Annotated in this window: 104 protein-coding genes, 2 tRNA genes and 2 pseudogenes (2 of these 108 cut by a window edge); 31 read left to right on the forward strand and 77 right to left on the reverse strand. The window is 60.1% G+C overall.

Features of this window, described 5'->3' with window-relative positions; genetic code table 11:
* The 9 genes from IPI01_20995 to IPI01_21035 all read right to left on the reverse strand — a co-directional run.
* Window positions 1–177, reverse strand: partial view of a T9SS type A sorting domain-containing protein gene (locus tag IPI01_20995; GenBank protein ID MBK7260232.1) — the start only. Its footprint begins 309 nt before the window's first position; 177 of the gene's 486 nt are visible here — the first part of the coding sequence; its start codon is at window positions 175–177; its stop codon lies off the left edge, out of view.
* Window positions 174–383 (reverse strand): hypothetical protein, encoded by a 210-nt coding sequence (locus tag IPI01_21000; GenBank protein MBK7260233.1) that lies wholly within the window; start codon window positions 381–383, stop codon window positions 174–176. The genes IPI01_20995 and IPI01_21000 overlap by 4 nt, the downstream gene beginning before the upstream one ends.
* A 47-nt stretch (window positions 384–430) precedes the next feature.
* Window positions 431–2,662 (reverse strand): putative Ig domain-containing protein, encoded by a 2,232-nt coding sequence (locus IPI01_21005; GenBank protein MBK7260234.1) that lies wholly within the window; start codon window positions 2,660–2,662, stop codon window positions 431–433.
* Window positions 2,663–4,016: 1,354 nt separating this feature from the next.
* A complete protein-coding gene (locus IPI01_21010; GenBank protein ID MBK7260235.1) occupies window positions 4,017–4,664 on the reverse strand; it encodes a hypothetical protein in 648 nt (215 codons plus the stop codon).
* Between the two features lie 1,177 nt (window positions 4,665–5,841).
* A complete protein-coding gene (locus tag IPI01_21015; GenBank protein MBK7260236.1) occupies window positions 5,842–6,414 on the reverse strand; it encodes a DUF362 domain-containing protein in 573 nt (190 codons plus the stop codon).
* Window positions 6,381–6,836, reverse strand: a complete 456-nt coding sequence (locus tag IPI01_21020; GenBank protein MBK7260237.1) for a DUF362 domain-containing protein — start codon at window positions 6,834–6,836, stop codon at window positions 6,381–6,383. Before IPI01_21020 ends, IPI01_21015 begins: the two co-directional genes overlap by 34 nt.
* 209 nt (window positions 6,837–7,045) lie before the next feature.
* Window positions 7,046–7,363: a glycosyltransferase family 4 protein gene (locus IPI01_21025; GenBank protein MBK7260238.1), complete on the reverse strand. Its 318-nt coding sequence runs from the start codon at window positions 7,361–7,363 to the stop codon at window positions 7,046–7,048.
* A 5-nt stretch (window positions 7,364–7,368) separates the two neighbouring features.
* Complete coding sequence (locus tag IPI01_21030; protein ID MBK7260239.1) at window positions 7,369–7,875, reverse strand: glycosyltransferase; 507 nt, start codon at window positions 7,873–7,875, stop codon at window positions 7,369–7,371.
* Window positions 7,876–8,021: 146 nt separating this feature from the next.
* A complete protein-coding gene (locus IPI01_21035; protein MBK7260240.1) occupies window positions 8,022–8,426 on the reverse strand; it encodes a hypothetical protein in 405 nt (134 codons plus the stop codon).
* Here IPI01_21035 and IPI01_21040 point away from each other — a divergent pair.
* Window positions 8,407–8,859, forward strand: coding sequence for a hypothetical protein (locus IPI01_21040; GenBank protein ID MBK7260241.1), 453 nt, complete (start codon window positions 8,407–8,409; stop codon window positions 8,857–8,859). The genes IPI01_21035 and IPI01_21040 overlap by 20 nt on opposite strands.
* 38 nt (window positions 8,860–8,897) lie before the next feature.
* Here the strand turns inward: IPI01_21040 and IPI01_21045 are convergent, their stop codons facing one another.
* From IPI01_21045 to IPI01_21140, 20 genes and pseudogenes are all read right to left on the reverse strand, one after another.
* Window positions 8,898–9,596, reverse strand: a complete 699-nt coding sequence (locus tag IPI01_21045; GenBank protein ID MBK7260242.1) for a 7-cyano-7-deazaguanine synthase — start codon at window positions 9,594–9,596, stop codon at window positions 8,898–8,900.
* Window positions 9,556–9,885, reverse strand: a complete 330-nt coding sequence (locus IPI01_21050; protein ID MBK7260243.1) for a hypothetical protein — start codon at window positions 9,883–9,885, stop codon at window positions 9,556–9,558. Before IPI01_21050 ends, IPI01_21045 begins: the two co-directional genes overlap by 41 nt.
* A gap of 106 nt (window positions 9,886–9,991) precedes the next feature.
* Complete coding sequence (locus IPI01_21055; protein ID MBK7260244.1) at window positions 9,992–10,759, reverse strand: methyltransferase domain-containing protein; 768 nt, start codon at window positions 10,757–10,759, stop codon at window positions 9,992–9,994.
* Between the two features lie 5 nt (window positions 10,760–10,764).
* On the reverse strand, window positions 10,765–10,977 hold the full coding sequence (locus IPI01_21060) for a hypothetical protein (GenBank protein ID MBK7260245.1): 213 nt from the start codon (window positions 10,975–10,977) through the stop codon (window positions 10,765–10,767).
* A 39-nt stretch (window positions 10,978–11,016) separates the two neighbouring features.
* Entirely contained in the window at window positions 11,017–11,778 is a 762-nt protein-coding gene (locus IPI01_21065) for a glycosyltransferase family 4 protein (protein MBK7260246.1), read from the reverse strand.
* Window positions 11,775–12,329 (reverse strand): hypothetical protein, encoded by a 555-nt coding sequence (locus IPI01_21070; GenBank protein ID MBK7260247.1) that lies wholly within the window; start codon window positions 12,327–12,329, stop codon window positions 11,775–11,777. The genes IPI01_21065 and IPI01_21070 overlap by 4 nt, the downstream gene beginning before the upstream one ends.
* Window positions 12,311–12,607 (reverse strand): glycosyltransferase, encoded by a 297-nt coding sequence (locus IPI01_21075; protein MBK7260248.1) that lies wholly within the window; start codon window positions 12,605–12,607, stop codon window positions 12,311–12,313. The genes IPI01_21070 and IPI01_21075 overlap by 19 nt, the downstream gene beginning before the upstream one ends.
* A gap of 210 nt (window positions 12,608–12,817) precedes the next feature.
* Window positions 12,818–13,651 (reverse strand): hypothetical protein, encoded by an 834-nt coding sequence (locus tag IPI01_21080; protein MBK7260249.1) that lies wholly within the window; start codon window positions 13,649–13,651, stop codon window positions 12,818–12,820.
* 8 nt (window positions 13,652–13,659) lie between these two features.
* Complete coding sequence (locus IPI01_21085; protein MBK7260250.1) at window positions 13,660–15,012, reverse strand: oligosaccharide flippase family protein; 1,353 nt, start codon at window positions 15,010–15,012, stop codon at window positions 13,660–13,662.
* Between the two features lie 7 nt (window positions 15,013–15,019).
* On the reverse strand, window positions 15,020–15,424 hold the full coding sequence (locus IPI01_21090) for a hypothetical protein (protein MBK7260251.1): 405 nt from the start codon (window positions 15,422–15,424) through the stop codon (window positions 15,020–15,022).
* Window positions 15,351–15,611 (reverse strand): class I SAM-dependent methyltransferase, encoded by a 261-nt coding sequence (locus IPI01_21095; GenBank protein MBK7260252.1) that lies wholly within the window; start codon window positions 15,609–15,611, stop codon window positions 15,351–15,353. Before IPI01_21095 ends, IPI01_21090 begins: the two co-directional genes overlap by 74 nt.
* A 251-nt stretch (window positions 15,612–15,862) precedes the next feature.
* Complete coding sequence (locus IPI01_21100) at window positions 15,863–16,429, reverse strand: acyltransferase (GenBank protein MBK7260253.1); 567 nt, start codon at window positions 16,427–16,429, stop codon at window positions 15,863–15,865.
* Window positions 16,430–16,585: 156 nt separating this feature from the next.
* On the reverse strand, window positions 16,586–17,386 hold the full coding sequence (locus tag IPI01_21105; GenBank protein MBK7260254.1) for a WecB/TagA/CpsF family glycosyltransferase: 801 nt from the start codon (window positions 17,384–17,386) through the stop codon (window positions 16,586–16,588).
* A 6-nt stretch (window positions 17,387–17,392) separates the two neighbouring features.
* Window positions 17,393–18,373 (reverse strand): NAD-dependent epimerase/dehydratase family protein, encoded by a 981-nt coding sequence (locus IPI01_21110; GenBank protein MBK7260255.1) that lies wholly within the window; start codon window positions 18,371–18,373, stop codon window positions 17,393–17,395.
* A 93-nt stretch (window positions 18,374–18,466) separates the two neighbouring features.
* Window positions 18,467–19,396, reverse strand: coding sequence for a GDP-L-fucose synthase (locus IPI01_21115; GenBank protein ID MBK7260256.1), 930 nt, complete (start codon window positions 19,394–19,396; stop codon window positions 18,467–18,469).
* A 24-nt stretch (window positions 19,397–19,420) separates the two neighbouring features.
* Window positions 19,421–20,470, reverse strand: coding sequence for a GDP-mannose 4,6-dehydratase (gene gmd / locus IPI01_21120; GenBank protein MBK7260257.1), 1,050 nt, complete (start codon window positions 20,468–20,470; stop codon window positions 19,421–19,423).
* A gap of 120 nt (window positions 20,471–20,590) precedes the next feature.
* Complete coding sequence (locus IPI01_21125) at window positions 20,591–21,562, reverse strand: GDP-mannose 4,6-dehydratase (protein ID MBK7260258.1); 972 nt, start codon at window positions 21,560–21,562, stop codon at window positions 20,591–20,593.
* 167 nt (window positions 21,563–21,729) lie between these two features.
* Window positions 21,730–21,819 (reverse strand) — tRNA-Ser (locus IPI01_21130).
* 70 nt (window positions 21,820–21,889) lie between these two features.
* Entirely contained in the window at window positions 21,890–22,855 is a 966-nt protein-coding gene (locus IPI01_21135; GenBank protein ID MBK7260259.1) for a D-cysteine desulfhydrase family protein, read from the reverse strand.
* 15 nt (window positions 22,856–22,870) lie between these two features.
* A pseudogene (locus IPI01_21140) lies at window positions 22,871–23,244 on the reverse strand (DUF4870 domain-containing protein).
* Between the two features lie 1,089 nt (window positions 23,245–24,333).
* On the opposite strand from IPI01_21140, the gene IPI01_21145 reads away from it, so the two are divergent.
* A complete protein-coding gene (locus IPI01_21145) occupies window positions 24,334–25,335 on the forward strand; it encodes a T9SS type A sorting domain-containing protein (protein MBK7260260.1) in 1,002 nt (333 codons plus the stop codon).
* A 20-nt stretch (window positions 25,336–25,355) separates the two neighbouring features.
* Entirely contained in the window at window positions 25,356–25,796 is a 441-nt protein-coding gene (locus tag IPI01_21150) for a helix-turn-helix domain-containing protein (protein MBK7260261.1), read from the forward strand.
* A gap of 99 nt (window positions 25,797–25,895) precedes the next feature.
* On the opposite strand, the gene IPI01_21155 is transcribed toward IPI01_21150, so the two are convergent.
* The 3 genes from IPI01_21155 to IPI01_21165 are packed head-to-tail and all read right to left on the reverse strand — an operon-like array spanning window position 25,896 to window position 33,047.
* The gene (locus IPI01_21155; protein MBK7260262.1) at window positions 25,896–31,295 is read right to left on the reverse strand and encodes a hypothetical protein; all 5,400 of its coding nucleotides are present in this window, start codon (window positions 31,293–31,295) and stop codon (window positions 25,896–25,898) included.
* Window positions 31,292–32,038, reverse strand: coding sequence for a WecB/TagA/CpsF family glycosyltransferase (locus IPI01_21160; protein MBK7260263.1), 747 nt, complete (start codon window positions 32,036–32,038; stop codon window positions 31,292–31,294). Before IPI01_21160 ends, IPI01_21155 begins: the two co-directional genes overlap by 4 nt.
* Window positions 32,031–33,047 carry a glycosyltransferase family 9 protein gene (locus IPI01_21165; GenBank protein ID MBK7260264.1) on the reverse strand — a complete coding sequence of 339 codons (1,017 nt, stop codon included), beginning with the start codon at window positions 33,045–33,047 and terminating at the stop codon, window positions 32,031–32,033. The genes IPI01_21160 and IPI01_21165 overlap by 8 nt, the downstream gene beginning before the upstream one ends.
* Window positions 33,048–33,307: 260 nt before the next feature.
* Between IPI01_21165 and IPI01_21170 the strand changes: the two genes are divergently transcribed.
* Entirely contained in the window at window positions 33,308–33,523 is a 216-nt protein-coding gene (locus IPI01_21170; protein MBK7260265.1) for a hypothetical protein, read from the forward strand.
* 391 nt (window positions 33,524–33,914) lie between these two features.
* On the forward strand, window positions 33,915–34,232 hold the full coding sequence (locus tag IPI01_21175) for a hypothetical protein (GenBank protein ID MBK7260266.1): 318 nt from the start codon (window positions 33,915–33,917) through the stop codon (window positions 34,230–34,232).
* A gap of 1,388 nt (window positions 34,233–35,620) precedes the next feature.
* Here the strand turns inward: IPI01_21175 and IPI01_21180 are convergent.
* The 4 genes from IPI01_21180 to IPI01_21195 all read right to left on the reverse strand — a co-directional run bounded on the left by IPI01_21180 (window position 35,621) and on the right by IPI01_21195 (window position 38,163).
* The gene (locus IPI01_21180; GenBank protein MBK7260267.1) at window positions 35,621–35,794 is read right to left on the reverse strand and encodes a hypothetical protein; all 174 of its coding nucleotides are present in this window, start codon (window positions 35,792–35,794) and stop codon (window positions 35,621–35,623) included.
* A complete protein-coding gene (locus IPI01_21185; protein ID MBK7260268.1) occupies window positions 35,791–36,663 on the reverse strand; it encodes a hypothetical protein in 873 nt (290 codons plus the stop codon). Before IPI01_21185 ends, IPI01_21180 begins: the two co-directional genes overlap by 4 nt.
* Before the next feature lie 264 nt (window positions 36,664–36,927).
* Window positions 36,928–37,119: a hypothetical protein gene (locus IPI01_21190; GenBank protein MBK7260269.1), complete on the reverse strand. Its 192-nt coding sequence runs from the start codon at window positions 37,117–37,119 to the stop codon at window positions 36,928–36,930.
* Between the two features lie 750 nt (window positions 37,120–37,869).
* Window positions 37,870–38,163: a hypothetical protein gene (locus IPI01_21195; GenBank protein MBK7260270.1), complete on the reverse strand. Its 294-nt coding sequence runs from the start codon at window positions 38,161–38,163 to the stop codon at window positions 37,870–37,872.
* 305 nt (window positions 38,164–38,468) lie between these two features.
* On the opposite strand from IPI01_21195, the gene IPI01_21200 reads away from it, so the two are divergent.
* Complete coding sequence (locus IPI01_21200) at window positions 38,469–38,879, forward strand: hypothetical protein (protein ID MBK7260271.1); 411 nt, start codon at window positions 38,469–38,471, stop codon at window positions 38,877–38,879.
* A 326-nt stretch (window positions 38,880–39,205) separates the two neighbouring features.
* On the opposite strand, the gene IPI01_21205 is transcribed toward IPI01_21200, so the two are convergent.
* A complete protein-coding gene (locus IPI01_21205) occupies window positions 39,206–39,496 on the reverse strand; it encodes a T9SS type A sorting domain-containing protein (GenBank protein MBK7260272.1) in 291 nt (96 codons plus the stop codon).
* Window positions 39,497–41,215: 1,719 nt separating this feature from the next.
* Between IPI01_21205 and IPI01_21210 the strand changes: the two genes are divergently transcribed.
* Window positions 41,216–42,124: a sigma-54-dependent Fis family transcriptional regulator gene (locus IPI01_21210; protein MBK7260273.1), complete on the forward strand. Its 909-nt coding sequence runs from the start codon at window positions 41,216–41,218 to the stop codon at window positions 42,122–42,124.
* Window positions 42,125–42,181: 57 nt separating this feature from the next.
* On the opposite strand, the gene IPI01_21215 is transcribed toward IPI01_21210, so the two are convergent.
* From IPI01_21215 to IPI01_21280, 14 genes are all read right to left on the reverse strand, one after another.
* Complete coding sequence (locus tag IPI01_21215; protein MBK7260274.1) at window positions 42,182–43,564, reverse strand: T9SS type A sorting domain-containing protein; 1,383 nt, start codon at window positions 43,562–43,564, stop codon at window positions 42,182–42,184.
* Between the two features lie 202 nt (window positions 43,565–43,766).
* Window positions 43,767–44,903: a glycoside hydrolase family 18 protein gene (locus IPI01_21220; GenBank protein MBK7260275.1), complete on the reverse strand. Its 1,137-nt coding sequence runs from the start codon at window positions 44,901–44,903 to the stop codon at window positions 43,767–43,769.
* Window positions 44,900–45,883, reverse strand: coding sequence for an SGNH/GDSL hydrolase family protein (locus tag IPI01_21225; protein MBK7260276.1), 984 nt, complete (start codon window positions 45,881–45,883; stop codon window positions 44,900–44,902). Before IPI01_21225 ends, IPI01_21220 begins: the two co-directional genes overlap by 4 nt.
* On the reverse strand, window positions 45,883–47,064 hold the full coding sequence (locus IPI01_21230; protein ID MBK7260277.1) for an SGNH/GDSL hydrolase family protein: 1,182 nt from the start codon (window positions 47,062–47,064) through the stop codon (window positions 45,883–45,885). Before IPI01_21230 ends, IPI01_21225 begins: the two co-directional genes overlap by 1 nt.
* Window positions 47,061–48,242 carry a hypothetical protein gene (locus IPI01_21235; protein ID MBK7260278.1) on the reverse strand — a complete coding sequence of 394 codons (1,182 nt, stop codon included), beginning with the start codon at window positions 48,240–48,242 and terminating at the stop codon, window positions 47,061–47,063. The genes IPI01_21230 and IPI01_21235 overlap by 4 nt, the downstream gene beginning before the upstream one ends.
* Window positions 48,243–48,290: 48 nt before the next feature.
* Complete coding sequence (gene carB, locus IPI01_21240) at window positions 48,291–51,482, reverse strand: carbamoyl-phosphate synthase (glutamine-hydrolyzing) large subunit (GenBank protein MBK7260279.1); 3,192 nt, start codon at window positions 51,480–51,482, stop codon at window positions 48,291–48,293.
* Window positions 51,463–52,548 carry a glutamine-hydrolyzing carbamoyl-phosphate synthase small subunit gene (carA, locus tag IPI01_21245; protein ID MBK7260280.1) on the reverse strand — a complete coding sequence of 362 codons (1,086 nt, stop codon included), beginning with the start codon at window positions 52,546–52,548 and terminating at the stop codon, window positions 51,463–51,465. Before carA ends, carB begins: the two co-directional genes overlap by 20 nt.
* An 88-nt stretch (window positions 52,549–52,636) precedes the next feature.
* The gene (locus IPI01_21250; GenBank protein MBK7260281.1) at window positions 52,637–52,795 is read right to left on the reverse strand and encodes a hypothetical protein; all 159 of its coding nucleotides are present in this window, start codon (window positions 52,793–52,795) and stop codon (window positions 52,637–52,639) included.
* Between the two features lie 57 nt (window positions 52,796–52,852).
* The gene (locus IPI01_21255) at window positions 52,853–53,266 is read right to left on the reverse strand and encodes a hypothetical protein (protein ID MBK7260282.1); all 414 of its coding nucleotides are present in this window, start codon (window positions 53,264–53,266) and stop codon (window positions 52,853–52,855) included.
* Window positions 53,253–55,073: a carbamoyltransferase gene (locus IPI01_21260; GenBank protein MBK7260283.1), complete on the reverse strand. Its 1,821-nt coding sequence runs from the start codon at window positions 55,071–55,073 to the stop codon at window positions 53,253–53,255. Before IPI01_21260 ends, IPI01_21255 begins: the two co-directional genes overlap by 14 nt.
* Before the next feature lie 27 nt (window positions 55,074–55,100).
* Entirely contained in the window at window positions 55,101–57,056 is a 1,956-nt protein-coding gene (locus IPI01_21265) for a hypothetical protein (protein MBK7260284.1), read from the reverse strand.
* Window positions 57,057–57,062: 6 nt separating this feature from the next.
* Window positions 57,063–57,935 (reverse strand): sigma-54-dependent Fis family transcriptional regulator, encoded by an 873-nt coding sequence (locus tag IPI01_21270; protein ID MBK7260285.1) that lies wholly within the window; start codon window positions 57,933–57,935, stop codon window positions 57,063–57,065.
* On the reverse strand, window positions 57,932–58,849 hold the full coding sequence (locus IPI01_21275) for a hypothetical protein (protein ID MBK7260286.1): 918 nt from the start codon (window positions 58,847–58,849) through the stop codon (window positions 57,932–57,934). The genes IPI01_21270 and IPI01_21275 overlap by 4 nt, the downstream gene beginning before the upstream one ends.
* A 5-nt stretch (window positions 58,850–58,854) precedes the next feature.
* Window positions 58,855–59,565: a polysaccharide biosynthesis/export family protein gene (locus IPI01_21280; GenBank protein ID MBK7260287.1), complete on the reverse strand. Its 711-nt coding sequence runs from the start codon at window positions 59,563–59,565 to the stop codon at window positions 58,855–58,857.
* Window positions 59,566–59,895: 330 nt separating this feature from the next.
* Here IPI01_21280 and IPI01_21285 point away from each other — a divergent pair, with 330 nt between their 5' ends.
* The 15 genes from IPI01_21285 to IPI01_21355 all read left to right on the forward strand — a co-directional run bounded on the left by IPI01_21285 (window position 59,896) and on the right by IPI01_21355 (window position 76,070).
* Window positions 59,896–61,239 carry a hypothetical protein gene (locus IPI01_21285; protein MBK7260288.1) on the forward strand — a complete coding sequence of 448 codons (1,344 nt, stop codon included), beginning with the start codon at window positions 59,896–59,898 and terminating at the stop codon, window positions 61,237–61,239.
* Window positions 61,236–61,931 (forward strand): hypothetical protein, encoded by a 696-nt coding sequence (locus IPI01_21290; GenBank protein MBK7260289.1) that lies wholly within the window; start codon window positions 61,236–61,238, stop codon window positions 61,929–61,931. Before IPI01_21285 ends, IPI01_21290 begins: the two co-directional genes overlap by 4 nt.
* A 146-nt stretch (window positions 61,932–62,077) precedes the next feature.
* The gene (locus IPI01_21295; GenBank protein MBK7260290.1) at window positions 62,078–62,260 is read left to right on the forward strand and encodes a hypothetical protein; all 183 of its coding nucleotides are present in this window, start codon (window positions 62,078–62,080) and stop codon (window positions 62,258–62,260) included.
* Between the two features lie 26 nt (window positions 62,261–62,286).
* Entirely contained in the window at window positions 62,287–63,855 is a 1,569-nt protein-coding gene (locus tag IPI01_21300; GenBank protein ID MBK7260291.1) for a hypothetical protein, read from the forward strand.
* A complete protein-coding gene (locus tag IPI01_21305) occupies window positions 63,852–64,691 on the forward strand; it encodes a WecB/TagA/CpsF family glycosyltransferase (GenBank protein MBK7260292.1) in 840 nt (279 codons plus the stop codon). The genes IPI01_21300 and IPI01_21305 overlap by 4 nt, the downstream gene beginning before the upstream one ends.
* A gap of 42 nt (window positions 64,692–64,733) precedes the next feature.
* Entirely contained in the window at window positions 64,734–65,564 is an 831-nt protein-coding gene (locus IPI01_21310; protein MBK7260293.1) for a polysaccharide deacetylase family protein, read from the forward strand.
* Window positions 65,561–67,054, forward strand: a complete 1,494-nt coding sequence (locus IPI01_21315) for a flippase (GenBank protein MBK7260294.1) — start codon at window positions 65,561–65,563, stop codon at window positions 67,052–67,054. The genes IPI01_21310 and IPI01_21315 overlap by 4 nt, the downstream gene beginning before the upstream one ends.
* A complete protein-coding gene (locus IPI01_21320; protein MBK7260295.1) occupies window positions 67,051–68,274 on the forward strand; it encodes a glycosyltransferase in 1,224 nt (407 codons plus the stop codon). Before IPI01_21315 ends, IPI01_21320 begins: the two co-directional genes overlap by 4 nt.
* Window positions 68,271–69,479, forward strand: a complete 1,209-nt coding sequence (locus IPI01_21325; GenBank protein MBK7260296.1) for a glycosyltransferase family 2 protein — start codon at window positions 68,271–68,273, stop codon at window positions 69,477–69,479. Before IPI01_21320 ends, IPI01_21325 begins: the two co-directional genes overlap by 4 nt.
* Complete coding sequence (locus IPI01_21330) at window positions 69,476–70,270, forward strand: polysaccharide deacetylase family protein (protein ID MBK7260297.1); 795 nt, start codon at window positions 69,476–69,478, stop codon at window positions 70,268–70,270. Before IPI01_21325 ends, IPI01_21330 begins: the two co-directional genes overlap by 4 nt.
* 6 nt (window positions 70,271–70,276) lie before the next feature.
* Window positions 70,277–71,611 carry a GNAT family N-acetyltransferase gene (locus IPI01_21335; GenBank protein ID MBK7260298.1) on the forward strand — a complete coding sequence of 445 codons (1,335 nt, stop codon included), beginning with the start codon at window positions 70,277–70,279 and terminating at the stop codon, window positions 71,609–71,611.
* Window positions 71,608–72,855, forward strand: a complete 1,248-nt coding sequence (locus IPI01_21340) for a glycosyltransferase (protein ID MBK7260299.1) — start codon at window positions 71,608–71,610, stop codon at window positions 72,853–72,855. The genes IPI01_21335 and IPI01_21340 overlap by 4 nt, the downstream gene beginning before the upstream one ends.
* The gene (locus IPI01_21345) at window positions 72,852–73,985 is read left to right on the forward strand and encodes a glycosyltransferase family 4 protein (GenBank protein MBK7260300.1); all 1,134 of its coding nucleotides are present in this window, start codon (window positions 72,852–72,854) and stop codon (window positions 73,983–73,985) included. Before IPI01_21340 ends, IPI01_21345 begins: the two co-directional genes overlap by 4 nt.
* A complete protein-coding gene (locus tag IPI01_21350; GenBank protein MBK7260301.1) occupies window positions 73,982–75,190 on the forward strand; it encodes an ATP-grasp domain-containing protein in 1,209 nt (402 codons plus the stop codon). The genes IPI01_21345 and IPI01_21350 overlap by 4 nt, the downstream gene beginning before the upstream one ends.
* Window positions 75,183–76,070 (forward strand): class I SAM-dependent methyltransferase, encoded by an 888-nt coding sequence (locus tag IPI01_21355; protein ID MBK7260302.1) that lies wholly within the window; start codon window positions 75,183–75,185, stop codon window positions 76,068–76,070. The genes IPI01_21350 and IPI01_21355 overlap by 8 nt, the downstream gene beginning before the upstream one ends.
* A 247-nt stretch (window positions 76,071–76,317) precedes the next feature.
* Here IPI01_21355 and IPI01_21360 read toward each other — a convergent pair whose 3' ends face one another.
* A complete protein-coding gene (locus IPI01_21360) occupies window positions 76,318–80,592 on the reverse strand; it encodes a VCBS repeat-containing protein (GenBank protein MBK7260303.1) in 4,275 nt (1,424 codons plus the stop codon).
* Window positions 80,593–80,998: 406 nt separating this feature from the next.
* On the opposite strand from IPI01_21360, the gene IPI01_21365 reads away from it, so the two are divergent.
* From IPI01_21365 to IPI01_21380, 4 genes are all read left to right on the forward strand, one after another.
* Window positions 80,999–82,288, forward strand: a complete 1,290-nt coding sequence (locus tag IPI01_21365) for a nodulation protein NfeD (protein ID MBK7260304.1) — start codon at window positions 80,999–81,001, stop codon at window positions 82,286–82,288.
* 14 nt (window positions 82,289–82,302) lie between these two features.
* Entirely contained in the window at window positions 82,303–83,079 is a 777-nt protein-coding gene (locus tag IPI01_21370) for a slipin family protein (GenBank protein MBK7260305.1), read from the forward strand.
* A 514-nt stretch (window positions 83,080–83,593) separates the two neighbouring features.
* Window positions 83,594–85,951 (forward strand): DNA polymerase, encoded by a 2,358-nt coding sequence (locus IPI01_21375; GenBank protein ID MBK7260306.1) that lies wholly within the window; start codon window positions 83,594–83,596, stop codon window positions 85,949–85,951.
* A gap of 67 nt (window positions 85,952–86,018) precedes the next feature.
* Window positions 86,019–86,225 carry a cold-shock protein gene (locus tag IPI01_21380; GenBank protein MBK7260307.1) on the forward strand — a complete coding sequence of 69 codons (207 nt, stop codon included), beginning with the start codon at window positions 86,019–86,021 and terminating at the stop codon, window positions 86,223–86,225.
* Window positions 86,226–86,361: 136 nt separating this feature from the next.
* Here the strand turns inward: IPI01_21380 and IPI01_21385 are convergent, their stop codons facing one another.
* The 19 genes from IPI01_21385 to IPI01_21475 form a co-directional block, all read right to left on the reverse strand.
* A complete protein-coding gene (locus tag IPI01_21385; protein ID MBK7260308.1) occupies window positions 86,362–86,757 on the reverse strand; it encodes a cobalamin B12-binding domain-containing protein in 396 nt (131 codons plus the stop codon).
* 49 nt (window positions 86,758–86,806) lie between these two features.
* A complete protein-coding gene (maf, locus tag IPI01_21390) occupies window positions 86,807–87,385 on the reverse strand; it encodes a septum formation protein Maf (protein MBK7260309.1) in 579 nt (192 codons plus the stop codon).
* Between the two features lie 3 nt (window positions 87,386–87,388).
* The gene (locus tag IPI01_21395) at window positions 87,389–87,799 is read right to left on the reverse strand and encodes a hypothetical protein (protein ID MBK7260310.1); all 411 of its coding nucleotides are present in this window, start codon (window positions 87,797–87,799) and stop codon (window positions 87,389–87,391) included.
* A 79-nt stretch (window positions 87,800–87,878) separates the two neighbouring features.
* Window positions 87,879–87,961: transfer RNA gene (locus tag IPI01_21400), tRNA-Leu, on the reverse strand.
* Between the two features lie 120 nt (window positions 87,962–88,081).
* The gene (locus IPI01_21405; GenBank protein ID MBK7260311.1) at window positions 88,082–89,992 is read right to left on the reverse strand and encodes a CHASE domain-containing protein; all 1,911 of its coding nucleotides are present in this window, start codon (window positions 89,990–89,992) and stop codon (window positions 88,082–88,084) included.
* Between the two features lie 161 nt (window positions 89,993–90,153).
* Window positions 90,154–90,477 carry a hypothetical protein gene (locus IPI01_21410; GenBank protein MBK7260312.1) on the reverse strand — a complete coding sequence of 108 codons (324 nt, stop codon included), beginning with the start codon at window positions 90,475–90,477 and terminating at the stop codon, window positions 90,154–90,156.
* Complete coding sequence (locus IPI01_21415) at window positions 90,455–91,777, reverse strand: hypothetical protein (protein MBK7260313.1); 1,323 nt, start codon at window positions 91,775–91,777, stop codon at window positions 90,455–90,457. Before IPI01_21415 ends, IPI01_21410 begins: the two co-directional genes overlap by 23 nt.
* Window positions 91,774–92,148 carry a hypothetical protein gene (locus tag IPI01_21420; GenBank protein MBK7260314.1) on the reverse strand — a complete coding sequence of 125 codons (375 nt, stop codon included), beginning with the start codon at window positions 92,146–92,148 and terminating at the stop codon, window positions 91,774–91,776. Before IPI01_21420 ends, IPI01_21415 begins: the two co-directional genes overlap by 4 nt.
* Window positions 92,145–92,690 (reverse strand): sigma-70 family RNA polymerase sigma factor, encoded by a 546-nt coding sequence (locus IPI01_21425; protein ID MBK7260315.1) that lies wholly within the window; start codon window positions 92,688–92,690, stop codon window positions 92,145–92,147. The genes IPI01_21420 and IPI01_21425 overlap by 4 nt, the downstream gene beginning before the upstream one ends.
* Before the next feature lie 89 nt (window positions 92,691–92,779).
* Complete coding sequence (locus IPI01_21430; protein MBK7260316.1) at window positions 92,780–93,517, reverse strand: phytanoyl-CoA dioxygenase family protein; 738 nt, start codon at window positions 93,515–93,517, stop codon at window positions 92,780–92,782.
* Window positions 93,518–93,599: 82 nt separating this feature from the next.
* Window positions 93,600–94,658, reverse strand: coding sequence for a hypothetical protein (locus IPI01_21435; GenBank protein MBK7260317.1), 1,059 nt, complete (start codon window positions 94,656–94,658; stop codon window positions 93,600–93,602).
* Window positions 94,659–95,363: a zf-HC2 domain-containing protein gene (locus IPI01_21440; GenBank protein MBK7260318.1), complete on the reverse strand. Its 705-nt coding sequence runs from the start codon at window positions 95,361–95,363 to the stop codon at window positions 94,659–94,661.
* A gap of 3 nt (window positions 95,364–95,366) precedes the next feature.
* On the reverse strand, window positions 95,367–95,945 hold the full coding sequence (locus tag IPI01_21445) for a sigma-70 family RNA polymerase sigma factor (GenBank protein ID MBK7260319.1): 579 nt from the start codon (window positions 95,943–95,945) through the stop codon (window positions 95,367–95,369).
* A 118-nt stretch (window positions 95,946–96,063) separates the two neighbouring features.
* Window positions 96,064–98,526 carry a glycoside hydrolase family 9 protein gene (locus IPI01_21450; GenBank protein MBK7260320.1) on the reverse strand — a complete coding sequence of 821 codons (2,463 nt, stop codon included), beginning with the start codon at window positions 98,524–98,526 and terminating at the stop codon, window positions 96,064–96,066.
* Window positions 98,523–99,530 (reverse strand): NAD(P)-binding domain-containing protein, encoded by a 1,008-nt coding sequence (locus tag IPI01_21455; protein ID MBK7260321.1) that lies wholly within the window; start codon window positions 99,528–99,530, stop codon window positions 98,523–98,525. Before IPI01_21455 ends, IPI01_21450 begins: the two co-directional genes overlap by 4 nt.
* Before the next feature lie 136 nt (window positions 99,531–99,666).
* The gene (locus IPI01_21460) at window positions 99,667–101,139 is read right to left on the reverse strand and encodes a beta-glucosidase (GenBank protein ID MBK7260322.1); all 1,473 of its coding nucleotides are present in this window, start codon (window positions 101,137–101,139) and stop codon (window positions 99,667–99,669) included.
* A gap of 796 nt (window positions 101,140–101,935) precedes the next feature.
* A complete protein-coding gene (locus tag IPI01_21465; GenBank protein MBK7260323.1) occupies window positions 101,936–102,637 on the reverse strand; it encodes a hypothetical protein in 702 nt (233 codons plus the stop codon).
* A 14-nt stretch (window positions 102,638–102,651) separates the two neighbouring features.
* Complete coding sequence (locus IPI01_21470; protein MBK7260324.1) at window positions 102,652–103,119, reverse strand: hypothetical protein; 468 nt, start codon at window positions 103,117–103,119, stop codon at window positions 102,652–102,654.
* 123 nt (window positions 103,120–103,242) lie between these two features.
* On the reverse strand, window positions 103,243–103,827 hold the full coding sequence (locus tag IPI01_21475) for a hypothetical protein (GenBank protein ID MBK7260325.1): 585 nt from the start codon (window positions 103,825–103,827) through the stop codon (window positions 103,243–103,245).
* On the opposite strand from IPI01_21475, the gene IPI01_21480 reads away from it, so the two are divergent.
* The gene (locus tag IPI01_21480) at window positions 103,811–104,068 is read left to right on the forward strand and encodes a hypothetical protein (protein MBK7260326.1); all 258 of its coding nucleotides are present in this window, start codon (window positions 103,811–103,813) and stop codon (window positions 104,066–104,068) included. The two genes, IPI01_21475 and IPI01_21480, sit on opposite strands and share 17 nt — an antisense overlap.
* A gap of 184 nt (window positions 104,069–104,252) precedes the next feature.
* Here IPI01_21480 and IPI01_21485 read toward each other — a convergent pair whose 3' ends face one another.
* From IPI01_21485 to IPI01_21495, 3 genes are read right to left on the reverse strand one after another with little or no spacing between them, the layout of a single operon-like run.
* Entirely contained in the window at window positions 104,253–106,253 is a 2,001-nt protein-coding gene (locus tag IPI01_21485; protein ID MBK7260327.1) for a (2Fe-2S)-binding protein, read from the reverse strand.
* Window positions 106,254–106,260: 7 nt separating this feature from the next.
* Complete coding sequence (locus tag IPI01_21490) at window positions 106,261–108,150, reverse strand: 4Fe-4S binding protein (protein MBK7260328.1); 1,890 nt, start codon at window positions 108,148–108,150, stop codon at window positions 106,261–106,263.
* A gap of 11 nt (window positions 108,151–108,161) precedes the next feature.
* Window positions 108,162–108,671, reverse strand: coding sequence for an NAD(P)H-dependent oxidoreductase subunit E (locus IPI01_21495; GenBank protein MBK7260329.1), 510 nt, complete (start codon window positions 108,669–108,671; stop codon window positions 108,162–108,164).
* A gap of 128 nt (window positions 108,672–108,799) precedes the next feature.
* Between IPI01_21495 and IPI01_21500 the strand changes: the two genes are divergently transcribed.
* The 3 genes from IPI01_21500 (at window position 108,800) to IPI01_21510 (ending at window position 112,971) form a co-directional block, all read left to right on the forward strand.
* Window positions 108,800–109,303 carry a PAS domain-containing protein gene (locus IPI01_21500; protein MBK7260330.1) on the forward strand — a complete coding sequence of 168 codons (504 nt, stop codon included), beginning with the start codon at window positions 108,800–108,802 and terminating at the stop codon, window positions 109,301–109,303.
* A 1-nt stretch (window position 109,304) separates the two neighbouring features.
* Window positions 109,305–110,465: a serine/threonine-protein phosphatase gene (locus IPI01_21505; GenBank protein MBK7260331.1), complete on the forward strand. Its 1,161-nt coding sequence runs from the start codon at window positions 109,305–109,307 to the stop codon at window positions 110,463–110,465.
* Between the two features lie 223 nt (window positions 110,466–110,688).
* On the forward strand, window positions 110,689–112,971 hold the full coding sequence (locus tag IPI01_21510) for a serine hydrolase (protein MBK7260332.1): 2,283 nt from the start codon (window positions 110,689–110,691) through the stop codon (window positions 112,969–112,971).
* Between the two features lie 46 nt (window positions 112,972–113,017).
* On the opposite strand, the gene IPI01_21515 is transcribed toward IPI01_21510, so the two are convergent.
* From IPI01_21515 to IPI01_21525, 3 genes and pseudogenes are all read right to left on the reverse strand, one after another.
* Entirely contained in the window at window positions 113,018–113,476 is a 459-nt protein-coding gene (locus IPI01_21515; GenBank protein ID MBK7260333.1) for a DUF1569 domain-containing protein, read from the reverse strand.
* Window positions 113,477–113,489: 13 nt separating this feature from the next.
* Window positions 113,490–113,888: a DUF3224 domain-containing protein gene (locus tag IPI01_21520; GenBank protein MBK7260334.1), complete on the reverse strand. Its 399-nt coding sequence runs from the start codon at window positions 113,886–113,888 to the stop codon at window positions 113,490–113,492.
* An 88-nt stretch (window positions 113,889–113,976) separates the two neighbouring features.
* Window positions 113,977–114,422, reverse strand: a pseudogene (locus IPI01_21525) (SRPBCC family protein).
* A gap of 254 nt (window positions 114,423–114,676) precedes the next feature.
* On the opposite strand from IPI01_21525, the gene IPI01_21530 reads away from it, so the two are divergent.
* Window positions 114,677–115,343: the 5' portion of a hypothetical protein gene (locus IPI01_21530; protein MBK7260335.1), read on the forward strand. The gene runs 485 nt beyond the window's last position; 667 of the gene's 1,152 nt are visible here — the first part of the coding sequence; the start codon lies at window positions 114,677–114,679; its stop codon lies off the right edge, out of view.

Consider the following 115,343-nt stretch of genomic DNA (forward strand, 5'->3'; position numbering starts at 1 on the left):
ACGGGCGACGATCCGGAACCGGAGCGAATCCGATGCCCCCCTGCTGTCCGTCACGATCACCAGCACCGAATCTTCTGCCGCCCTGGGCGGAATGCCGGTCAATGTGCCGGTCGAATCGATGCTCAGCCACGCGGGCCCCTCAACGGAGAACGAGAGAGGGGCGGCATCGTTGATCAATTGTGCGCGAACATGGGCAGGCCGAACGGCTGTCCGGGAACGACGACCGTGTCCGCGATCGCCAGGATCACCGGGGGCTGGTCCGGTGCCGCAACCGTCAGGAAGAGCGTGTCAGTTCCGAACGCACCCTGCGGGTCGAACACACGCACGACCAGAGGAAGGTTCGTGCACTCGTACGGCCCGGTGAACGAGATGCTCACATTCATCAGGCTGTCAACCGCGAGGTGCAGAGACGAAGAGGGACCCGTCTTGCTCAGCTGGCCGAGCGCACATCGGGGTCACCGGAAATGGCGGGACCGATCGGGCCGATCCCGGCGCGGAAGCCGGCCGTCGAGTCATCCACATCCGACACATACCCGGAGAGGCAGAACGTGATGATGGAATCGCGATGCACGGCCAGGTCGGGAACACGGGCAAGGACCGGAGGATCGTTCACCGGCAGCACACGAAGAGCCACACGCACGGAGTCCGACGCCCCTGCCCTGTCCATGGCCGTGATCGTGATGCTATCGGTTCCGTGCCAGTTGGAAGCAAAGCGTACAAGCATTCCGTCCTGTGTGCGGGTCGGCGTGACCATCGTCGAACCGGAGCAATGCCACAGGAGAAGAGAATCTGCATCGTCCGGATCAGTGACGAGCGAAGCGAGGAGCGCGTTCGGCACGAGGACGCTATCATCCTCGGCCGCCGTGATCTCTTCGAACCGCGAAAGGACCGGAGGATCATTGACCGGGACAACAGTGACCATAAGTGTATCGGTCGCTGTCAGCCCATCCGGGTCGCAGACGGTGATCACGATCGGGAGCAGGGACCCGGTGAAGTTCTTGCGTGCCTGCACATACACGCGAGCTGATGCCGTATCAAGATAGATCACCAGGCTATCATCATCCGCATGCACCACCGGTGCTCCATCGGGCGGCTCGGAGCAGAAGTGGTAGTCCGCTCCTTCCACAGCCGAAGTGATCCCCCACTGAAGCGCGTCCCTGCGGTTGTCCGGATCGTGGACGAACGGGGCCAGATCGAGGGCGGCCGAGGAATCCTCCGCAAGAACGACATTCAGTTTTCCCACGATCGTTGGCGGATCATTGACCTCCAGGACGGACAGCGGGACCGTCAACGTTGTCGTAGCCAGGCCATCCGTCACGAGCACCGTGAACGTCGTATCGTGGTCGGATTCTGCCGGAGTGCCTGTCACGATGCCCGTGGAGCCATTGATAGAAAGCCATTGGGGATGCACGCCAAAGGAGTACGTTAGCGAGTCGCCGAAGAACTTGGTATCACCATCGCTCGCAGCGCAATTCATGGTGAAGGGTACATCTTCGACCGCGCCGGAGTTCTTTTCCGGAATGCTGGCGAACACCGGAGCATGGTTCGTGTGTGCCACCGAGATGGTCGTTGTCAGGGAGGAAGATCCTCCTCTGCTATCGGCAACGACCACTGCGAGGGTAGAATCGGACAGTTGGCCGGCGCGGGGTATACCTGTCAGTGTACCATTCTGCGGATCCAGAGTGAGCCATGCCGGTTTCAGGATCGCGGTGAACCGGAGCGTATCGCCGAAGCGGGCGGCATCTGCATCCGTAGCGACGATCTGCGACACGTAGAGCGAATCCTCGACGGCGAGCCGCGTGCCGGGTGCGGACACGTGTGGAGCGTGATTCGTATGGCGCACCGCGTACGGCAGAACGAGCGTCGCGGAGGCACCGCTGTCATCGAGTGCGATCACGGTCAACGACCCGTCACCGACGTCCCCTCCTCCCGGAACGCCGCTGGCAATCCCGGTCAGGGTATCGAGGGTCAGCCATCCGGGCCCGAAGATCATCCGAAAGTGGATCCGGTCACCGAGGATGCTGTCACGATCTGTCGCAAAGAGGTGGTGCCGCATCAAGGAATCTTCGGCACCTGTGATCGGCAGTATCCCGGCGAATGACGGCGCATGATTCATGTGACGGATCGGAATCTCCAGAGCAAGCGTGTCGGAAGCACCGCTGTCGTCAATCGCCGTCACAACGAATATGGAATCATTCAGATCGCTGATGCCGGGGATGCCGGTGAGGTCGCCAGTGAGAGAATCGACGTGTAGCCAGTGTGAAGTCGGGGCCATGCTGTAGCGCACGTGATCGGAGAAGTTCAGTGAGTCGCGATCATGCGCCCAAACACGGAACGCGAACGGCACGTCTTCTACGGCGACGGGGATCGTTGGGTGTTGGAACGACGGACGGTGATTCACGTGATGAACGATCAACGGCAACCCGACCGTGTCAGCCGCCCCCGAATCATCGAGGGCCACAAGGGTAAGAACGGTACTACCGACGTCGGTTCCCTCTGGCCGTCCAGTCAATCTCCCACTGATGCTGTCACACAAAAGCCAGGCGGGGCCGGAGGTCGCCCGCAACCGGACCACCTGCCCGATAGTCGTGTCCACATCATTCCATGCAATGTCGAAGGAGAACAGCTCACCTTCGATGGCACGGACCGGGGAACTCGTCATGATCATCGGGCGGTGATTGCGATGGATGAGCTCAAGTGCAACGCGAGCGTGTCCGCGGCGCCCAAGAGGTCCACAGCGATGACGTGTGCGACAGAATCCCAAAGATCCTGAATGCCTGGCTTCCCGATCAGGATCCCGTCGGACGCACTGATCGACAACCAACTTGAAGGACGAGCGAGCTGGTACCGAACGGTATCGTGGTAGTCACGCACATCCGGATCCAGGGCTTCGCACACGACCCGTAAGGGATCATCTTCAAACACGCGCATACGGGGCATCACACTGAACGCCGGGCGGCGGTTCAGGTGTTCCACGTCGATCGTGACCAACCCATGAGACGAGTCACCGGCATCGTCCACCGCAACGACCGAAAAGGTGTGGGATCCCAGGTCGGTGATCCGGGAAGGCCCGAGAGTTCATTGGATGCGGCATCGAAGCGGACCCATGAAGGAGCCTGATCGATCGCGATGCGGAACTGCTGGCCGACCGCAGTATCGGGATCCTCGGCCAGCAGGATCGTGGTGTTGACCGCCTCATCAGTACCACGTACGCCTGATGATCCGTGGGACCTCGGGGCGAGTATTTATCCATGCGCAACGTGACGAACGAGTCAGGACATTGTGCGATAGACTCGACGTCCCCTGGATGCCGACGAGCGAATCGGCCAGCGTTTGGAACCGTCCGCGTAGCACGCCATCTTCGACAACGAAGTGCTCATTCGACGAGTGAAGGGCGACGATCGAATCCGAAGTGATCAACTCTTCTCCATTCGGGCCAGCATATCGGTATTGCGGTTGGACGCGGAGGATCGGGGCGATGATCGAATCCCCCACATGGGCAGGCGAAACGATACTGAGAGCGAGCTGCGCGCTCCGTGTGCCGGCAGCAATGCTCCACTCCGGGACTGTCAAGGAATCGCTCAGCCGCTCCACACGGTAGAATGCGAAGGACGCATGGCCAGTGCCGCGGGCCGGTAGCAGGATAGGGTTAGATGCGAACTCGCCGACCAGCACCGCCTCACGACGATAGAACCCGAACGATCACTTGCCCACAGGCGCACCTTCTCTGATCCCGGACCCCTGACCGCTCCAACTAATGCTGATCGAGTCAGGCGCATATGCTACAGCCAATCCCTCGGGGGCGGTGCTGGACCTATTCTCAAAGGTGGCGGTCGGACTCCAATCCGCATATGCGCCATCAGTGAAGCGTGCTGCTACACGCCAGAAGTAGCGCACGGCGTTGCGGAGAGGATTCGCACCAGGTGAAAGCCAACGCGGATCCGGCCCCGTCCCAGTCTGGGTTGTATGAATATCATAAGCAGACGAGAACGGAAATGCGAAGAGGGAGTCTTCGCTCACTTGAACATGGTATTCACTGATCGAGCCTCACTCGCGCCGTTCGGGGGCTCCCACGCGAATGCCAGCCGGCGTGGGCTTGATGCCACGTCCATGACCGGGGGATGCAACACCGTGACCCTGGGATGTTCCATCCCGCTGGTCATCTCTTCCACGACATAACGAACGCTGACCCTTCCTTCGCCCAGGACTTGATCCTCCTTCCGCAATGTGATGGTGTTATCTCCGCAGCGCAGACGTGGAATGCCCAACGGGTCGAATTGAAAGATGGCTTGGCTCGAGAATGAAGTCAGGATCACACCAGAGCTGTCTCCCCCACTCGCAAGACTGAGCCGAACGACGAACGAAGGAAGCATGAATGACCCTTGAGGATCGATGGCATCAAATAGGTTAATGCTATCCGCGAAGGCGCCGATCTCGCCCGGCGCGGCGCGATAGACCCTGACCTCTGATCCATCCGGTTTCAACAGCTCGAGCGTAACCGATGCCAGCGGTGACTGCATAAGGTACTTTATGACGACCATGCCGCCGGTAATGATGTAAGGTGAGGTCATCGGCACGAGAAGGATACCATCCCGCGAGCTTTCGTCCGGGCCTACTCCTGTCCCCTGAAGAGATTCAACCACCCTCAGGTTCGTGCCTTGCACCCCGCTGTCCCTCAGCGCAGCGACAAGATCCGTCGGAGCATACTCAACAAATCCCAGGCGGCTCTTTGGGGATGCCTCGCGGGACATGGATTGAGGATAGTAGAAGTGGTGATAGCTATAGTATTTCCCCGACCTCTCCGGAAACGGTACTCGATGCGTTCATCTGGCCGTAACGTCAATTTGTCGGTATCCGCGTCACCCGAGAGGACGGGAAGGGTCTGCATCTGATCACTATAGATAAGCGCCACTCTTTCGTCGGCTTCGCCTTCCCGGGCGCTGTAGCCGTAGTGATGCTCGCGCGCGACGAGTTCCTGATCTCCGGCTAATTCACCAAAGGTGGCCCCCCCCCCTGTGCTCGGTTCCGGTACATCGCCTTGAGATCGACATCGATCGGGATTCGGCGCTGATCGGGAAGGACGGTTTGTGCCACTGTATGAAGACCGCTCCCGATGCCAATTGATGAGGATTCTTTGAATCCCAAGGCCTGCAAAACCGCGGCGGCGACCTGGGACACATCGTGGCAGAGCCCCCGCCAAATGCGTTCACTATCCGTACTGGTGGAAGAGCCCAAGCAACAGTAATGGAACCTATCGGCCAGTGCTGCAACCGCCCGGAGAGGAACCACCAAACCGCCCTGACCGTGTCTTCCGCGGTCTTGAGGTGACGAAGCGGAATCATGCTGATCAGGTCGTTGATCGTCCAGACGAATCTCACGCCATCGATTTCAATTTGCAGGTCACGGAGTGTAGTCCGACCGGTATTCGCGATTTCCAGAGAGACATTATTCTCCACTCCTCGTTCCTCGACTTGGAAAAGACCGGAGAATGTACTCTCGTCCTTGTACTTACGCGTCTGGTATGAATCGATGTCACCCGGAAGATGAACAACCGCGGTTGTCTCTTGCAGGGCGAGGTTCACACGGACCTCACGCAGAGGCACCTGCCCTTCAGCAGTGGACAATGCCAACCAAGCAAGACCTACAAGCATTCCGAGTACCGATACCGATCGCATGCGTTCCTCACGACTGATTCATGTAACCCATGACCAGTCGTTCAATTCAAATGCCACACAAATGGGCTCAAAACGGACGGGAATGCGAGGTTATGCGGGCTACCGCGGAGGAACGCTAGGAGGTTTGTAGAATGTACAGAAAGAGGAGGGGTGTCGGCTGGGATTCCTATCCTTCCTTCCGATCCTTTCCATAATCATAGAAAGGAGTCCGGACGAGATAAAGCAATCGATGCAACAGTCCCGCCAATGGTGATCGGTAGGCAAGGTATGCCAGAGGCCGCGAATGAAATGCCCACAACCCGGGATAGTCCGTCAACTTCCGCTTGAGGAAGAACGGTGTTCCTGTTGTGAAGGGCGCCGGATCACGGTTGAGACTTGCGTCCGACATGCCTGTGATGCCTTCCCTTTCAAAGATCGTGCGCAAATAGGAGATCGACATCGGGTCGATGCCCATTAGCTGGCAGCACAGAAAGTCAGCCCGGAAGAGATCATCGGAGAGCATGAGCCAATTCAGTTCCAAGGCATCTCCCTCCATCGGTCCGCTCCTGGTCAGCCCGAATTTCCCATCGACGATGGAGATGATAGGTGGGAGATTCTTATTGACAGCATAAATGACCTCGGCGAAGTCCGGATGCAGCTTGAGCCGCTCTGCGGGATCCTGGATGATGCCCCACTGGTTCTTCACAGAAATGCTCACGCCAGTGTTCATGTGGATCTTCGGAACCGGGACGGTGAACATGAGGTCAGTCGAATCGAGCAGGGGACGGGCATGGGAACTACAAGTTGTCGTCTGCCTTTCACCACGGGGATCGGTCGGCCCTCGACAGCAGAGAGATTGACGAGCCTGACATTGAATCTTTGCGCTATGGTGCGGATTCCCGTTGCGGAGAATACATCATCCATCGAGAAGCGGTTGTATCCGCCGGAATCAGATTCCACTATGCTGATCGAACAGCCGTGATCAGTTAATAGGCTGACGAGCGACTCGAGCAGACCCGGATTCGTCATGACTCCGGGCCGAAATGAGGGGAATGTAAGGTTGGGCTTGATCGCAACCCTGATCCCCGGCTTGAGCCGGGAGCGAAGCCCAAGCCAGTCGAACCCCTTCTCAAGCACTGGGCGATATTCCGCCCCCAGGTTATCTAAATAGATCCGTGCCATGAAACACCACCCTTCACTGTAGAGCGATACGTTTCGACCATGCGTGTGTAAAATCCTTCAAATTCAAACAAGGATTCGTATCGTTTCCTGCCTGACTCACCCATCCTTTTCCTGAGCGCGGGATCGGCGATGAGTTGATGGAGCGCGATCGAGAGCGCCTGTGGCTCGCCGGGGCCACCAGCAGCCCCGTTTCCCCATCCGCGATCTGCTCACGTCCCACCGATCCGTGTTCCGATGACGGGCTTCCCAGCCGCCATAGATTCGATCACCACCCCTCCGAACGGTTCTGGCTGTTCGGAAGGGAGCACGGAGATGTCCAGCGCAGCATACGCCGCACGTATATCCGCGACATCACCGGTGAACACGATCTGCTTGTCGATGCCCAATTCTCGTCCGAGCGCACTCAATGCCTTCCCATGCGACTCATTCCCCGGGAACGGACTTCCGATCAGCACGAATCGTACGTCGGGATGCTCTGCCGCGATCAGGGCAGCAGCCCTCAGGAACGTATCCTGGCCCTTGCGCACCAACTTCAATCTACCGACAACGCCCACGAGAAGAAAGCCTTCAAGCCGAATGTCCGGCGAAACTCCTGGATGCGATCGTCGCTCACGGTACCAAACTCTGAGGCAGGAATACCGTTGTGAATCACCGTGGTCTTTCGCTCCCGGATGAACGGCACAAACTGCTGGCGGACAGCATCCGATACGCAGATCACCCTCGTCGAACAGGCGAACATGTACCATTGGAACACTGACCAGAGACGTCCGAATTCTCCGAATGATTCGCGTACGTGCCAGATATGTGGGACCCCTGCCACGAGCGCCGCGATCCCCGGTGTCAGAATGATCGCAGTATTCGAATGCACGACATTTGGACGAACCTCACGGATCACCTCAGTACGCGACGCACCGATCGAATGGCGAGGAAGGGCAAGGCCGCGAATTCCCGGAAGCGACGGAGATTCGCCCGGGTGACGACCGTGAGGGTCGGTTCGATGCGCACGGTGACACCCGACCTCGCGAGAGCGTCGCGCAATGGGCCATCAAAGGGGAGCAGGACGAGGACACCCACGCCATCTTTCACGAGGCGTGAACTGAGGCGGAGCAGTGATCGGCTTGCGCCGTACAGATCGGCACCACTATGGACGAACAGTATGGTCATAACGGTCGGCTATTCTCCCGGCTACTGTGCGCTCTTGAAGCCGAACCGCTCCTTGTGGAGGTGATGCCAAAGAGCAAATGTCAGCAGGAGCCAGATCTTGCGAGCGAAGGGTTTCGACCCACCGTTCTTGCGAAATGCCCCCAGTCGCTGGACGTATCTCCCGTCGATCATATCCACTCCTCCGGACCCGCAGAGTTCGGCGAGAAGATCATCGGTGAATCCGGCCAACTCGCGAGCCAACCATTGCTGTACGGGCACTTCGAAGCCGTGCTTCGGGCGGCTTGCAAGAGATTCGAGGGAGGTCCCTCTGAGCTTCGACTGCAACAGCCGCCTGAGAAGAGATTTCGTCATCCCACCCGAGAGCTTCTGATTCGGCGGGAGTGCCAGGTGCCAGCTCGACGACAGTGTGGTCCAGGAACGGCGCACGTGCCTCGACACCGTGCGCCATAGTCATCCGGTCGACCTTCACCAACAAATCATCCGGCAACCAAAGAGGAAGATCGACGGCAACGGCAGTGCTCAAAAGATCCAGCGTGGGAGAGATGGTACTTCTGATGCGCTGAAGATCCTCTCCGAGTCTGGCATATCCTTCCTGCGCACCGTCAGCGAACAGGAGACCGAGCGCACCATCGCCGAACACCGTGACCCACCGGAGAACCCCGAAGCTTTCAGGAGCAACGACGACCTTCGTCAATCGATTGACCATCCTCGGAACACGGGGCGAACTTTCGAGCGAGCCGCACACCGCCCGGATCCAGGGGATGCCGTGCAGGCGCGGCCGCCATGGCAAATCAAGCCAGTGTTGTTCCCGCTGATAGTGCGGATAGCCCCAGAAGAGTTCGTCGGCACCCTCGCCTGAAAGCACGACCTTCACATGCTGCGAGAGAACTTCCGAAATCATGTAGGTCGGTATACACGCGGGATCGCCCAAGGGCTCCCGGCATGATATGCGACGCGAGTGAGCAGATCGGCAGAAATGTCCGATCCCGACATCGTTACCAGGTCCAGGCCCAGTGTGCGGGCGACGTCTGCCGCATAACGTGACTCATCAAGGTTATCGTCGGAGAATGCAACGGTGAATGCTTTAACGGTGCGCCCTGCTTGCTGCGCGGCATAGTATGCGATGAGGGTGGAATCGACTCCCCCACTCAGGAGGATGCCCACATCGACATCAGCGATCAACCGGTAGCGAATACTCTCCTGTAGCGCCTGGTCCACTGCGTCGATATCCGCTATCGACGAGGTCCCCGAGACGGCATAGTCTTGCCACTGCCAGTATCGTTTTTGCGTGGTCTGCCAAGTCGACAGATCGACGGTCAGGTACGATCCCCCGGGGAGTCGCTGTACCTCCTTGTAGATCGTGCCCGGCCCTGGAACGAACTGAAGTGCAAAATATGACTGCATCCCCCGGCCATCAATGGTCAGTGGGGCTCCCGAAAACGCACGAAAGGTCTTGATCTCGGAAGAGACTACGAGGCGCTGATCGTCGAGAGATATGTACAGGGGTTTCTTTCCCATGCGATCCCGGGCGACAAGTGCCCGCCGCCTCTTCTCATCAAAGAGCACAAAGGCGAACATTCCTCGGAAATGCTGCACGCATCCATCCCCCGTAGTGCGCGTACGCCGCAAGAATGACCTCCGTATCCGATTGCGAATGGAAGATGAATCCATGACCTTCGAGCACTCGCCGAAGTTCACGGTAGTTGTAGATCTCGCCATTGAACGTGATGTGCAGTCCCGCTTCCTCGTTGTGGAAGGGCTGCGCCCCAGCGGGTGAGAGGTCAATGATGCTGAGCCGGCGATGGCCAAGAGCGACGCCGGCACGATCCCAGATACCCTGCCCGTCCGGTCCCCGATAGGCCATCCCATCAAGGCCCACCTTCATTTCCTGCAGAATGCGAGGGGGGATAATCCCGGATCGCTCAAGAACCGCAACGATGCCACACATTAGCGGAGCGCACTCCCTTCATTGGCTGACCGTTTCCTCACGACTACCCCGAGCTTGTCGCGGCATGCCGCACACGTTGAAGATCTGATCGATGAAACGGCAGATCGAGAGTGGCAGCAATGAGGCGGGGATGTTGAATGCGGCGACGATCATGGGACCGAGCAATTTCCAGCGGGTGTTGTAGCGTTCGAAATAGAAGCGTTCGACAAGATAATATAGTGTCTCGTTCTCCATCGATGCGATCACGTCGAATCCTGTCGCCACCAGCGGCACACAGAGACGTCAGATCGTATTGCCGGGCGTGATTGGGATCTTCATATTTCTCGTTGATCGAACCACGATGACTGGCAATGCCTTGATCATCGAGCACCCGATTGATCTCCGTGAGCGTCGCAATGTCATTGGGAACGTGCTCCAAGACGTGCGAGGCCGCGAAGATATCGACACTCCGATCTGCCAACGGGAGCGCGGCACCAGAGACCTGATCGAATCGCGCCGACCGATATCCCCGCTGATGAGCGATACGCTCAGCACGGCTCACCGCAGAGTGGGAGATCTCCAGCCCGTGGATGACACAATCGCTCGGAAATGAAAAGAGGAACGCTCCGCTTCCGAATCCCAGCTCGCATACCCGCTGGCCATGGCGGGACTTTCCCCCACGGCGTACCAATGATTGACATGTTCGCTTCTTGATCTGCGTGTCATAGCGAAAGCGAAACCACCATTCCGGCTTGTCATAATACTCATCATAACAGGACACGTTAGCGTTCCCGGTGTGACCGGCCGGTGGTAGATCGTCATTGAGGACCACGGGGGTCATCCTCCTTTTCTTGACCGCTGCTGGAGTTCGGTAAAATAGACCCAGTATTCGCTGGCGATCGCATGGGGCGTAAACCGCTCTGCTGTCACCCTAGCCTGTCTAGAGATCTGAAGGGCGAGTTCGGGGTCCTCTAGGAGTCTCCGTATGGCGGTGGCAAGAGCCTGGGTATCGCCTGGGGGAACCAGGAGAGCATCATGGCCATCAGTCAGAAATTCTGCAACGCCCCCGTCGAAACCACAGTGGGGACGCTAAGCATAGAGAGCCTCCACAACTGGGATGCCGAACGACTCATACACACTGGGTTGAACATACACCCGACAGCGTGAAAAGATGGCAGCCACTTCTCGCCCAGCCAGGGGACCGGCATGAACGACCTCATGCTGTGAGCTCTCCACCCACCCTCCACTCATTGCGCCTTGACCAGCGATCACGACAGACAATCGTCCATGGATCGATGCCAACGCATCGTTGAGTACCGCACCTCCTTTGGTACGCGAATACCCGCATAACGAGAACAGGTCAACGTCTCGACCCTCCACCCCTACCAACCCTATCGAGGGCAACGGACGGACCGCATTAGGGATGACGACGCCTCCCGAGAGACCTTCCCTCGCTTCCACCCGCTCACGGATCAAAGAAGATACATAGACACGATTCCGGAAGAGGTACCGGATCTGCAGCCGGTGCATGAAGGCGTTGTAAGCATGATCCACCGATTCCAGAGGGCTGTACCCGTGGACGGTCAACACGGTGTGCACCGATCGCGGTCGGAGCAACCCGATGAGCACCCGGAAATTCGCTGCCAGGTGCACATTGATCACGTCCAGACGTCGCCAGACCTGCGCGAGCAGGGAAATATACATCCAGATGCGTGAACCCGGGCGATCCGGGAACACCCGGACATCCCCTTGGGATCCGCGGAGCCCCTCGACCAGTGATTCGAATGCCGTTACCGGGCCTTCACTGATGCCCGAGCTGTTCGCCCGTTTCCCCACGATAAGCAACTTCACCGCGCTTCGCCCTTTCTCCAGGTGCCTGCTACGTTCACCCGACGGAGGAGCGCATGTCGAACCGCTCTAAGAAACCGCCTGTGGAGCCGGGACCCCAACCGGCCATGATAGCGGCGGTTAACCGCAAGGATATCACGCCAATGAAGGTACGCACGTGTTGACTTCGCATCGTGATGCACCCTGTATGCCCCCAGGAATTCGTTCAGATAATGCACCGTACCGTTCTGACCGAGCCGCAGGCAGAACTCGTAGTCCATCGCAAAATGAAGATCCTGATCGAGAAATCCAACACGGCGCATCGCCGTGGTGCGCCAGAATGCTGTCTGCTGCGGGATCCAACCTGCATGGTCGTTCAAGAGATGGTCGTAGTGGCCTTGGCGGACATGATTCAGGGCTTTCATGTGTTCCGCGACCTGTGCGACAGGCCCAACCTCTTCATAGTTCCCGAGAGGTTCGCCCTCCTCGCCCACAAGAACCGCATTTCCAAAAACCAGGTCGACTTCCGGATGTTCGGCGAAGTAGCGGCCGACGATCAGGAGGGATCCGGGCAACAGCAAGTCATTCGAATTGATCCACGCACAGATGTCGCCTGTAGCAGCCTGTAACCCCTTGTTGATGGCATGAGATTGTCCATCATCACGTTCCGACCGCCAATGAACCTGTGAAGAATAGCGATCCAGTATCTCCTGGTCGTATCCGCTGATCCTCCATCGAAGAGCAGATACTCCAAGGACGGGTACTGCTGGTCGAGAACACTTCGCAGTGTCGCTTCAAGGTATCGAGCGGAATTGAAGGAGGGTGTAACAATTGTGATCTTAGGCAATGGCATGAGGAGACATCCTCTGTGACGCCGCTATCGATTGGGCCGCCTCGGAGATTCCTATGAGCACGGCCATGGAAAAGACCCCGTAGGGAAATTGGAAGAGGGACGCATTGAGCGCCCCCGCGAGCAACATGATCCACGTAACGAAGATCGGGACGTGCACCCAGGAGAGCTCACTTTCACGTTCCCGTCTGATGTTTGACGCTAGTTGTGCCGTCACGACGACAAGAAAGAATAGGTAGCCGATAAATCCCAGCGCCCCGCCACAGTAGTATATCCCCACATAACTGATATGCGGTGTCGACGCTGTGAAACCATCGTCCATCGTGTAACTCCGCCCCATGGCCCCGAACAGATTGTCCCACGTTCCCTGAAGGTTTCCCAGACTCGCATCGGCGCCAGAATTCGCCAGACAAGTGTCCCGAGCCCCTCCTGATCGGTCGGATCGATTTCAGTCACATCCGCAGACAGGACACTCGACATCCGATCCGATACCGCGGTCATCACCTTTTCGCCGAGGGGCAGCGCGGAAAGTAACAACAACACCACCACCGCGATGGCCAGAGGCTTGATCATCGCTCTTCTGTTGAACCGCGTCCTGTCAAGGACAAAGATGCCAACCGACATGATAACCAGCATGATGAATGTCCGGACGAAGGTGAAGAAGAGTCCGAAACAGAGCACCAGACCGATCAGCGGTCCAGCCGTACGCCAGCGGGCGTCATAGAACCCCACACCAAGGGCGACGATGGCTCCCGCTACGGCACCCCACATCCCCACGTGGAAGATCCGCTGAAATCCGCCGAACCATTCTTCGCGTGCCACCGCCATATCGTCTGTTGGCGGCACGAGGCCAGGATCCCAGCTGAACAGAATAATGGTCACGCTCACAATGACGAGAACCGTCGCGAGTCCTGCCAACAACTTGCGGAGCGCCGCCTCATCGCGGATTTCCTCGACGATCAGGGGAATCACCGCCCACGCGGCGGTCGCCCGCACGATGCGCAGGATGTCCCGGAGATTCTCTCCCCACACCAGTCCTTTCAGCATGGAAACGCCTAAGCGGCCATCATGACCACCACGATCACACCGGTGCCACCGAGCATCGTCACAGCACGGATAGTCCCAGAATGGGTCACGATACGGATATGCAGGATCTTCGATTGATGACGGAATGCCACGGCGGATGACACGAGCATGGCAGCACCCGATCCCAGCACAAGGGCATAGAATCCGAGAATCTGAAACGTCAGGATGATCCCCAACAGGTTGGCGAGGACATTTAGCGTGTGGAGAAGGGCGACTCGTCCAGCTTCCCCGTTCACGACAAGGAAGTGGTAATAGGGTGTCATGAGGGTACTTCCATACAAATAGCTTATCGTGAGCACCCCCATCGTTGTGCCGATCTCAGCGACATCCGCACCGATCCACAGTTGTGCAACCGCCCAGGCGGTCCCTGCGACAATGAGGGAAACCGGAAGAATGACGAGCAACAACTTCTCCTCCAAGTCCGCGACGATTTCCCGGCGTTTCGCGCCATCATGTTCCGCGGCAAGGAGCGGGAAAACAGGATAGAGTGCACGCGCAAATGCACCCCAGATGAAGCTCCGTGCCTTCAGACCCAGGTCAAAGAGCCCGACCTCCCTTATCCCCAGAAGATGCGAAGCCACGATCTTGGTCAAAGGCTCGAACAACATTGCGATCACCGAACCCGCGTTCACTTGAATTCCAAATCCCAGTTGCTTTCTGATGCTCTGCATGATCGCACCGCGATCCCAGAGTGGAGAAAGACGGCCCCATTGCCGCAGGGTCACGAATGTCACGACCGCGCACCACAATAGTGCGGTGCTCAATGCGGCATAGCCGACCGCGACGAACGGCATCCCCAGCGCAAATACCATAAGCAAGCTGCCCCAATACAGAAATGTATACACTCCTTGAAGAATGCTTGAAATGGAGACCAGTTGCAGGGCATCCAACAACGCGAGCGTCACCTGACCCGCGAGTACCGGAACATTGGAAATAAGGAATAGCACGTACACGTCGCTCGACGCCGGAACAAACCTCTCCGGGACATGTAATACCGCCTCCAGGATAGGGTCCTTCCAAATGATGCCGAGCGCCACCATCACCGAGGCAAAGGCCACTGCAGCAACGAGTCCAACAAGGAAATCTGTGTCTGATTCCCTCGACTTCCCCTGCTTCGCGAGAAATCGGACCGTTGCGGTGTTCAAACCCAGGCCGGAGAGCAGATTGAGACTTCCAACGACCGTTAACAACGAATACACGCCGTAGAGCTCTGCCCCAAGATAGGTCGTGAATACGCGCACAGAGATCACCATCACCAGTGCGCTGATGAGGTACTGAATCACGCTCCAAAGCGAATTGCGAAGATGTCGGGGCGCGGTCATCGTGGTCTCAGCTGCGACGTGGGACGAGGACGGCGATCAAGTGGTCATACGCGACATTGATCTGCAGGCGGCGATGGTGCGAGAATTGCGCCGATGTCGACCGAAGAACCGCGGCCTTCGCAAGGTTTTTTGTCATATCCCACAGGGCAGAACCACCAAAGGCGTGCACTTGGCGCCGGAGTGCCGCGACCGTGAAGCCGGTGCGGTCAGAGAGTTCGCGGATCGCTCGTTCACAGTAGAACGTCACGTGTTGCTCCAAAAGGAAGTAGGCCCACCGATCCGGGTACAGGCGGGCATTGAGTGCGGCGCTATCCCCGGTCTTTACGATTAGAACCGCATCATCCGTCATGGACCCGCGGATGCTCGAGAACAATGCGGCGCAATCCCCGAGGTGCTCGATAACGTCGTTCAACAGCAGGATCTTCTCGGCGCCGGGAGCCCCTAGATGGCTGGAACGGAGAGTTGACCACCGTTGTAAGGTCGTACAAAGAGCGCGCCCGGGCTACAGCGGCCGGAGATGGTTCGAAGCCGCTCACCAGAGCGCCCCTCTTTCTGAATTCATTCAACACTGCGCCAGTTCCACAACCGATCTCGAGCACACCCACCCCCGCTCGAACGGCATGACCAGCTCGACACAACCTATGAGGTCATCAACCTCCTTGGAGCGGTCGTAGTCAAAGACCGCAAACTCCCGCATCATCGAGTTCGTCATACCGGATGGATGGCCCGCCGACCTTGCTTTCGAGTCCGCATGATCTGCACCGGCGAATCTCCCACGCAGGGGTCCGCACCACACGGTCGAAGGTCGATCGTCCGCACAACCAACAAGTGTCGCTCCTCGGCTCTCCTTTCAATCCAGCCTCCGTATCATCCGAGCCGGATTCCCTCCCCAGACCTCTCCCGGAGGGACGGACCTCGTCACGACGCTCCCCGCAGCAATGATGCTGGCGGTTCCAACGCTCACCCCCTTCAGGAGCAACGCGTGCGCTCCAATGAATGCGTCATCACCAACATGCACCGGCGCAGATCGTATGGCATCCCGGTCGTGCCGTCGCCTGCTCAAAGGTTCAAGCGGATGGAAATCGGTATCCCAGATTGAGGCATTGCCCCCACAATTGACGTATGCGCCGATCGTCACGCTCTTCGAACAATAGATGGACACCCCGGACAATCCCGTCCTTGCACCGATCTCAAGACGCGCACCGGAGCCCACAAAGACCGAGCAGCGTTTCGTCAGACCGATCATGTTCCGGCGTGGTGTGCTTACGAAGGTCACATCATCACCGACGATCACCGTTGCGTTCGGGGCAATGTCAAAGATGGGGAATCCAATGAACCGAGTGCGGGCACCAAACCGCACGGATCGGTATCGCCACCGCAGGATGCTCCGATAGACGATGTCCCTGAGACGGCCCATGACCGACGGCCCCGCCGTGAAGGGGACTCACCCGCCAGTGGCACCGTGGCACTCACTTCTGGGTCACGTTGGTTCATTGTATCCACATGAATGGCGTGAGCAGTTCTCGAGCACTTACGAAGGGATTATAAAGGCGATTACGATGTCCTGTGATCGTCATGGCGACTCCCAGCCCCACGAGGAGACTGCCTGTTGTGCCACCAGAACGATGAATTTGGGGATGCTCCGGGCATACCGGCCGAACAGTCGCCGAGGTTCTTGGATCAATCGGAACAACCATTCGAGTCCGGCCCGCTGCATCGCAACCGGCGCGCGCTTCAAGTGACCGGTATTGTAGTCAAATGCCGCCCCAACACCGAGTGTCACACCAGCCGTGAGACGCGGCGCGAACGCACTCATCCATCTCTCCTGCTTCGGCGTGCTCAGACCGACCCAGACAATCGATGCCCCGGACCCGTTGATCACCCTCACGACTTCGTTAGCCTCCTCCCCCGTCAAGGCGCGGAATGGGGGACAGTAGGTGCCCGCAATGCGCAAGCCGGGGTACATCGTGGCGAGACGTGCGGCAAGGGCGTCCGCAACACCATCATTTCCGCCGTAGAGGAAATGGGAGATCTCCTTCCCCACCGATGCAGCACAGACGCGAAGCATGAGTTCGGGCCCGAACACACGGTCCATCTCTTCAAACCCGGCGAACCAACCGAGCCATGATAACGGCATGCCATCGGGAACATTCAGATCGGCGGTGCTCAGGATCTCCCGCATCGTGTGATCGGACTGGCTTTCGATCACCCCGTGCATCCCGGTCACGCAAACGTATCGGCAGCAGGGACCCGGATTCTCGGACCACGCGATGATCGTCCGGACCGCGGCATCCATGTTCGTGGGGTCCACGCGGACGCCGAGCACGTTCACTGATCCGTCCCAGCGGAACCGGCTTCGTATGTGCGTGAACACGATCGCCTATCCCTTCGCCGCCCTGGCCAACTGCTCCTCGATCCAATGGTACGTGACACGTAAGCCATCCATCAATTTCTGCGACGGCTCCCAACCAAGGCTCTGGCGAATGAGATGGTTATCCGAGTTACGCCCCCGCACACCCAGAGGACCTTTGATGTGGTTCAATCGGACCCGTTTCCCCGCGATATCCATCGCCATCTCGGCAAGCTGATTGATCGTCACCATCTCTTCAGAACCAATATTCACCGGGCCGGTGAAGTCGCTTTGCATCAGCCTACGCACCCCTTCGAGGCACTCCTCAACATAGAGGAATGAACGCGTTTGAAGCCCGTCGCCCCAAATTTCTATTTCCCCTCCCTCCAGAGCAGAGGCAACTTTGCGGCATATTGCCGCAGGTGCTTTTTCACGCCCTCCAGTCCACGTCCCTTCCGGGCCAAAGATATTGTGGAACCGCGCGATACGCACTTGTACCTTGTAGTTGCGAGAATAGGCTAGAAAAAGTCTCTCACTGAATAACTTCTCCCAACCATACTCGCTATCAGGAGCCGCAGGATACGCAGACTCCTCGGAGCATTTCGGATTATCTGGATCCATCTGGTTGTATTCAGGATACATGCACGCCGACGAAGAATAGAAGACTTTGCCAATACCAGCAGCTCTCGCACGATCGGCCATGTTCAAATTGATCGTGGCTGAATTGTGCATGACGTCTGCGTCATGGTTCCCCGTAAAGATGTAACCCGCCCCGCCCATATCTGCAGCTAATTGATAGAGTTCATCAAACTTGCGATCGGTGACGTCTCTGCACACGACCTGGTCCCGCAAATCGCCTAGAACAAATTCGTCGGCCACCGTGTCGCTAAACTCCGGCTTCTTGAGGTCAACGCCACGAACCCAGTAGCCTTCGTGTTTGAGCCTCTTAACAAGATGACTCCCGATGAACCCCCCTGCACCACACACAAGAGCAGTCTTCTCGCTTGCCATGCGTTTCTCATCCTTCCGCAATACTCTTGAACTCAATTCGTGCCCCCCTCGAGGGAGAAGGAATCACGACTTCCTGCTGTCTCTTACTTAGCTTCATTCGCTCTCATACCACTCGATCGTCCTCTGCAACCCTTCCTCAAACCCTACCTTCACCTCGAACCCAAACCTCTCCTTCGCCCGCCGCACATCCAGCATCCGCCGCGGCTGGCCGTTCGGCTTCGTGGTGTCCCACACCACCTTCCCCTCATACCCCGTCAACCGCACAATGAGGTCCACCAGGTCGCGAATGGTGATCTCAAATCCCGCACCAATGTTCACCGGGTCCGGATCGTTGTACTTCTCGGTCGCCAACACGATGCCCTCGGCAGCATCATCAACATAGATGAACTCCCTCGTCGCCGACCCATCCCCCCACACCACGATCTCCGGGGCACCTGACCGCTTCCCATCAACACACTTCTTGACAAGAGCCGGGATCACGTGCGACGACGCCGGGTCGAAATTGTCCCCGGGCCCGTACAAATTCACCGGCAACAGGAACACCCCGTTCATCCCGTACTGCTCACGATAGGCCTGCAACTGCACCAGCAACGCCTTCTTCGCTACGCCGTACGGCGCATTCGTCTCCTCCGGATACCCGCTCCAGAGATCGTCCTCACGAAACGGCACCTGCGCAAATTTGGGATACGCACAGATGGTCCCGATCACCACCATCTTCTTCAACGCCACCTGCCGGCCAAGCTCGATCAACTGAATGCCCATGATGGCATTCTCATAGAAGAACTTGCCGGGGTTCTCTCTGTTCGCTCCGATCCCCCCTACCACCGCCGCCAGATGGATCACAACGTCAGGACGCATCTCTCCATACATCCTCCGGATGTCGGCCTCCTTGCGAAGATCGAATTCCTCGATCCGGGGCACGAAGATGTGCTCATAGCCGTGCTCACGCAACGTGCGCTGGACCACCTTCCCCAGAAACCCCGCACCGCCCGTGACCACGATCCTGCTGTCAGAACTCAACATTCCCGACCCTTCGAGCGATGGTCTTCAAGGTCCTCCATTCCCCTTCCTCGCAACCCGCTCGATGTCCGCCTTCACCATGATGCGCACCAGCTCCGCGAATGTCGTCTGCGGCACCCACCCGAGTTTCGCCTTCGCCTTCGCCGGATTCCCCAGCAGAAGCTCTACCTCGGTCGGACGATAATAGCGCGGATCGACCGACACCACCACATCTCCCGTGGCTTTCACCCGCCCTTCTTCCTTCTCCCCGGACCCACTCCACTCGAGCGGCAGCCCGGCGTGCGTAAAAGCCAGGTCGGTGAATTCCTTGACGGTGTGCTTTTCATTGGTCGCCAGGACGAAGTCTTCCGCAATATCGTGCTGCAGGATCCGCCACATCCCTTCAACATAGTCGGGGGCGTAACCCCAATCGCGTTCGGAGTTCAGATTCCCCAACAACAATTGCTTCTGCAGCCCGGCTTTGATCCTCGCAGCCGCAAGCGTGATCTTCCTCGTCACGAACGTCTCCCCGCGACGGGGCGACTCATGATTGAACAATATGCCGTTGCTGGCGAACAGGCCGTAGGCTTCACGGTAGTTCACGACGATCCAGTATCCGTAGAGCTTCGCCACGCCGTACGGGCTCCGCGGATAGAACGGCGTGGTCTCGGTCTGCGGTATCTCCTGAACCTTTCCATACAACTCGCTGGTCGAGGCCTGATAGAACCGGGTCTTCAACCCTGTTTCCCGGATGGCATCAAGGAACCGCACAGTGCCCATGGCATCCACTTCGGCCGTATATTCCGGCAACTCGAACGAGACCTTCACGTGGCTCTGTGCCGCCAGGTTGTAGATCTCCTGGGGCTGAACCTTCTCCAGCAACCTGTTCAGATTGCTGGTGTCGGTAACGTCACCATAGTGCAGGAAGAACCGCTTGCCCGACACTTCCGGATCATTGTAGATGTGGTCGATCCGGGCCGTGTTGAATGAACTGCTCCTTCGAATGATGCCATGAACCTCATAGCCCTTCTGAAGCAGCAATTCGGCAAGGTATGATCCGTCCTGACCGGTGATTCCTGTGACAAGTGCACGTTTCATATCGCACGGAAGGATGTGGTTGGACACAGATGCGCCGGTGCGAGCCGGCGGTTAAGGCACAGGTTGAAGTCTGGCCGTATAAGTTTCAATATAGAAGGGATTTGGCGAGAATCAAGCGGATCATTTCTTCAGTTGCTCCAGGTCCGCTTGTACCATCTCGCTGACGATCTCCTCAAATCCACGTTTGGAAGCCCAGCCAAGAATGCCACGCGCTTTCGTGCTGTCCCCTTTCAACACGTCCACCTCGGCAGGCCGGAAGAACTGCTTGTCCACGACAACGTGGTCCTCATAATTGAGCCCCACGTGCTTGAACGCCGCCGCACAGAATTCCCGAACGGTATGCGTCACCCCCGTGGCGATCACAAAGTCGTCCGGAACCGGTTGCTGCAGCATCATCCACATCGCCGGCACGTACTCCTCAGAGTGGCCCCAGTCCCTGCGCGCCTCGAGATTGCCGAGCCGGAGCTCCTTTGCCAATCCCATCTTGATCTTTGCCGCATGGAACGTGATCTTGCGCGTGACGAACTCATACCCGCGCCTGGGCGACTCATGGTTGAACAGGATCCCGCTCGCGGCGAACATCCCGTACCCCTCCCGGTAATTCCTCGTCAGATCGAACCCCGCCACCTTGGAGATGCCATAGGATGAGCGCGGATGGAACGGAGTATTCTCGGATTGCGGGACCTCCTTGACCTTCCCGAACATCTCACTGGAACTGGCAAAATAGAATTTGCACTCCGGACGCACATCCCGTAACGCCGTGAGGATGAAATGCGTACCGTTGATGTTCGTGTTCAGGGTCGAGAACTCATCTTCGAAGGAGTAGCTCACAAAACTCTGCGCGGCCAGGTGATAACATTCATCGGGCTTCACCGTGACCATGGTCTTGTAGATGCTCGGAAAACTTTCCAGCGATCCGGAATGGAGCTGGATATCGTTCAGGAGATGCTTGATCCGCCACATCCGATGCGATGGGTCCTCGAGCGCGACCCGGCGGACGATCCCATGGACCTCATATCCTTTGGAAAGAAGGAGTTCCGTGAGGTATGAACCGTCCTGGCCTGTGATCCCGGTGATGAGCGCTCGTTTCATTGTGGTCGGTGTCCCCGTGCGAATGTCGTACAGTGCCGTAGCAGTTTTATAGAAGAAACGATTTTTCCACTGAAGAATCAAAACAGAAAAGGCCTCTTCACCGGGTGATGAAGAGGCCTCTATTCAACTGCCGATCGTCAATTGCCCACGAGGGACTGCCGATCAAATGGCGGAGAGGCAGGGATTCGAACCCTGGATACCGCAAGCGGTATACCGGTTTTCGAGACCGGCGCCTTCAACCACTCGGCCACCTCTCCAGTGAATCTATGAATATACCGCTTTCCTACCATTTCCGCAATCTCGTCCGGGCGTCCAGTCCACTTTTTCTCAGCCGAGCACTTCTTTCCCATACGCGAAGAGCGCCGCAGCCCCTCCCGTGTGCCAGAAGAGTACCCCGCCCGACCTCTCCTTACTCCCTTCCATCACGGCCCCAAAAGCCCTGCCGGTGTACACCGGATCGAGCAGTATTCCTTCTTCGCTGGCCATGAGCCGGAGCGACCCTCGTTCCACTTCGCCAACGATCCCATACCCTTCGCCCAGGAATCTGTAGTCCACATGAAAGTCGTCTGCGGTCAAACGCACCGGGATTTTCATCACCTCCGCCGTGGCATTGGCAAGTGCCGCCAGTTCCTCTTCATAACGATCAGGCCCGCGCTCCCCCTTATCGATGCTCACCCCCACGACCCGGCCCTGATACCCGTAGAGCTTCGCACCAAGCGCCAGACCCGCCTGTGTCCCTCCCGAACTGGAAGCGACCACCATGGTCCCGGGCGCAATGCCCATCTCCTTCATCTGCACGACCGCTTCCTTCATCGCAAGGACGTACCCCTGCGCACCCACGCCATTCGAACCGCCATACGGAATGACATAGGGGTGCTTGCCGGCCTTCCTGAGATCAGTTGCGATCTGCTCCATGGTCTCGAGGCGCTTCCCCCGGTCGGTCCAATGGACCTTTGCACCGAGCAGGCCGTCCAGCAACAGATTACCATTCGGGTCCGCAGGCGCGGTGCCACCGAGGATGAGTTCGCATGCCAGCCCCGCCCTCACCGCCGCCGCCGCGGTCTGCCGGCAATGATTCGACTGCGGGGCACCGGCTGTGAGGATGACATCGGCATGCTGCGCCAATGCGTCGGCGATCAGGAATTCAAGCTTCCGGGTCTTGTTCCCGCCAAGCGCGAGTCCCGTCTGGTCGTCGCGCTTGATCCACAGCGGGGATATGCCAAGAGCCTTTTCCAGCCGCGAAAGCCGCTCGAGCGGCGTCGGGAGCTGGGCAAGAGGAAAACGGTCGGTCATAGCGGAGCAGGACCTCTATTTAATGAAGCGGATATTCAATGGATACCGGTATGCCACCCCCTCATTCGCTTTCACCATGGCGATGATCGTGACGATGATATCGAAGATCGCAAGCCCGATGAGCAGAACGATGCCGATCAGAACGATGATCAGGATCGCGGATACGATGAGAAAGATGGTCATGCTGATCTGGAAATTCAGGGCTTCTTTCCCCTGATCATTCACCAATGCATATTCGTCCTTTTTGATCAGCCAGACCACGAGCGGCCCGAGAACGTTGCCAAGGGGATCACAAATCCGGCAAGCGCGCTGAGATGGCAGAACATCGCCCACATGTTCTCGTCGCGGTTCGTTGACGGCGGGGTGATGGGAGGCGGAGGAGGCGTCATTGTCACATTGTCCATGGATACTCCTGAAAGTGATGGGTGAATATAGGGGGAAAACTCACGCCGTGCAACACACCTGGTCCACACACGAACCCGGGAACCGTTTCCCGAGCGATGGAGGACAGGTGCTCTCTCTCTTGGTACGCACGATCGTCACCGATGTGACAACCCCCACGCAAAGCCCCGCTTTCGGCAGAATCTACAACGCAATGTAGAAACCGCTTACCATCTCCCTCGCGCGACTCCTGAGAAACCCCCAAAATAACCCGGATTGAGGGCTTTTCGCCTGTCACCGATGTGGCACATGCCGTGAATGTATCGGCTCTGTGAAAGTCAAGGAACTGGCAATGAAGAAGCTTCAACTATCGATGTTCGCAGCGGCCGGCCTGATACTCGGGGGGACAGGCAGCCTTGCACATGCCGCGCAGGGCTATAGCGACGTCGCAGTGATCGTGAACGTGAACAGCAGTGCATCGCAGACCATCGGATCGTACTTCGCGCAGCAACGCTCCATCCCGTCGGCGAATATCATTTATGTCGATGCGCCTGCGGCCGAAGAGATCACCAATGATGAGTTCCAATCCATCCGCTCCCAGGTGGAATCCCATTTGCAGGCGAACGATCTGGTCACCACGATCAACTATCTCGTGACCACCAAAGGCGTCCCGCTGAAGATCAACCGTGGCGACACTTTCAGTATGAGTTCGCCATCAGCCTCGCTCGAGAGCGAGCTGATGCTCATTCTCGGTACGTATGTGAATTCCATCGGCGGCGCAGGGAGAGTATACTCCCCCTACTACACGAAGAATGCGGCGTTCTCGCGCACGGCCTACGGGTTCTATCTCGTGACCCGGCTCGATGGCTACACGACGGAAGACGTGCTGTCCCTCATCGATCGTAGCGGCCCGGGCACGAAGGTGAGTTCCTCATCCCGCTTCGTCCTCGACCAGGATCCGGTATGGAACACCACCGCGCCGTTCCTCAACGACTACATGGCCCAGGCACGCACCGCACTGCAGAATCGCGGCCGCGTGGTTCGAGTTGAACTCGGATTCGGTCTATGTCACCTCGAGGGCCAATGTGATCGGTTACGTGAGCTGGGGCAGCAACGATCACTATCAGTCGGAATTCACGGAGAATGCCATCCCGTTCAACTCGTGGGTCCCCGGTGCGATCGCCGAGACCTACGTGTCCACCTCCGGACGCTCCTTTGAAGAACCGCCGTCCTATGGACAGTCGCTCGTGGCCGACCTCATCCGTGAAGGCGCCAGCGGCGTGAAGGGGTATGTCTATGAACCCTACAGCAGTTCGATGGCGAATTCCTCATACCTGTTCGACCGGTACGCAGCGGGATTCAACCTTGCCGAGAGCTATTACATGGCGTCGCGGTACTTCTCGTGGATGGACGTGGTCGTCGGCGACCCGAAGACCACGATCACGTTCGTGGACGGTATCCTCCCCGTGCAACTTTCATCGCTTGCCGGCAGGTACGACGATGCGTCATCATCGCTCCGGCTATCGTGGACCACAGTAAGCGAACTGAACAACTACGGTTTCTTTGTGCAGCACCTGAACGCGGCGAGCGGCATGTTCGAGGATATCGACTCGTCTTTCGTGCCCGGCAACGGCACTTCTCTTGAACAGCACACGTACGCATTCGCATGGAGCCTCACTCCGGCCGGATCCGTCGAAGGTCAGGCCTCGGTGTCGCACCAGGTACGGCTGAAGCAGGTCGACCTCGATGGCACCACGTATTTCTCCGATGCGATCATCGTCGAACAGACGGTGTCAACGACCGGCGTGGAAGAGCATGCGCTCCCGCAGGCATTCGGCCTGGCACAGAATTATCCCAACCCCTTCAACCCCTCCACGACGATCCGGTACACGCTTCCGGATGCCGGTGCAGTGCGGTTGGCGGTGTACAACGCGCTCGGACAGGAAGTGGAGATCCTTGTGGATGGCCGGCAGGATGCCGGGGTGCACGAAGTGCAGTTCGTTCCCGGCCGTTCCGGTGCGGTGGCAAGCGGTGTGTATTACTACCGGCTCAGTGCCGGCGACAGATGTGAGACACGATCGATGCTCTACGTAAAATAAACAGCTACGCAGGAAGAACAATGGACGAACAGAGCGAAGTGACGTTGGGCGCGGAACATATGGGCGATACCGCTGCCGGAGATGCCGGTCTTGGTGGTTCCCTGCATCCCCGTCTTGCCTGGATGATGTGCTACCAGGAGACCAGGAACGTCCAGGCCGTGTGCCGCAAGTTCGGGATCAGCCGGAAGACGTTCTACAAGTGGTACAAGCGCTTCCAGCAGGAGAACGGCAGCACGACCGCACTCACCGACCGTTCGCGGAGGCCGCACAGTTTTCCGCGCGCGACCCCGGAAAGCTCGATCGCGATCCTCAAGGAAGCCCGTGAGCAGACCGGCTACGGCCAGCGCCGGCTCCGTGCCTACCTCGAGAAGCGCTATCACATCTCGCTTTCCGAGCGTACGATCTGGAAGATCCTGAAGAAGGAAGAGGCGGCAGCGGAGATGGGCAAGGACGCGGCGTAACACGTCTGCGGAGGCGCGTCCGGATATGTCAGGGGCGGTGCATGCACCGCCCCTACACTGGTTCGTACATCACTCCGGTGCTCCCCCACGCCGCCGCGGCTACCTGGTCTTCACCAATTTCTCGATCGCACGTGCCTCCCCGCCGGACCCCTTCGCCGTGATCTGGTACAGGTACACGCCGTTGGCAAGTTCATCACCGTCGGCGTCACGCCCATCCCACGCGATCCGGTTGAAGCCGATCTGCAACTGCCCCTGGGGAATGCGGAGCTCGTGGATGCGGCGCCCTGATATCGTATAGATGCGGATCTCCAGTTCTTCCGGCGGGCGCGCTCCGGTGAGCACGAACGTGAACTCCGTCGACGTGGAGAACGGATTGGGGAAGTTGTACACCTGCAGAAGCCGCGTTTCGCTCACCACGTTCACCGTCAGCCGCTGCTCGATCGAGTCCGTTCCTCCGGTACCGTTGTAACGGTAGAGCCGTGCGATCAGTTCGTGCAGGCCATCCGGCAGCTCCGGATGGTACGGGATACCATCCCCGGCTGCGGCCTGCGAGATCTCCTCCACGGCAACCCCGCCCGCACCCGGAACCACCAGGGTGTTGTCGATGAACAGATTCACCCGCTCCTGACCCTGGCGGATCCCGCTCACTGCGGCAAGTTGCACAAGGACGTCGGGTGTGCGCGAGACGTAGTCACCGTCCATCAACGGCACGCCGTCCGCAAAGAACCGCATCGTCCCTGCCAGAGGTTCGTTCACCGATGTGAAATTGACGAGTATGCGGGCCACATTGTTCTCTGTAAGGAGGTCCCTTGACCCCGGCGCCGGCAGGACGACCACTTCGAGGGTGTTGTAGGACGTGAGACCGTCGGGCGGGATGGACAGCGTGAGGTTCTGCTCACCATCCACAGGGATGCTCCCTACCACGCCGTAGGCCAGCGGCTGACGTGTGCCGTTGGGGCGGATCAGGTCTACCCGGATCCGGGCACTGTCCACCGCCTGATACCCGATGTTGTGCACCCCGATCGGAAGGTCGACCACCGCAGCCTTGGCAAGAACCCGCGTCTGCCCGCCTAGCGACTTCGGACTGATCGCAAGGTCCGGCGGAGGCGAGATCGCAACCGACCATGACCGGATCACCGGCGTCGTCAGCGCATCTCCCGTGGATAGTGCACCGCCCAGGGCAACGGAGACATACCCGGAATCCCGGATGGTGGCAGCGAGCGTACTGAGATCCTTCTCGCTCTCCTGGGACCCGATCCGGACAAGCGTGTCCACACGACCCGACGGCATGAATCCGAGCACAGCCCTCTGCGCGGTATGCACGCCGGGCGTCGCGGTGGTGCTCCAACGCATGACGCCGAACGAGGCCGGGAACGGATTTCGCACGGTGGTCGCAAAGCCCGAGCCCACGGCGTAGTTGTTAGGGATCACCAGACTGTCTTCGGCGACACCCGCAGGGCTCCATTGCTCCTTGACATCGTACGGTGGACCGCCAACGTTGCGTGCAATGAGCATCCAGGAGTGACCGGGTCGGACAGAGTCGATCAGCGCGCTTCCGAAGGACTTCAAGCTTGACTTGAGTGTGGCGCCAACATTCGAATAGCCGTCGTAGATCACCGTAACGAGGATATAGTCTCCGACAGGCGTTGCATTCAGGAATGCCGCCATCGAGTCGCCAAGGGCCGCATTGCCCGAAACGTTGAACGGCTTGAAGATGTAACTGCCGGTGAAGGCATTCAGGCGCACGGCCATGAAGCTGTTGCCTTGTTCCCACCAGTACCCCTGGATGGATTGCGCACCGATCCGGAGAGTACTGTAGTAATCGCGGTCCGCATTCGCACGGTAGCCCAGTGATCGCGCTGCCACAAAAAGCGGGGGGGATGCCGCCAGGGTGATCCCGGAATCCGTCGCACTCGCACCCTGGAAAGCGCCGGTGGCAAACTGAGGGCGCGATGACTCCCGGAACAGCACCGGGAGTCCGCCCACGGCGGCATTATCGACGGCAAACGACCCGACTTCTGCCCTGCCCAGAACACCATAGCTCACGCTCCGCGCGCGCCAGAACCACGTCTGTGCCCCCGAGAGCGGAGGCGTCACCCAGCGGGCTCCCACTTCCCCGGGTGCCACGGGACCGGAGCTCACCAGGAAGGACGACGTGAATGCAGCCGACGTATCGAGATCGAACCGGTACTCGCTGATGCTCGTGTCCCCCCCGACCGGGGCAGACACCACCAGGGTGACCGAGCCCGCAGGGACCACTTCGTGGACCAGCGGGCGCACGAGCTTGATGGCATGCGCATACACGTACGAGGAGATCTGCGCGGTGTTATTGCCCTCACTCGACTCCTGGATCCTGCCCTGCGGATCCAGCGTCAGGGTGAGCTGATGCGTCCCGATGTAGGAGGTACCGCGCCATGGGATCAGGACGGTATCACGGTGGAGCGTCGGCCTGATCGCTGCACTCCGCATGAGAGAATCCACGCCATGCGATGAGACATCCACGAGGTCATACCGTACGCTGTCCGCCGGCACAAGCCCGTAGTTGTGCGCGATCATCCGGATGTGCGTCGTCGAATCCAGCGGGGTCGGCATGGCGTTGTCGGGGATCAGGTCTGCCGGCGTGATGGCGAGATCCGGTACCCGGGGTATCGCAAGCGACGAGAGCGGATCGCCGAGCAGCGGATTGAGATTCATCGAAGCGACCGTGATGTAGTCCGAACCTCTCGACTGCCAGAGCTTGACGCGGCATGCCGTTGTTGCGGCGCCAAGAGCGCGCGCCGTGTCATCCCGCACATGTTCAAGGAAGTACCGTACGAGTGATGCTCCAATATTCGCGTAACCGAGCGACGATGAGGCCCACATCGCGACCGCACCCCGGTTATCAGCCAACACGAAATCCTCGGACAGGACATTATTGGACGGTTCGGCGAATGCCGCCACATTACAGCTCACGGACGTGATGAACGGAAGCATCCCGTTCGTGTTTTCCAGGTCGGTGATAGGACCGATATCCACACCCCAGATCCGCCCGCCGGAATGTCCGAGGAAGTTCAGAAAGACCAATCCTTCCTTCACATAGGAACGGAGAAGAGGCCGGTTTTCGCCGTCGATCGTGTTCGCGGTCGCTTTGTACACCCGGTAAGGAGTGCCACCGATCGGCGCAGGGAGGACCACATCATTGATCAGCGCATCGCTCTGCCCGTTGAACAGCAGTTTCTCCGAATCCGTCGTACCGCCTGAAATAAAAAGGAAATTCTTGTTCCAGTCGCCGAGCGTGTAGGTATCATACCCGATCACTTTGTCCACGACCCGGCCGGCCTGCTCCGGGGTCTGCACGGTCAACCGTCCGATGTTCAGCGATGGCACCCAGGGATGTGCAGCATCGAAGCAGACGTACCAGTTGTCCCCCGCCGGAACCCCGTACGCCGGTACGAAGTTGGTCATGATCGTCGTGGCCATGTACCGATGGAAATCCCACGATGCATCACCGAACATGAGGATATCGGCCGGCGCGGGTGAAGGCCAGGCATCGAATGCCTGCTTCACGAACAGTTTCACTGCTTCACTGCTGAGGTGGCCGTAGTTGAATTCGTCATAGATGTCCTGGACGTCGACCACGGCAACGCGCACGCCATTGTATGCTGCCCGGTGAGCGGCAAGACGGTCGGCCGCCGCACGGAAGAGGCCATGCGTTATGATGATGTAGTCCGCGCCGGTGGGATGGCTCCGCAGCCCTGTCATGGTCTTCAGCCCCATCCCCGGAGGCACCCCGGTGGTGGTATCAGCGACCACGAGATAGGTACGGGCAACGGACACCGTGTCGGCGAACACTGCAGACCAGGTCCCTCCCCCGGATACCACAGCAACACCGGTCAACAGCCGCCCCCCCGTTGGGTCCAACACTTTCACGGCAGGCTGCGGTAATCCACGCACACGAATGCGCCGGTCAGGAACACCCGCGAGCGGCGCAATGGTGCTCGAGAGCATCCCGCCTGTCACCACGTGTTCCCGCGGATACTCGATGTCGAACCAATCAAGATAGAATTGGTTCGGGGAACTGGGCGTAGCAATGGAGGTGATCTTCAGCCTGTTCGCACCCTCCTTCAGCCAGCGCACCGGGAAGGACCCCGTGAGCTTCCCTTCCTTGCGTCCGTTGAAACTCACCTCGCCGATGAGCGAATCATTCATCCAGAGACGTGCGATATGATCGGGTGTATTGTAGTTCCGTGTTGTGCTGAAGAAGCGTGCGACGATCGCCACCGTGGTATCGGCGCCGCGCCACACGTGATCCAACGTGATATCATGGTTCTTTGTCGTGCCCGGATAGAAGTACTCCCAGGCCCATCCCTCACCCGCCGCCTGACCATTGAGGGTCACCTCCGCGTCGCCGGTCCCTTCGTAGTAGTCGGTGTTCTCTTCGAAGTGCACCGATGTGCGCGATGCATAGGTCGTGTCCGTTGTCGCCAGGGCAGGAGGGACAGCCGGGGTGTACCGCAGCCCGGCGCCGGACTGCTGCCAGGACAGCCAGTAGGCACTCGTATCCGTATAGTGATCGATGTTGGTCGAATCGCCGCGTTTTCTGAGACCGTAGAACGAGATCGCCTTTTCGGAATCGATGTACACCGGGACCTGTGCCCCACGGTACCACAACTTGACCATGGAGGTGTCAATGGAGGGTGCAGCGACCCCGAGCGCGGCGAGATCGGCCGGCGCGATGCGGTACCACCCGTCGCGCGCAACAGGTATACGCACATACGGCAAACCCGGGGTGAACCATGAGCCCGTGGAATCCGCGGCGATCGACGCCGGTTCCACGTAGCGCCACGCCGTGGCTTCAGCGGCATTCTCGATGATGCCACGGTATTCTGCCTCGAAGCGTGGATCGGGGGGCGCAGGTGCAAACCGTGCGAGTGGCTGACCGGCAAGTGCGACTCTGCGGATCACCAGTGTCGCTGTCGAGATCCGGCGAAGAGTCTTTGTGACAGGATTGTATTGGAGAGGCGACAGGCGTATGCTCACAAGGCGGGCGTGGCGGAGAGTGTACGGGCCCTCCACCTCCTGCGTCACAGAAGGAACGAAGACATTGCGTGCGTACGACGCGGGATCCTTCGTGTACACGGCCAGCGCATCACCTTCATCGGTGCGGACGTATGAAGGGGCTGGGGCAACAAGCACACCGGGCTCGTCGGTGTAGGAGGCATTGACGAGTTCCACTGTCACCGAGGTCCGGGCCGGAACGCCGAGTGTGAGAACCTCCACGGGGAGCATCGGCATGCCGGCAGCGCCATCGGAGGCAGGCCCTTCATATGATCGGTGAGGGACACCATCGATCATGATCGTGCGCGGTGGGAATGCCGAGGGAGTGTACCGGTAGGTCCACCCTGAAGCAGCACTTTCAACGAGCTTGAATGGTGAATTGCCTGCGGCTGCCCCTCCCTGCGCCAGAAGCAGGACCAGAAAGAGGATCGATCCCGCCCTGACCTTGTGTGTTCCCCTCACGAACCCTCCCGCAGCCGCTGGCTGATGATCCTCGAAATGAAGATCGGGTTGCCGACAAGATACCGTTTCCAGAGCCGGCCGGGTTCCTGGAACAACCGGTAGACCCATTCCATCCCGTTCTTCCGCATCCACAATGGCGCAATGCTCTTCATACCGCTTGCGTAATCGATCATCGAACCGCATGGGAAAATGGCGCCGGTCTTGAGCGACGCCCGGTATCGCCGGATCCATTCTTCCTGGAGGGGCATCCCGAAACCAATGAACAGCAGGTCCGGCGCCGCGGCGTTCACTGCGGCAACGACCTCTTCCGATGGTCTGCCGGTCTTCTCGAAATAGCCATGGTGGGTACCTGCGATCCGGAGCCGCGGGAAGCGTTCGTGGATGCGCGCCACCGCTTCCTTGAGAATGTGATCATGCGAACCAAGGAGATAGATGCTGTAGCCTTTGCGTTCGGCTTCGGCACAGATATCCCAGAAGAAATAGGTGAGGGCGATGCGCGCCGGAATGTTCCGCCCCAGGATCCCCGCCCCGAACCGGACTCCCTCCCCATCGCAGTATGCGCATTCCGCATCGTTCAACAGTTCGCGAAACCACGGGAGGTCGCCCGCAAGGTTGATGGCGTTCACATTCACGTAGGCGAACAGCGAACCACGCCGCCCCTCGAGGGCATCCCGGACCGCAGACAACAACTGCGGCTCGTCGATGGGTGCAACGCCGACCCCAAGCACATCAACGTTAGCCATCGGCGACCATCGACGTTGTTCTCAGAAGGTAGGGGGCAACCGCTTCGAAGACACTCGATGTGGTATGCCGCGTCATGCAGGAGGCATCGGGAACGACGCAGACGCGCTGGTCGCACGGACTGCATTCCATTTTTGTGAAGAGTCCCTTCCCCACCCCGACCGGCGGGCCGGTCTGGTCCGGTGAAGCGGGGCCGTACAGCCCGAGGAACGGCGTGCCAAGCGCGGCCGCAAGATGCAGTGGCCCCGAATCCGTGCCGATGAACACCGATGCCTGGGCCATCAGCAGCGCAGACCGCGTCCAATCTGTGGTCCCGAGAACCCATACTTCCGGCCGGCGGGCAAAGCCATCGGGATATGCACGCGCGAGATCCGACGGCGTGCCCAGCACCACGACCTGTGCCTCAGGACATGCATCACGGAGGACCTCGATGAACGCATCCACCTGAGCGTCAGGCCACGCGCGGTATTCCCACGCCGCGAATGGATGGATCACAACGATCGGACGGCTCGTGTCGAGTCCCGCGCGTGATGCGAACGAAGGCCATTGGGCGAGAAGCGAGGCATCGATCCGGAATGTCTTGAAGGGCTCCATCACGCAGCCAACCTGATCGGCGACCGCCATTGCCCTCTCATAGAGGTTCGTATCGAACGGGATCAGCTCCGTATCCAATCCGGGACAGGTGGAATCCAGCGCCAGTACCTCGCGATGCGGCGTGAGGGATGCATTCCCGTCGAGATACCCGGCATGAATATCGGCTGGTGCATAGAGCGCAAGAAAGGAGTTCTTCGTCGACGGGCTCATGCTGCAGGCGTAGTCGAACCGGCGATCATGAAGCTCCAGCAACGTGGTGATGCATGCGAACGGATCGCCCGGCCACGGGAACGGCAGGATAGTGCACGTTATGCCAAGGGCAGCAAGGACGGAAGCGTGGGCGGGATGGATCAGAATGGTGATTTCTGCATTCGGAAACGTGGCAGCAAACCGGCGGTAGGTACTGAGCGCGGCCATGAGATCACCGAAACGGGTCGTTTCAATGAGGAGTATCCGCCGGACATCCTCCGGAGGGGGTTTCCGGGATGCCGGGTCCTCAAGTGCAGTCAATAACGACCTGATAATGCCCCGCGCGATCATGCAAGCCCACCTGTTTTCAGAAATTACCAAAACCTCATGTGAATTGCAACGCGGCCTGCCAGGTGGGTTCAGCGCCGGGGGGTGGTCACGGACCAGCCCGCTCACGGGCCAGCGGCGACGTAAAGATTCATTCAACCTTGAATGTGGCGTTGGATCTGAAACTACGTGAGGATTTGTTCAATTTCCGGATCAACCTTTTCCAGTGTCCATCATGCCAGACGGAGGGAATACTTTTCGCTCCATTGCTGTCACGACATGGACCGCCAATTCGCCATCCAATTCTATCCCGAATCATATTTGGACGAAAAAGAATTCTACAAGAGGTTCGACGGAGACCCGCTCACAAGAAATGACGACCTGGCACTGGTATCAACGGACAAGATGCCACGGCATCTTTCCTCGCCACATATCGTTTTCGATCTCGACGAGCTCAGAAGGTACATCGTTTCAGGGAAAAGCTTTTCGAGAGAAGGAGAAATGTCTCAATTTCATAAGCGGATACGAACGTGTAACCGATGAATGAGAAGAAAACACGTTGCTAGCATTGCCGAGTGCCCATTCTTGAGGCAACTGCAAATCGAACCAATGGCTACTGCATGCCTCATGCCGATCTGGGTCTCCCATTCAAGACCAAGATCGGAGGCATCATCACAAAGCTCTCGAAGTCGACCTAAGACGGTTGTAGTCCCCGGAATCACTGACTTTATCCTGAGATTGGGAAGGTCCGGAGATTGGGATCGCTTGATGCGAGCCATGGTCAGCGGTGATAAGTTGATCCATTTCAGCACCAAGCCCGCATCGGCATCGGAGAAGAGCTACATAACTTCGGGGTATGCGATTGAACGGGACGGACAGTGGATCGACGGAATTGTTGTGGAATTTGGGGTTAACGAGGATTTCTACGAGGATGTCGAAATGCAGATCTCACCTGATGTCTTCGCAGCGGAGCATCCCGATTTGTGGGAGAAATTCCGGTCGAGCTTCAATGAGGGAGACACAATCGTCCATTTCAAGACGAGTCCGTGGTCATGGCGCATCCTCGTTGGGGAGAGAATGGTATGAAGTCAGGCGGGACGGAAAGTGCGTGCGGTCGGCTGTGGTGTTGATGAATTAGCTGAGCGCGAATCACCTGACTCTCGTAGTGCGTGTGGGTCAAACCAACTCAGGCTGAATCGCCTGAGGACCAAGTTTTCGTCGGACAGTTCAGGAACGGAATAGTGCCGACATTTCCCCTCCAGTGTCCGGCTTGATTCTCATCTCGAGACATCCTACGTTTCGCCTGACCGTTCGCACTGCGCTCCCCCCAGTGTGTGCATATGGACGGTCGAGCCCGGCATCCCCCCGATGTCGGGTTTTTTATTTGGTGCAACAAAAAGCCCCAGATCACTCTGGGGCCTCATTGTGAACCACTTATTTAATCTTCCTACTCCGATGTCTTGGTAGACCATCTCCGTCGATGTACCAAACCAAGATCCGAGTCTTGGTACATTTCATCAAAGCGTATCAGGTCACCCTCGGGGTTTGCCGATACACTCCACTGTTCCAGGTTGAAATAGGTGTCGCATGTTGCCATGCGGCATATTGTCTTCTATCGCTGTCATCGCACTGCTTCTTAATTGTTTTCCCGCCCCCCTTGAATTTGAGGATCCGCTTAGCTATCATGAGGGCGTTGCACGATAGGCGGTCTTTATAGGGGTCAGCAATCTTAGTCTGGAGGACGGATGCTGGCTCTCTATTTCATTTTCATGGTATCAACGTCGTCAGGAAAGTCAAGAAGCCTGGCAGGAACTTATCCACAATCTATCACGATGCCAGGTTCATTGCAAATAATCACTCAGCAGACCCGCGTAACCTCTTAGTTTTCAATTCGGATAGTTTTTCTCTCTGCAAATCCCGGTCCTCGTGTGTATCATGCTGTAGGAGGATCCTGCCCTGGACCAAGACATTCCGAAGCTTGACCCTTGCCGAAGCAGAACGACAGCTCAAGATGAATCTATCACTGATCGAGATGCTCAAGGCAATACCGACCTGGAGGCCAGCTCGATTCAGAGAGATATGGGTCGAGCCGATACAGAAATTGATCAGAGAGCTGAAAGCGGTATAGAGGGCAGGGCTATTCCCGGAGAATTTGTGTGTGAATTCTCTTTTTTCCAAATCAGCCCGCAATCCTCTGGCCGTTTTGATGTCTGCCAATGCCTGGTCGCTGCCCCAAATTGGCTGTCGGCAAAATAGGAAATCGCTAATGTTTATGTGGTCATTTCTCAGAATTGGCTGTTTGCCCGTAGAAAATGAGTTTGAAAGCATTTCAGGTTACCCTTTACCCTTCTCCTTTTTTTTCTCAAACTACTACTTTCTACAGCCAAACAGCCATTTCTTAGAAATACCCTTGATTTTATTGGGTCAAATCGATATTCATGAACAGCCAATTCATGGGCAATCGACAGCCAATTTCATAATCCGGCAGTCAATTCTTTCTGATACCAATCCTTCATTTTCCCGGTCATTTCATAGCAATATTCTCGCTTGTCCCCGATCATCTTCCGGAACGAGTCCGTCACCTTCAGGTATCCCTTCTCTTTCATGGATCTGATGACACCGTTCTTCGTGTAGCCCTTCGATATCACAAAGTCATCCAAGAACCGGGACGGAAATACCCTTCATTGAAAAACGCCAGCATCACTGGGTCGGTCTGCGTGACCATCTTCTGCATGATCTTCTGAACTTCCGCCTCCAACCCTGTCATGTTCATATTGAAGAGTGCCCGTTCCTCTGGCGTGATCGGCACGGGTATGCTGTACCGGCAGCCGTTCAGGGACCTCGTTTCCTCATACACCTTCTTCAGCTCAGTGCGCAGATAGTGCCCGATCCGGGCTTCGATCTTCTCACCGAACGATGGATCGATGGCACCTCTGAGTTTCGGCATCGTGTACACAAAGAACTGGTTGTTTCGCTCCGACGTAGGCTCCTCATCCTTCTGGACAAACACAGGCGTCTGATCGTTCGATAGGATGATGATGTTCATGTTGTTCCGCACCGAGTATTCCGGCAGGAACTTCTGATTGACCACCGCCATCTTCTGGCCCGACCTCTGCTTGAGCATACGGTACTGCTTTTCGTTCGCACCCACCGACTCGTCGGCGATCAAGAGTTTCTTCTGTACTTCGGGAGTGAAGTTTTTATCCTCACCGTGCCAGTACTGCGAGATCGATGGATAGATGGACATCACCGCATCGGCAAAGGTATTTTTGCCGGTCCCACGATCGCCCTTCAAGATCAACGTCGGTAGTTTCTGGTAATTCGTGTAGGCATACACCGCCAGCCACTGTTTGATGAAGTCCGTGTGCTCCCCGAACATCTGTGCCAACCAGGTATCGATGAACGCATTGTCCGCTATCTGGACCGACCGTGGCGCATAGTGAATCGTGAAGATACCTTCGCCTGTAGCGTATCGATGGAATGACCTATCGGCGGCAATATCTCCGATGTGGTCCACTCTCTTCAAGTGCGATATGTGCTTGTGCTTTACGAGGTAATCGTAATGCTCGCCCTTCAATTTCTCATCACTGGCGCCGGTAAGCACCCAGAACTTCTTCTGCCCCGATCTTGCTCATGTGGAAATTCTTCGCCCGTCAGTCCTACTTCAAAGATATCGGTGGAGTACGAATAAAACCGCTCACACAGTTGCTCGATCGGCAAGATCTCTTTGACCTTCCAATAAGGTTTCGCGCATGCCGAACAATAGATGAAATGGTTCTCGCTATTGGCAGACCACTCCGATAAATGCCGACGTGCTCGCATCCTTATGGAATGGACAGAGAATGACGGCCTTTTCAGTGAGGGTGGAGGCAAGCAGCCGCTTGCCCTGCCCGTCCGTGACGATCAGCTTGTCGGTCCAGGCATTATCGATCCGTACCACCATCGATCGGTTCGATCTCGGCATCGACATCATAGTTCTTCCCGTTCCACCGGGACCGATATTCGGCCGCGGTTGGCGATGCGAAAAGCTGTCGTGCTCCATCGAGTACTTGGGTGTCCGAGCCTGGAAAGTGCTCCTTGAAGATCCGTCGGGTGATCCGTTCATAGTCCACTAAGGAATGTACCCGGTTGAACGGGATCAGGATGCGGAAGCGATGAGCGTCAGGACGGTGACTGCGTGTGGTGATGAGGGAGCATAGTTGATCTTCAGTGCGTCGAGCTTTTCGACTGCCCGATCTATCGTATCGCCGTGGTCGGCGTCTACGCAGAACCCCGTTGCCAGAGGAAGTTCTCGCTAAGCCGATAGCCCTTTTCCCAGATGATGGGACTATAGTTATGTTCTGTGAACACCCGCTGGAGATCAGCGGTCTTCTGGATGGATGCGGAATACGAGGTTTGTGTACCGCTATAATCTGCTGGAGCAAGTGATAGCTCGATAGTCGAGCCTAATTCATTTTGACTTTCGTAGTTGCGGGACATGATTGTTCATTCTTTCTTTATCTTTATATGCGTATACAACACTTTTCAAGTTCTTGATGAAATTGCCATACGCAACGGGGTTGATGCTGGCCGTAAGGCCATAGTAGGAAGCGACGAGCGTCTGTAAGCGTTGTGTCCTGAAAGAATTCCAATTGGGATCCTTCCATTTTGTAATTAGTGGGTTCCACCCCAGCCGCAATAATGAATGCGGCCAGATAGAAATCCTTGGTACTGTATATCGGACTCATAGTTCAACTTCTCCAGAGTCCACCTTTGCCCGGCTCTCCTCGCTGAGGTGTGTCCACACATCTGACTCCTGATAGTCGTACACCTTCATATCAAGTGAGCCATCTTTGCATCTCACGTCCAGTCCAGCACGTTCATACGCTTCCATGAGGTGTCGCATGTTGGAGTAGGATTCAAAGTTGTTGATCAGTGTTCGAGTGATTTCGGGTTCGCCGTGCTCTATTGCGGATTCAACACGTTCCACTATGAGCAGAAACGCTGTGTTCAGCGCATGGTGCCAGTTGACTTTCACTATTTGTGCTTGGGCATCAGTGGGAGATTGGTTCATGGGGATAATAGGTGAGCTCGTTCATATTCATTGTCTTTCTTGTTCGCAGGCTTGGGGTCGGCGCTGTATGCCTGCTGCCGTTGGGGATACCGTATGCAAACGAGGTTTGCATCTTTTGGGGGATATAGGCGGGGAAGCCACTGCAGATTGACAGCTAACTTACCACACGCAACCAGCGGGTGCTGATTCTTTCGTCACATTATCCTACACAATTCTCATATGAATGTCAATACCCTTGTGATTGTACTTATATATACTTACAATACTTCATGAAAACGACAATAACAGTACCCTATACCCTGGAAGGCGTCCAGTCAGCAATTCGACAGTTGCTTGACCGTGAGGGCATCTCGGAATACGGAGCTTGCCAAACGAGCTGGGCTTTTCGCCCACTCTCGATATATCTGATTCTCCGCAAGGATCCCGATCAACCCGCTCGTCCAGTGCGTCGAACCACCCTGCAAGGGATTGGTAATGGCGTCGGTTATGAAGTCACCATCGATTCGGTGAACCAGCGTATTTCATTCCGGGACAGAGGCGAGACTATGGCGACGAAGACAGCCGTGCAGGACATCCTGGACGACATTCGAGATGTGCTCGTGAAGACTGATATCAAGCGACTCTCCAAAGGGGAACGGGATCGACTGAAGGGAGTGGTCAGTGAGCTGGTGCGGAAGTAGCAATGCGAAGCCAGGCGGGAAGGCAATTCGCGCGCTTGACTTTCGGTATACGGAGAGGTATCATTCAAATGCAACATGGCACTGAATCGTGTCCAATTCATGACCAGTTATGCGGGGATATGTAAGGTTATGCAAGGAGATGACAGGAAGCCGAAGTTCTTAAAATCGCTGGAATCGGACCGAAACTGGCGATATCCAGTCGTATCACCAAGAAAACAGATCGGCTAATTAGAATCCCACCCTCTCCGCACGCCCGCTTTGCTTAGGGCACGAATTAAGAACTAAGAATTCTGAGTTCTTAGTTCTTAATTGTCCCACCCACCCGCCTACCGAAGCACAACTATCCTGATCGTTCTGCTGCCTGACGGTGTGTGAAACCGGCAGTAGTATGTGCCGCTCGAGGCAGCCGGAGCGTCCCATTGCCGCGCGTGTTCGCCCCCTTCCAGCGTTTCTTGCACGAGTGTCGACACTTCCCTGCCCAGGACATCGTACACTTTGAGCGATACGAACGCCTGTGACGCGAGACTGAACCTGATCGTTGTCGTCCCGTTGAAGGGGTTCGGGTAATTCTGCATCAGCGTCACGGTGCCCGGCGTGCCGCCCCGGTATCCGGGCATCGGTAACGACGCCCCCTGTTTTGTAGACCGTAACACCGCCGGTGAGTGTCCCTGCCCACGTGTTCCCCTTCGTATCGACAGCGACAGAGAGAACGAAGTCGTCCGGAAGCTCTGAGTTCTCTGCATCGTACGTTGTCCACATGATGCCATCGTACCGCACGAGTCCGCCTCCTGTGCCGATCCAGAGCACCGGTCCATCCGTTGCGAGGGAAGAGATCCCACCCGGCGGCAGCCCGGAATTCAGGCGGTTGTAGGCGACCCACGGCGTACCTGTGACATTGACCAGATTCCCACCTGTCGTGCCGGAAGTACCCAGCCACACCGTACCATCGGCCATGACGGCGATGGCCTCGGGAAAACTCGATGGAAGCGCATTCAGGTCAAGGCGCGCATTCGTCCACGAACTTCCCTGATGCCTCCACAATCGGCCCCGGAACGCGAAGGGGTCCCAGGTTCCGAACCAGATCGATCCGTGCGGATCTGCGGCCAGCGAAAGCACCAACGGTTCAACGAACGGGGTCGTCGTATCGCTATAGATGGTCCACTGCGATCCGTCCCAGCGTGCAAGCCCATGCTCCGTGCCGGCCCAGACATTCCCCCCTGCATCCCGTGCGATCGATGTCACGGCAAGCTGCGAATGCGGGGTGGTCACCGAATCGAATACCAGCCATGCCGAGCCATCGTAGAAGGCGATCCCATGGTCTGTGCCGATCCACACCCCCCCTCTTCCGGCCGTTGCGAGCGCGGTGATATTGGCGGAGGGCAAGGGTGAATTGGAGGTATCGTGCGTGATCCAGTGTCTGCCGTCGTAACGTGCGAGGCCGTTCGCCGTACCTATCCACACAAATGAGGAATCAGACGCTATAGCCTGGACCTGGTTGTGAGGAAGGGGTGAGTTCGTTGAGTCGAAAACGACCCATTCGGGCTCCTGCGCCCGGAGGGTGGTAGCAACGAACTGAAAAACAATGAAAAGGGCCGTGAAGCGGTACGCCATGTGATCATCCTTGAGGCTTGTCGAGCGCTCTCGCGCGCTGTCGGCACACGGGGGGAACTCCGTAGCAGATCGGGAGCGCCAACCATCCCAACGTCCTGGTGAGGCGGATTTGTTCCAGGGGAAACCGGGACCATTTTTTTTCGATCCCGGGAACAATATCCCCCTGACCTGCGTTCTTGGCTACTGGAGGCAGTGGGAGGATACGGTCGTACCCCCTCCCTCACTTTCCGTCCCAACACCACCGGAAACCTCCTCGCACCAACGACCAACTGTTCTTTCCAACATCATCTCGTACGTTATCAGAGCTCAACCACTCAAGGTCCCTGCATGAGCCCAGATGGCATTTGTACACCCGTACAGCGATCGGCTGATCCCCAACGGGGTCGCCGATTCTTCCACATTCACCCCTCCCCTATGCTGAACGGGCACCACGTCCAGTACAGCGAGTCACCACCCGCCTCCCCCTGACACTCTCCAGCACGATCCAGCACCACGTCCGATCCAAACCGATCCCGACATCATCGGGTCCGAAATCCGCATTGTTGTGACCTCAGATCGATCTTTGCGGGGGCCATGCATTCCATTGTGTCCGGAATTCCGAATCAAGCATGGAGAGAGAATTGTCACCTGCGCCTATCCAGAGTCTTGCGAGGCAACCCGCGATCCAGGGCTGCCTTCCCAGCCGTCAAACGACATACATATCATCTGACCCCGAGGTTCTAGGGTTGCTTGACCGGGCCGATCTGATCGCCCCGACCATGGCACCGATCCTTATCACAGGAGAAAGCGGGACAGGAAAAGATGTCCTTGCCCGGTATATCCATGAGAGGAGCGGGAGGCCCGGTGCACCGATGGTCGCGGTCAATTGCGCCGCTCTCCCCCACGAAGTGATCGACAACGAGCTCTTTGGCCACGAGCGCGAAGCGTTCACCGGAGCGAATTCCCGGAAGGCCGGGTGCTTTGAGATGGCGCACAAGGGAACGCTCTTTCTGGATGAGATCGGCGAAATGCCTCCCGGAGTGCAGGCGAAATTGCTCCGGGCACTGGAGAGCAAGCGCTTCCGGCGTCTCGGTGGAACGGAGGAGATCGAGGTGGATGTGCGGATCCTCTCGGCCACGAACAAGGACATCGGGCAGGCACTCGCATCCGGTCAACTCCGGGAGGACGTCTACTACAGACTCCGGGTCGCCGATATCCACCTCCCGCCCCTCCGCAGCAGGCCAGGCGACATACCCCTCCTGCTCGATCACTTCCTGGGCACGTTCGCCGGGTCGATGGGGCGCGAACGCCAGACGTTTCACGACGACGCCATGGAGATCCTGCTCGAGTACCGGTGGCCGGGCAACATCAGGGAATTGAGGAATGTGGTCGAGGCGGCGGTCATCACCTGCCCCGTCCCGGTCATCTGTCCTCCCTATCTCCCCGAACGTATGACCCGGGCGCACACGATCGAGAAAGCCATCACGATCCCCGCGGGATGCACCATCCTGGATGCCGAGCGGCTCATGATCGAGTATACGCTTGCTGTGACGAGAGGCAACAAGTCCAAAACCGCCCTGATCCTCGGTGTCAGCAGAAAATACCTGTATGAACGCCTGAGTGAGATGAAGGAAATGAAGAAAGACCGGGAGTAAGGGGGGAAGGAACTGCCGCCACTCCCGTAACCGGAAATGGCGGCAGGGCCGGAACGATCAGCGCACCAGGCTCATCGGACGGGTCATCAGCACAGTACCCGCGTCCAACCGCACGATGTACACTCCGCTAGCAAACCGCGAAGCATCGAACCGCACGGTATGTTCACCCGCAGCATGGTGGCCTGAAGCCAGGAGTGCCGCTTCGCGCCCGAGGACGTCGAACACACGCAGAGAGATCGTGCCCGGCGCCGCAAGGTGGAAGCGGATGGAAGTTTCTGGATTGAAGGGATTGGGGTAATTCTGGTCGAGGCGGTATGCGGAAACGTTCGTTGGTACAGACTCGACAGCCGTCGACGGTGAAAAGAACGCGGTCTTCACTGCCTGGAGCAGCAGGTCACGCTGCCCCGCCGGCTGGTTCGACCTGTACCCCCCACCGAGTTCCCAGAGTATGATCCCACCGATACCCTTGCTACGAATGTAGTCGGCCTTCGCCTGCATCGTCCGGGCATCGTCGAGCGAAACGAATTTCCCCGTCCCGGTGCTGACGCTGATATAGGCCGCATGGGCAATGCTGTCCCACAGGACCGGCTGCGAACCGTAGGTGTTCATGATCTGGTAGTACGGCACATTGTCCGAAACGCTCGGGGTCGACGACCAGGTCTGGCGTGGCGCCGTGACACCCGACCAGACATACCCGTAGAAATCCGCGCCGATCCCGATCCTCGATTTGGCGATACCCGCCTTCACAAAATCATCGACATCAGCATTCGCAGAAGGAACGGTCGAGTTCGTGCCGGGGAATTTGTACCCGCCGTCGTAGATGGGTGCGTTGTGCCAGACCACCCACCCCTGCCAGGCACCGGACATATCGTACGTCATGATGTTGATCTGGTCGATCGAATTCTGGACCGCCGCAATATGACTCGCATTGCCGTCCATGCATGCCATGGTCAGCAGCAGGCCGGGCTTTGCTGCGTCAAGTGCTGCACGGAGTTCCGGCATGAACAGCTTGAATTGCGTTGTATTGGAGATCGGCTCCCAATCGATGTCGATGCCGTCGTACCCGCGGCCGACAACGAAGTTGACGAGGTTCGCGATGAACGCTGCACGGTTCGTTCCATTCGTCGCCTCGGCGAACGCACTGGCATCCCCCCACCCGCCGCATGTCACGAGGACCTTCTTGTTCGCCGCGTGCGCCGCCTGGATGATCGCGGACGATGCGGAAGCCGTGATGCCGTTGCCCGTCCAACTGATCGTCGACCCGCCGTCAGGATTGATCGAGAAATGCATGATGTGGGTCACGGCACCGAAGTCGATCGCTGACGGTGGACAATAACTCTGCATCCATCCGGCATAATAGGCGCTCACCCATGGTTGCTGTGCGAAGAGCGGTGTCGCAAGCAGGAATGTGATCACAACAGAAAGCAGACGTCGTTTCATATCTTCCCTCCATGTCCTCGTCCGACGCGTGCGCGCGCGTCCCTCCTATCCCGTTGATGCCGACGTTCCAGGGCCGCAGGCACCGCGAACGGTGGCCCGGCGACGACGCGCGCGCGCATCACATCGTAGTGCAAGTAAGCAGGCATTGCCCATGCACACAAGTTAATTCTCGTTAATCCCGGAAAACGGAGCGGATGTCCGTTCATGGTTCGCGCACCGCCTTCTTCACGGCCTGGAGCAATCTGTCGCGCGGACTCCCCTTCGGTTCCCATCCTCCGCCCAATTCCCAGATGATCACTCCTCCGAGTTGCTGCGAGCGCACGTACTCGATCTTGCGCCGGCACGATGTCTCATCATCGTACGAGATGAATTTGTCGTCGGCCGCGCCTGCCCGGTCAAGCGAGAGATACGCTGCCTGTGCGAGCGAATCCCACCGGTATGCCTGCGGGTCGTAGAATGAACTCATGATCGTGTGGTAGGCAACGTTGTCCTTCACCCATGGAGCGGATGACCACGTCTGACGCGGTGCGGTCACACCGCCCGTCGGGGTCCCGCTCCCGCCGTTCCATACATAACCGTAGAAGTCGATCCCGATCCCGAGTTTCGCACGCGGCACACCTGCCTCGATGAACTCCTGGATGTGCGAGTCGATCGACGGCGGACGTCCACCATTGCTCGGGAACCGCGCCCCGCCGTCATAGATCGCTGCGTTGTGCCACGTGAACCAACCGGGCCAGGCACCGGAATAGTCGTACGTCATCACGTTGATCTGGTCGAGCAGCGGATGGATCCTTCCGAACAGGAACGCCCCGCTATTGCAGGCCACCGTGAGCAGAAGGTCGGACGACATGGCCTTCATGTTCAGGCGGAGTTGCCGCATGAACGCTTCGTACTGCGCATGCTGGCCATGTTCCATGGGCTCCCAGTCTATGTCGAGCCCGTCGTACTTGCGGGTGCGCACGAGCGCAAGGAGATTCCTGATGAACTGGTCGCGTGTGCCTTCCCGCGTCGCAGCCGTGAACCCGTTCCCGGAGTTCCACCCGCCAACGCAGAGCAGCACCTTCTTCCCGGCCGCATGGGCAGCGCTCACCAGATCCGCGGAGTTCTCTTCGGTGAGCCCGTTCCCCTCGGTGTTCAATGTCCCGTCCGCATTCGGATTGACGGAGAAATGAATGATATGCGTGACCGCCCCGAAGTCGATCTCCGACGGCAGGAGATGGTGACTCCATTTGTTGCCCTGCATCCACCCAGCATAGTATGCGGTGACCCATTGCTCGGCCGATGCCGGGGCCGCCGCCAGACCGCAAAGCACAATGAGCACCACGAACGTTCGGATCATTGCTGTGCATCCTCTCCTGGATGTTGAGACAGTGCCGTGCGGACCACGGGCAGAAGTGCGGATGCGATCGCACGGTGGCCCGCCGCATTCCAATGGCCGTCGATAGTATAATAGAGCTCCGGATGGTCGGCCTTGGACGGCGCCAGGAGACTCACGGCGCCGTGCTTCCGCGCAAGCGCCTCGATGGGTCCGCCCCTGGTACTGTCCACCCCGATCTGAAGGAGGAGCGCCGGAACACCGCGCTCCGCGGTGAAGGCAAGCACCGTATCCAACAGTCGGTATGTCACGATGTCGGTCATCCCCTCGCCGGAGGAGGCCGGTGGTGCCCCGCTCTCCGAGAACATTTGCCGGGCAAGGCCGACCAGATGGGAGTACGCGAGTCCGGGCACGGCCTCGATCACCGCCTGGGCTCCCCGTGCCGCCTCCTGCCGTGGCATGATGCCGGTCTCCTGCAACCGGCCATCCTGGTCCACGGTATACAATTGCTCGACGGCATTGTCGAGGAAATCGTTGACGCAGAATCCGAACACGATCGCACGCGGACGGAACCGGTCGTATTCATGCTCGAGGAAACGGAGCCAATACCCGTTGCCGGTGTTCCCGGTACCCGCGTTCACGACCGGAACGCTGGCATGACCCCCGGCTTCATCGAGCTGCCTGGCGATCAGCGCGGGAAACTCTTCGCCGTCGTTCACGCCATAGCCCGATGTGAAGGAATCACCGATGAACAGGATGCCCCCGGACGGGAACGAGGATGGCTCGGGCCCCCGGAATCCGAGCGAGTTCGTCGAGAACTGCATCGTGAACTCCGCCGCGGTGCGCGTACACGCGAAGTTCTTCTTCAGCCGTTTGCCGTAGACCGGATCATACTCAGAGAAGGTGGGCCCGACATTGCGGACAGGGACCAGTGATCGGACGATGACTTCACCGGCCAGCACGGCGATCATCATCGATACAAGAAAGAGAGTGGCGGTGCGCATCACCGGTACTCCACGAGAGTCTTGCCTGCCCGGGGTGTTGCCATCAGGTGTGCATACACCGCTTCCGCCACGAGACGATGCCCGGCAGGGGTCATGTACGACGCAATAGGATAAAAGAGATGGCCTGATGCCGCGTGGGCACGCATGATCGGGAGAACGTCGACATGGTCGATCCCCTTCTCTTCACAATACTCCCGCATCAACCGTTGGGGCCGATCGAGATCATAGTCCGCCAGATCAAGCCCGAATGTCGTGAAATGGTGCGTCCAGAGATCAGGATGGACCTGGTACTGCGTGGGAAGGACCACGATGAGGAAGCAAACATTCTGCGCGGAGCACAGGGCAGCCATGCTGTCGAGCACGCTCCGGGTCATCGCCCAGCCTGCACGCATCGCGGGCGACGGTACGCGCGCACAGAAGTCCGGGGGCGGTGGATTGTTGCGCAAGCCCGCTTTCCACAGGACCTCTCCGAACCGTTCCCGGAGGAACACATACAGTGCGCTGTTCGACGCGAGGAACGAACGGAGCGACAGTGTTGCCGTCCGCAACACGCGTTCCTGCTGTTCATACCGCGCGGCCGGGAACCGGTCATTGGCCCGGAGTTCCCCGTCGACCACATCAACCGTGGCCAGGCCGGTGGAGTCGAACAGCTCATACGAGTCCTGGAAATCGTTCCCCACATAGAAGCCCAGGACCACGACGTCCGGTTCGAGCTTCATGCCGTCGCGGCGGAGATACAGGTATTCCTGCACGGTGCTGTAGGCCGGCACGGCAGCGTTGATGACCTCGATCTCCTTCCCGCTGTGTTCGCGTTCGCGATCCTCGAGCTGCTTGAAGAACGTCTCGCGGAGCTGCACGGAGTTCGAGTAGCAGAACGAATCCCCGAGCCCGAGAATGCGCGTGACACCCGGGCGCTTCGGACCCACAGGGTCGTTCCTGAGCCCGAGATCGTTGGTCTGCTCATGGATCGAGAACTCCGGCTGGTGGTACGAGGCGTCGTAGTTCTGTTTCAGACGATACACGAGCAACGAGTCGGCAACGTAGATCGGGCGGTGCGATTCGAGACGCTGGGGTGCGGTCATTCTGATCACCGCTTCGGCGAGAAGCGCAGCGATCAGAAGACCGCCCACGAGCAATCCGGCATGGCCCGCAAGCGAGCGGAGTCGGGAGGTCACCGTCATGGCTGCCCTGCCGCGCGAAGTTCCGGGAGCAGGCGCGCATAGAGTTCCTGCGCAATGATCTCATGGCCGGCTGCGACCCAATGGCCATTGTAGTCGTGGTACAGAGGGTGGACCGAGGCGGCACGATCGCGAAAGGCCCGACAGAAATTCGCTACGGGGATGCCCCGCCCGGTGAGGATCCTCTCGATCTCGTCCTGTGGTTCCAGACCATAGAGCGTGTCCGGCTTGAATCCCCAGAACTGGCGTCCCGCGACCCATTCATCGGGGCGCACCTGGTGGCCGTACGGATAGACGGTGACGAGCAGAGGAACGCCGTGCGCGGCGAGCGTATCGCGGATCGTCCGCAGAGCTCCGAAGGTGATGGCGCCGGCCTGCCCGAGGTCGAGGCGGTTCCCGGGGCGTAACATGGCATACTTGTCGTACCGGAGATCGCCCGACATATCGATCGTGTGCCGGGAGCCTTCCAGATACCTGTCGATCCTCAGGCGCACGAAATTATAGAGGCGCGTATGCTCCTTGAAGAAATCTTTGATGTCGAGCAATCCCGCACTGAGCGCATTCGCCGGGCGTGGCTCCTCCGCCGGCCGCACGGCCAGAGGCAGGCCATGCTCGTCGTAGCGTGCGAGGGCGCTGTAGCCGAGATCATCGAAGAAATCGGAAAGGTCGAGGTTCAGCACGACCATATCAGGCTGCAATGCAAGGCCGCCATTGTGGAGATAAATGTACTCGACCACCGGCGCGTAGCTGCCGACGCCGCCATTGATCACTTCCCAGCGCACGGGAAGCGCTGCCGTGTCCAGCATCCGCTGCAGGCAGGCCGAGAACGTCTCCTGATATTCGACCCCATCCCCCTCGGTAAAGGAATCCCCGAGCATCAGGATGCGCCGCGTTGTGGGCGGCTTCGCCAGCGAGATCTCCCGGTCGCGCAGCCCCAGACTGTTGATGGTGTACGCGACATCGAATTCCGTGGTCTTATACCTCCCCGATGCCCCCGGGATGAACCGATGGTGCAGGATGGGATCGGAGGCCGTGAAGAAATACCTCATCACCTCGCGGGGTTCGATGATGCGCACGACCTCTTCGAGGAAGATCAGGCCCAGCAGGATACTTGCGCCGAGCAGAAGCGATGTTTGGAACCAGCGCCTGAGTACGCCGGGGGTGCGGCCGGATCGTGTCATAGCGACGTCCTCCCGCATGATTGCTCCATGAACGGCTGTGCAGCAGACCTACGCATATGCCTGAAGCTCCTTGATGTGCAGTTGTCCCGGCTTCTTGTGCGTCATCGCTTCCGCCAGCCTGTTGGCAAGCTGGATGTTCGTCAGCAAGGGGATGCCGAAATCGACCGCCTTGCGCCGGATGAAGTAGTCGTTCGTCAGTTCCGTCTCCTGATGGTTCTTCGGTATGTTGATCACCAGATCGACAATCTTCTGCTCCAGAAGTTCTCCGGCGTCCGGAAGGAGCCCCTCCGAGGGCCAATGCACCGCGGTGACCGGGATCCCGAATGATTCCAGAAACTCTGCCGTTCCTGACGTCGCGTAGAATTCGATCCCCTGCTGATGCATCAGACGCGCGCTTTCGAGGAACGCCACTTTGTCGACGAGAGGGCCGGTGGACAACAGGACGCGCTTGATGGGAAAGCGGAATCCCACCGAGATCAGGGCCTTGAGGAAGGCTTCTTCGAAATCTTCGCCCACGCATCCTACTTCACCCGTGGACGCCATCTCCACCCCCACCGTGGGGTCGGCTCCCTGCAGCCGTGTGAATGAGAACTGCGGGGCCTTGACGCCGACATAGTCGAGGTCGTACAGATGATGCTCCACGTCCGGCACTTCGCCGGCGACCATCGCCCTGATCGCAAGGTCGATGAAGTTGACCTTGTACATCTTCGAGACGAACGGAAAGCTCCGCGAGGCCCGGAGGTTGCATTCGATCACCCGGACGTCGGTCCCTTTCGAAAGGAACTGGATGTTGAACGGCCCGGTAATGACCAGCGCCTCCGCGATCTGCTCCGTGATCTTCCGGATCCTCCGGAGCGTCTCGAGATAGGTCCGCTGCGGCGGCACCACCAGCGTCGCGTCACCGGAATGCACACCTGCATTCTCCACATGCTCGGTCACGGCCATGGTCACCAGATGGCCGAATGCCGCGACCGCGTCGATCTCGATCTCCCGTGTGTTCTCATAGAACTTGGAGAGGACCACGGGGTGATTGGGCGAGACATCCGCGGCCCGTTCGAGGAACGACTCGAGCTCGTGCCGGGTGGTGGCAACGCCCATGGCCGCCCCGCTCAGGACGTACGACGGCCGGATCAGGACCGGATACTCCACCCGATCGGCGAATGCCGCTGCGTCCTCGATGGATGCCGCCTCGATCCACTCCGGCTGGTCCACCCCGATCTCGTCGAGCAATGTCGAGAACTTGTGGCGATCCTCGGCCCTGTCGATATCCATCGGCGATGTGCCCAGGATGCGGAGCCCGCCCTCATGGAGTTTCACCGCCAGGTTGTTCGGGATCTGGCCGCCAACGGATACGATGACGCCCAGGCACTGCTCACGTTCGTAGATGTCCATGACCGTTTCGAGCGTGATGCCGTCGAAGTACAAGCGGTCACACATGTCGTAATCCGTGGAGACGGTCTCGGGATTGTAATTGACGAGGATCGATCTGTACCCCAGTGCGCGGACGGTGGTCGACGCATTCACGCAGCACCAGTCGAACTCCACGGAGCTGCCGATGCGATAGGCTCCCGAACCCAGGATCAGGATGCTCTTCCCCGTCTCACGCTCCACATCGTCCTCGGTCCCGTCATACGTCAGATAGAGGTAGTTGGTGCTGGCCGGATACTCACCCGCCAAGGTGTCGATCTGCTTCACACGCGGCACGATCCCGGCATTCTTCCGGATCCGGCGAACGGCCTGCTCATCGAGGCCCAGGATCGCCCCGATCTGACCATCCGAGAACCCCTTCTTCTTTGCTTCGCGCAGGATATCGCGGGGGCAGGGGCCGCCGGTGTACGCGGACAGGCGCTGCTCCATCTGCACCACCCCTGCGATGCCCTGGAGGAACCACGGATCGATGTGCGTCAGCGCGCGGATCCGCTCGATGGTATACCCGCGCCGCATGGCTTCGGGCAGGGCAAAGATGCGCTCCGTCCCCGGCTTCGACAGCGCCGAATCCAGGTCGTCGAACTGCGGCGCACGCGGCGTGATCAACCCATCCATGCCGATCTCCAGCATGCGGATCGCTTTCTGCAGCGTCTCCTCGAATGACCGGCCGATGGCCATGACCTCGCCGACGGATTTCATGGCGGACCCGAGCTGCGTGGAGACATTCCGGAACTTCTTCAGGTCCCAGCGCGGGATCTTGACCACGATGTAATCGAGCGCCGGTTCGAAGCATGCCGTGGTGGTCCGGGTGACGGAATTGCGGAGGTCGGTAAGATTGTGGCCGAGCGCGAGCTTCGCCGCCACGTATGCCAGGGGGTAGCCCGTGGCCTTTGAAGCAAGTGCCGAACTCCTGCTCAGCCGTGCGTTCACTTCGATCACGCGGTAGGCATCGGAGTACGGATCGAGCGCGTACTGAATGTTGCATTCCCCGATCACGCCGAGATGGCGGATCGTCCGGATCGCGATCTCCCGGAGCCGGTGGTAATCCTGATTCGTGAGCGTCTGACTCGGCGCCACCACGATGCTCTCCCCCGTATGGATCCCCAGGGGATCAAGGTTCTCCATGTTGCACACCGTGATGCAATTGTCGTCGGCATCGCGGACGACCTCGTACTCCACTTCCTTCCAGCCACTGAGGTACTCTTCGATCAGGACCTGGGGGGAGTGGGCCAGGGCCTTCCGGACCCGTTCTTCGAGTTCCGGTTCATCAGCACATTTGCCGGACCCGAGTCCACCAAGAGCGTACGCGGCGCGTACCATCACCGGATAGCCGATGGAGCGGGCCACGCTCTTCGCCCCTTCCAGCGTCGTGATGGCCTGCGAATGCGGCGTATCCACACCGATCTCGTTCAGCCGCCGCACGAACAATTCCCTGTCTTCGGTGTCCTTGATGGTCGAGATCGGCGTCCCGAGCACCGCAACATGATACCGCTGGAAGATGCCGGCATCCCAGAGCGCCAGCGCGCAATTCAACGCCGTCTGTCCGCCGAACCCCACGAGGACCGCATCAGGCCGTTCCCGTTCGATCACCTGGGTGACGAACTCAGGATTCACGGGCAGGAGATAGACCTTGTCTGCCAGTTCCTCCGATGTCTGGATGGTGGCGATGTTAGGATTGACAAGGACCGTCGTGATGCCTTCTTCTTTGAGCGCCTTCAGCGCCTGGCTTCCCGAGTAGTCAAATTCTCCGGCCTCGCCGATCTTCAGCGCGCCGCTGCCGAGGAGAAGGACCTTACGCACACTGAGTGGCATGGGTGAACGCTCCCGCAAAAATGTCGAAGAGATGGTCAGTGTCCGATGGCCCGGGATATGCTTCCGGATGGAACTGAACGGAAGAGATGGGCCGCGACCGGTGGCGGATGCCTTCGTTCGTGCCGTCGTTCGCATTGAAGAACCAGGGTGCCCACTCCGGTGGAAGCGTGGACTCGTCCACCGCATACCCGTGGTTCTGTGATGTGATGTAGCAACGCTTGGTTCCGACCTCGACGCACGGTTGGTTCTGCCCGCGGTGGCCGTATTTCAATTTGTACGTCCTTGCCCCGGCGGCCAGCCCGATCACCTGATGGCCCAGGCAGATCCCGAAGATCGGGATATCCCGGGCGAAGCCCTTCCGGAGGATCTCGATCGTGGTCGTGCACCGCTGGGGATCGCCCGGCCCGTTCGAGAGCATCACACCATCGGCCTGCTCGCGGGTCCAGTCATAGTCCCACGGCACCCGGAGCACATTCACACCGCGGCGCACCAGGCTGCGCACGATGTTCTCCTTGCATCCAAGATCGACGAGGATGACGGTCCGCTCTCCTGCAGCCGGATACCATTGCGGCTTCGTGATGCTGACATCCGCGGCCAGATTCCGCTCGTTCGGGTCGTCCCACGGCACCTCCGCATCGCCGACCGCAAGGCGGCCGAGCATGGTCCCCTTCGCGCGCAGACGTTTCGTCAGGGCGCGCGTATCCACGCCGCTCAGGCCGGGGATATTCTGCCGCTTCATCCACTCCCCGAGCGAGTCCTGCGATGTCCAATGGCTTGCGGCTTCCGACACCCGGGAAACGATCAGCGCGCGCACGTGGATCCGGGTGCTCTCGAAGTGCCGGACGATCGCTTCCGGATCCGCCGCACCATTCACCGGAATGCCATAGTTGCCGATCAGCGGGTACGTGAGGACAAGGATCTGGCCCTCATACGAGGGGTCGGTCATGGATTCGGGGTAACCGACCATGCCGGTATTGAAGACGACTTCCCCTGCCGACGGAACAGGCGCACCGAAGGATTCTCCTTCGCAGCGGTACCCATCTGCCAGAACGAGTTCTGCTTTCATTCGCTATTCCCTCGCCGCCGGCAGCCGCTCGGGCCGCCGGGGCATATGATCGCATGGTTCAGTGACGAACAACCCACCACGGGCATTCTCAGAACAGCGTGTAGATGAACGGTGCGAGCGCCGAACCCTGCGTGAAGACCAGGAGCAATCCGAGCAGCAACAGCATGCCGATGATCGGCCCGAGCCACCACTTCTTTCTTACCCGCATGAACGACCACAGGTCGCCAAGGATACCGATCTTATCCATTCCAGACATACGTCCTCCGTGTACCGTGTTGATGTGCGTGGATCCCGTTCACCGGGCTCAGAACAATTGCTCATACCGCTTGGGGTCGAACGGCACCTGCTCGCGGACCTTCCAGTACGATCCCGGCCCACGGGTGATGGCCCGGGTGAGCGGGTCGCGCCCGAACGTCCGCATGATGAGTCCGACCGGCGTCAGAATGCCGTAGAAGAAGAGGCCGAGGATGATGCGCGTGTTCACCCAGCCCAGTACGAAGGCGAACTTCATCCACCCGATGAAGACCGGACGGAGGAGCGGACGCGCGATGAGTCCGCCGAGAGCGAACGCCCCCGCGCCGCCGAGGAACCACGGCCAGACAGAACCCTCGCGGTAGAAACTGTAGGCGGCCACGGCCAGACAGATCACCGCGAACATCAGGCCGAACTTGCGGACCTCACGGTCCGAGGCATTGATCTTCTCGCTAATCAAGGGCAAATTCCTTTCTCCAGTTGGTGTCCGTCACGAGCTCCTTCTGCTGCGACTTCGCAACGATGAAGTTGCCCATCACGAGATAGTCCATTTCCGTCCGCATGAAACAGGTGTACGCCTCTTTGGGCCGGCAGACGATGGGTTCACCCCGCACATTGAAGGACGTATTGATGATCACAGGACAGCCGGTCTTGCGTTCGAACGCTGCGATGAGGTCGTAGTATGCGGGATGGTCCTCGCGTGCGACCGTTTGAATGCGCGCGGAGTAATCGACATGCGTGACCGCAGGGATCTCCGACCGGGCGATGTTCAGCCTCTCGATCCCGAACAACTGGTCCTGTTCCGCGGTCGTCGTGATGCACCGGTCGCGCCGTACATTGGCAACCAGGAGCATGTACGGGCTGGGGCGGTCGATCTCGAACCAATCCGACACACGTTCGGCAAGCACCGAGGGGGCGAAGGGCCGGAACGATTCGCGGTATTTGATCTTCAGGTTCATGATGGACTGCATCTTGGGAGAGCGGGCATCGCCGATGATGCTGCGTGCACCCAGCGCACGCGGCCCGAATTCCATGCGGCCCTGGAACCACCCCACGACGTTCTCGTTGGCGAGTATCTCCGCCACCTCTTCCGCGAGGTCCTCCGGTGCGACCTTCCGGTAGGCGATGTCGTTCAGCTGCAGGTACTCTTCGATCTCGCGGTCCGCATAGACAGGCCCGAGGTAGGATCCCCGCTGACTGTCGCGTCCGCCCCCGGACGTTGTGCGTGGCTGACCGAGATACGCGTGCCATGCGAACAGGGCAGCCCCCAGTGCGCCGCCGGCATCACCGGCCGCGGGCTGGATCCAGATATCATCGAAGGGCCCTTCCCGCAGCACGCGGCCATTGCCCACGCAGTTGAGTGCCACGCCGCCGGCGAGGACGAGGTTCTTCTCGCCGGTGACCTTGTGCACGTGCCGCACGGCACGGAGCATGATCTCTTCGGTCACCTCCTGCAGCGAACGCGCCAGGTCCATTTCCCGCTGTGTGAGCTTCGACTCGGGTTTCCGCGGCGGGCCGTCGAACAGCGCGTCCATCTCCTCCCCGGTCATTTTCAATCCCGCACAATAGTCGAAGTATTTCATGTTCATGCGGAATGAACCGTCCGGCTTCAGATCGATGAGGTTGTCGAGGATCGTCTGCACATAGCGCGGTTCGCCGTAGGGTGCGAGGCCCATCACTTTGTATTCTGCAGAATTCACCTTGAAGCCCGTGAAGTAGGTGAACGCGGAATAGAGCAAACCCAGCGAATGCGGAAAATCCATCTCACCGAGGAGGGTCAGGGTGTTGTCGACCCCCCTGCCGTAGCTCGTGGTGGCCCATTCTCCTACGCCATCCATCGTAAGGAAGGCAGCGCGCTGGAATGGCGACGGGTAGAAGGCGGACGCAGCATGCGATTCATGATGCTCGAGGAAGAGGAGCGGCACCTTTTCACCGAGGTTGTCGGTGATCAGGGAGGGCATCCACAGTTTTTCCTTGAGCCAGAGCGGCAGGGCCATCAGGAATGACGAGATCCCGAGTGGCGCCGTCGCCAGATAGGTCTCCAGGATCCGTTCGAATTTGACGAGGGGCTTGTCATAGAACGCGACGTGTGCGATGTCGCGTGCCGAGATCCCCGCTTCGGCCAGGCAGTACGCGATCGCCTGGGCCGGGAAGGCTGAATCATGGCGTATGCGTGTGAACCGCTCTTCCTGGGCGGCCGCAACGATCACGCCATCCTTGATGAGCGCAGCAGCGCTGTCATGATAGAAGCATGAGAGGCCGAGTATGTACATGGGCATCCTGTGTGTGGTGATCGATGATCATTGATGCTGATGAATGTTGCTGAGCGCGTCCGCTCCTCCGGGCCACGGAACGGCCTTGGTGTCCCCGGCAGGTTCTCCGGGAGCCACGATCTCGTCAAATCGCACATTGAACCGCCGGATCGAGAGTCCGAGCTCGCGGGCCTTCTTCGTCAGACGCCTGTAGACCTCCGGCTTGATATCATCCCCCGACAACAGGACTTCCTTGATCATCCGCCGGTTGACAAGCTGTTCCAGCTTCCAGTGGCCGCCGAACACCGGGTACCCGTTCAGTCGCTTCCCTTCGACGCTTGGCCTGTCGTCCAGGAAGCCCGCAGGCGACACGATCTCCAGCTCAGATTCCAGGATGCGTTGCAGGGCGAAGACCCCATTCCGGTCCGCACCATAGATCAGCACCTTCCGTGTACCCTCCCTGTTCTTCCGGAAGATGTGCGAAAGGACGCGGAAGGAGAACCGCGAGCTGACCGCAAGCGTGAGGAGGATGTAGAAGTCCAGCAGGATGGTTGTCAGGTCGACGTACGGTACGTGGAACGGCAGCAGCGCATAGATGGTGCCACACAGGGCGACCGCAACGAAGACGGTCTTGCTGATCGAGAGGCCATCGGCCAGGCTGAACTGCCGCAGCGAGAAGCGGTACGTTCCCATGGCCCAGAACACCAGAAATTGGATGCACGCGGTGATCGTCACAGTGGTCACCAGGTCAGGATCGAGGATCCGCGAATGCCGTGCACCGTCGTGGATCATGTATGCGCCTGCGAACGCCACGATGATGAAGACGATATCGAGGAATACCTGGAACACGTTCCTGTTCACGACCTGGGTGTCGAAGAGCGGCAGGAAGATCCCGTTCTGCAACAGGGCGATCTCCTGGTACCGCAACTGCCGCACACCCACGACGAGGGCGATACCCACGACAACGAGGACAAAGACCGCGTCCGCATTGTTCGCGAGCGTGATGACGAAGGCCCCCGCACCCAGGAGGCAGGAGACCAGGTACAGGACAAGCACGGCATGGCGCTGGGAGAACCCGCGCGCCAGGAGCTGGTGATGGATGTGGCCCCGGTCCGGCACGAACATGGAATTCCACCACTTCCCCCGGGCGGGCGCCGCGCCGGCGGAGGGCAGGAGCGACCGGAGGAGGCGCCGCAGCATGGAGAGCAACGTATCCATGATCGGCAGGCCAAGAGCCACGATCGGTATCATGATCGCGAACGCGGTGGTACTCTTCGTCGAGCTTTGCAGCGACAGGACCGCAAGCATGAAGCCCAGGAACAGGCTGCCGGAGTCGCCGAGGAACACGCGTGCCGGATTGAAATTGTACCGCAGGAAGCCCAGTACGGCACCGGCAAGGATCAGGGCCACCACGGCGGTACCGACATCCTCATGCATGATCGCGATGGGGACCATGGTCAGAAGCGCGATCGCAGAGACACCGGAGGCAAGGCCGTCCAGTCCGTCGATCAGATTGATCGCATTCGTCACCCCCACGATCCAGAGCACCGTCACGATGTAATCGAATGCACCGAGGTCGAGTTTGCCATCGCCGAACGGATCCGTGATCCCCGAGACGTGGAAGCCGGCGAGATACACGACGGAGCTCAGCAGAAGCTGCACGAGAAACTTCTGCTTCGGCCGGAGTTCGCGGATATCATCCCAGACACCAAGGAGCACAACCACGATGAGGGCGATGGCAAGGGTGATCCCCTGCTGGCCCGTTGCCCAGACGGGGAATTGAAGCACGCGTTCGAACATCATCACGAGAACAACGGAGATACCGAACGCGATGCTGACGGCAACGCCGCCAAGGCGGGGCGTCGGCGTGCTGTGCGCCTTGCGGGCACCCGGACGGTCGATGGCCCCGATCACATGGGCAAGCCGGATCACCGCCGGCGTGATCAGCAGGGTGATGACGAGGGGAATGGCAAAGACCAGGGCCAGATGGAATGCGATCGGCATAGGTGACTATCCCTTCCGCCCGAATTCTTCGTGGAGATACGGAGGCAGGTGCTCGGGCAGGATCGCATCCCCCCCGCACATGACAGCGGCATACTCGACGGCATTCCTGAGGTGACGGAGGTTTCCCGGCCAGTCGAACTCCCGGCACACGCGGAGCGCCTCCTGCGAGAAGCGCACCGGCGACATGCCGGGACGGGCCTCGACATCTCCCAGGAACGTCTCGATCAGCATCGGGATATCTTCCCGCCGCTTGCGCAGCGGCAACAATTCCACATGGATCGGGCTGAGCCGGTGCAACAGGCCGTCGGGGAAGGCCCGGAGGCCGCGTGCGTCACCGGCCGGCTGCGTCATGGTGGAGATCAGCCGCACGTTGAGCGTGACATCATCGGATCCCGCGATCCGCCGGAGGGATTGGAACTCGACCGCACGAAGCATGCGCAACAGGAGCGCAGGAGGGACGGCACCGATCTCATTCAGCAGGATAGTACCGTCGTTCGCGCGTTCCATGGCACCCGGCTTGATATCCACCTCACGCCACTGGACGGACTCATATCCGAAGACCTCGCGTTCAAGCTCCTCCGGCGTCAGTGCCGAACATTCCACGGTCACGAAGCGTCCTACGGCACGAGGGCTCGCCTGGTGGATCATGTGCGCAACCCACTCCTTCCCTGTTCCGCTCTCCCCCAGCAGGAGGACATTGACATGACTCGCGGCCACACGGCGGATGGTCTCCACGATCTCTTTCATGGCAGGATTGCGGGACCGGTCAAAGATATGTTCCCATGATGGCCGCAGGACAGGTCCACGCTGCCCGTGAAGCGAGAGCAAGGGCACCGGTTCGGGATGCCGGTCAGACTTGTGCGAAGATGGTGTCTTCATAGGTCGATCACCAGAGCAATACCTCCAAATCGATTCTCCACGGCACTCGGGGCGAGCGCAAGGTCCAGGCGCGCGCGTGAATACCTGAACCCGATGCCATAGCGTGCCACACGTTCCACCGATCCGACCTTGAACCCGACCCTGAATGCCATCCAGGACACGGGACTGATCTCGAGGCCACCTTTCGTACTGAACTGCGACACTCCCGGGAAATTCCTTTGCGTTGCCAGCGTCAGAGTCACCACCGGGTCCTTTGCACGTGGAGGATAGGTCATCGTGGCACCGATCTCCAGGTACTGCGCAAGATCGGGTTCCCAGAGGATCCCGCTTTGTGCATTGGAGTACCAGTAGGTCACCCCCCGTACCGCACCGTATGTCAGTCCATAGGAGATACCGGGCGATGGATAGTAGAACACACCCAGAAGCCCCCACCCGGTGGTCTTGCGCGCGGTACCGATCGTCATGTCCCGCACTCCCGCGATCATCCCAACGCTGATCGTCGGCAGGAGCAGATACGAAAGCGCTGCATCACCGCCGATCCCCTTGAACTCCGTCGTGGGTCCGCCCTCGGGGGTCAACGTCCCGCCATGCATCACCAGCGCATTGACCCCCAGGGAGAATTCGGCGTTGCGGAATACGGCGGCGCTCACCTGCTCGGTCTTGGCGTGGGTCCCGGGGTCACTGATGTGCGTGAGCACGATGTTCTGGTATCGGAGGAACGCAAGGCTGCCGGGATTCCAGAACATGGCTGTCACATCCCGGGCATCCGCGTTCGCAGCATCCGCCAGGCCGGCCGGCCTCATGCTGATCGCCGAGGGACGGAAGGTGTGATAGTACGGGGTCTGGGCTGATCCGGCCACGGTGACCATCATCGTGGCGACAGCGGCAAGGATCACGGTTCGCACGGGGTTCATGGTCGTCATCGGATGATCGCAAAGATCCCAAAGAGCACGATCACGTCGCGAAGGAGATCGGCAAAGTCCCTGATAACGTTCTCTTCCCGCGGAACGTACATGAGATCTCCCGGGTAGATCAACGGGAGCGTTTCATTCCGTCCGGGAAGCGTTGCAAGAGATGCGGAGAGGTCCAATTCCACGGTCGACTCGCTGTCCCCTCCCCGGAAGACGCGCACGTGACGCAGGTCGGCGTTCGCCGACGGCCCTCCCGCGAACGCCAGTGCCTGGAAGGGCGAGACGGGCGTCGTCGACACGAACGTCCCCTGGCTGGTCACCGATCCCAGGATGACGAGCTTCTGCTCCAGCGCACCTTTGATCCTGATCGATGGCCGCACGGTGCTCGTCACATAGCTCGAGAGGCGTTTGCCGATGGTCTCATTCAATTGACCTTTCGTTGCACCCCGGGCCGGCGTGTCGCCGATGACAGGTAGCGTGATCATGCCATCTTCACGGACGGTTTCCGTGACGTTGAACTCCGGATAATCGGGGACCGAGATCTCCACCTGATCGCCCGCTTGAATGACATACTCCTCTGAGTCCGTCGTCATGCGCTTCCGCTCGACGGACCATGACGTGATGTCCCTCGTGAGGTACTGGTCGGAACCGCACCCCGCGGTGAACAACAGCAACGTGAACAGCAGATGGCGTGCAACTCGATACCGGGTGTATGTCATGGATCCGTTCTGGCAGAGATGAAGACGACGGGTGATCGGGCCGCGCAAGGATGCGCTCACATGGGTATGACAAGAAGCGTGCCGACATGAAGTCACCGCTTTCGTTGCGAACTTTGCAGATGCGTCAGGAGAAGTGTATCCAGAGGGGACACTCTTCCCGGGGCGAGTGACTCCACAGGGACCATTCGCCGTTTCATGCGATGTTCCCGCGCGGTGAGAATCGTGCAATGTGCGCAGAGAGCGGGGTTCCGACGGTGGATGGATACTGGCACGTGCATTGTATCTGAACGGGAGTGTCCACACGTCACACGTACGAACCTTCGAGGCCCAGTGAGTTCACCACAATTCAGCATGCACCAGATCCTGGCCATCGTCCAGCGACGGCGATTCTGGATCATCCTGCCGCTGCTCATTGTCACCGCGCTGAGTATCATCGGATCCACATTGATGTCCAGACGCTATGAGTCATCCACAACGATCTGGGTGCAGCGGGACGAGATCCTCAATCCCCTGGTCAGCTTCACCATGGCCGTCCAGCTCGCGTCCGAGGACCGCCTCCGGACGTTCAATGAGATCGTGTACAGCCGTCAGATGATCGAAGCGCTGCTCGACAGTCTCGATATGAAGGTGGGGGTGGACACACCTGCAGCGGTGGACGAACTCATCGACAGGACGAAGGCGAGCATACGGACCGACAGAAGCGGGTCCGATTCGTTCACCATGACCTTCGCAGACACCGATCCCGTGCGTGCCCAGCGCGCCGTCACGCTCCTCGCCAACATGTTCATCCAGTCCCGCCTGAGCGCGGAATTCAAGCGCAACGAGTACACCGTCCAGTTCTTTGAGAACAAGCTCAGAGAATACGAAGAGAAGTACGGAAGGACCACGGCATCCATGGTCTCCCTTCTGAAGCAGCGTTCGAAAGAGTCACCGGGAGGCGTCGCGTCGTTCACCGGCCGTTTCGACGCTCTCAACGAACGGATCCGCGAATCCTCCGAGCGCATCCGCGAGCGCGAGCGGGCCATGGCCAATATCGATCTGTTCCCGGATGCATTCCGGACCGACAGGGGACGTGCAGCCCTCTCTGAGCTCCTGGCCGTGGATGTACCGACCGCCGCCGACCTGCGCCCTCTCACGCTGGCGTACGATAGTGTTACCTCCAGATACACTCCGCGCCACCCCGAGGTCGGAAAGGTGGAGTCGCGCATCATGGAGGTCCTCGAACGCACGCGGGTGATGCTCCGCTCCGAGTTGTCCATACTCACCTCCCGCCTCTCCGAGACCCAGACCACCCGGTCGGAGATCGTCCAGGCCATAACACAATCCTCGATCTCACAGACCATGGACCGCGACACCGAGTCCAATTACTCGTTCTACCAGCAGCTCTATAATGACATGCGGGTGAAGGTGGAGCAGGCGCGCATTGCACGCGAGCTCGGGTTGAACGCACAGCATGCCTTCACCATCATCGACCGCGCACGTGTACCCACACGGCCGACGAAACCCAACCGTATGCTGATCGTCGCAGGCGGGATCCTCGCCGGGCTCTTTCTGGGGATCCTGAGCTCTGTGGGGATCGAGATCCTCGATACGACCATCCGCTCACCCCGGGAGATCGAAGCGTTCGGCAAACCCATCATTGCCCTCATCCCTCAGGGAGTACGTCGCTCGTGAGTACTGACAACGCCTTCGCCCGAGAATCATTTCCGCCCCGGACCAAGCGGGAACCCGAAACCGACCACGGCCACCATGACGGCAACGGGGCCGACGGGAGCGAGCCCGGCAGTAAACTGATCCGCCTGAAGAAACCCGTCGTGCTCCGCCCCGATGTCGGTGTCCGGGTCGACAGCACCATGGTCGGCCCCCAATTCTACGATTGCTTCAACTACACCCTCCTCACACAGGGCGACGCGACGGTGAACGCCGCCATTGCTGTGAGCAGCGCGAACCCCGGCGAGGGCAAGACGCTCACCGCATGCAATCTTGCGATCTCGCTAACGGTCGCATATCAGCGGAAGACGGTCCTGGTGGACATGAACGTTCACAAGCCACGCCTCCATGAGATCTTCGATGTGCCCGTCGGTCCCGGCCTTCTGGAGGCGGTCGGCGGGAGCCCTATCCACGTCGCGCGTACGGCGATCACCGACCTCTACGTCCTGACGGGAGGCGTGGTGCGCTCCGGGCTTGCCGGAGGGATCCAATTCACCTTGAACGACGCTACGGCTCCCCTCGAGCCTTCGTTCCAGCTCGAACAGATCGCGGCCTTCCGCGATGTGGTCTACTCTCTGAAGGAGCAGTTCGACTTCGTCATCATCGACATGCCCGCCCTGCGCGAGCATCTCGTCCCCCTGCTCTTCACCAATTAGTTGGACGGCATTCTGCTCGTGGTGCATGGCGACAAGACGAAGCACGGCGAGCTCAGCAACGCGATCGAGATCGTCAACAAGCACCGCATCCTCGGTTTCGTCTACAATGGCGCGGAACGCCCACGGAGAAACCAGAGGTTTCCCCGATGATCCCGCTTGCCGCGTTGTTCGGCGGATATCTCCTTGCGGTGATGATCGGGACCAGGCTTCGCAGCCTGGAAGGCCGGACGGTGATGATCCTGTTTCTCTCCGGCGCCGTCCAGCTGGTGATCGTCCTCGCCAGCATGTATCTGATGGATCCTCCATCCATGCGGCCCCCCGGCTCTTGAAGAATGCACCGCACGAAACATGAACCATGATCAGTAGTCCAACATCCCCACGCGTACCGCTCTTCCCGGCAGCTCTTGCCGGAAGGATCGCCGCGCATGTGCCGCCACCCGATGTGCTCGCAGTCACCGCGCTTTCTGTGGTGACCGGTGCACTCGTGGTCTTCGGAGGTGACTCCGGTGTCGGCGGGATCGGATTTGTCGGGCTCATCGCCGTCCTCGCTCTTACGCTCTACCGCCTCGAGTGGGGCGTCTATGCGTTCCTTGCCGCGGTACTGATGATCGACCAGTTCGAGGTCCCGGAGTTCAATTCCTTCACCTATACGATCCAGTACTTCAACAACATCAATGTCATTCCGTATCTGCCACGGATATCCGCCGCCGCATTCAGTCCGCTGGACCTGCATCTGGCGCTCCTGTTCGCCATCTATCTCGTCGGCCTCGTTCTCCGGACGGCCCCTGCGCCCCGGAAACCCGTGGGCTGGCCCATGGCCCTGGGGTTCCTCGCGTGGATCATGTTCGAGTTCATTGCGGGTGCCGGGCGTGGCGGCGACATGACCGCCGCGCTCTGGGAATTGCGTGGCCTGGGATATATGCTGATCAGTTACACGTTGTTTTCGCAGATCATCCGGACCCGCGAGCAGATCCGTGCCGTCATCTGGGTCTGCATCCTCGCCCTGACGTTCAAGGGGATCGAGGGGACGATCCGCTTCGCGGGGCTCGGGTTCACCCTCGACGGACATGATGCGCTCCTCACGCACGAGGATCCGGTGTTCTTCATCACCCTCTGGGCGCTGCATGCGGGACTCGCGCTCTACGGCTGCAGCACCCCGCAGCGGACCTTCCTGCTGTTCGCGAACATCCCTCTGACGCTCGGCTTCTATGCGGCGAATCGCCGCGCCGCATTCGCGTCCCTCGGCGCCTCGCTCGCGATCTTCCTTGCGATCATGCCACGCGAGAAGATCCTCCACATCCTGAAACGCACGGCGCCCGTGCTCCCGATCATCGTGTTGTACGTCGTTCTCTTCTGGGGCAGCACGAGCAGGATCGCTTCGCCGCTGAATCAGATCCGCTCGGGATTCGTGGATGACCAGCAGACCCTGGGCGACCGGAATTACTATTCGAACCTCTATCGCAAGCTCGAGAACTTCAACCTCGCGTATACCGTGCGGTTCTACCCGCTGGTGGGCATCGGATTCGGGACCAAATACTATCAGCCACTGGAACTGGTGAAGATCAACTATGCGCTCCGCGACTACATGGCGCACAACAACATCCTCTGGCTCCTCGTCAAGATCGGCGGCGTGGGCTTCCTGGTGTTCTGGCTCTTCGTCGATGTCCTGGGCGTGCGTGGCGCAATGATCGCCCGGGCCACACACGATCCATACCTCAAGGCGGTCGCGGTCATGATCGTTATCGCGATCATCAACCAGCTCGTCGCCGCATACTTCGATCTCCACCTCGTCCGTTACCGCACGATGCTGTACATGGGAGCTCTGATGGGATTGCTGACGGGGCTGCACGCTCTCCTGCCCGCCGCGCCCGAAGCATCGACAACGGCCGGGCAACCTCTTCATCCTCAGGGAGGGACCACATGACCACGGAAGCGACGGCACGGGCAAGTACCGGGGTCCGCATAGGGGACAATGTTCAGGCAGCGCTCACGGAAACGGAGCGCGTCTGCGTCGATGATATCTGCTTTGATAACATCGACACGCCCACAGCATTGGCCGTGGTCCGGTCCTTTCTTGACGAACCGCAACCCCGTACGCCGCGCCAGGTCAGCTTCGCCAACGTGCACAGCATCTCCATCGCACGCTATGACCATGAACTCCGGTATGCGTTGCATAGGGCGGACCTGGTCCTCCCCGATGGCTCCGGCCTTTCCCTGGCGGGGCGCCTCAATGGCCTCCCCGTCCGCGAGAACATGAACGGCACCGACTTCATCCCGAGGGTGCTGGACCTTCTCGCACATCAGAAGATGTCGGTCTTCCTGCTGGGCGGGCATCCCGACGTTGTGTCGGCGTGCCGCGAGATCCTGACGCAACGATATCCCGGACTCCGAATCGCCGGAGCCCACCACGGGCAGTTCGCGGGTATCGATGACCAGGCGATCCAGGAGATGATCCGGATCGCCCGGCCCGAGGTCCTTCTCATCGCGCTGGGAAGCCCGTTGCAGGAGATCTGGATGACGCGCGTGGCACGCCAGCTTCCTGTCCGGGTGTGCTTCACGGTGGGCGGACTCTTCGACTTTCTTTCGGGCGGCAAGATGCGCGCGCCACGATGGCTCCAGCGGCTGGGCCTGGAATGGCTCTTCCGGTTCATGATGGACCCGCGGGCAAAATGGGAGCGTGTGTTCGTCGAGATCCCATGGTTCCTGTTCCGTATTCTCACACAACAGATCACCGTAACGCGCAGCAGCCGTCGCTGGTGAATCACACGTCCCTTGTACCAGGGCCATCCACAGGCATCGATCATGCGTTCAGCACCATTTCATCGTGAACCACTCATCTCGGAGGGCGACCCCTCCGCCATCCAGGTCCTGCGCTACCGGCTCCCGGAGCCGGGCGATGCCACGCGTGCCGGCACGAACCTGCCCGGAGAGGCTATGGAACGGCAGTTCGAACTCCTGGACCGGTGGGGATGCACGCTGATCACCTTCGAGGACTTCCGCTTGTTCCGGGAGGGAGAACTGCATCTCCCGCGCAGACCGATCATCGTCACGTTCGATGGTGGCATTCAGGAGATGCACCGGCACATCCTTCCATCGCTCCGCAGCAATGGCCTGCGTGCCGTGGTCTTCGTACCAGCAGGCAACGAACCGGTCCGGCGAACCACGGGGCAGCGTACGGGTGACACCGACATTCCGTTCGATCCTGACCAGCTCGTTGCCCTGCAGAACTCCGGATGCGAGATCGGCTCGCTCACCTGTTCGAACACCTCCCTCGCATCCATGACGCCCGAAACGGTCAGGCGCGAGCTCTGCCGCTCACGGGAGATCCTGGAAAGCGTGATCGGAGCGCAGGTCCTTGCGCTTGCCTATCCCGACGGCGACGTGAGCGAGGCAGTGAAACGCATCGCACAGGACGCCGGATACATGTTCGCGGTGGGAGGACAGACACCCTATGCCGTGTTCGGGAGCGACCTGATGGAGATAAGGCGGAGGACGATCGACGCGCGCACCGGACCTCTGGGCCTGGCGTTGAGTGTGTTTGCGCCCGGCGTCAGACTCGGGACCATCGGCAGACGATCGATGGCCCGGATGAGCGACCTTCCGGAACCACCGGCCGTGAGGACGGCACTGTGAGCAAGGACCTCGCTTCATCGGTGGCACGGAACGCCACGGTACTCATGGCATCACAGGTGGTGACGTGGGTCTCCTCCTTCGTGCTGATGATCTTCCTCCCCCGCTACCTCGGTACGGAGGACTATGGACGGCTCTTCCTTGCCATGTCGGTGACCATGATCGCGCAGGTGTTCGTGGACTTCGGTGGCGCGTACTTCATCGCCAAGGAGATCGCCCGCCACCGCGACCGGGCCCCCCAGCTCATTGCCGATTCCATCGGTTTCCGGCTTGGCCTGAGCCTCCTGTCATTCACGATACTGGTCCTGTTCGCCTGGGCCGCCGGTTATCCGTGGGAGGTCCGGGCACTCATCGGCATCCTCGCAGCCGCCAAATTCTGGGAAGGCCCCCTCGGCGTGCTCATCAGCGCGTTTCAGGGCTTCGAGGAAATGGTCCACCGTTCATTCGTCGCGATCTCCGAACGGGTCCTTCTGACCGTGGCTGGCGTTGCAGCGCTCATCCTTGGCGCAACATCGTTCGAGATCGCCATCATCATGGCCGTCAGCACCCTCATCGGATGCCTCGTCGGGTTCCGGCGCCTCCGCCTGTTCGTCGACAAGCTCCCGCGCATCAACTGGCGCACGATCCCCGGCCTCTTCCGCTCCGGCCTTCCGTATCTCATGATGGCGATCTTCGCCGTCATCTATTACCGCATCAACGCCGTGATGCTCTCCTTCCTTGCTCCGGAGACGGTGGTCGGATGGTTCGGTGCGGCATTCCGGTTCTTCGATATCCTGATGTTCTTCCCGAGCATCCTCTCCATGGCGGTCTTCCCCGCCCTGTCGCGGCAAGCCGGACAGAAGGATCCGGTGGCACCCATGACCGCTAAAAGTCTCGAGATCATCCTGCTCGGGGGAGTACCGGTAGCGGTCGCCACCTACGCTTTCGCTGAGGACATCATTGCACTCCTGTTCGGACTCGCCGGGTACAGTGGTTCCGTCGTCATCCTGAAAGCGCTTGTTCCGGGACTGCTTCTGGTGTACGTGGACTTCGTCCTGGTCACCTCCATCATTGCCATGGATCGTCAACGGACGTGGTCCATGGTGGCCCTCGCAGCGATCCCCTTCAGTGTCGGATTGAACTACATCCTGATCCCGCTCTTTCAGCGCGAGGCGGGCAATGGCGGGATCGGATCAGCTCTTGCGACGAATATCACGGAGTTCGGCATCCTGTGCTGCGCCCTTGCACTCCTGCCCCGCGGGTTCTTCCCCCGCGGCTTCTGGAAACAACCGGCAAAGACCTTCGCCGCAGGCGGCGTCATGATCGGCGCGATCTGGGCCCTTCAGGGAACCGGTCTGCCGTGGATGCTGACCGCGATGTGCAGCATCCTCATTTTCGCAGGTGTGGTCCTGCTCACCGGCGGCATTCACGCCGACGAACGAAGGTTCATCGTGGCCACACTGTCACCGGCAAGCGTCCGGCGTATGTTCGTCCCGCAGAGATCCGGCACGTGATGAAGATCCTGAACGTCATACCGTACGCGCCCGTCCCCGCGGTGTTCGGAGGCGCCCTGCGCGTCTACCACCTCCTCCGCTGGATGAGCGCGCACCACGACGTGCGCGTGCTCTCGTACGGCACCACCGGCGACCGCGACCGGATGGTCGCGGAGTTCGGACTCGCACCGGACGCGATCACGATGGTCCCCGACCCCTTCTGGCTTGCCGATCCATGGAAGCGTGTCGGGCAGCTCTACGCACTCCTGCGCAACACCTCGTTCACCGAGATCGCATCCCGGAACAAGGACATGCAGCGCGCACTCGATGGGCTCTTCGCACGACATCGCTTCGACCTCGTCCAGATCGCCTACCCGGTGATGGGATACTTCACCTTCCGGACGGAGGCCATCCGCGTGCTCGATGCGGCCAATGTGGAATACGACATTCACCGGCGCTCCGCCGAGGCATCGCACTCCCTCCTGCGCCGCCTGTGGTCCGGCTATGAAGCACGGAAGCTGCGCCCTCAGGAGATCGCGATCTGCGGCGAGCAGGACATGATCTTTCTGCCATCGCAACGCGACAAGGCGTTGCTTGACCGGGACATACCCCGGGTCCCCAAGATCGTCATCCCGAACGGGGTGGACACCCACTTCTTCACGCCGCAGGAGGGGCCCACGGAAGCCGATACCCTTGTCTTCACCGGCGCCATCAATTACTTCCCGAATGCGGATGCTGTCACCTGGTTCGTCACCGAAGTCCTTCCGCTCATTCATAAGGTGCGCCCTACCGTCCGGGTCTCCATCGTTGGGAACGCGCCCCCTGAATCGGTCCGGCGACTCGCCTCTTCGCATGTGAAGGTCACAGGCTTCGTTGACGACGTACGCCCCTCGATCCAGCGCTCCGCGGTCTACATCGTTCCCCTGCGTATCGGCGGTGGCACCCGGCTGAAGGTGCTCGAAGCATTGGCCATGCGCAAGCCGATCGTGACCACCTCGATCGGATGCGAAGGGATCGACGTCGCCGATGGCGAATCGGTCCTGATCGCGGACACGCCACAGGCATTCGCAGACGCCACGCTCCGGCTCCTTATGGACCGCCGCAAGGCCGAAGCTCTCGCCGACGCCGGACACAGGTTGGTCCGTTCCCGGTACGATTGGACCTCGATCGGCGATACCGTGGGCACGGCCTATGAACTGCTCCTGAAGAAGCACCACGATCCGGCAGGGGTACCGGCATGATCACCGCCGCACATATCGCCATCATTCTGCTGGTGGGCCTCCCGCTCGCCTATCTCGGGCTCCTGAGCATCCTCGCATGCTTCGCACGGCCGGATGCTGCACGGAACGCCGGACGCAGGAGGCGCTTTGCTCTCATCATCCCCGCGTATAACGAAGAGAGCTGCATCGCGGAGACCGTCGGGAGCGCACTGGCGATCACCTATCCGGTGGATGCCTTTGACGTGGTCGTGGTGGCCGACAATTGCACCGACCGGACGGCGGATCGTGCGCAGGAAGCGGGGGCACGTGTCATCGTCCGGTTCTCCGACCATGAGCGAAGCAAAGGGCACGCCTTGCGGTGGGCATTCGATCGCCTGCTGGCTGAAGGATATGAAGCGTTCGCCGTGTGCGATGCGGACAGCACGATGTCCACGAATTTTCTCCAGGTCCTGAATGACACCATGCACCGCGGTGCCGGCGCCGTCCAGTGCAGCGATCTGGTCAAGCCCGCTCCGGGCGCATGGAGCTCGGAAGCCACGCGGGCAGGATTCCTGTTGTACAATGTCGCCCGGCCCCTCGGGCGGATGGTGCTCGGGTGTTCGGCAGGATTGCGCGGGAACGGCATGGGGTTCACTGCCGCGACGCTGAGGAGGGTCCCGTGGACGGCATTCGGACGCGCGGAGGACCTTGAATACGGATTGATACTTCTCCTGAACGGCATCGCCGTGCGCTTCGCCCCTTCCGCCTCCGTGGTCGCGACCATGCCGACCGATGCCCGCAACGCCGAGAGTCAGAGGGCGCGCTGGGAAGGCGGACGGTATCCGCTGATCCGGCGCTATGCATGGCCACTGCTCCGCGAGTCGGTGCTCCGCAGGTCATTCCGGTTGTTCGATGCCTGGACCGATCTGGTGACGCCTCCCTTCACGAACCTCATGTTGCTAGCCGGTGCCGGAGCGACAGCAGATCTCATTGCTCTGGGCATCGGCCTCACGATGAGCCCCGTGTTCGTGGCCCTGTGGCTCGTTGCCTGTGCCTGCGGGATCGCCCATGTCGTCTTCGGTTTCGCCTCGGCGGGGAAACTTGCCGAGCTCATGGCACTGATGAAGCACGTGCCCTTCTACGTCCTGTGGAAAGTGCGGCTCTACGCTCGGATCACCACCACCCGGGATCCTCAGGGATGGGTCAGGACAACCCGGGAGAGACCGACGATGGCGGAAAAGCTATGATACTCTCCCGGGCGATCCAACCCATTGTCTACCACCGTGTCTGTCCCGATGATCGGTACACGCCATCCGAGTATGCGGTGCGCGTTTCGGATTTCAGGCGACAGATGGAGTACATGCTCGGTCACGGGTACACGCCGGTGACCCTCGATGAATTCCAGGGGAGTCTCGACGGCCGGGAGACGACAGGCGGGAAGCGTGTGCTCGTGACATTCGACGACGGCTATCGCGACAACTATACTCATGCGTTCCCGATACTGCAGGAGCTCCACATTCCCGCGCTGATCTTCCTCGTGGCCGACTTCACCCGGAGGACGAACTGGTGGGACCAACCCCTTGGCGTCCCTGTTGCAGAACTTCTGCGTCCGGCGGAGATCAGGGAAATGGCGGCGGCCGGGGTCACATTCGGGTCACACACGCTCTCACACGTCTCCCTCCCCGGACTCGCTCCCGATGTCCTCCGGCGGGAGCTCATGGAATCCAAAGAGAAGATCAGCAGCATCACGGGGTCGCCGGTCACTGCGTTCTCCTATCCGTATGGCCATATGAATGAGAATGTCCGGAGTTCTGTGCGTGAAGCAGGGTATGCCTGCGCATTCGCGGTGAACGGAGGCCCGTTCCTGCCCGCGACCGATCCCTGGGAGGTCCGGCGCGTGAACATCACGGCCGCCGCCGGGGGCTGGGAACTGTCATCAAAACTTTCCGGCGTGGAACGGGCCGGACTCTGGGCATGGTGGAAAGTGCGCCGCCGTTCAGGCCGCAGTGTTCACAACGAGATACGAAGAGGATTCTAGGAACATATGGTCACTCCGCTCCGGACAACTGACATGCCGTTCACGCGGCCATCCCCATCGGACACAACGGCGGTATGCAGCATCAGTATCGTGCGCACCGATGCCGGACTCGAAGCCCTCGAGGGCCAGTGGAACTCACTCCTTGAGGACAGTGAGGCACGGGTCTTCCAGACCTTTGAGTGGACCTCCACCTGGTGGGAGGTCATCGGCCGGTCGAGGGCGAACCGCGAACTGTACATCATCATGATCCATGCCGACGGCATGCTGGTCGGCATCGCTCCGCTCTTTCTCGAACGGGTCCCGGTCTTCGGGCTGCTCCGCTACAGAAGACTGACATTCATCGGCAGGGACACGTCGGACTATCTGGATATCCTGGCGCGCCGCGGCTGGGAATCGAAGGTGGTCGAGACTCTCGCCGCGCACCTCATCGAATGCCGCCGCACGTTCGACGTCCTCCTCCTTGAGGACATCACCGATCCATCACCCACGCATGAGCGCCTGGCCACGATACTCCTGGAGCATGGGTTTGCCGGTAACCGGTTCCTCAGCGAGTACTGTCCGCGCACGCATTTCGGCAGGTCATGGGAAGAAACGGCTGCCACGTTCCCGAAATCCCACAGGAACCGGCTCCTCCGCCGCATGCAAACCGTGACAGAGGAATCGGGCCTGGACTTCGAGCATGTCACGGATCCGGCCGAGGTCCCGGGGGCAATGGACGAGTTCATCGCCATGCATCAGGCACGATGGAACGTCCTGGGTCATCAGGGTGTGTTCGGAGATACTGCGACCGACCGCTTCCACAGGGAGGTCGCACCCCGGCTTCACCGGCGGGGGTGGCTGTATCTGGCGTTCTTCACGAGGAAGGGACAACGCCTCGTGGGCGACTACGGCCTCGTCTTCCGGGATGAATGCGCGACCTATCTCGGAGGGTCGGCTGGCGATCCCGAACTCATGCGTCTCTCGCCCGGAAATGTCCTGCTGATGACGATCATGAAACAATGCCATTCCATGAATATCCGGATCTATGATTTCCTCCGGGGCACCGAACGCTACAAGTATAACCTCGGAGCAGTGGACGTCCCCAACTGGACCCTGCTGATGTACAGCCATCGCCGCCGGTATGCCAGCTTCCTGCACCGGGCGGGGCTTCTCAGCGAGGCCCTCGTCCGCCGCCAGTCCTATGAATGGGCTTCGTTCAAGGTGCAGACGGCGAAGCATGGGATCTTCTCGGTCGCGTGTCTGTCCTATGTGGTCGGGCGCCTGCGCACCGTGATCTCCGACGCGGTCCAGAAGATGCGGACCCCCGAGAAGACGCTGATCATCGCGCGGGACCAGCAATGAACGTGCTCTTCATATCCCATTCGCCCCTCTACCCTGTCGACTCCGGGGTCATCCGCAGGAACATCCACCTGTTCCTCGAAGCGGCGCGCGCTCACCGGGTCTCGTTGCTCGTCCTCGGATCGGGGCACGACATGCGCGGCTTCATGGACCGGCACGGATCGGCCGTGCATGTTGCCATGGCCGTGGATGTGCGGAACACCGGTTGGCGGAGGGTGATGAGAGTATGCCTCTTCATCGTCACCGGATGGGCGTGGGTACGCCACTGGCACAGGCAGCGCGTCCAGCACGCGATCGATGCATTATGCGCGCAGACCATGCCGGACGTCATCCATCTGACAACACCGTTGCTCATGCTCTACCGCTATCCCCATGGTGTCCGGATCGTCGCCGACGCGCACAACGTTGAATATGACAATCTCCTGCGCATCGCGAGGGAGTCCCGTTCCCCCCTCCGGAAGCTGCTCTTTTTCGCGTTCGCCTGGCGGCTCCGCCCGGAGGAGGCGAAGACCGCAGCGATGGTGGACCGGCTGCTGACGGTGTCCGGGCGCGATAGGGACATGTTCCTGCACCTCGCACCGCGCGCGCGCATCGCCGTCGTGCCGAACGGCGTCGACCTGAACGGCTTTGCGCCTTCCGGGTCCGCGCGCACCAGGCACTCGTTGCTCTTCCTCGGCATGATGAATTACCATCCCAATGATGACGGCGTACGGTTCTTCCTTGAGGAGATCTTCCCGGCCATTCGCACAGCGATACCGGATGTGACCATCTCCATCGTTGGTGGAGAACCGTCAGCCGCCGTGCGCGCCGCCGGATCACCACAGGTCATTGTTACGGGCCTGGTGCCCGACGTGCGGCCCTACCTGGCGTCCGCAGAAGTGCTGGTGGTCCCCTTGCGCGCGGGCGGAGGGACTCGCCTGAAGCTCCTCGAAGCGATGGCAGCCGGCATCCCCGCGGTCAGCACCTCGATCGGCTGCGAGGGGCTCGGCGCCACCCACGACCAGCATCTCGTCATCGCCGATGGCCCCGGGGCATTCGCCCGGGCCGTTGTGGACCTGCTCGGGGATGCGGACAAACGTCAGAGATTGGCCGCGCAGGCACGGGAATTCGTGCGGACACGGTACGGGTGGGAACAGGTCGGTGAGGTATTGAACGCTCAGTACAGCGCCCTGGTCCCGGCCGACGGATCGACGGCATCTTCGCCCGAACGATTCACCCACGCCGCGCCCAGTGAGGAGACCGTATGAACCACGTCCCTCACTACGTGTTCGCCGTATGGATGGTCGGCGGCATCCAGACCGTGTACCATAACATGCAGAACGGCCTCGGGTCAACGGACGAGGCAAAGACCTCGTGGGTGCCCATCGAAATGTACCCTGACGATTGGATCACCAGGATCCCGCCCATCTCGCTGGTCGGCACTTGGCGGAATTCCATGGCGACATGGAACCGTATGCGTCCGCTCAGGCGCACGCATGGCCCATTCGATGCGGCGTACATTCTGGAGCAGACCCTCATCACCTTCCTCTGGCGCTTCAGATCACGGACCCCGTATCTGCTGTCGACCGATATGACGCCGTTGTTCTGTGCGAAGCGGGGGTTCTGGTATGCCGTCCCGGAATTCGACCCATCATCGATGTCGTCCCGCGCGAAGCAAGCCATCACCGGGTCGGTGTACCGGAAGGCATTCCAGATGCTTCCATGGTCGCACGCTGTCCGCGATTCCCTGATCGAAGACTACGGGGTCCGGGAGGACCGTATCACCGTCCTGCCTCCGGGCATGGACCTCCGGTCGTGGAAGGCGATCGACAGGAGTCCGCGCATCGCGCAGGGCGCCAGGCGCGGGTTCACGGTGCTGCATGTTGGGACCGACCCACAGCGGAAAGGGGCGGACCTGCTGCTGTCGTTGGCAGGCGAGCCGGAGTTCCAGGATGTGACATTCCGGTTCGTCACGAACGACCTGGATACCCGGCACCTCCAGAACGTCCATGTGCATGCCGGATTGCAGCCGAACTCGAAAGAGCTCCAGGCCCTCTATCATGCGGCAGACGCGTTCGTCCTGCCGACACGGGCCGACACATTCTCCATGGTCGCGCTCGAAGCCATGGCCACCGGCCTCCCGGTCATCATCTCGCGCGTAGGAGGCATCGAAGATATCGTCGAAGAAGGTGCCACGGGTTTCCTGACGGCACCTGACGATCTCTCCATGCTCCGCGACAGGCTCCGTCGTCTCCGTGCCCAACCGGCCCTGGCGCTCAGCATGGGTGAGCGCGGACGGCGCCGCGTCGAAGAGCACTTCAACCTTGAAAAGCACCTTGCAACTGTCATGTCACTTATGCACTCAGCCGCGCATGCACGAGCGGAAAGGAAACCATGAACAACACAGCTCCCGTCCCCGCCCTCGTCTGTGGAGAAATTGGCCTTGTCCGCAGCCTCGGAGAAGCCGGTATTCCGGTCTATGTCGGTTCGTACTACAACGATAACATCGCCTGGTATTCGCGATACTGTGCGAAACGCGTCCAGTTCTCCCACTCCCTGTCGCGCGATTTCGTGGACCGCCTCATCGCTCTCGGTAAGGTGGAAGGAAGGAAGATGGCATTCTTCAGCGATGATGACCGCGCGGTGCTGACGTTCTCCAGGCACCGCGAAGAGCTGGCGCCGTACTATCTCTTCAATTTCCCCGACCATGCACTGGTGGATGCGATCCTGGACAAGCGGAAGTTCGCCGCTCTTGCAGAACGGGAAGGTCTTCCCGTGCCCCGGTCCTTCATGCCGGCAGATGAAGCCGGGGCCGCGGCGATCGCTGCCCGGATGTCCTACCCCTGCATCCTGAAACCCTCCCACAAGGACGACTGGTGGAATCCGCGCTTCGCGGAGGTGGTGGGAGAATACCGGAAGGCGATCCTGGTCGAAAGCGAGGATGAGCTGATGGTCATGTACCGCAAGGTCGTGCAGATCCATCCCGACGTCGTCGTGCAGGAGTATGTGGATGGGGATGACCTCGACCTCTACAGCGTGAACATGTATCTGAATGCCGCCGGCGAGTGTCTCGCATCCTTCATCGGACATAAACTGCGGGTCTATCCGATCCACGCGGGTGTCGGATCGCTCGTGGAAACGGTCAAGGACGAAGAGATCCAGAACGCGGCCGCGAGTGCGGTACGGAAGCTCGGACTGCGGGGGCATGTGAACATTCAGTTCAAGCGCGACCGGCGCAACCGTGCATTGAAGATCATGGAGATGCACACACGCAACAGCCTCTGGGCATATCTGGCCACGGGCGGAGGGCTGAACATCACGGCCGTGGCGTACGGCGACCTTACCGGCGCACCGTTCCAGCACCGGAATGGTTTGCAGTATGGGTTCAAATGGATCGACCTGAACAAGGACGTCAAGGCCCTCCTCGACTATCGAAGAACAGGCGAATGGACGGTGGGCCGATGGCTTTCATCCTACAAGGGTGACAAGGTCTTCCACGTGCATTCCCTGCGCGATCCGCTCCCCTTCCTCATGGACACCTGGTTCCTGGCGAAGCGGTCGTTCATGCACCACAATACACGAGGATCCGCCCCCCATGTCTGAGACGATGATCGAACTGCAGGCTGATGAACAACGCGAGCGGGTGCGGGCGTTCTTCGATGGACACCGGGATTGGCAGGGCGACTACTACAGCAAGGGGGGAGCGTACTTCTCACACCTGCTCTGCCGGAGGAAGGAACTGATCGTGAAGGCCATCGCGGGACTGCCCCGACCGGCGCGTGCCACGGCGCTCGACATCGGGTGCGGATCGGGAGTGTATACCGAGGAACTCCTCCGGCTCGGGTATGCGACCACCGGCATGGACCTCTCCGAGGAGATGATCGCGTCGTGCAAGCGCCGCTTCGCCGGTCTCCCGAACATTGCACCCGCGGTCCATCTGCAGGTCGGAGATGTCGAGCATCTCCCCTTCGAGGATGCCAGCTTTAACCTCGTCCTCTGCGTCGGCGTGCTCGGCTACCTGATCGACGACGAACAGGCGGTCCGGGAGTTGGTCCGGGTCACCAAACCGGGAGGCCACGTGGTGGTCAATGTCACGAATGCGTTCAGCCTCTCGGACCTGGACACGCGCGCCCGGGCCGCCGTACGCGCTCTGGTGTCGCCGCCGCGGGGAACCGCCGCCATCCCTCCTGCTCTTCCGTACGCGATCCGGTCTGCATGGATGGAACGCACCCGGCATTATGCCAACAAATCCTATCGGCTCGGACGCTTCGAGAAGTTCCTTGCGTTGCATGGGCTCACACGCCGGTCCTCGTTCACATTCGGGTTCGAGTTCCGGCTGCTCCGGCGCTTTCATCTCCTCCCCGTGGCCCTGCTGGACGCGTTGGAGTTGGCCATGGAGCGGGTGTTCATGGCGGTTGCACTCCCCTACCTTTCCCGCTCGGGATGGGGGTATGTCGGGGTGTTCACGCGCCCGCCCGCCTAGCGGGCGTCCGAATTAAGAATCAAGAACGAAGAATTCTTAGTTCTTAATTCCCTCCCCCCTCGCCTCTCCGGGCCAGCCGGGGCAGATGGTATCACGCCCTATCCTGGATCTCCTCTGAGTGAAGGTCGATCTCTCTGACCAGCCCTTGAGGTATGGGGCGCGGCTGAAAGAACGGCGCCTCACCTTATAAGCACAAAGGTCCGGGATGAATTCCGGACCTTCGCTCTCCCCTTCAATAGCGCACCTGTCAGCGGACGAGCAGGAGCTTCCGAATGGCCGAGAACGCGCCAGCCGTGATCCTGTAGAAGTACACGCCACTCGACAATGCGCGTGCGTCAAACCGGACCTCGTGATACCCCGCCGGCCTCTCTCCCTCCTGGAGCACCACGACCTGTTCGCCCAGCGTATTGAAGACTGCGAGCCTCACAAATGAAGCCTCCGGAAGGTCGAAGCCGATCGTCGTGGTCGGATTGAATGGATTAGGATAATTCTGGCGCAGGCCGTAGGACGTGGGGATCTTCACTGCCGGGTCCTCATCAACGGTGCTCCTGGACATCATTGCGTTGTTCGTCCCTACCTTCAACGCGAGCCCCGCATCGTTCCGCCATACATGCAGGTCGGCATACGCGAAGTACGCGATACTCACCACGTCGGGATTGCCATCATTGTTGAGATCAACGACCCGTGCACCATTATGGCTCTCCTTGCCGCTGTCCACGACGTGCATCGTCCATGATGCCCCATTGTTCACATTCTCGTAAATGATCAGCCGCTTCGCTCCGAAGATCTCTCCGACAACGATGTCCGGCATGCCGTCGTTATTCATGTCGACGCCGGACATGCTGTCGAGCTCTTCCAGGCCTGCCGCCACGGTGTGCCTCACCCACACGCCACCGAGCGCATCCACCGGCGCTTCGAACCAGTACACACTCGCCGGACTGGCATCTTCGGTCACGATAACATCACGTCTCCCGTCGCCATTCACGTCCGCTACCTGGATCATCTTGACCGAGGCAACAGCCGTGCCGATACCATGTCGGATCCAGGAGTTCGTGCCATCGGCGGGATTACTCCACCAGTCAACCTGCAGCTGCGATTCCCCCGCAGCAACCGCGATATCGAGGTCACCATCACCATCGAGGTCTCCGGTGCCGATGGCTTTCTGCTCGCCACCCGTCGTCGTCGTGATGCGCATGATGGGCCAGCTGCCACCGGCAGGATCAGAGGGGATCTGCATCAGGTAAATGCCGTCGCCACCCGACAGAAGGATATCCGGCTTCGTATTCGTTGCGACGATGTGCGCCGAGATCACGGTGCGTCCGTTACCATGCACGGTCACCGGTACCTGGGCGACCACCCTGGCCGTCCAGCTGGTTCCCTGTGCATCGTTGGCTCTCAACCACGTCACCGAGGGAAGATCCTCCGCGATGATGTCGTTCATCACCCCCGTTCCTTCCGCATCGAACAGGAGGAACGCGTCAAGTGCCCGTCCGGTTTGTGGGTTGCCCGGCAAGGTGATCCGTGGCCACGGGGTCGAGGTCATTGTTGATCCGGGATTCCTGTAAAAGTAGTGCCCCGAGGCGATGTCCTGATACCCGTCGCCATTGAGGTCGGCAAACCCGAGACCAAACGTGCCGCTCCCGAAAATGGAGGCACCCCGGGTATTATCACCGTGGATGTATGTCCATTGATCGAGCGACTTCACGGGCGTGGTCCCACGACCAAGATTCTCCCAGTATTCGATCGGTGTTCCACCCGGCGCGGACATGTCCCAGTTCGCTCCCACAATGTCGATATCGCCGTCGTTCCCGATGTCCCCGAGTTGCGCATTGTGCGAGCCCGTGGTCGCCACCACGACCTTGTCCCACGTGAGACCGCCACCGGTGTTCCGGTACACCAGCACTTCGTCCGGATCGGAGGACTGATGCATTTCAGCGGTCACAACATCCAGCCTCCCGTCACGGTCCATGTCGGCGGTCTTCAACGTGTGCACATACCCCACACCCGTTGCCATGGTGTGTTCCGTCCATGGGCCCGTGCGCGGTGTCGTCGATTCATACCACGCGAGCTTTCCGCCATCATATTCAGAGGGGACATACAGCAGGTCCTGCCGTCCATCGCCATTCAGGTCGGCGGCATGCACCCGGATCTTGTCGAGCCAGCTGGAACTCACAAGATGCTCTGTCCATGCTGCAGTTGCGGGATTTCCCCCCGGCAGCGGATTCTCGAGCCAGTAGCCGTTGATGGCAATATCCAGATCTCCATCCACGTCGATATCGGCAAGCGATGTCCCTTCGAAGGGGCGGGTATTCAGAACTGCCTTGGTCCAGGACGTGAGGGTGTTCTGGACGAACAACGTCGTATTCCCACCCCTGATAACGATATCCGCCTTGCCGTCGTTGTTGATATCTCCCACCTCGATGTCATGCGTTTGCGCGTCGCCGACATACACTTCCTGCCATGTTGCCCCGACTTCGGGATTTCCCGAAGGCCTTGGATTGACATACACCCACACCGTGTAGCCGTACCAATCCCCCTTGGCGATGATCGCATCCGGATCACCGTCGCCATCGATATCCGCTACCGCCATGGACGTGGAGAACGAACCGGTGTGGATGTTGTACTTCGTCCACGATGGATACTTGTACCAGAACAGCCCTTCGGTGAAGTTGGTGGAACTTGCGGCGAGCACATCATTGAAGCCATCGCCATCGATGTCACCGATCCCCTTGTCGTGTGGATCCCGGGGCGGAGCGCTGTCAATGATCTGATGCGCAAAGGAGAGCGTGATAGGCGTCGTTTGCACCGTGAGCGTCGCCGCGTTGCTTGTCGCGGAAGAGACGCTGTTGGTGACCACGCACCGGTAGGTGCTTCCGTTGTCTCCGACCACCGTCACCGGGGTCGTGTATGTTGCCGCCGTGGCGCCGCTGATGTTCGCGGCACCCTTCTGCCACTGATACGTGAACGGCGTTGTGCCTGCCGCAACCACAGTGAATGTGGCCGTCTGTCCCACCGTCACCGTTTGGCTTGCAGGGTGCGTTGCGATCGACGGCGCGACAGGGGTCCCGCTGCCGTCTTCCGGCGTGATCGGAGATCCCGTATTGAAGAAGTAGTCGATCAGTGCTGTCCAGGCCGGTGACGCTGAGGCCGGGACGCCATGATTGCCCGCAAAGGGACCCACCGTGTTCACCGTGAGTGCATAGCTGAACGATGCTGCCGTGATCCAGACAGTTCCGTTGTAGGAAAAGGAACCCGTCCACGCGTTTCCCTGCCGCTTCACGCGGAGGTAGAGCGGATTGCCCGGCACGATGATCGTGTCCTTGCGGACCGTCGGCGTGCCTGCGCTGAAACTGGCACAGAAGAAGCGGGTGTTCGATGCGTCGCGGACAAAATCAAAACGCACGAATGTGCTGTTGTCCTGCTGCGCCATGATCCCCTGCATCTGATACTGAGCGGTCATCGGGGCCTCAAAACGGGTCTCAACCTCGAAATCAGAGTTGTTGAAGCTCTGGAGGAGGCGCGGAGAGTTGTTGGAGCCGACCCACAGGTCGTGGGAGATACCCGCCGGAACGCTGATCGAAAGTCTCGCATTCTGCGTACCAGTCCCGGTCAGGGACACGGCGCCGTCACCCACCGGATTCACAAAGGACCACAGAGAGGTATTCAGCACCGGGCCACGGAAATCGTCCGAGACGAGGCTTGATGACGGCGGAGGCGGAGCGGCATTGACCGTCAGCGTTGCCGCATTGCTGGTGGCAGAGGAGACATTGTTGGTGACCACGCACCGGTAGGTGCTCCCATTGTCCCCGATCACCGTCACCGGAGTCGTATACGTTGTCGCCGTTGCACCGCTGATATTCACGGCACCTTTCTGCCACTGATACGAGAGAGGCAGCGTCCCGCCCGCAACGACGGCAAACGTCGCCGTCTGTCCCACCGTCACCGCCTGGCTGAGGGGCTGCGTCGTTATCCCGGGTGCCACAGCACCTGTCACGGTCTTGTTCAGCGCCACGTCGTCAATATAATAGACGTCGCCGCTGACGTCATCGTTTGCGAGCCAGAATCGCAATCGGGCATCGGTCACTGTGCCTGAAAAGCCGGATGCGGTGAACTGGACGGAGTACGTATTCCAGGAGGTTGTGAGGTCGAACCGTTGGCCGCGGAGCCCATAGTTCGTGAATGGGGTTGTGTGCTTCGCGACAACGACGGACAGGTCGTGCCCGGTGTTCGAATAGGCCTTGAACGAAAGGGTATATTGAACTTTGGCTTCCAGCGAGATGCCGGCCTGATAGAGCTGCACATTCGAACCCTGCACGGTGATGGCGATGTGCGCAGCATGCGCACTCCCTGCCCCGGCACCATCAGCGGCGAAGGAAGCCGCTCCGTCGCTGTAGAAAGCCCAGGGCGCCGTCCCTGACTCAAATCCCGGGTTCACGACCGCCGACTGCCCCAAAGCGGACTGGTGAAGGATGCCTCCGATGAACAAGAGCATCCCTGCCCGCAGCACGTTTCTCAGAATCATGTCTCCCATAAAGCATCCTTCCGCACATTGATGAATTGTCCATCCTTGGATTCTGCACCCGGACGGCATACCCGCATGCACCGGGGATACCTGTCGTCTCGGTAAGCGTTACTCGCCCGGTGATCATGTTCCATCCGCCTCAGATCGGGCTCGGAGGAGTCACACGGACGGACACACGGCTGATATGCGAGTATCAGGGGTGTGTACTACCATACTAATGATGGGAGCTGCAAAGAATCGCTCGGAAGGATGAAAGAAGAGCTAGTTACACGTTGGCCGGATGGTGCAGGATCGCAGCCCGCCGGCATACAGCAAGCCTCCGGCAGCTTGCTTCTTACTCTGAGGAGAGGTACTTTGTCGATGCAACCATGGGCACAACGTGTCCAATGACCGGAGCTTGCTCCCCATGCGCCACCTTCCCATAGCAGTCTTCCTCGCTTGTGTCCTGACCGTGACCGCGTCCGCGGGGGAGATCCATGTCATCCAGCTCGATGCCACGATCAACCCTGCCACCGCCGAGTACATCCGCACGAGTATGGCGAACGCAACAGACGAGGGGGCGGTCTGCCTCATCATCGAACTCAACACCCCGGGCGGACTCCTCAAATCGACGCGGGAGATCGTGAGCGAGCTTCTCACGGCACGGATCCCCGTCGTGGTGTACGTCGCTCCCGCCGGCGCCCAGGCCGCATCCGCGGGAGCATTCATCGTCCTTGCCTCATCGTGCGCGGCCATGGCCCCGGGCACCAACATCGGCGCAGCGCACCCGGTGAACATGCAGGGCGGCGAACAGGATTCCATCATGAGTGCCAAGGCGACCAACGATGCCGCGGCGTTCATCCGTTCCATCAGCGAGAAGCGGCATCGGAACGTCCGCTGGGCAGAAGAAGCCGTTCGCCAGAGCACCGCACTCTCGGAGACCGAAGCGCTCCGCGATACCGTCATCGAGATCATCGCACCCACGCTGGATGATCTCCTCCGGCAGCTCGACGGCCGCACGGTGAGCGTGGACAGCGGCGCCGTCATCCTCCACACCACCGGGGCCGCCGTGGTGCGCCGGGATATGGGGTGGAAGTTCTCACTGCTCAACATGCTGAGCGATCCGAACTTCGGGTACATCTTCTTCATGCTCGGACTGTACGGTCTCATCTTCGAGCTGTATAATCCGGGATCGGTCCTCCCGGGCGTGGTCGGGGCGATCTCGATCATCCTGGCCTTCTATTCCATGCATACGCTTCCCGTGAACTATGCCGGGCTCGGGCTGATCCTCGTCGGGATCATCCTCTTCATCCTCGAACTGAAGATCACCAGCTACGGGATGCTGACCATTGCGGGGGCGGTATCACTCTTCCTGGGATCCGTCATGCTCATCGATACACCATCGGGATTCGAGATCATCCACATTTCGTGGTTCGTCATCATTCCGTTCGTCCTCTTTTCCGTCCTGTTCTTCGCCTTCGCGTTGGGCAAAGGCGTGGCTGCCCAGCTCCGCCCGCCCACCACCGGCATCGAAGGCCTTGTCGGCGAGACCGGCATCGCATTGCAGGACCTCGCACCCGATGGGCAGGTGCGGGTCCACGGCGAGATCTGGTCGGCCACGGCATCCGATCCGCCCATACGGACCGGCGCCGGGCTCATCGTCGAAAGCGTCAACGGGCTGCACCTTACTGTGCGTTCGCACAGTGCACACGTCTAATCCAGGAGCCGCACATGCAAGAATTTGGCGTCATGGTCATCGTCCTCGTCTTCTTCCTCGCGATCATCATCGGGAACTCCATACGCATCCTCCGTGAATACGAGCGGGGCGTGATCTTCCGCCTCGGCCGCCTGATCGCGATGAAAGGCCCGGGGCTCATTTTCCTCATACCGATCGTCGACAAGATCGTGAAGGTCAGCTTGCGCACCGTGGTGCTAGATGTCCCCCCGCAGGACGTCATCACCAAGGACAACGTGTCCATCAAGGTCAACGCCGTCGTGTATTTCCGCGTGGTCCAGCCGGACAAGGCCATCGTCGAGGTGGAGAACTTCCTCTTTGCCACGTCGCAGCTCTCGCAGACAACCCTCCGGAGCATCCTGGGGCAGTCGGAACTCGACGAGCTCCTCTCCGAGCGTGACAAGATCAACGCCGAGCTCCAGAAGATGATCGACCATCAGACCGAGCCGTGGGGCATCAAGGTCTCCAACGTCGAGGTCAAGCATATCGACCTGCCCGTGGAGATGCAGCGTGCGATGGCCCGCCAGGCCGAAGCCGAGCGCGAACGCCGCGCAAAGGTCATCCATGCGGAAGGGGAATTCCAGGCCGCGCAGCGACTGTCGGATGCCGCGGTGGTCATCGAGGACCACCCGATGGCCCTTCAGCTCCGCTATCTGCAGACGTTGACAGAAGTGGCATCCGAAAAGAACTCCACCACGATCTTCCCGATCCCGATCGATCTGATCGCGCCGTTCATGAAGGCGTTCACCGATAAGACCACAAAGAAGAAATGATGGCACAAGGCATTCCGCCTGTAGGGGCGGTGCATGCACCGCCCCTACACAAGATGCGCCGTAGATGATCGCCGTGTATGACCATCGCATATGATCGCCGTAGATGAGCGCGGCGGAGGGGGGGGGGGTGGGCCCCGCCCCCGAGGGGGGGCCGCGTGGGGGGGGGGCCGGGGGGGGGGCGGGGCGGGGGGGGGGGGGGGGGGGGGGGCGGCCCCCGGCCCGGGGGGGGGGGGGGGGGGGGGCGGGGCGGGGGCGCGGGGGGGGGGGGGGGGGGGGGGGGGCGGGGGGTTTGCCGGGCGGGGGGGGGGGGCGGGGGACCGGGCGGGGGGGCGGGGGGCGGGGGGGGGGGGGCGGGGGCGGGGGCGGGGGGGGGGGGGGGGGGGGGCCCGGGGCGGGGGGGCGGGGGGGTGCCGCGGAGGGGCGGGGGGCGGGGGGGGTGCGGGGGGGGGGGTGGTGGGGGGGGGGGGGCGGGCATGCCCCTCCACCACGTTCTCCCCACCCGCTTCCCTGCTTCATGCTCCTGTCAGGCCATAACCCCGAACCCCGCATCATCGCGGTGGACCACACCGAGGACGGGGCCATGCGTCTCACGTTCCGCACCGGAACACGCCTGGCCACCCGGGACGAGGCATTCTACCCCTTCTTTCATCTGGCGGATGCCACGCTCATCGAAGGGTTCCCCCAGAAGCACTGGGTGCGGCGCATGGCGGGTGACCACCGCTTCGCCTATCTCTGCGTGTTCGAGGGATGGTCCGTGATGTGGGACGCGATACGCTATCTCGTCGACCGTTTCAACCGGCGCGTCCCAACGGGTATCGAGGGGTTCACCGAACTTGACGGACTGCACGTGACCACCGACCCGGTGACACAATTCCTCCTCCAATCCGGCCGGACGCTGTTCAAGGAGATGGCGTTCGAAGACCTGCATCGCCTGCAGTTGGACATCGAGACGTATACCGTCCCCGGCGGGACTTTCAGCCGTGCGACGCGCCCCGGGGACCGCATCATTCTTATCGCCCTGATGGATAACCGCGGGTGGGAGCATGTCATCGATGGCAGGCGCGCGGACGAGCCGGCGATGCTGAAGGAGCTGATCAAGATCATTCGCCAGCGCGACCCCGATGTCCTGGAAGGCCACAACATCCTCGGCTTCGACCTTCCGTACATCCTGAGGCGTTGCGCGTTGCACACCATCGCCCCGGCCTTCGGCAGGGACGGGCGCGCGGTCCGCATGCCCGAAGGGCGCGGCGGCAATGCCGACGCCACGCTGGAGTTCGCCGCCGCCGATATCGCCGGACGGCATGTGATCGATACGCTCGACCTCGTGCGGGCATACGACTCCACCAAGCGCACCATGGAAAGCCATGGATTGAAGTATGCCGCACGGTACTTCGGGGTGTCCTCGCCGGACCGGGTGATGGTGGACGGCGACCGCATCGCACAGACGTGGGATGAGGACCCCGACACGCTCGTGCGGTACGCGCTGGATGATGTACACGAGACAGCACGCCTCAGCGCACTGCTCTCGCCGCCGTCATTCCACCTCACGAAGATGGTCCCGTGTTCCTACGGGACCGTCACGCGGTTAGGCTCCGCGTTGCGCATCGAGCACATGCTGGTACGCGAGTATCTGCGGCAGAAGCACTCGCTCCCGCAACCCGTGCCGGGGACGCAGACGGGAGGCGGATACACGGACATCTTCTACAGCGGTGTGCTCGGGCCGATCGTTCACGCGGATGTGGAATCCCTGTACCCATCCCTCATGATCGCCCGCGGGATCGCACCGGCAAGCGACACGCTCGGGATATTCACGACGATGCTGCGGGGACTGACGACGGAGCGGCTGGAGCTCAAGCAACAGATGCGTGACGCCGGAGATGACGGGGAACGGGCACGCCTCGACGCGCGTCAGTCCTCGATGAAGATCCTGATCAATTCGTTCTATGGCTATCTCGCCTACAACCGTGCGCTGTTCAACGACTACCGCGCGGCGGATGCCGTGACCGGAGGCGGCCAGGAGATCCTCCGGCAGATCATGCAAACGCTGCGCGACCGCTCCTGCAAGGTCATCGAGGTCGACACCGATGGCGTCTTCTTCGTCCCGCCTCCTGATGTGAACGATGAAGGTTCCGAGCGGACACTCGTCGGAGTACTCGCGGGCACACTCCCGCAGGGGATCTCCCTCGTGATGGACGGGAGATACCGCCGGATGTTGAGCTACCGGAAGAAGAACTACGCACTTCTCGGCTATGACCACAGGCTTCTGGTGCGGGGGTCGTCGCTGATCTCGCGCAGCATGGAGCGGTTTGCACGGAGTTACATCCGTCAGTGCATCGAGCATATTCTGGACAACGACATCGATGGGCTCCATCGGCTGTACGTCGGCGTCGCGGCCGCCATCGCCTCACGCGCCCTGGATATCGCCGACTTCGCGCGCTCGGAGGTCCTGCATGATCCGGTGGAGCAGTACGCACAGGAGGTGGAACGCGGTGACCGGAACAAAAGCGCGGTGTATGAGGTGGCGCTGGCAACGGGACGCAGGTACCGGGTGGGCGACCGGGTGGCGTACTATATCGCTGGTTCGGATCCCGGGGTGCGGATCGCGGATGCGTGCAAGGCGGCGGAAGAATGGGACCCTCATTTCCCTGACGAAAACACCGGTTTTTATCTCCGCCGGCTCGGTGAGCTCTCCACCCGCTTCGAGGACTTTTTCCGGCCCGCCGATTTCCAGAGGATCTTCAGCAATGATGACCTCTTCCCCTTCTCCGCGGACGGTATCATCATTCAGACCCGGTCGACCGGGGAGGAGGCGCAGGCGCCGGACGATCCGTCCCCTTCACCGGGGATCTGGTTGGACGACGACGCCATTTGACTTGCGTTTCAACGTGCGGTTTGTTACGTTCACAGGTCGGACACACTATCGGGAAGGTTTCTGAGTCATGGAAAAGGGTACCGTGAAGTGGTTCAACAACGCCAAGGGGTATGGCTTCATCACGCGTGAGAACGGCGAGGATCTTTTCGTCCATTTCAAATCCATCATCGGGGATGGGTACAAGACCCTGAAGCAGGGAGAGGGCGTGCAGTTCGAGGTGGAGCAGGGACAAAAAGGTCTGCAGGCTGTGAACGTGACCAAGACTTCAGCCTGAGAACCACGGTGTACCGTGCGGGAGATCGAGGAGGAGGAAGGAAAGGTACTGGCTCTATCGGCGCGCAGTGGTAGGCGCGCCACGGCTGATCACAGTGCACCGGATGTATGCAGCAGAGCACCTCTGCATCCATCTGTCATACCGGCACGCGTTCGCGGATGTACGCGATGATCGAGTGCATGGGCGCGCCCGGCGTGAAGAGTTCCCCCACACCCATCTGCTTCAGCGCCGTGCTGTCCCCTTCAGGAATGATCCCCCCGCCGAACAGCAGCACATCACCCATCCCGCGATCGCGCATCAAGGCCAGGACACGGGGAAAGACCGTCATGTGGGCGCCGCTGAGGATACTGATGCCGATGGCGTCGACATCCTCCTGGAGCGCGGCCTCAACGATGGCTTCGGGAGATCTCCGGAGCCCGGTGTAGATCACTTCCATCCCTGCGTCACGCAATGCCGCTGCAACCACCCGCGCACCACGGTCGTGACCATCCAGTCCCGCCTTCGCGATCAGCACACGTATCGGACGTGACATCGTCTCCCTCCTGCACATGTTCCACCGAATTGCGAACGAAGCGTTCCCGCTACTCCCGCAGTTGCTTCATCGCCTCATGCACCCGTGCCAGCGGTAACCCGACCACATTGTAATAGCACCCTTCGATCCGCGTCACGAACACCGCACCGTAGTCATCCTGAATGCCATAGGATCCCGCCTTGTCCATGGGCGAGCCGCCCCGGATGTAGGAGCGCACTTCCTCCAGGGGGAGTGTGCGGAACGTGACCTGCGTCGATTCAACGCCGCTGATCGTCCGTCCGGAAGGGCGATGCACGAGTGCGAACCCGGTGTACACCGTGTGGGTGCGCCCGCTGAGCAGCATCAACATGCGTTCGGCATCCGCTTCATCGACTGGCTTGCCGAGGACGTGATGATCGAGCACCACGATGGTGTCCGCACCGAGCACGATCCCCTCGGCAATGTCACGTGCGACGTGCTGCGCCTTCAGGCATGCGAGTGCCTCGGCATTGGCTTCGGGCGTGAGTGCAGGATCGAGTTCTTCGGGAACATCACTGACGATGACACGGACCGTGAGCCCGATCTGGGAGAGGAGTGCAAGGCGGCGGGGTGAACGTGACGCAAGGACAACGGGCGATGACAGGGGCATGCCTCAGCGGAACATCGCCTTGATACTGCCCCAGGTGCGCCGTACGCTGCTGACGCTGTGGTTCACCGTCACGTAGTAGTCAATGGAACGGTTCCCAGGGATGACCGCCGTGACGCGATAGACATAGACGTTGTCGGTCGCGCGGTACGCAGCGTTATCGATGAACTCGTACTGGGAACCCGGCCCGCGCGGGGAGATATCGGAGGCGGTGAGCATGACGAAGGGGCTTCCTTCGCGGCCGGCGCGCCGTTCAACGCGGTAGCCGGAAATATCACCTTCAGATTCGCTGTTCCAGCGGACGACGATGTTCGTGCCGTTGCTGTACGCGGTGAGGGACCCGTCCTTGATACCGCCGGCGATGGCGGCGGAGGCGATCAGGATGCATAACGCAATGCCAATTGCTTGCCGTTTCATGGCGTCAACTCCACTCATGCGTGATGCGGGATCCGTTCATCGGGATCCAGAAGCGGAAGTATCAGGAAAAGCATTACTGTGCGGAAGGCGGGACTTGAACCCGCATGCCTTGTGGGCGCCACCCCCTCAAGATGGTGCGTCTGCCAATTTCGCCACTTCCGCATGGATACAGCGTGTACAACAGTGAGACAAAATTACAAAACAGGTTTCAAAAAAGCAAGAACTTGGGGCAAAAAAGGCAGAAAAAGGATGAAGGTCCCATGTGGCGTGGAAGCCACGCTGCTACTGCGGAAAAACGACGGAAATCCTTGCCCCGGACCCTGAGGCCACGGAAAGGGTCCCTCCGATCTGCTCCACCAGAGCGCGCACGGTGCTCCATCCCATCGATGTTGAAGCATTGACATCGAACGACGGTGGCAACCCCACGCCGTTGTCGGCAACGGTCAAAACCACCATCCCATCCGGACGAGGTTCGAGTGAGGCGACCACCATCCCCTTCCGGCCCTCAGGGAATGCATGCTTCAATGCATTCGTGATGAGTTCATTTGCTATGAGGCCACAGGGCACGGCCTGGTCGAGACTCAACATGAGCTCCTGTGCTTCAACATTCACCCCCACGCCGGGCCTGTGCAATCCATGGGCGAGGTCTAATGCCACCGCTGACAGATACTGTGCAAAATCGATCTGGGAAAGGTTGCCCGACCTGTAGAGCCGCTCGTGGATGAGCGCCATCGAGCGGACCCTGCGGATGCTGTCCGCGAACGCCTCACGGGCGGCGGGATCTTCGAGTCCACCAGCCTGGAGCGAGAGGAGACTGGAGATCACCTGTAAGTTGTTCTTCACGCGGTGGTGGATCTCCTTCAGCAGCGTCACCTTCTCCTTCAGGGAGTCGGTGACAAGACGTTCCGCCCGCCGGCGGCCGGTGATATCCATCACGAATGCGACCTCGGCTCCCCCATCCTGCAGGTCCACAGACGTCCGTGAGATCTCCAGGTACGTAACGATGCCATCGGCGCGAAGCACTTCATAGGTGCCAACGAGTCCATCCGGCGGCGTGCCCTCATCCGGAGACGTGGCATGGTCGCTGAGCCCGGCTGAGACCCGCCGCAAGTACTCATCGAATTCCCTCCCGGTCAGGTCCATGCTCTCGGGAAACCCCAGCATCCGATGGAAGATCGGGTTCGCATACAGGATACTCCCTTCACGCATCATGAGGATGCCGAGGGGCGCGCTCTCGATCAACGATGAGAATCTGGTCTCGCTCCGGACAAGGTCCGCGGCCCGGACCTCCACAAGTTCCTTCAATCGTTCGGGCTGTCGCCGCATGAACCAGACAAAGAGCCCTCCCAGCATGGCAAGCACAACACTGATCACGGCGATCGGCACGGTACGGATGCCCGCGCGCCAGCCGCGGACCGGTGCCACAGCGATCTCCCACGCGCCATTGGGCACGGGCACATCCGTCGTCAGCGGTTTGTCCAGCACCTGATCGACATGATAGAAACACACCATCTTCCCGCTGATGGGATCGCGGCGTGAGAGCCGGAAGCGGAATCCTTTCTCCGCGAGGTCAAGAAGGTGGGCCCTCTCGATGAGCGTCTCGATGCGGATGATGATGATGGTGAATCCCCAGAACCGTTCCTCTCCATTGCGCCGGATGAACACCGGCCCGCGCCCGACGACGGCAAGCCCCCCCTGAACGAGTTCGAGTGGCCCGGCAAAGATCAGTTGCCTCGACCGGATCGCGAGGGCTGCCTCGTCGCGCTGTATGGGATCCGCGAGGATATTGAAACCAAGTGCGCGACTGTTGGGCTCCGGCGGATAGACGAACCGGACGATGCCATCCGGTGCGAGTTCAATGGCGTCGACGGAAGGGTACGAAGAGAAGAGCCGGGGCACGATCGAATCGAACCGCGCAGGCAGCAGCCCCTCGCTCACGGCGAGTCCGACGGTCTGCGTTGCAGAAAGCCCGTGCAGCAGCGCGACCTGGATCGCATCACGCGAATCCTTCGCCGCGTTCTTCACCTGCTGGCGTTCTTCCTGCTGGCGGACGGTATAGGAGTAGTAGGAGACGGAACCGGTCGCGAGGAGGGTGATCAGCGCGGCCAGCACTCCGGCTGGGACAGGCTTCGCGAGGAAGTGCGCGAGCGTACGAAATAGCGGTGGCGCCGTCAACTCTGGCGATCCTTGCATGATGCCATTCTGATGGTCTGCTCCCGGCCCGCCCCCCCTCTCCACATGCCGGTCACCCATAGGATACACCTTTTTGCGAAAATCCGCAAGGGGTTGCCACGGGTGCTGGACTCACCGGACGGATCCGACCCGAGGGGGGTGGCAACGGACTGGCCAACCGCTCACGCTCGTGCCGAGATCCTCACGAGTGGCAGAACCATGGCTGCGACGGCGCATGTGAACGCCGGGTAGACAAGCCGTGTCACAAGCAGATATTCACCGAAGACCCATCGATCAACAACGCCCAACCCGACCGCGCATGCAAGAAGGACAACGAAGGTCAACCAGGGCCGGACCGAGGCAAAGAGAACAATGCCAACGAGCACCGCCAGCACACTGACAATGATATGCCACGCAGGAGACTCGCTCACGAACATTCCCCGCACGGCCATGTCGGCGATAAGAGCCGGGACCGAAGCCATGTCATGATAATCGGCATCGCTCATGTTCACCCATTGAATGAACACCATGCGGCCAGCCGCGAAGTTCCACACCGAATCCGGAAGCGCAGTGAGCGTTCTGCCTGAACCATATTCCTTGTACAGGATCGGCCCATCCCATTGGGGGCGTTCGATAGTTGCCGGGAAGATGAACGAATTCCACATCGTGTCTCCCCCGGTCGAATACTGCAGAGGGAGGTAGGCCGAGCGCCTGAGCACGACGGACATGCCGTTGTCCCACCTCGGCACTCGCGACGATCCTATCGCGACCTCCCCCGTGGCGGGCCGACCATCCCTGCCGCCCGGGCATCAAGATGAAGGAACTGCTCATACTCGGTGGGACACGCACGGGAAGTTTCAGGTAACGAGCCGCAGCGAGGAGCGATGGGTGGACCACCGGTGTGCTATGTGACCAGGAAAAGTCAATGCTCCGGAAGCGTAGGAAGTTCCAACTGTGGCCGACCATGGCATATCGCGGATCGAACTGTCCTCTGTCGAAGAGCACTGCCCCCGATGCGATGAGCGAATCTGCCAGAGAACGGGTTGTCGAGTCCCTCATGACCCTCGCAGGGAAGCACACGACGGCAGCACCTCCCTCCCTGAATCGCGCATTGAGTTCAAGTGCAGTCTCGAGAAATTGGCGGGCATTGTTATCGGGCGTCGTCAACGTTACGACCATGCTTGCTGACGCACCGGGTACGGCAGACAAGCGGCTGAGCGGGAGAACAACGTTCTCTTCTAGTTGATCCAACGACCCGGATCTGGTCAGGAGCAGGCACCCGACGAGGATGAGTATCCCCCACCTGAGTCCGCTGATCCAGAGCGCAGACGTGGCTCCGAACTCACCGCGGGCAACTGAACGGATGAGCGCGGCGAATCCCCGTTCCGCAAGGAATGATTCGACCGCTCCAGCGATGCCCGATCGAAACCTGTCAGTCACAACGACGAGCACCATCTGCCCGGCGAGCCAGATCAACGCGATCACCAGAGACGCCGTCTCCAATGAGGGGACAGGCGGGCCCACGCCTACCAGAGATGTGAGGAGCCCCCGGACGAACGAACTCGACGCAAGGACCTTGCGGAGCACGAGAAATGCACCAAACACTCCGATCGATGTGACGAGTCGGACGGCGGGTGACATCTTGACCGGCATAAACATGAGCAAAAAGACGAACAGGAGCAGGGGCAGAAGAACCAGCAGCACGATCTTCCCGAACGGCCAGACGAGCCAGGAGAAGATCACGGTCAGGACGACGACGATCGCCGCTTTCAGGAGCGCCGACCTGAGATCACGTGAGAGATTCATCGCCCCCCCGCTGGATGTTGCATGGACACGCGCTGCTCAGAGTAACCCGGATCGTATGTCGGCCGCCCCTGAAGATTCCCTTGAATGGCAACGGTGAGAATGACAAGAATGATCGCTGCCGCGACCGCCAGCGGGGCATTGAAGCGGTCTCCGAACAGACTTTTCGGCGAGCGCATGCCCGATCCAATCTGTGCCCCTCCCACCGGAACGGGATGGCGGCGAAGAAGCGCGGCCTGTCCGGGAAGATGCGCCATGTAGTGCCTGCATGCCGGACATGCGTGGACATGCTCGATCAGATCTGCGAATTCCATCCCGGCCACCTCACCATCGTACCACGCACTGGTGGCTTCCCTGTACTCATTGCATGTCATGGGGTCCTCCATTCTTTCAGCACGGGGGCGAGCCGTTCCATCAGCATCTCGCGCCCTTTGTAGATCCTGAACTTCACTGCAGCAAGAGTGGCACCGGTTGCCTCTGCGATCTCGGCGTACGTGAACCCTTCCACATCGCGCAGGACCACGGCCTGACGGTACAGCGTCGGCAGCGTGTCGAGCCCCGCGCCGATGGCGCCGATGATGTCCGATGAGATGCTCTGCGCTTCGGGAGACGGTGTCAGCGGGTCGGGTTGCTCTTCGAGCTGCGGGGAGACGGCATGTGCGCGAAGCAGCCGGAGTGATTCGTTGCGGGCGATGGCATAGAGCCACGCCCGGACGTGGTGCGGATCGCGCAGTTCCTGAACGGACCGGAGGGCGATCTCGAATGTTTGCTGAACAGCATCCTCGGCGAGGGAATGGTCAGGAAGGTAGCGGCTGCAATAGGCGCGAAGCAGCGGCGTCATCTCGGTGATGAGCGCCGCGGTGATCTCTCCTCCCCTCCGGTCCACCTCTCCCCTGTGTGCGGATTCCGTCCTCATGGATATAGGAGGGATCTGCCTCCTGAAAAGTTAGCAGGAAAGCATGGCCGGTGCCTGCACTGCATTGGGCGGCGTACGCCCGAGCGCCGCTAGAACGCGGCTACCGTCGCCTGCACGTCAGCCCGGAGGACCCATGTCCCTTCCGCCACGTAATGCGTCGCAAATGCCCGTCGGACACGGTCCTTTGACACGTTGGCGTAGGACCCGTGGATGGTCATGCCGCTAAAGAACACTCCCCCGCCTTTAGGAACGGCAAGAAACCTGAGTTGCGAGCGATCCAGCCCGTCGATCTCGAACGAGTAGAAGCGCTCCGTCCATTCCTTTCCGCTCCTGTCCCGCAGGAGGTGCTCGGTCTCCCACACCTGATGATCTTTCATGGACGTGGCTTTGTGCGTGCCCAGGAGGCCCCGGGTATGACTTCCGGGAGCCACGCACAACCCGCCGTTTTCCTGATCGGTATCGCTGAGCGCAATCCAGCAGGCCATCAACGTGTTGGGCTCATTCGGGAGGTAATGGGTGTCCTGATGCGGGGCTGTACCTTTTGCCTCTTCGCCGGCATGCTTTTCGAGGTACATGGTCTGGACGATGAACGGCGGGGCACCGAGGATCTGCCGGGCGATGCCGGCGATGTTCGGATGCGTGGCGATGCGCTTCCACTCCGCATCCCGCTTGTGGTTGTCCAGATGGTTCCTTGCTTCCTTGTCCTGCGCAGCGTCATACGCAACGAATCGCTCCACCTCGTCCGGAGACAGGAGCCCGGGAATGACCACGAATCCCTGATCCTGATATGTCCGGAGCTCTTCCGGCGTCAATGTACGGCCCATCATCACGCGCCCTCCTCTGGCTCTTGAAAGCGAAGAGTACGCAATACGCGACTCGGATTCCAGCGAAATCTCTCGCCGCTGGCGGTCAAAGCCCAACACGCTCTCTCCGGCGGGCACGGAGAAGCGCGAGCAAGGGGATCGCTGCCAGGACGGCGATCACGCCACCTGTGAGGATGACCGCCCACCAGTTGATCACCCGGGAGGTCGCCCACATGGTATGGTCGGTGATGTAGGCCGCCCCCAGAAACTCCTCCCAGACAACCCGGTTTCCTTCAATGCTCCGGGCATTGGTACCGGTGAGCAGTCCGGGCATTTCGATCGATGCGCGTTTGTACCCGCACATCATCATCTCCTGCTGAAACGCCAGGGCCTGCGCGAACTGGTCGAACGACGTACGCCGGGAAGCGAACACCTCGCGAACCCCCGGTGCCCCAAGCACGGAGGCGTAGATCGCCGGGATGGTATCGAGGTTTCCCCCATTGATCGCATCCCGGGTCAGCATGTACAGGCTCTCCGTCACCGCGGGGGTAAGCAAGGCAACAAGGGCCTCATCGTTCCGTGCGCGCACGCCTTCCATGAACCGCGCGTGATAGGCCTCGAACTTGTTCCGGTGGTCCCATTCCTCGGTGAGCTCCGACACATTCTTGAGTCGGAGACTGTCCCCGCCGAAGGTGAAGGTCGCCTTTTCGATCTCGTGACGGATGAGAAAATCCTGCTCCTCCGCCGTGAGATACTTCGAGAGCGGAACGGCGTGGAATTGATTGTAACACGCGATGGTCTCTCGATACTCGAAGGTCGTGGTGAACCACGCGAAGTGCTTCTCTAATGACACGCGGATGCGAAGCGCCCTGTCACCGCCCCTATTCAAGGCCTCCTGGAACTCCTGCACATTCGCAAAGTCCCGTGTCACAACAGACTCCCAGGTCGTATCGGTTTTCCGTGTCACGGCTTCCCAACCCGGATCTGTGACGAAGATCCCCTTGTCTTTGAAGACCTCGGACGAATCACCGGACGTCCGGATCACCCTCCGGATCGTCCCGTCGGGAAGGACCGTTGTCGTGGTTTCGATCTCGAGACACCCCGCAAAGAGTGCCAGCAACGATGTCAGAAGAGCTCCGTGCGCGAATCGTGTTGCGTTCATCATTCATACTCCTTCTGCATGACGAAATGAAACAACAGGGCGGATCATTGAAGGCATATCGATCCGCCATGATCTGATCTGCTCCGTGACGCGGGGAGAGAGGTTCCAGCGGGAAAGGTACGACGGTGTGGACGTCCCGCCTTCCCTGGCCATTGCTACCATCCGTTCAGAGAGGAGGATCGTACTCCCGGCAGCGTGAGAGCGCGCCGCATACACGATGTCAGGCCCGAGGGCTTCCGCCGCCCACTCCACATCCACGGCATAGCATACCGTGGGCACCGGACGGTCCCCGGACACCGGAAGGGACTGCCGCGCCTCCAGTTGCTGCACTTCGCCGAGAATGATGGCCACGTGCCACAGTCCGGACACGACGACCAGGAGCAGCATCGCTGCCGCTGCGAAGCTCATCGCCGGCATGGATGCGTGATCGATGATCCTGCCCATCGATCGGAGGCGGTGCACACCCCGGACGTGCGATCCCGGGTGTCCGATGGCACGAACGATCCGGTCCGTGAGGCCATCGGGATCCCCGGGGACAACAGGGAGAGTGCGCATGGCGCGAACCGCCGTCTCGATCTCGCTGCTTCGCGCTGCCTCCCGGGCACACGAGGCGCATCCTGCAAGATGGGACATGAGCTCCGCCTCTTCAGCCGGGGACAACTCTCCCTCTCTGCTCAAGAGCATCCGTTGATACTGCCTGCACGACATGGGCTACCTTTCTTCATTGATCCCGTACGCACGCAGGAGATCCCTCATCCGTTTGCGTGCATGACAGAGATTCGCTTTGATCGACGCCGCGGACATCCCGGTGATCCGGACGACCTCCTCCACCGGCAGGTCCTGCAGGTCACGCAGGGTGAAGACCATCCGCTGCACATGCGGCAACTTCTCCGTGAGCGCACGGACCCGGTCGACCGCCTGGGCGTTGTGCAGCGCAGTCTCGGCAGTGCTCTGCCCTGCCGGCTCCTGCTCCTGCCCGTCTCCCCTCACGAGCAACAGGCTCCATCGCTTCCTCCGCCGTATCCTATCCATGGCCACACGGGTCACGATGCTATACAGCCATGTCGTGAATTTCGCCTCTCCGCTGAATGACGAGCAGTGTTGCCAGACCCGGATGAAGGATTCCTGCACGACGTCTTCGGCTTCCGCATGATCCCAGACGAACCTCATCGCAAGTGCATAGGCGTACGGCTGATGTGCGCGCACGAGCGCGGCGAATGCTTCGCGATCTCCGCCCTGTACCGCACGGAGAAGATCGAGGGGACTTTCCGCGCCTGCCGGTTCATTCATGAGGGGTATTGTTGCCATGTACTGATGATACGTCTGAGCGAACGAAAGGTAAAAACCATGCGTGGTGGGATGGCCCCATGCATCGTGGCGCGGATCGCTGAGGCCGAACGTATCGGGACTACAGCCGGCTGAAGGTGTACCCCTTCCTCTTCAGAGCGAGGATCAGCTCGCCAAGGCGGTCGGCAAAGAGGTCCGTCCGCGAGGGATGCGTGCCGATGTGCAGAAGAAGAAGGTGTCCGCTCAGCCCCGACGGAGACCCGCTCTCACACTGCCGGATGCGGCGCATGATGCTGTCCGAGGAGATGTATCGCACCCCCATGGAAGGGGTCGTGTAATCGGCGTTGGACAGGGTCCCGGGCGTGAAGTTGATGAGTGTAAGCCCGAGTGCAGAGGTCCATGTCGCGATCCGTGCGTTGTACCACTCGTACGGCGGCAAAAAGAACGGAGCATCCTCACGCCGCACGCCGTGCGCTTCCATCGCGCGGTAGTTGTCGCGGACATCCTTCTCGAACTCTTCCCGTGTGACCAACAGCGAATCGCGGTCTTCCCAGGTGGCATAGAGCAGATGCTTGTCAGAATGCGCCCCGAGATAGTGCCCATCACGTTTCAATCCCTTGATCAGGCTCGCGAATTCAGGCGTGCGGTAGAAATCTCCCGTAAGAAAGAAGGAAGCTTTGACCCCCGCCGACCTCAACGTCCGGCGTATGGTCTCGCCCCCGTTGGCGAACTCGTGTCCGGTGAAGACGAGATGCACGAAGCGCCTGGTCGTGTCCAACCGGGTGATCGCACCATGACTCATCACCGCATGCGTGCGCTCCGAAGCACCATCCTTCTGCAGGCCCGACAGGTAGTATGTCAGGCTTGCCGTGCCGTCCATCGTCGGTTCGTTGGTTGAGTAATCGGCCCAGTCGTCGTGGTACACGGCAAGGTCCGACTGGAACGGAGCGAACTCATCGGCATCGGCGAGGCGTACACCCTTCAGGCTCGCAAAGATCCTTCCGTACACCGGTCCATCCACCAATCCCCCGTCGATGGGCAAACCGCTCACATGCGTGAATGCCGAATGCGGATCCCGCGGCGACACACCCTCACGGGGCAGGCCGACGATCATGCTGGTCCCCCACGGATTGCAGCCGAAGAGCCAGTCGCGGAGCGCCGCCTCCATTTCAGCGTACCTCCCGTCGCCGGTCTCCGTGCGGTACACACGTGCCTGCGTCAGCATGGCGCTCACCAGATTGTTCGAGCACCAGATGAATGGAACACCGAACAGGAATGGCGTCCCCTTCCCGCGTTGATACACCCGCTCGAGCCCTTCTTTGATATAGCCGGTCAACGTGCGCCGATCCCCTGCCCCCCGTACCCCATAGAAGTGTCCGAGGTTGACGAACGGGTACCATTGATAATGCCGGGCAGCATCGGCCCCCATCCATGGAGTCACGGGTTCCACCGCTGCGAACTTCATCGCGTCCTGCCTGTACCGCGGTTCTCTGGTCAACCGGAACATCTGGGCAGCCGCAAGCTGCATGTCGTCTGCCCAGTTGTCTTCTTCGTAGAAGTACGGGGCGCGGCATGGCGCGGTCTGACAGACACCCGGATGTTCGGCTCCGTAGGCATATGCCTCCGCCGCCTTCACGGCAAGCATCCGGGCGAACGCGCTGTCGGACCGGTGAAGGATGATGCTCGCGAGAGCGAAGGCGGAGGCGAATTTCCCGGCAGTGGATGCGATCCCGGTGGTGCGATTCTGATACTGGTACAAACCCTGCGGCTTTCCGGTGCAGAGATAGACAGGACGTTCGATCCCCCGCCCGTAGCTGACCGTATCCAGTGTCGGCAAACGGAACCCCCGATGGTCTCTGTCGTCGGCGATCTGGTTATACATCACGCCGGGAGCGGGGTTCATCTTGAGGAGCCAGGTCAATCCCCATCGCGACTCATCGAGGATATCTGCCACACCATTTGCGCCCGGACGCCCGTCGGACCGATACCGGTCTGCGAACGAGCCGGGATTCTGCTCATAGGCAAAGAGCATCTGCACGACGGCATTGGCAGAGGTGGTGACATACTGCAGATAATCAGAAGCATCATGCCAACCTCCGACTACATCCACATACGCTGAAGCGTCCTGTGGACCGTAGATGACATAGCCATCCCGCGTGTGGCAGGAATCGTTCAGGAAGGGATTGTCGCCGCACCGCTGCTGACGCATGTACCGCAGAAGGAAGTCGGCAGTGCCGTCGTACACATCGGGAGCGATCCGGAAGGCCGGGGACCGGACCCCACCGGCAGAGATGACGTACGAGCCGGGGGTGGAAAGCCGGGAGAAGTTGAGCCGCCACGAGCTGCGGAACGGACCATAGGGGCCGCACTGCTGCGTTTTCTTCGAGGACAGCTCCACGCGCCCGGTGAGCACATCAAGGACCTCGAACCCGCCACAGGGTGTGCCGGCAGCGGTATCAACAAGGACCGCCACTTTGATGGCCCCGGGGAGATAGCCCAGTTGATTCACACGGATCCACGGAGCAGCGCATGCGGCCGCCGCCGCAGAAGCAACAAGGCATGCGGCGAGGAAGGATCGTTTCATGATGATGTGTTGTCTCCAGGAAGGGGTTCAACCGTGCATCCCAGATAGTCGTCACAGATCTTCCGCATCGCCGTGTTCGCGCTATTGAAGGCCCAGATGATGGACCCTCCCTTGCTCCCGGCGCTGAGGTCCCCGACGAGAAACAATCCCGGGACACTCGTCTCGTGACCCTCTTTGAGCACGGGTGCCGGCCCATCGAAGGCGATGCCGATCATCTTCAGGAAATTCTCCGGGGTGGACCCGCCCAGCGCATACACGACGTAATCGAACTGTTCCTGTGTACCGCCGTTGAAATGGACGATGGGTTTGCCCGCATTGTCCTTCACGGTCTCGATATCTGACCCGAGCATGAGCCGCACGTTGCCGCGTTCACCGAGCGAGAGAAGGCTTGCCCGGTTGATGGAGTTCATGCGGGGGAATGAATCGCGACGATAGCTCAGGGTGACCGTATTCCCCTGCTGCGCGAGATACTGGCAATATTCCGAAGCACTGTCGCCGCCCCCAACGACGAGCACGTTGTCGCCCTTGATCTCCGTGCTGGTCACATCGAACAGCAATCGGGATGTCAGGGTCCGGGGCAATGGGTAGTCAGGTTTGTTCGGCTTGCCGAGGATGCCGATGGCGATCACCACGACCTTTGCGGTGTAGTCACGTTTGTCGGTCGAGAGGGTGAATACCCCCGTGGCGGTATCCTGCGCCAGCTTCGCACTGTTTCCCCATAGTGCACCGGATGCCATTCTCGACGAGCGCCTTGTCAGGTAGGTGATGGTCTCGGATTTGGAGAGGTCAGGGATGCAGAGTACGCCCGTGCACGCGGCTTCGAATCCTTTGTAGTTGGCAGTGACGAGCTTGTTGTCGGGGTAGTACTTCTTCAGCGTGAACGAGTGCTCGGCGGCTTTTTCGAGAACGAGCATACGTTCGGCGGGCACACCGGCCGCACGTGCTTCCGACGCCATGCTGATACCAGCCGGCCCTGCACCGATGATGATGAGGTCGAGTGTCATGGTCCCTCAGGAAAATGATGGTGGAACCGGGGCGCAGGAACCCGGGCGACGGTGTCTGGTCCGGGATGCTGCGATCAGGGGGGACAGATCTCGGGGTGACGTCGCTTCTTCAATCAACCAAGATCGACGGAAATAATCAACCGGACACATGCGAGGGGTATCGGAGCGAACCTCGTGCCGCGGCCGGTGTGAGCCAAGGACTGCGGAAGTCAAGCTTCCGCAGTCCTTGCTGTACTTCCGGACACGTCATGAACAGCCGCCAGAGCAGGCCCGTACGGTGGTTCTCGATCATCCCGATGATCGGTCCCTGGTCGATCGCAAGGTGCCCATCCGACACCCATTCTTCAGTATCGTTGAATGCATCCGCGAAACCATACGCGGTCCAGATCTCACCGCCGCGCGTGTGATAGAAATGTCTCAACGCCTGCATGGAGTATTCGGGTGTATACGGGAATGAACTCAACGCTGCCGTCGGTGATATCGTGCCATTGTCGTCGGTGGGTGAATGCGCAACATAGGCGACGTACGAATCGCTCGAGGTCAGCCCCCAGCACGAGTCACTATATCCTTTGAATCCATGTGGGTTCCGGACACAATGCTCACGGTTGATGAGCGCGTGATTCCGGTTCCGCTCCCAGTAGTCGGCGTACCGGTCGCTGAGTCCGCGCGGGTCCAGACCGAGGAACGAGTAGTGCGTGAAGAAGAGCGGCCCGCCGTAGTCGAACCCGAGCTCGAGCGGAATACCGTAGTAGGACTTTCCGTTCCGGAAGTCTTCACCTCCGGCCCAGCAGTGATGATACGCGGTGCTATCGATGGGGTGCTTCGTTCCGGACGCCGCGAGCACGTAGGTGATGAGGCATTCATTGAACCCACGGATGGGCATGTTCATTGCCCATCCGAACTTCGGACTCCAGTGCCAGTACAGGCTGTCCGTTCCGCCGCGGGTGAACCAGTTCCATTCGACGCGGTCCCACAGGAAATTGATGCTGGCACGGAGGGCGGACTCTGTGCTGTCCGGACGGTCGAAGTATTGGCGGACGCACAGCAATCCTTGAAAGAGGTACGAAGTCTCCACAAGGTCGGCGCCGTCATCGTGATCACTGAACGGAATGGTCGCCCCGGAGGCGCCATCCATCCAGTGGGGGTAGGCACCGTGGTACGATGGTGCCGCCTGCAGGAAGCGTACGATCTTCAGAAGGAATGCTGCCGCGGTATCACGGCCGATCCATCCCCTCTCGGTCGCCACGATCACACCCATCACGCCGAAGCCCGTTCCGCCGACGGCAACGACTTCGTCGCCATAGCCGAAGGTCCGGTTGCTCCGTTCACGCGCCATGCCGCTCACGGGGTGGGCATAGTCCCAGAAGTATCTGAATGTCTGCCGCTGCACAACATCCAGCAGCATGGAATCCGAAGTGACCACGGGGCGTTCGACGACGCGCGCGCCGGCGGGATCACGGTGAGTGCACGCCGCAACAACCAGGCCCCTTGTCCACGAAGCGGAGGATGCGATCCACGGGAATGGATCCCTGGGCGATGGTTGCCGGCCATTGGATCGTGATCGAATCCACCGAGACCCTCGCGGTAAAGGGGATATCTTGCACGACATGGTATGACGTGTCGATATAACCACCCGTCCGCCCGTCTCTTGTGCGGTGCCAGACGCTGTCCACCTTATGTGCCACGAATCCGTATGTGCGGGGCATGCTGGTGGTGTCAGCGGAAAGGAGACGCCAGGTATGGATGCCGGTGATATTCTTGTATTCGTGATCCTGCACATTCCAACGGTACGTGTAGCCGTACGTCCACTCCGTGCCAACAGCCAGAGGAATGTTGAACTCGACCGGATAGTCGGGCATCGTCACGGCCTTATCGGGCCCCGTCGCCGAACCCGCCGGGGAGGAAGCCAGCACACGGAAGTGAACCAGAGAGCCCGGAGTAAGGCCGCTGACCGTATCCCGCACTTCGCGTGCTGCGGTGTCAGGGGGGAGCGCAATATTCTTCGTCCGCATGCCATAACTGTTCGTAGGACCATATTCAACGAGGAAGATCGCAGCGCGGTCTTTGGTCTTCACGAGTCCGGTGACTTCAGCCGTTTGCGGCGAGAGAATTCTTATGGAAGAATGCGTGACGACAGGTGGGATCCCCTGATCCGGAGCAATGCCATCATCGCTCGTGCACGAGAATGTGGCAAGTGAGAGGATGAGGATCGCGACAGGCGCGACCATGCGCTGAACAGTCGTCGCAGCTTGTATCGAACTCTGAAGTGCCGTTTCGATGGCGTGACTATCGTCGAAGAATACCATATGCCCCCCAAAATTCCTGGACCGATCCCTGCTTGACTCACAGCCAAGGTACGAACCGCGTATGACAAGTTCCAGCGGAAGCGGCAACGCACGTCACACTCAGAACCGCGCGTTGATCAGCGGCAGCCATCGGGCCCATGCGGGATTGGACTCCACATGGTTCAGGATACCGATCTGGATGCCTTGCAGATCTTCCGCATTATTGAACACGCCAATGACCAGACCCTTCTGCAGTTCGGCGGTCCGGTGGTAGGCCGCACAGCTCAGGCCGCTCAGGATGTTCGCATCGGTCCATCCGATCGCAACATTGAGGCCGGTGATCTCCGGCGCCTTCATGCGGTATCCGGCGAATGTCACGCCGGTGATGCTGCCCTGCGCACGCACCATGCCCGCCGTCGCAGAGACCCCTGTGATCGCATTCCCCGACACCAGCCCGAGCCCGGTTACGCTCACCCCGGTGATGCTCCCCTCTCCTGCCACGAGTCCAAGGCCTGAGAACGATACCCCGGTGATACCTCCTTTGCCCACGAGGCCGAGCCCTGCCACCGAGATGCCGGTCATGCTCCCCTGTGTAACCAACCCGAGGCCTCCAAACGAGATCCCGCTCATGTTGCCCTGCGCAACCGTGCCGAGCGTCCCATAATTGATCCCTGACATGTTCCCCTGCGACACAAGGCCGAGTCCGCCGGCATTGATGCCTGTCATCGCGCCCTGCGATACGGTGCCGAGCCCCCCGAGATTGATACCCGTCATCTCTTTCTGGCTCACCAGCCCGAGCCCGCCGATGTTGATGCCGCTCATCGAGCCCTGAGAGATCAGGCCGAGCCCCCGAAATTCATCCCGGTCATGTTGCCCATGGCAACAGTCCCAAGGCCTCCGAGGTTGATTCCGGTGGCGTCACCTCCCGACACCATCCCCAGGCCCCCCATGTTCAATCCTGTGAGGTCGCCGGTGGCGACCACCCCACCGATGCCGGCGGTGATGCCGTTCATTTCTTGCCCTGCCGCGGCGAGGACGCCGAATGAGAATCCGTTCACCTCGCCCCGGGGTTCGTTGTAGGGTTTCCAGAGGGAGAGATTGATGCCGTCCACGCGGACGAACGCGCCATCGCGCCAGGCGAAGCGTATGCCATTCATGTCCTGGCCGTTACCGAAACTGATGCCGCTGTTGCCGGCCATCAGTCCCCAGTGCCCAAGGCCCGGGACATCCGATGAATCGGTGATCGACGCCGCCCCGACACACGGGGCGAACAGAAGGATAAAAGAGAGACTGAGGGATCTCATGGAATATTGTCAAGTAGTGAAACCAGAGGTTGTGTGCTGTCCATGATACGGCCGATCACGAGCACAGTTGCACTTCGAGCCGCAGCCCCATGAGCCCGGAGTACCACGGTTAGCATAACGCCACTATGGTGTCTTGACCGAGACAAAGGCCAGCGACACGCTGTATGATGCACTCATCGCCGAAAGGCTCTGCTGGAATGATCGGAGACCAATGCCACGCTCATAGACCGCGCTATACGCAATGGCCCCCCCGCTCGTGCCAGCCACAGTGACCGATGCTGCCCCATTATCGGCTGCACGGGCCAGACGCTCTGCTTCATAGCTCACATACCCGAGAGACCCTGACCACCGGAATGTGATGGAATCGTTCGAGACCGTCGCGGTGAACGGAACATCGCTCCGGAACATGTATGTCGTCTCCTGAATCGAGCCGTTCGGCCCTGTCCGCTGAGCGATGTGCACGGTGTCCACCGCTTCCGACGTGAACGTGTACGTTCGGGGAATACCCGTTCCATCCACCCCCGTCAGGCGCCAGACATGGACACCCTTCTGCGTCCGGTAGTAGTAATCCTTCTCATGGTACGATTCGGTGAAATTGTACGTCCACGTCGTGCCTACGACGAAAGGCAATCCGAACCCCACGTCCCCGGAAGACGCGACCGCCTCCGGTCCGGCAGGATCCTTGCACGACATGAAGAGCAATGACATCAATGGCAACATGACAACCAGAATGGTGTGGCCCGAGAGCGTGGATCTGAGATGGCGGGCCAATAAGGTCAACGGCGAGATCGGCATTGAAGAGTTCCTTGCTGAAATTCTCATCGCCGCGCTTTCTTGCGGCAATGGATATCTCACGGAACGGGGGCACTACGAGCAGCGCACATCGTGGATGAACTCCCCCGGGGTCCAGATAGCGTTCAGGGATACCATTACCGGAGGGCACTCCTGAACAACCAAAGATAGTCAACACAACCGCCGGAATCAACCCATCCTGGTTCACGATGGAGGTACAAGAGGCGGCCGGACCCCGCTTCGCGGGGGTCAACAGCATGAGGAAAAGGCCAGATCCTGCCCCACCACCAGGACCCGGCCTTTCCCCCGGATTCACCGCTTCTGCCCGTTGCCCCGCTTGCCTAGTGGGCCCTCACAACTTCCAGCCTCTCGTGCAGCGCCCCCATGATGCTCTCCACCGTCGCATGCGCGATCTCCTCGTCGTCGATCGCCGCGGTCACAGGATGCTCGCAGGGGTCGACGCGCGTGTGGGCGACGACATGCACCTTCCCCACCAACCCGTCCTCCGCGATCCGGTCGACCACGGCATTCAACAGCTCGTCCGATCCACGCGAGAGGCACAAGGGGCCGAGACAGATCTTCAGCTCGACCGAATCCTCGGTGTCACACCGCGAGAGACTCACCTCCCCTTCGAACGCTTCGGAGCGGTCCGTGTACGTTGTGTGCAGATGGTGATGGTGCTCCCCATGGACGCGGCTCAGATACGGATTATCCTGCGAACGCCTGAGCTGCAACGCCTTGTCTGCGCTGTACAGCCCCTTCGCACGCGACTTCCGCACCGCCGGTTCGAGACTCACCGGCTGGCCACCTCCACCCACGCAGCCGCCCGGACATGCCATGACCTCGATGAAGTCCACGGCCACCTTGCCCTTCTTCACATCATTGAGCAGGCGCTTCGCGTTCCGCAAACCATGCACCACGGCCAGACGGAGCTCCCGGTCACCCAGCATGACGCTCACGTTGCGGATGCCATTCTCGCCACGCACTTCCATCACGTCGTCCTGCGCCAAAGGCTTGCCGCCGAGTACTTCCGCAGCGTACCGCACCACGGCTTCACTCACGCCACCGCTGTTGCCGAAGATCACCCCGGCGCCCGTCTTGAAGCCGAACGGCATGTCGAAGGATTCCGGTGTCAGCGACGCGAACTTGAGTCCGAGTTGCTGGATCATCACCCCCAGTTCCTGGGTGGTGATCACGATGTCCACGTCCTTCACGCCGTCCACGGCGAACTCCGGACGGGCGGCCTCGCCCTTCTTGGCGGTACAGGGCATGACCGATACCATGATCAGGTCTTCGCGCGCGATCTCCAGTTCCTTCGGGAGCGTGTCCTTCACCACCGACCCGAGCATCTGCTGGGGCGAACGGCAGGTCGAGACGTTGTCCAGGAGCTGCGGGAACTTGAATTCCGCGAACTTCACCCATCCCGGGCAGCAGGAGGTGATGAGCGGCAGGTTCTCGCCCTTCTCCATCCGCTTCACGAACTCCGCCGTCTCTTCCATGATGGTCAGGTCTGCCGCATACGCCGTATCGAACACTTTCTTGAATCCGAGCATGCGCAGCGCGCTCACCATCTGTCCGGTCACGTCCTTGCCGCTCTCGATCCCGAACAACTCGCCCAGTGCCACACGCACGGCCGGAGCCACCTGCACCACGACGTACTTCTTCTTGTCTTCCAGCACCTTCCATACCCTGTCGATCTCGGAGCGCGGCGTGAGAGCGCCGGTCGGACAGACACGTGCGCACTGTCCACACTCGACGCAGGTCACCTCGCCCAGCCCTTTGCCGAGGCTCGGCACGACCTGCATGGCATGGCCCCGGTAGGCGAAATCGATCGCGCCGATCCCCTGGATCTCGTTGCAGGCCCGCACACAATCGCCGCACAGGATGCACTTATTCGGGTCGCGCGTGATGCCTGCCGCCGTGGTGTCCATGGGATGCACTTCTTCACTCTTCTTGAATCGGATCTCCGTCACGCCGAGCTTGCGGGAGACCTCCTGCAGACGGCAGGAGGCGCTCTTGAGGCACGACGTGCACGACATGTTGTGGCGCGCGAGGAGGAGCTCGAGGCTCACCTTGCGCACTTCCCGGAGCGTTTCGGTGGAGGTCTGGACCTTCATGCCCGGCTCCGGACGTGTGGAGCACGACGTGACGATCCCGCGCCCTTCGATGTCCACGACGCACAGGCGGCATGCGCCGTACACGCTGAGTTCAGAATGGTAGCAGAACGTGGGCAGCTCGATGTTCGCCTTCCGGATCACTTCGAGCAGGTTGCGTTCGTTGTTGTAATAGACCTTGCGGCCGTTGATGGTCAATGATGGTGTTGGTGATGATGTCTGTTCCATGGTGTCCTCACGCTATCGCGCCAAGTTTGCAGGTCGTGAGGCATGCACCGCAACGGATGCAGAGGGCCTCGTTGATGATGTGCGCTTGCTTCCGCTCGCCGGTGATGGCACCGGTCGGGCAGGACTTGACGCACAGACCGCAGCCGCGGCACTTGGACGCAACGATGCTGGGGCGGATGAGCGCGGTGCACTTGTTCGCAGGGCAGCGCTTGTGCGCGATATGCGCATCGAACTCCCCGCGGAAGTCGCGCAGGATGGACAGCACCGGATTGGGCGCGGATTTGCCGAGGCCACACAGGGAACCGGTGCCGACAGCCCGGGCGACGCTCTCCAGAAGTCCGATCGTCCGCTCGTCCGCACGCCCTTCGATGATATCATCGAGGAGGACGAGCATCTGATAGGTCCCCTCGCGGCACAGGACACACTTGCCGCAGGATTCGCTCTGGGTGAACTGCATGAAGAACCGCGCCACCTGCACCATGCAGGTATCCTGATTCATCACCACGAGTCCGCCCGACCCGACCATGGCATTGATCGCCTTGAGCGAGTCGAACTCGAGCGGAAGGTCGAGATACCGCGGCGAGAGGCATGCGCCTGATGGCCCACCGATCTGCACTGCCTTGAAGTCCTCCGGCTTTCCGGGCCCGCGCCTCGTCGTCACGCCTCCTCCAATGTCAAAGATGATGGTCCGCAATGATGTGCCGAACGGAACTTCGATCAGTCCGGTGTTCGCGACATGCCCCGTGAGCGCGAACGTCTTGGTTCCCGGCGAGGCCTTCGTGCCGGTGGCACGGAACTGTTCTGCGCCGAGCGAGATCACGATCGGGACCGATGCCAGGGTCTCCACGTTATTGATGATGGTCGGCTTGCCGAAGAGTCCGCACTCCGCCGGGAACGGCGGCTTCGGGGCCGGCATGCCGCGCCGCCCTTCGATGGACGCCATCAGCGCCGTCTCTTCACCGCACACGAATGCCCCGGCACCCTCCATCACATTGATGCGGAACGGACGGCCAGAGCCGAACACGCTCTCGCCCAGGATGCCGAGCGATCCCGCGATCTCCACTGCCGCGCGCATGCGCTTCACGGCGAGCGGGTATTCCGCCCGGACGTAGACATATCCTTCATCGGCCCCGATCGCACGCGCGGCGATGAGCATGCCTTCGATCACGCTGTGCGGATTCCCTTCCATTACGCTCCGGTCCATGAAGGCACCCGGATCCCCTTCGTCGCCGTTGCAGATCACATACTTCTTTCCCGGCGGCTGCGCTGCGGCAGCACGCCACTTGCGACCCGTCGGGAACCCCCCGCCCCCACGGCCGCGCAGGCCGGAGTCCTCCACGATGCGGGTGACGTCATCGGCGGAGAGCTCGAGGTGTGCACGTCGCGCACCCGCATACCCGCCCAGCGCGATGTACTCGTTGATGTCACCCGGATCGATCTGTCCGCACATCTTCAGCAGCATCCGCTTCTGCTGTGTGTAGAACGGGATGTCGCCGGTACCGCGACAGACCTCTTTCGTTGCCGGGTCCTTGTACAGCAGGCGTGTGACCGGACGCTTGTTGATGACCGTCTCTTCGATGATCTCGGCAACGTCGGCTGCCTTGACGCGCGTGTACATGATGTTGTCCGGCAGCACGGTCACAAGCGGACCCATCTGGCAGAAGCCCTGGCAGCCGCTTTCCGAGAGGTGAAACCCTGCCTTGTCCTCTTCCACCATCTTCAGATCGACGTACACATCGAGGCCTTTCGCCTCGAGGACGGTCTTGAACATTGCGAAGACCTTGTTCGCGCCGTTGGCGATGCACCCGGTGCCGGCACACAGGACGATGCGCGCAGCGACGGCACTGGACCGGCGCCGGTATTCTTCGGCGATCTCTTCCAGCCGTACAGGCTCCATGAGGGTTTCCATTACGCGGCCATCCCTTCTTTCCGCCCCTTCAACCCGTTCACGAGGGCCTCGGTCTTTTCGGGGGTCATCAGGGAATGCACTTCTTCGTTCACAACCACCACCGGAGCCAGGCCGCATGCACCCAGGCACGAGACCGTTTCAAGGGTGAATTCCATATCCTCGGTGGTCTGCTGCCCCTTGCCAAGACCCAGCACGGTACGTAGCTTGTTCAGGATGGGCTCGGAGTCTTTCACGTGACAGGCAGTGCCATCACACACCCTGATGACATACCGCCCCTTCGGCTTCAAGGCGAAGTGGGCATAGAACGTGGCAGCCCCGAAAACACGGGCCGGGGGGAGGTCCAGAGTGGCAGCGATGAAACTGAGTACTTCTTCGGGCAGATAGCGGTATTCTTCCTGTACGGCCTGAAGGATCGGGATCAACATCGTTGGCTTATGACCGAAGCGTTCGAGGATCCCGCAGACCTTCGAGAATTTTTCAGCGCGGGAAACGAGCATTTCAGGGGACATTTTGATTTTCCGGGGTACTTGTTCTTTTTCGTTTGGATTTGGAGCTGATATATGATATTATTGTATCGATATAAATATATCGATATTAATATATCACATGCTGTGACGTAAATCAAGGAGAATTTTTTATGTCCGAAAGACCCTCCCTTTGGCAGATCCTCTGGGATCACGACCCGAATGGCCTGGTTGTGGTCAATCCTGACCTCCATGTGACCCTCGTAAACCCTTCATTTTGCTCACTTTTCAACGTTCGGGAGAAGGAGATCGTAGGGCTACCTTTGAGCCGGATCCTGGACGATGCCCAGGAATTCCGGGAGGTATGGGAGAAAAATGAGCCCCGGTCCGGCGAGGGAAAAGAGTACCCCCGCCATGGGCTCTTCCTCAGGCGCCTCCTGTTCCCGGTCAAGGAAGAACGTATCATTGCCGGGATCATGGTAGACCTGACCAGCGAGTGGAAGCGCATGAAGCAGGTCGACCTTTTCAAGGAGCAGGCCATCGAGGAGATCTCGCATGTGATCAGGGACCAGATGAAGATCGCCCAGAACATCACCCAGCTTCTCGGGGAGACGACGGCGGAGTCACAGATCGCCCTCCATCGCCTCACCTCCCTGCTCAAGCGGGAAGTGATCTGATATGTCCCTCTTCATTGAATCGGAATCCTGGTCCGTCCCGCGGCATGGACAAGAGGTCTGTGGCGACACGATCCGGATGCTCCGGACGCCCGAGCGTTTCCTTGGCATCCTGTCGGACGGGCTGGGGAACGGTATCCGGGCGAGTGTCGCCTCCACGCTGATCGTCGAGATCCTCACCCGCATGCTTGCGGCGCGCCTTCCTCTGGAGGAGTGCGTGGAAGCCATCGCAGCCACGCTCCCCCGGCAGTCGACCTCGAACGAGGCCTACGCCACATTCCTGGTGATCGATATCGACAGGGAGTCCGGCGACACCGTCATCACCAATTGCGGTAACCCGCCGATCCTCCATTTCTCCAGAAGTTCGGTGCAACAGGACGCAGGAGAGAACCTGCAGATTGGCGCGTTGACCATCACGCGTCAGGCATTCACGATGGGACCCGACTGCCTTCTCATCGGCATGAGCGACGGGATCATCGGCGCGGGTCCCGGAACGCACCACAATGCGGCATGGGATCGTGCGGCGCTTGGAAAGCGCATCACCAGCAGCCTGCTGCTCCGGAAGAGCGATGCCAAGGCGATCGCGCGGGATCTGGCAACCGAGACCGTGCGGCAATACAGGGAAGAGCCGGGCGACGACTGCTCACTCCTCGTGGTGCGCACACGCCGGGGCCGCCACGTCACCCTTTTCACCGGGCCACCGGTGGATGCGGCCACCGACGACCAGCATGCGGCGTTCTTCATGAACCAACCCGGACGGAAGATCATCTGCGGCGGGACCACGGCATCGATCGTGGCGATGTATCTCGGTGCTCCCGCGAGGCCCATACTGCATTCAGAGCACGACGATCTTCCCCCGGTGAGCCGCATCGAGGGCGTGGACCTGACAACGGAAGGGATACTCACGCTGCTCCGCCTCACCGAATATCTTGCACAGGCCACAGCGGAGGGCGGCGGACTGCCGGAGACGGTCAGCGGCGCGGCGCAGATCGCCCAGGAACTCCTCGCAGCCGACAGCGTCCTGTTCATGGTGGGCCTGGCAGAGAACTCCGCCTATGCATCGCTCCACATCCCGTCCTCATCCCTTCTGCGCAAGAGCGCCATCCGCCAGCTCACGGACATCCTGCAGCGCAAAGGGAAGGAAGTGCGGACGGTGACCTGCTAACGGGATCCTGCTGTGTTTGAATGCAGGGGATCCGTTCACTATATTGCATGATCAGCCGGTATACCCATCAGCGCCCCACTCCGCGCACCAGGCACTGGCTTCAACGGGATGCGGCGCCGCACCATGACACCACGATCCGTGGCCATTGCGCTGTGTACCTCCCCGCTCGGGTGATCCTGTTTACGCCCGGATCAACGTATCGTCTTCGTATCAAGGAGGATCTGTGAGGTCAGGCTACCGCTTCTCCCTCGTTGTTCTTGCTCTCTCTCTGCCACTGCTCGCATCCGCCCAGGAGGAGCGGCGGATCGACGAAGCCCGGTCGCGCGCCACCGCTGCCCCGGCAGGGCCGCAGCAGGAACTCCCCGCCGGCGCTCCCGGCCAGGGCTGGTTCGTCATTACGCCTGACAACGAGGGCCGGATGGCATTCGACCCGGCACTCGCCTACTCCCTGCAGCGCGCGCTGGACAGCGCCCGCACTCTGCAGAGTTCAAGCGTGAAAGGCGTATCGGCGGCGGTCCTGGTCCCGGGACAAGGTGTCTGGCAGGGCGTATCCGGCATCTCCTCGCTGAACCCGACCATCGCCATCAACCCTTCGATGATGTTCGGCATCGCGAGCAACAGCAAGGCGTTCATCAGCACGACGGTACTCAGCCTTGTGGACGAGGGCAAGATCGGCCTCGACGAACCGCTGAGCACCTACCTCCCGACCATGAACAACATCACGATGTCCGTGACGATCCGGCAGCTGCTGAACATGACCTCGGGACTGTTCGATTATCTGAACGATGGGAGTGCCCAGGGCCAGGCGGTCTCCGCCGACCCCACACGATACTGGTCGCCCGAAGAGATCATCGCGAACTTCGTTGGTCCGCGCAAGGCCCTTCCGGGCGGCCCCTACAGCTACTGCAACACGAACTACATCCTGCTGGGGATGGTCATCAAGGCCGTCACCGGGAACTCCGTCGCCTCGCAGATCCGCCAACGCATCCTCACACCGCTCGCCCTCGACGATACCTATCTCGAGGTCGATGAATCGCACACCGAGCCGATCGCACATCCCTGGAGCAGCGGGGCCGACTTCATGTCGGTGCCCGTCACCGCACACTTCAGCACACTGTGGACCGCCGGCGGGATCATCTCAACCTCCGGAGACATGGCACGCTGGGTGAAGGGGCTCCATGAAGGTGCAGTGATATCGCCTTCATCATTGACACAATTGACAGGGTTCATCCCGACGACCACCGCGCCTGCCACAGGGTTCGGATGGTATGGCTACGGGCTGGGGATACGACAGGGTGCCTACTATACGCAGCCGGTGCGGGGACACACCGGGTCTATCATGGGGTACATTTCGATCACGGGATATCTGCCGCGGACGGGCGCGAGCATCGTTGTGCTCTTCAATGCGTCGGAGGCTACGACCACCTCTGCGATCTCCGCGCTCATCGATGCCTATCTGCGCGGCGCGACCGTCGGGGGTGCACAGCCGGGAGTCTGTTACATGCTTGGCGGAACTTCAGACAGCTCGCGGGTGTATCTCGCAGACACGGCGGCAGCCACTCTCGCCCTCCGTGGCCCGGCACACTACGGATCGCTCATCGGGGCCCGGGTCCATCCGAAGACCGGTATGATCTGGGGCGTTGCCTCCGCCCTTGGCTGGGAGCTTGTGCAGATCGACGGCGAGACGGGACAGGCGTTTCCGCGGAAGCGCATCACGTTCCCGGCAGGCGCGCCGTCGGATTTCAAGGGGCTGGAATTCTCACCGGACGGGGCATTGTATCTTGCAGCTGCCGATGGGCGCATATACGCCATCAACACGACAACCGGCGCTGCGAGCCTCGCCCTGACAACAAAGATCGCCATATCCGGACTCGCCTTCGAGCCGTTGACAGGCGCGCTCTGGGCATCACCCAGGATCAGTCCCACGTTGCGCGACCGCATCTACCGCATCGATCTGGTAACGGGCGACACGATCGGGGTTGGCAACACCGGATTCAATCAACCTATCGTTGACCTGGCATTTGATGGCGCGGGATCCCTCTTCGGCCTCGTCGGCAATCCTTCAAGCGCTCTGAAGTATCGCCTCGCCCGGCTCGATAAAGAGACAGCCGTGGGGCGAGAGATCGGCTCGCTTGGCCTTGCAGGGATCATGTCCCTTGCATTCTCACCCGCAACACCGACCGCAGTGCAGGGGCAGTCATCAAGCACCACGCCCTCAGAGTTGCTGCTCGAGCAGAACTACCCCAACCCGTTCAACCCGTCGACGAAGATCGCATTCACCATCCCCGGTCCGCATGTGGCACACGTGAAGCTTGCGGTGTTCGACATGCTCGGGAAAGAAGTGGCGCTCCTGGCCGACGAACAACTCACGCCGGGAACATACAGCCGACTCTTCGACGCCACGGGGCTTGCTTCGGGTGTGTACGTCTATCGTCTTCAGGTCACCGGGAGCGGCAGCGCGGGTGCCTCCTTGACCAAAACGCAGAAGGCGTTGCTCCTCCGTTGAGAGGGCGCAACGCCTTCGGTTCCTTTCATCGCTCGCCGGACGGCCACTATCCTCCGAACTGACGGAGATGGTGGTCGAGGTGTTTCCACATCTGGAGCGCCCACTCGTCGGTGGTCATCGGCCCGAAAAATGGATGCGGAGCCTTCGTCACGGCCTGAGGCCCACCGGCCGCGAACCGGTCGATGAGCCCACGCAGCCTTTTCCGCTCCGACTCGAAATTCCTCTCATCCGCGATACGCAGGTCCGGCGACGTGGGATTCCCCTGACGCATCGGGGCAGCCAGGGCCCTGGGTTTGATGAAACGCCCGAGCAGTCGGCCGATCAGCACGCGCGGGGGCGTGTGGTCGCCCAGCGACATCTCCATGGTGGCGGCCATGTGCGCGAGAGCCTGCGCGACATTCATCTTCCCCCATTGAGCGTGCGCATCAGGCCGGAGCCGCTCAAGCCGGACCCGGATCCCGTCCACAGCCGGTGGATCGAACAGGGTATCGAAACGGGTTTCCACTGCGTGCGCCCCCCTAGCCGTTGATGTCAAACGTGAATGTGTAGTAGTGCTTCTTCTCGACGATGTCGATGATCAGCCCCCCCGTCAGGCCCGTCAGCTCGTCCGTACCCGAATCAGGAACGACGGTGATCGCCATCGCCTGTGCGCCGCGGTTCATCGTCGCGGAATGCTGAAGCACGAAGGACCCCTTCTTTCCCTGCAAGGCCCCTGACACGCGTTCCATCGCAACGTAGCCGGCCGAGCCCTTCACCGACGACATCGCGCTCAACATTTCACCCTTGCTGGTCGCTTCAAGGTCGCCATGGAACTGCTTGTCGATGGACATGCGTCCAAGTCCGGGCAGTTCCTGAGCGAACACCAGACTTTGTGGTGCCAACGCGACCTCGAATGTTCCCTTCACCGTTTGTGACATGATCCCCCTTTTGAATGGTATCGTGAGTAGAGAGAATGCGTGCAGCAGCCTGCCCATGGACCGGAGGAGGTCCTCCCGGTGTCGGGCATCAGCCCGGTATCTCCGGTTCGATCAATTGCTTGAGCAATAAGATAGATTCCTGCCAGCCAAGATAACACATTTCGACAGGAATAACCTCGGGATCCCTTCCTGGGTCACGTTCAGTTCGGTACCACACGAGACCTTGTTCAGGAGCACCGTCGTCTTCATCGTGCCCGGAAGCTTCGGGTCGTCGAATGCATCCGTATACACGAGCTTTTCGCCGGGGACCATCTCAACGAACTTGCCGCCGAAGGAATGTGAGTTCCCGGAAGAGAAATTCGTGAACGACATCTTGTATGCTCCTCCGACACGGGCATCCATGGAATGCATCCTTCCCGTGAAGCCATGGGGCGGCAGCCATTTGCACATCGCATCGGGGTCAATGAACGCCCTGTACAGCTTTTCCGGGGAAGCACGCAGCACCCTGTGGAGGCGGACCGTTCCAGTTGCCATACCTTGTTCTCCTTCTCAATTGAACACCATGATGGGTACCACTCCCCCCGGTCAGGTATGGAACACGAAGAAGCCTGCAGATGTTCCTTACAGGCTCTCCATTTGCGTTTCCATGGGACGATGAGTACATTCCATCGTTGTTCTTTCCAGACATTCTGCTTCGCCTGTCGAACCCCGCCGTGAAGATCCTGCCATTGCCACCCCTATCCGACGAAGGACCGGCGGGTCAACCACGTTCACCCAGGGGAGTCTGCATGCGCACGAAACGGAACTTCGCTCTGTTGTTCTCACTGCTGACCCTTCTCACGGTCTGCGCGATCTGCCAGATCCAGGAAGAAGACGTTGTCGTGTTGAAAGACGGCCACGTCTTTCGCGGTACCATAGCCAACAAGATCACGATTGGCGGGACCATCTCACTGACCGCGGCCGACGGCAAGACCGTGGCGCTCTACTGGGAAGAACTTGCGGTGGTCAAACGCCTCCCTGCAGGCATCCCGGATTCCATCCTCGTCCAGTCCTTCCTCCCTGCACAGGGCAGATTCACCGGGCCTCCCCGCATGGACCTCAAGGGGTATGAGCACTCCGAGGATGTGCTGTTCACAACCGACGGCGCCGTCAGGCGCGGTGTCCAATTGAATGAAGGTATCGGAGGCTGGATCGGCCTCTGGGCAGATGGCAGGTTTTCGACGGTCCCCCGGACGGCGGTCGTGAGATCCGTCCGCGTCGACCGCGGCATCCCGGATTCCATGCTGATCATGACGCACATCGCCCCGCCTGTGGCATGGAGCGAAGCAGAAAGGCGGTATCTCACCGTGTTCGGTGGCTATGCCATGCCCATGATGGGAGAACACAAGGTCGAGGATGTGGCCCCACGGGATCCCGATGCCGCACCTGTCGTCGGACTCGAAGTGGGGTTCAGGA

The sequence above is a fragment of the Ignavibacteriota bacterium genome, assembly GCA_016707525.1.
In the GTDB taxonomy this organism is placed as follows: Bacteria; Bacteroidota; Ignavibacteria; order UBA10030; family UBA6906; genus JAGDMK01.

Excerpts from the sequence above, each read along its gene's own strand:
- IPI01_21100 (MBK7260253.1), bottom strand. The coding sequence starts at position 16,429 with ATGGGCCGTCTCAGGGACATCGTCTATCGGAGCATCCTGCGGTGGCGA.
- IPI01_21495 (MBK7260329.1), bottom strand. The coding sequence starts at position 108,671 with ATGTCCCCTGAAATGCTCGTTTCCCGCGCTGAAAAATTCTCGAAGGTC.
- IPI01_21460 (MBK7260322.1), bottom strand. The coding sequence starts at position 101,139 with ATGTCGTGCAAGATATCCCCTTTACCGCGAGGGTCTCGGTGGATTCGA.
- IPI01_21205 (MBK7260272.1), bottom strand. The coding sequence starts at position 39,496 with ATGCCCGGATACCGGGGCGGCACGCCGGGCACCGTGACGCTGATGCAG.
- carB (MBK7260279.1), bottom strand. The coding sequence starts at position 51,482 with ATGCCACTCAGTGTGCGTAAGGTCCTTCTCCTCGGCAGCGGCGCGCTG.
- IPI01_21020 (MBK7260237.1), bottom strand. The coding sequence starts at position 6,836 with ATGGCACGGATCTATTTAGATAACCTGGGGGCGGAATATCGCCCAGTG.
- IPI01_21125 (MBK7260258.1), bottom strand. The coding sequence starts at position 21,562 with ATGAAACGAGCGCTCATCACCGGGATCACAGGCCAGGACGGTTCATAC.
- IPI01_21265 (MBK7260284.1), bottom strand. The coding sequence starts at position 57,056 with ATGCCGATCGCATTCCATCTGGCCCTGGTCTTTGCCATTCCCCTCGTC.
- IPI01_21005 (MBK7260234.1), bottom strand. The coding sequence starts at position 2,662 with ATGACGAGTTCCCCGGTCCGTGCCATCGAAGGTGAGCTGTTCTCCTTC.
- IPI01_21475 (MBK7260325.1), bottom strand. The coding sequence starts at position 103,827 with ATGTCATTGCTCTTCATGTCGTGCAAGGATCCTGCCGGACCGGAGGCG.
- IPI01_21115 (MBK7260256.1), bottom strand. The coding sequence starts at position 19,396 with ATGTTGAGTTCTGACAGCAGGATCGTGGTCACGGGCGGTGCGGGGTTT.
- IPI01_21405 (MBK7260311.1), bottom strand. The coding sequence starts at position 89,992 with ATGCAAGGATCGCCAGAGTTGACGGCGCCACCGCTATTTCGTACGCTC.
- IPI01_21485 (MBK7260327.1), bottom strand. The coding sequence starts at position 106,253 with ATGGAACAGACATCATCACCAACACCATCATTGACCATCAACGGCCGC.
- IPI01_21470 (MBK7260324.1), bottom strand. The coding sequence starts at position 103,119 with ATGAGATCCCTCAGTCTCTCTTTTATCCTTCTGTTCGCCCCGTGTGTC.
- IPI01_21375 (MBK7260306.1), top strand. The coding sequence starts at position 83,594 with ATGCTCCTGTCAGGCCATAACCCCGAACCCCGCATCATCGCGGTGGAC.
- IPI01_21050 (MBK7260243.1), bottom strand. The coding sequence starts at position 9,885 with ATGAAGGTGGGCCTTGATGGGATGGCCTATCGGGGACCGGACGGGCAG.
- IPI01_21440 (MBK7260318.1), bottom strand. The coding sequence starts at position 95,363 with ATGTCGTGCAGGCAGTATCAACGGATGCTCTTGAGCAGAGAGGGAGAG.
- IPI01_21200 (MBK7260271.1), top strand. The coding sequence starts at position 38,469 with ATGAAAACGACAATAACAGTACCCTATACCCTGGAAGGCGTCCAGTCA.
- IPI01_21225 (MBK7260276.1), bottom strand. The coding sequence starts at position 45,883 with ATGCGCACCGCCACTCTCTTTCTTGTATCGATGATGATCGCCGTGCTG.
- IPI01_21250 (MBK7260281.1), bottom strand. The coding sequence starts at position 52,795 with ATGGATAAGATCGGTATCCTTGGCGACCTGTGGTCGTTCATGCGGGTA.
- IPI01_21500 (MBK7260330.1), top strand. The coding sequence starts at position 108,800 with ATGTCCGAAAGACCCTCCCTTTGGCAGATCCTCTGGGATCACGACCCG.
- IPI01_21410 (MBK7260312.1), bottom strand. The coding sequence starts at position 90,477 with ATGAGCGATGCCGATTATCATGACATGGCTTCGGTCCCGGCTCTTATC.
- IPI01_21080 (MBK7260249.1), bottom strand. The coding sequence starts at position 13,651 with ATGCTGAAAGGACTGGTGTGGGGAGAGAATCTCCGGGACATCCTGCGC.
- IPI01_21110 (MBK7260255.1), bottom strand. The coding sequence starts at position 18,373 with ATGGCAAGCGAGAAGACTGCTCTTGTGTGTGGTGCAGGGGGGTTCATC.
- IPI01_21215 (MBK7260274.1), bottom strand. The coding sequence starts at position 43,564 with ATGAAACGACGTCTGCTTTCTGTTGTGATCACATTCCTGCTTGCGACA.
- IPI01_21415 (MBK7260313.1), bottom strand. The coding sequence starts at position 91,777 with ATGAATCTCTCACGTGATCTCAGGTCGGCGCTCCTGAAAGCGGCGATC.
- IPI01_21150 (MBK7260261.1), top strand. The coding sequence starts at position 25,356 with ATGGACGAACAGAGCGAAGTGACGTTGGGCGCGGAACATATGGGCGAT.
- IPI01_21305 (MBK7260292.1), top strand. The coding sequence starts at position 63,852 with ATGACCACGGAAGCGACGGCACGGGCAAGTACCGGGGTCCGCATAGGG.
- IPI01_21345 (MBK7260300.1), top strand. The coding sequence starts at position 72,852 with ATGAACCACGTCCCTCACTACGTGTTCGCCGTATGGATGGTCGGCGGC.
- IPI01_21330 (MBK7260297.1), top strand. The coding sequence starts at position 69,476 with ATGATACTCTCCCGGGCGATCCAACCCATTGTCTACCACCGTGTCTGT.
- IPI01_21505 (MBK7260331.1), top strand. The coding sequence starts at position 109,305 with ATGTCCCTCTTCATTGAATCGGAATCCTGGTCCGTCCCGCGGCATGGA.
- IPI01_21295 (MBK7260290.1), top strand. The coding sequence starts at position 62,078 with ATGATCCCGCTTGCCGCGTTGTTCGGCGGATATCTCCTTGCGGTGATG.
- IPI01_21465 (MBK7260323.1), bottom strand. The coding sequence starts at position 102,637 with ATGAGCGGCATCAACATCGGCGGGCTCGGGCTGGTGAGCCAGAAAGAG.
- IPI01_21310 (MBK7260293.1), top strand. The coding sequence starts at position 64,734 with ATGCGTTCAGCACCATTTCATCGTGAACCACTCATCTCGGAGGGCGAC.
- IPI01_21085 (MBK7260250.1), bottom strand. The coding sequence starts at position 15,012 with ATGACCGCGCCCCGACATCTTCGCAATTCGCTTTGGAGCGTGATTCAG.
- IPI01_21350 (MBK7260301.1), top strand. The coding sequence starts at position 73,982 with ATGAACAACACAGCTCCCGTCCCCGCCCTCGTCTGTGGAGAAATTGGC.
- IPI01_21430 (MBK7260316.1), bottom strand. The coding sequence starts at position 93,517 with ATGATGGGCCGTACATTGACGCCGGAAGAGCTCCGGACATATCAGGAT.
- IPI01_21300 (MBK7260291.1), top strand. The coding sequence starts at position 62,287 with ATGATCAGTAGTCCAACATCCCCACGCGTACCGCTCTTCCCGGCAGCT.
- IPI01_21000 (MBK7260233.1), bottom strand. The coding sequence starts at position 383 with ATGAATGTGAGCATCTCGTTCACCGGGCCGTACGAGTGCACGAACCTT.
- IPI01_21380 (MBK7260307.1), top strand. The coding sequence starts at position 86,019 with ATGGAAAAGGGTACCGTGAAGTGGTTCAACAACGCCAAGGGGTATGGC.
- IPI01_21270 (MBK7260285.1), bottom strand. The coding sequence starts at position 57,935 with ATGAAGACACCATCTTCGCACAAGTCTGACCGGCATCCCGAACCGGTG.
- IPI01_21365 (MBK7260304.1), top strand. The coding sequence starts at position 80,999 with ATGCGCCACCTTCCCATAGCAGTCTTCCTCGCTTGTGTCCTGACCGTG.
- IPI01_21190 (MBK7260269.1), bottom strand. The coding sequence starts at position 37,119 with ATGATGTCGATGCCGAGATCGAACCGATCGATGGTGGTACGGATCGAT.
- IPI01_21445 (MBK7260319.1), bottom strand. The coding sequence starts at position 95,945 with ATGAATGAACCGGCAGGCGCGGAAAGTCCCCTCGATCTTCTCCGTGCG.
- IPI01_21275 (MBK7260286.1), bottom strand. The coding sequence starts at position 58,849 with ATGAACCCCGTGCGAACCGTGATCCTTGCCGCTGTCGCCACGATGATG.
- IPI01_21395 (MBK7260310.1), bottom strand. The coding sequence starts at position 87,799 with ATGAAACGGCAAGCAATTGGCATTGCGTTATGCATCCTGATCGCCTCC.
- IPI01_21235 (MBK7260278.1), bottom strand. The coding sequence starts at position 48,242 with ATGACACGATCCGGCCGCACCCCCGGCGTACTCAGGCGCTGGTTCCAA.
- IPI01_21480 (MBK7260326.1), top strand. The coding sequence starts at position 103,811 with ATGAAGAGCAATGACATCAATGGCAACATGACAACCAGAATGGTGTGG.
- IPI01_21435 (MBK7260317.1), bottom strand. The coding sequence starts at position 94,658 with ATGATGAACGCAACACGATTCGCGCACGGAGCTCTTCTGACATCGTTG.
- IPI01_21490 (MBK7260328.1), bottom strand. The coding sequence starts at position 108,150 with ATGGAGCCTGTACGGCTGGAAGAGATCGCCGAAGAATACCGGCGCCGG.
- carA (MBK7260280.1), bottom strand. The coding sequence starts at position 52,548 with ATGAAAGCAGAACTCGTTCTGGCAGATGGGTACCGCTGCGAAGGAGAA.
- IPI01_21260 (MBK7260283.1), bottom strand. The coding sequence starts at position 55,073 with ATGTACATACTCGGCCTCTCATGCTTCTATCATGACAGCGCTGCTGCG.
- IPI01_21075 (MBK7260248.1), bottom strand. The coding sequence starts at position 12,607 with ATGCCATTGCCTAAGATCACAATTGTTACACCCTCCTTCAATTCCGCT.
- IPI01_21015 (MBK7260236.1), bottom strand. The coding sequence starts at position 6,414 with ATGTTCACCGTCCCGGTTCCGAAGATCCACATGAACACTGGCGTGAGC.
- IPI01_21385 (MBK7260308.1), bottom strand. The coding sequence starts at position 86,757 with ATGTCACGTCCGATACGTGTGCTGATCGCGAAGGCGGGACTGGATGGT.
- IPI01_21340 (MBK7260299.1), top strand. The coding sequence starts at position 71,608 with ATGAACGTGCTCTTCATATCCCATTCGCCCCTCTACCCTGTCGACTCC.
- IPI01_21520 (MBK7260334.1), bottom strand. The coding sequence starts at position 113,888 with ATGTCACAAACGGTGAAGGGAACATTCGAGGTCGCGTTGGCACCACAA.
- IPI01_21335 (MBK7260298.1), top strand. The coding sequence starts at position 70,277 with ATGGTCACTCCGCTCCGGACAACTGACATGCCGTTCACGCGGCCATCC.
- IPI01_21360 (MBK7260303.1), bottom strand. The coding sequence starts at position 80,592 with ATGATTCTGAGAAACGTGCTGCGGGCAGGGATGCTCTTGTTCATCGGA.
- IPI01_21160 (MBK7260263.1), bottom strand. The coding sequence starts at position 32,038 with ATGGCTAACGTTGATGTGCTTGGGGTCGGCGTTGCACCCATCGACGAG.
- IPI01_21135 (MBK7260259.1), bottom strand. The coding sequence starts at position 22,855 with ATGACCGACCGTTTTCCTCTTGCCCAGCTCCCGACGCCGCTCGAGCGG.
- IPI01_21450 (MBK7260320.1), bottom strand. The coding sequence starts at position 98,526 with ATGAAACGATCCTTCCTCGCCGCATGCCTTGTTGCTTCTGCGGCGGCG.
- gmd (MBK7260257.1), bottom strand. The coding sequence starts at position 20,470 with ATGAAACGTGCACTTGTCACAGGAATCACCGGTCAGGACGGATCATAC.
- IPI01_21220 (MBK7260275.1), bottom strand. The coding sequence starts at position 44,903 with ATGATCCGAACGTTCGTGGTGCTCATTGTGCTTTGCGGTCTGGCGGCG.
- IPI01_21280 (MBK7260287.1), bottom strand. The coding sequence starts at position 59,565 with ATGACATACACCCGGTATCGAGTTGCACGCCATCTGCTGTTCACGTTG.
- IPI01_21455 (MBK7260321.1), bottom strand. The coding sequence starts at position 99,530 with ATGACACTCGACCTCATCATCATCGGTGCAGGGCCGGCTGGTATCAGC.
- IPI01_21355 (MBK7260302.1), top strand. The coding sequence starts at position 75,183 with ATGTCTGAGACGATGATCGAACTGCAGGCTGATGAACAACGCGAGCGG.
- maf (MBK7260309.1), bottom strand. The coding sequence starts at position 87,385 with ATGCCCCTGTCATCGCCCGTTGTCCTTGCGTCACGTTCACCCCGCCGC.
- IPI01_21325 (MBK7260296.1), top strand. The coding sequence starts at position 68,271 with ATGATCACCGCCGCACATATCGCCATCATTCTGCTGGTGGGCCTCCCG.
- IPI01_21165 (MBK7260264.1), bottom strand. The coding sequence starts at position 33,047 with ATGGCCGCGCTCAGTACCTACCGCCGGTTTGCTGCCACGTTTCCGAAT.
- IPI01_21425 (MBK7260315.1), bottom strand. The coding sequence starts at position 92,690 with ATGAGGACGGAATCCGCACACAGGGGAGAGGTGGACCGGAGGGGAGGA.
- IPI01_21420 (MBK7260314.1), bottom strand. The coding sequence starts at position 92,148 with ATGACATGCAATGAGTACAGGGAAGCCACCAGTGCGTGGTACGATGGT.
- IPI01_21175 (MBK7260266.1), top strand. The coding sequence starts at position 33,915 with ATGCGAGCCATGGTCAGCGGTGATAAGTTGATCCATTTCAGCACCAAG.
- IPI01_21370 (MBK7260305.1), top strand. The coding sequence starts at position 82,303 with ATGCAAGAATTTGGCGTCATGGTCATCGTCCTCGTCTTCTTCCTCGCG.
- IPI01_21230 (MBK7260277.1), bottom strand. The coding sequence starts at position 47,064 with ATGACGGTGACCTCCCGACTCCGCTCGCTTGCGGGCCATGCCGGATTG.